This window comes from Thermoactinospora rubra (assembly GCF_002093975.1).
Taxonomy (GTDB): Bacteria; Actinomycetota; Actinomycetes; order Streptosporangiales; family Streptosporangiaceae; genus Nonomuraea; species Nonomuraea rubra_A.
In genome coordinates, this window is sequence record NZ_MSZZ01000050.1 from 1 (window position 1) to 86,870 (window position 86,870).

The following is an 86,870-nucleotide window of genomic DNA, read 5'->3' on the forward strand; positions in this document are numbered from 1 at the left end:
GGCACAGGCTGAATCCCCGGCATTCATGCCGGGGAGCACGTCAATACAAGAACCTGGGCGGCAAGCCCACGTCCCGCGGCACGGCCCCGCGCGTGGGCCGCTCGCTGCGCACCGCGCTCGGCTCGTGGTTCCTGGCCGGTGACGCCGACAGTGTGGCGTTCAAGGCGTGCAAGGCGATGCGGCGCAAGACCCCGCAGGGCGAGGACTTCAGCCTGCGGGACGTGCTGCGCATCGCCCACCCGGTCGCCGACACCGAGCAGCGCAAGACGCTGCTCGGGTGGATCGCCGGCAACGTCGCCGACGAGCAGGCGCGCGAGCAACTGCCGTCGGTGGACGCCTTCCTGACGGCCAAGGCGGTCACCAACGCCGACGAGGCGGTCCGCGTGGTGACCGAGCGGCGGGTGCCGTGGGAGTTCCTGCCCGACGCGATGCTGCGCGAGCCGCAGGTGTGGGACGCGCTCGTCGACACGGTCGGCATGACCGCGCTCCTGCGCAACCTCGCGCGCATGACCCGGATCGGCACCCTCAGGCCGATGGCCGACGCGACCCGCCGCGCGGTCGCCCGGCTCACCGACCGGGAGGCGATCCTGCGTGCCAGGATCCACCCGATGGACGCCTGGCTCGCGCTGCGCGTGTACGGCTCGGGCCGCTCCCAGCCCAACCCGCGCGCCGAGGCCCAGGCCTGGACCCCGGTCCCGGCCGTCCTCGACGCGCTCGAGGAGGCCTACGAGCTGTCCTTCGGCGCGGTCGAGCCCACGGGGAGGCGGCTGCTGGTGGCCGTCGACTCCAGCGGCTCCATGGCGTACGCGACCGTCTACTCCGGCGGCTCGCGGCTCGGCACCGCCTACGAGGTCGGCTGCGCCATGGCCGTCATGCTCGCGCGCATCGAGCGCGGCAACGTCCACGTCATCGACGTCGACACCGCCGTCCACCCCTCGAAGGTGACCCCGCGCACCAACATGCGCGAGATCGCGGCCTGGCGGCCCTCCGGCGGCGGCACCGACCTGGCGCTGCCGTTCACCTGGGCGCAGCGTGAGGGCCTGGACGTCGACGGCATCGTGGTGTTCACCGACAGCGAGACCTGGGCGGGTCGCGCTCACCCGGCCCAGGCGCTGGCGGCCTACCGCCGTACGGTCAACCCGGACACCCGCGTCGTGGTCGCCGCGATGACCCCGGTCGGCTACTCGATCGGCGACCCGCGCGACCCCGGCGTCCTGAACGTCGCGGGCCTGGACGCCGGTCTGCCCCTAGTGGTCAACGGGTTCGTCCGCGCGGCGGCTACTCGCCGGTGACGCCGTCGATACGTTCGCGCAGCAGGTCGGCGTGGCCGTTGTGGCGGGCGTACTCCTCGATCATGTGGACGAGGATCCAGCGGTGCGTGCAGTCCTGGCCGTTGCGGTCGCCCACGGCGTCGAGGGGCTTGGCGGCCGAGATGGCGCGGGCCCGCTCGATCTCCTCCCGCCACGTGGCGAACGCCTCCTCGACCGAGGCGGTGTCGACCTCGTTGAAGTCGGCGTCGTTGTCGCGGTCCTTGCCCCAGAGCTTGTGGACGTCCTCGCCGTTCAGCACCCGGCGGAACCAGGAGCGCTCGACGTGCGCCATGTGCCTGACCAGGCCGAGCAGGGACAGGCTCGACGGCGGGGCGGACCGCGTGCGCAGCTGCTCGTCCGACAGGCCGGCGCATTTGACGGCGAGGGTGGCGCGGTGCCATTCGAGCCAGTTGGTGAGCACGGTCCGCTCGTCTCCGGTCAAGGGCGGCGGGGTGCGGGTGTCTGTCACGGGCGCCTACCTTATCGCCTGCCTTGATCTGGATGTCCGCTAAATTCCCTGGCATGGTAGACAAGCAAGATGATCCGGTTCGGGAGGCGATCAATCGGGAGATGCGCCTCCTCGACCCGGCGGTCCGGTCCTCGGCGGAGCTCATGGGAGAGCTTCTGGATCCCGAGTTCACCGAGATCGGAGCGTCGGGGCGCCTGTGGGACCGGTCGTCCATCATCGCGGCCGTCACTCAGGACGCCGATCCGGATGCGGCGCCCATTGCCGTCGGCGACATGGCGGGCAGGCTCCTCGCCCCCGGCGTCGTTCATTTGACGTACGTCTCCGACGGCAATGGCCGGCGGGCGCGGCGAAGCTCCATCTGGCGGCACACGGAGCGGGGCTGGCTGATTTACTTCCATCAGGGAACGCCGAGCTCGTCCTGAGCGATGACCCCTCGGCTCTGGAGAGGGGTCTCCCGGTGCGGGCGTCGCGCACCGGGAGCTCGGCGACGAGGTCAGGCTCTAACAGCCCCGAATAACCCCGGTGGGCCGATCGAAGACCTCGATGGGGAAGCCCAGCAGCCGGACGTCGAGGAGCGTGGCCTTACCCCAGTAGATTCTCTTGCCGCTGACCGAGTTGCACGGCACGGACGCCTGGACGTATGTGGTGCCTTTGAAGTTGTACAGCGTCTTGTGCTGCTGGGCCAGGTTGTAGTTCCGCAGCCACCCTTTCTTGAACAGGGTCGCATCGATGCGGATCGAGTGCCTCTTGTTGCAGGTCACGGTGGTACGCGCCCAGAGGCGTCCGCCCCAGACGAAGGCCGAGGCCACAATGGGGCAGTCGTTCTTCGTGTTGCCGAGCGCCACGAGCGGCGCGGTGGCGGCCGGCGTCTGGGCGGACGCCACGTGGGTCGTGCCGAGCAGCGCGCCTGTCATGGCGAGCCCGGTGATAGCGGTCTTGGCGAGGTGCATGTTCATGATGAAGGCGGCGGGCCTGTTCGTCCGGCTGCGTTTGCCCGGCCCGCTCTCCCGCCGTCGGGCATTCGCACGTGTCGCCATTCTCGAAAACCGCTTTCGCCTGCTCCGCGGAAAAATACTCACTTAGCGTTCTCTGTCGCCTTCGATATCGCGTGAAGAAAAAAATCGTGGGCAGCACTGAATCCCGCCGCCGGCGAATCCGGCGGCGGGTCGGCGGCCGTCACTCAATCGCGGATGGGAATTCCGGGAATGCGGCCGAATTCTCCGGCGTCGAAGGTGACGCTGGTGACGTTCGCGGGCGGTGCGGGCACGTACATGAATCCCCTGTTGGTGGTGCCGGGTTCGAGGCGGAAATGGGCGCGGCCGGGATCGACGAAGGCGTCCTCGTAGTCGTTGGCCTTGTCCGGCCCGACGCGGACGCCCCGGTAGAGGCGGCCGGTGGCCGGATCCAGCACGCCGAAGGAGCCGAACGTGCCGCCCGTCGCGCCGGGATAGGCGAACATCCAGCTGACGTGGGACGGCCCGAGGTTGGTGATGTCGAAGACGGCGACCAGGTAGCGGCCGTCGCGGTAGAACGGCTTGACGTCGATCCGGCGGCGGTTGTCGGCGAAGTCCGCTTCACGGCTGGCCACGGTCTCGCCGTCCCGCTCCCTGAAGCGCGCGGCCCGGCCGTACTCCGTGGGCGCGGGCGTGCCGCCCGGCTGCCTGAGCCGGTAGGAGATCTCGACCCTGCGGTTGCGCCGGCGGGCTTGGGCGTCGTCGGCTCCGCCCTCCTTGGCCACCGGCTCGGTCTCGCCCTTGCCCTCCGTCTGATACTGGTGGCCGGTTCCCAGACGGGCCTGGAGCTGGGCGTGTACGGCTCGCGCGCGCCGCAGGGACAGATCGGCGTTGTAGTCGTGGCTGCCCTTGCCGTCGGTGTGCCCCTCGATGTGGACGGGCGAGGCGGCCTCCTGCCGCATGGCGCCGGCCAGGTCGTCCAGCTCGGCCTTGGCCTTGGCGGTGAGCCGGTCGGAGTCGAAGGCGAACAGGACGTCGGTGCGCAGGGCGATCGTCTTGTCCGAGCTGCCGGTGACGGTGGTGGACTCGGGGTCCTCGACGACGTCGTACAGATCGTGCACCTCGCCCCGGGGCTGCCCCTGCGGCTGGAAGACGGGCCAGGCGGGCGTGCCCAGCGGGCCGGGCGTGGTTCCCGGGGGCGCGTCGGCCACCGGAACCCCGGTGAACTCCCCGGCCGTGCCGGGACTGACCACGGTGAGGGTCGTGACGTGCGCGGGCACCGGCGGGAAGTGGAGCACCGCCTCGTAGCGCACGCCGGGCTCGGAGGCGGACGCCTGGCTGCCCACGGTCGTCTCGGTGTCGTCGTACAGGGGGTAGTACAGCTTGCGGCCCACCGGATCGACCAGCATGAAGTGCAGGTTGGCCCGGCCGGCCACCCCGGCCACGCCGAAGCTGGGAACGGTGGCCTGCTCGGCCAGAGACGTGACGAAGAACCGCAGAACCGACTTGTCCGGATGTCGTTCCACGTGCTGGATCTCCAGCCGCGCGTGGCTGCCGAACCCGAACCAGCCCTCCTTGACCATCGCCGGCTGCCGGGGCGTCGCATCGGACGCGCCCGGCCGCGTGACGGGAGCCTGCGGGGTGCCCGGCGGCTGGGGAGACGACGCGGACGCCGGGGGCGACGGGGGCGAGGCCAGAGGTACGGCACAGCCGGCCACGGCCACCGACGCGGCGGCGAGCGCCCCGGTCCATCGGCGAGGCCGGCACGACTTGACGGTCATGACGGCACCCGAGCCGCCACGCCCGTCCCAGCGACGCCGCTGTGGTGATCGACGGAGTAGCCGCCTTCCTTCTTGGCGTTGAGCATTTCCCCATGCTCGCCGCCCGGCCCGGACGCCGTCTTTGCCTCGGGTGCACGGTGCTTGGCCGTCAGCGCACGCGAACCGCTCCGGCGAGCGTGCGCGCGTCGACAGGCATCGTGCACTCACCGTCAAGGACACCTCGCCATGCGTTGGCCATGCTCGTCACGACCGCAGGCATGATGGAAGGACAGGCATGACCGAGCACGCATCCCCTCCGGCCGGCCCGCAGGGCTGGGCGCTGACCAGGTTGATCAAACTCCACGATGCCCTGCGCGGGGACATGGCCTTGCTGAGAAGTGTGGGCGCCGCGGTCGCCGGCGGCGACGACGAGACGGCCGCGGCCGCGTTGCGGGAACTCGCCGTCCGCCGGCCCGACTGGACACTGCGGAAATTCTGCGCGTCCTTCTGCGACTTCGTGCACGGGCACCACTCCGTGGAGGACGAGGTGATGTTCCCCATGCTGCTGCAGCACGGCGGGGACGACACCGCCCGGCTGGCCCAGGTGATCGAGAAGCTCAGGGCCGACCACGAGGTCATCGCCGGGCATCTGGCCGAGATCGAGCAGGCGATCGCCGACGGCACGGCGGACCCGTTCCGCGCCTCCTCCGTGCTCGCGGCCATCGACCGCCTGGCCGGCGAGCTCGACGAGCATCTCGCCTACGAGGAGACACAGCTGGCCGCGGCACTCAACGCCTTCTCCATGGTGGTGTCCGAGGACGACATCCCCGAACCGCCGCCCGACCACCTGCCGTGAGGGCCGCTGCACGCCCCTGCCGCCACGGCGGCTCGAAACCGGGCGCGCACTGTGCGCCGCGGGCCGCCGTCAGGCTCGGCGTGGGCCTTGACGCCGCTCGATGCCCGCCTGTTGCTTCCCTGCTTGCTCCTCGGCCTGTTCCTCGGCTTGCTCTCCGGCTTGTTCCTCGGCGCATTTGAGCCGATAAGCGCCCGGCGGCAAGCCGTACGCCTGCCGGAAAGCCGTGCTGAACCGGGCGGGATCCGTGAAACCCCACCGCGACCCGATCGCGTGGACCGGGACCTCGGCCAGGACCGGGTCGGCCAGGTCCAGGCGGCACCGCTCCAGCCGGCGGGTGCGGATGAGCCCGGCGAGGGTCGTGGGCTGGTCCTCGAACAGCCGGTGGAGGTAGCGCAGGGACACGTGGTGCGCGTTCGCGATCGTCCTGGGCGACAGGGCCGGATCCTTCAGGTTCTCCTCCACGTACGCCCGGATGCGCAACAGCAGGCTGTGCCGGCGCGGCTGCGGCGGTGCGGCGGCGGGCGGCGTGGACGCGGGCGCGAACGCGGCGAGGGTCAGGTCGAGCAGCGCGGAGCCCACCCCGGCCGCGGCGGCGCCGAACCGGGTGGGGTCCTCGGCGACCTGGCGCACCATGGCGTACAGCAGCGCGCCGGCGCCGTCCCGGCCCGACACCACGACGCCGGACAGGTCCGCGCCCCCGCCGGCGAAGGGCAGCAGCGCGCACGGGAAGACGAGCGACACCTGGTGATGCGCCGCGCCGGCCACGCGGGTCGGACGCGACAGGTCGACGAAGGCCAGATCGCCGGGGCGCACCTGGATCTGCCGGTCGCCCTGCTCCACCACCGGGTGCCCGCGGATCTGCACGTGGATGCTGCACACCCGCGGACCCGACCGGCGGATCAACGCGCGGTCGCGCACCGCCTCGCTGCCGGGAGCGGCGATGTCGACGAAGGTGACCACGCCGAAGTCGACGGTCCTGATCCGCCCGGCGTGGCCGTTCTCGTCACGGGGACGCAGCTCGAACGGGGCAACCGCCTCCCGCGTCCGCCCGGCCGCGGGAGCTCCTTCGCGCGGGCGCGGAGTCCGGCCTTGCGATGGATGGTCCACCGTTGCTCCTAACCGCCCGTCCCGTCCGGCTCCAACAGCGCCGCGAGCGCCTGCTCGGTCAGCCAGCGCTCGGCGTCGTCCCACGACCAGCCGCGCTCGGTCACCAGCAGCTGCCACGACCGGTGGCCGAACAGGAACCACAGGATGTCGGTCGCCCGCTCCACCGGCAGGCCGCGCTTGAGAGCTCCCAGCTCGTGGAGCCGGTCGGCGGTGTGCGCCAGCGTCTCGACGTAGATGCGGTCGGACCGCGCCTTCGTGGCGGCGGCGGTCTCGTCCAGGGTCGCGGCGGTGAACACGACCTGGATGAGGTCGTGGTAGCGCTCGTTGTCCGTGCGGGTGCCGTGCGCGGTGAGCTCGACGACCTCGGACGGTGTGGTGCTCCGCCTGATCCCGGCCAGTGTCGTGTCGACGATCGGGTCCCGGATGGCCTCCTCCACGATGGTCGCCAGGATGGCCGACTTGCCTCCCGCGCTGGCGTATACGGTGGGCACGGCGACCGAGGCCTCCTGCGCGATGTCGTTGACGGTGACCCGGCCGTAGCCGCGCTCCACGAACAGGCGCGTCGCCGCGGCGAGAATCGCCGCGCGCGTGTCCGACGCCGCCTGGGAACGGCGCGGCGACCGGTACGGCCGGCCGGTGCCGGCCGGAGACCCTGGATCCATGCGTCCCCTCGTCCGAATATAGGCTTGCTATGGTGAATATAGCTAGCCTATATCGCTGGAGACTGTTGGACCGAGGAGACGACCGGCGGCGCCGGACGGCGAGGTGAGTAATTTTCCGTAGAACCTCCGGAGACCGGCTCGGAGGCTGGCGTTACGTGCGAATGCCCGAAGCGGGGAAACGGGCCGGGCAGACGCAGTCGGACAGGCCCGCCGCATGATCATGAACCTTCGCACCGTCAGATCACTGGCCACACGGTTCCTCGCTACGATGGCGCTCCTGGCCGCGGTCCTGGCGCTGGCGCCGGCCCAGCCGAGCCAGGCGGCCGGCGCCCGAGTACGGGTCAACTGCGGCATCGTGACGTGCTCGATCTACTACAGCAAGAGCGCGACGGCGGCCATGAACCGCTCGATCGACTACCTCGGGTTCGACCCGGCCAAGGCCATAGCGGGCCTGTGCGGGTTCGCCGACAGGGCTGCGGAGGCCTGCAAGGAACTGGCGCTGGCGCACGCCGGTTCGTCGGGGATCGCCAACATCAGGGCGGCCGTCAAGCGCGGCGGCTGCCTCGTGGCCCGCGTCAATCCCTACTCGGCGATCACGGGCTTCGGCTTCTACGGCAACGTCCCGTTGAGCAATCCGTACTGCGAGCCCTGAGACGCACGCGGCCCCGGTCTTCCCCTGGTGGAGCGCTGGCAGGTCCTTCCGTGGAGAGTCGCGGGGCAGTCATCATCCCTTCCGCGTCGCGCCGAGGTGACGCAGGGCGAGCAGGCCGCCGACGCCCGGGACGAGGGCGCGCCAGAGCACGCCGGTCGCGCCCTGCGCCATCGACGCGGCGGCGACGACGGTCAGGTAGGCCATGCCGTGCAGCGGGCCGGCGACGCTCGTGATCGTCCTGGCGTGGACCGTGAGCAGGTTGGCGAGCAGGATCGCGAGGGAGATCGCCTCGACGGCGCCCGCCGTTCGCAGGACGCGCGTCGCCGTCACGCTCCCGCCCCCGAGCCCGGGCGGACGATCATGAGGACCACGACGGTCGCCCACACCAGGTTGTAGACGCCGGCGAGCATGGACAGCGTCCGCAGCCCCCGGCCGTCGTCCGGGGCGGCGAGCGCCCGCCTCTGGCGAGGATGGATCTGCGTGGCCAGCAGCAGGCCCGCGACGCCGGTGAGGACCATCGACACGGTGATCCAGATCTCGCCCATCCGGCCCTGGACGGTCGCCAGCGCGATCCCGGCCGCCGGGACGATGAGGCCGAGCACCGCGTACCCGCCGGTGATGCGGTGCAGGGCGGCGGCCACGGCCGGGTTCCGGTCACCCGAGCCCGGCGAGGGGACGACCGGCGCGTAGCGGGGGAACAGGCTCGTCGCGACGGCCGAGCCGCCGACGAACACGATGCTGCCGAGGACGTGCACCGCCAGCAGGACATGGTCCATGGGATCTCCTCCAACCTTCAGGGTTCCTGAAGCCTAGCGTCAGCTTCAGTCACCCTGAAGGTCGGGTCGGGAGATCGCACGTAACCCCAGGTCAGCCGCCTTCGTCGTGGAACGCCGCGTACAGGGCCCGGCCCACGCGCTGCTGGACCGGGTCCGCCCCGGGGCCGAAGAGCCGGGCGTCGACCTGCGCCACCACCTCCTTGGCGGCCTGGAGGAGGCGGGCGCCCTTGGCGGTGACCTCGATCGTCGAGGCCGATCCGGCCCGCGCGGTGCGATCGCGCACCAGCCCGGCTTTCACCAGCCCCTTCACCGCGGAGTGCACGGTCTGGACGCTGGTTCCCGACATGCGCGCCAGGTCGCTGAAGGAGACTCCGGGCACGCCGGCGATGTGACCGAGCAGCCCGAGCTTGCCGACGGTCAACTCCAGCGGCGCCAGCGCGGCGTTCAGCTCCGCCTCGACCCGCCGCGCCAGCGTCAGCACGACGATGGAGGTGCTCCACGCGGGAGGCCCGTTCTCGATGGACACCGCCCCAGTCTCCCGCACTGGCCGGGAACGGCCCCGCACATGGTCACGTACTCCGGCCTCACCCCGGGATTCGATCACCTGCCCGCGCCGTCCGGGAGCGGAGCCCGAGCACGACGTCGACCACCAGGAAGGCGGCCAGCGAGATCCCCATCAAGGGCAGGAACCAGCCGACGACCACGGCGAGCAGCACGAGAGGCGCCAGGACGGCCCAGTGCACCCCGCGCCATCCTCCGCGCGGGTACGGCCTGCCGAACCCCCGGGTCGGGCGGCGCTGCCACCACATGCGGTAGCCCAGCACGATGAGCGCGATCACGCCGACGGCCAGCGTGGCCAGCAGGATCTGGTTGGCCAGGCCGAACAGCAGGCCCATGTGCCCGTCGATGCCCCAGCGGGCGAGCTTGGCGGCCAGCGGGTAGTCGGCGAAGCGCAGCTCCGCGACGACCTGGCCGGTGGCGCCGTCCACGGCCACCTGGTCCAGCCGCTGGGGCGCGGTCTTGTCGATCTCCTTGACGACGTATGGATCGCCGGGACGGCCCGGCCAGACGATCTCCAGCGGTCCCGACAGGCCTCTGCCCGCCGCGGCCCGGGCGATGCCGTCCACGTCGGCCTCGGCCACGTCGGCCTCGGAGTGGCCACCGGAGTGGGCCCCGTGGTCGCCCGAGGAGGCGCTGATCGCAGGCGTCGTCCAGCCGAGCGCGGCACGCAGCTCGTCGACGTTCTCGCCGGCGTACTTGGACCACGTCAGCCCGGTGGCTGACAGGAAGAGCAGGCCGGTCACCGCCCACAGGCCGATGGAGCCGTGCCAGGGCAGGCTACGCCGCGGCCCGGCGGAGCGGCCGGGAACGACGAGCCCGAGGAGGCGGCGGGTCCTGCGGCGCCTGGTGATCCACAGGAGCAACCCGCCGAGCGCGACCACCCACAGCCAGCTGGCCGCCAGCTCGCTGTAGAGCCGGCCCGGCTCGCCCAGGTGCAGGTTGCGGTGCAGGGTGGAGATCCACGCCCGCACCGGCAGCGCTCCGGAGCCGCCGTAGCTCTCCAGCTGGCCGCGCACCTGGCCGGTGTAGGGGTTGACGAAGACCGCGAGCCGGGTGCTTTCCGGCAGGCCCGGCACGTCCATCAACACCTGGGTGGTCACGCCGGGCTCGGCCGCCGGCCGTACCGCCTTGACCGTGCCGTCGGGACGGGCCGCCCGGGCGGCGGCGACCTGCCGGCCCAGCGGCAGGTGGGTCTGGCCGGCCGGCACGGTCAGCTGGTCCCGGTAGACCACCTGCTCGATCTGGAAGGACGCCGCGTACAGCAGTCCAGTCGCCGCGGCGACGAGGAGGAAGGGGGCGATGAGGATGCCGGCGTAGAAGTGCAGGCGCAGGATCAAGGGCTTCAGCGCGGTCCAGGTGGCCCGCCCGGGGGACCGCTGTTCGGCGCCGGCGACAGGGCGCACGTCGGTGGATGTCATCAGCAGGCTCTCCGTTCATGGGCGACGCGCACATCGACAGGTACGCGGCGTCCCGGATGGGGGTTCAGCCGTGCGCGGTCCGGCGCGCACGGAAAGAGCCGGGCACGGCTCGTGAGGGTGAGGGCCCGGTCAGCGAACGGAGAGGGGAACGGGCGGTCCCCGCCGGGAGACCACCGCGGCGAACAGCACGACGCGCCGCCGCTCGGCGCCGTGGGACACCGGGGCGCGGCCGGGGAAGCCGGCGTCGACGAGCGCGCCCGCGAGGATCAGCAGCCCGGTCCAGAGCCTGCCCAGCGACGTGACCGCCAGGCGCAGCATGGTGGCCAGGGCGGAGTCGCCCCGCTCCAGCCACCAGGCGGACCCGGCCGCGGCCGCCGCGTGAACCAGGAGCATGCCCAGCCCGCCGCCGTGGTCGTGCCCGGCCACCTGCGGCGCCGCGACCCCGGCGCCCGCCGCGAACAGGTGGTGCATGCCGTACTGCGCCGCGAAACACGCTCCCAGCAGCGTGCTCATGCCCCTTTGCCGGCCGCCGGCCAGATAGGCGGCGATCCAGGCGAGCGCCATGGCCGCGGCCAGGGTGTGCGGCGGCACCACCCCACCGCCGGCCAGCGCGTGCAGGGCGGCCGACACCAGCACGCACGCCGCGGCGAACACCATGGCTCGCAAGGCGCGCACGACAGGCCGGCCGACATGCATCCCGACATGGTGTCACGACAGGGTCCGATGTGGCGATGTCCGGAACCGGCGACGATCGCGACTCCAGGGCGGGGTGAGGTGGGTGGTACGGTCTCCCGCCATCGAAGTCGGAGGTTCGCCTCCATGATGGCTGGCCCGGCGGCGCCTCCGCCCTCGGCCATTCGTGATCAGATCAGGCGGCTTGTGTATCCGGCCTGAACCAATCGCTCGTAGGAGGATTGGACATCGGCGGGAACCGGTTGCTCGACGGCGAAGCCAAGCTTTGGGTATTCCATGATCCGCTGAGTGTCGCCGACGAGCATGTTGATGACCCGGTCGGGTCCGATCTTCTCTAGGTAGTCATCAAGTGACATCGAAAGCGATGCACACGTGATGTCGATCTCCGGCCAGAGCTTCTTGCAGGTTGCGTAGGCGCGTCGTTGCTGGTAGGGCCTGGAGATGATGACGGCTGAGCGGATCTCGAGGCCTTCTTTGGAGAGAAGGTCGCGCGTTCGGCTGATGTTCTCGCCGGTGTTCGTCGCGGTCGGTTCGATGAGGATCGCCTCGGCCGGGACCCCGCGGTGGATGGCGTGCTCCCGGTAGTGGACCGCTTCGCCGCGGGGGAATTCGTTGACCGTGGTCGGGGCGTTGGCGCCGGTGAAGACGATCAGCGGGAACATTCCGCGCAGATAGAGGTCCGCGGCGCAGGTCGCCACTCCCGCATCGTGGCTGCCCAGTCCGATGCCGACGTCGGCCGGCCGTACGACATGGTGCATGTCGTGGTAGTTCCATAGCGTCTCAACGTCGGCGCGGAGTGTGCCGGATAGCACGGTTCGGGCTCTCATGGCGTGGTTCCGCCCTCAATCGGGGATGCTGAACGTGTAAGACCATGCAAAGCGAGAGGCGGCATGAATGCCTCGGGCGAACTCGACCAGGCGTCCGTCCCGAGTGAAGGTGCGTCGCTGCAGAACCATGACAGGCTCCCCGATGGGAAGCTGGAGTGTCTTCGCCTCGCTGGGTGTCGGCATGCGCGCATAGATCGTCTCGGTGATGCTGTCCGGTTCGAGGCCCTGAGCGGTGAGTACGGCGAAACCTCCGCCATGTCCCGCCGGCCCTGGGGCCGGGTCAACCAGGGGTGTTCCTTCGACGTCCTGGGGACGGTAGTAGCTGTTGAGCATGTGCGTTGGTGAGTCGCCCTCCTTCACGAGCCGGGCGCGTTCGTAGACGGGTGAACCTTCCGGTATGCCGTAGGCTTCGGCGATCTCCGCGTCTGCTGGTATCCGGCGAACCGTTTGCGTCTGGTCGGTGAGCTTCCATGCTCGCTCGGACGCTTCGCGATCGGCGGCGAAGGCCACGAGGCCGAACTTCCACTTGCTCTTGGCGTAGCGCTCTACCCCAAGACGTCTCATCGGTGGGCGTTGGCGTACGACGGTTCCCCGACGGCGGACGGGTGTCACCAGTCCTTCGGCTTCGAGAAGTCCGATGGCTTGACGGACGGTCTTGATGTTGACGCCGTGCTCCTCGGCAAGCTGGTCCTGCTTGGGCAAGGTGTTGCCTGGCGGGTAGTCGCCCCGCTGGATGCCCGCGCGAAGGACGTCGGCCAGCTCGCGATAGCCGATGGCCATGCTGCTCTCCCCACTCGCGTACCCGGGGCAAGGGTAGCGATTTTCCTTGCACACCCGCCGTAGACATATAGAGCTAGCTCTATTGACACCACTTCTCCATCCTAGTTCTATAGAGCCACCTCTAATTGCGTGCGGGAAAGGTAGCGCGATGGCGCGTGATGTGGATCTCCCCAGGCATCGGCAGGGCGCTCCAAGCAGGAACACAGGTGCGACAGCCGATCGGCCGCGTGCCTGCTGCGGGGGTGGTGCTCGCGTGAGCGCGTGGCAGATGGCCGAACGGCTGCGGGTGGAGCTGGCCCGGCACAATGTGCCCAGCTACGTCTGCCCCCTCAGCGATCGGCGGGTGGCCGTGTCGCTCTGGCGCGGCCTGGTCGCCCGCACCGATGGGGAGATCATCTGGTGGACGGTGCCGCACCTGAGCCGAAGCGGGCGCGCATTGTGCACCTTCGCGTTCTCTCCCGTTGCCGCGGCCGAGCGGATCAGCGTTCACTATCGCCAGGTCCGCGCCCGTGATCCGGAGCCGGCGGAACTCCTGCCGGAGCTGACGCGCGCCACGCTGGGGCCCGGGGCGGCGCCACTGTGAGCGCGCGCCTGGGTGAGGTGGAAAACGAGTACGGCCATCAGTGGATCATCTCCGATGGGGCCGGATGCGGCTGGTACGCCGTACGCCGCGCCCTGCTGCCGGATCACGGCAAACAGCGCGGCCTGTCCAACGTCCGGTGCGGCCGGACCCTGGAGGAACTGGCCCGCCACCTGGCCGAAGAGCGCAGGCTCGAAGCATCCTGGGCGGCGCCTGCTCAGCTGTGGCCTCACCTTCGGCGGGCGTCTTGACCGTCACCGATCCAGGCACGGCGGCGCGGGCGATCTCGCCCTCACCGAAGCGGAAAGGAATTCCTTCCACCCCGCATCGACGTGCCGATGAAGTCCACAGATCCGATAACGGGGGTGGAATCGCTGCTGGAGGCCGTCGAACGGCATCGGCCCGACGTGGCCGTGATCGACGTGCGTATGCCGCCGACCCACACCAGCGAGGGTCTGCGGGCGGCGCTGGAGATCCGCGACCGCCATCCGGACGTCGGAGTGCTCGTGCTGTCCCAGTACGTGGAGAAGACCTATGCGGCCACGCTTCTCGCCGGTCCGGCCGAGGGGCTGGGATACCTGCTCAAGGATCGGGTCTCGGAGGTGGCCGACTTCCTCGAGTCGCTGGAGCGGGTGCGTGCCGGGGGCACGGTGTTCGACCCGGAGGTGGTCCGCCAGCTGCTCGCCCGCACCACGCACACCGACCCGCTGAGCAGGCTGAGCCCGCGCGAGATGGAGGTGCTGCGCCACCTGGCGCAGGGTGCCGGCCGTCCTGCGGTATCTCGGCAACTGAACGACAGGCAGATGAAAGGTCCGTTCCCGAAACTGCCGGTGACAGACCCCACCGAGGAAAGGCAGTGTCATGGATCTGGAACGGGTCAAGCGGTTCGCCGGCGACATCGCGCTCAAACGCGCGGGCGCCAGCGCCGTCCTGCTCAGCTACCTGGGCGACAAGCTGGACATCTGGCGGGCGATGGCGGGAGCGGGCCCGCTGGACAGCGGCGAGCTGGCGGCGCGCACCGGACTGTCGGAGCGTCATCTGCGCGAATGGCTCGCGGCGCAGGCCGTCGCCGGGCACGTGATCTACGACCCCGGCCGCGGCACCTTCGAGCTGCCCGACGAGCACGCCGCGGTCCTGGCGGATCCGGACTCCCCGGCCTATCAGGGCGGCGGCCTGGAGTGCGCGGCCGCCTTCTGGCTGGCGGCCGACCGGATCGCCGAGGACTTCCGCACCGGCCGCGGCGTCGGCTGGCACGAGCACGACCCGCGGCTGTTCAGCGGGGTGGCGCGGTTCTTCGAGCCGCTGTACCGCACGGCCCTGGTCGGCCAGTGGCTGCCCGCCCTGGACGGCGTGGCGGACCGGCTGCGCGAGGGTGCCCACGTGCTGGATGTGGGCTGCGGCCACGGTGGTTCCACCGTCCTGATGGCCCAGACCTACCCGCAGTCGCACTTCATGGGCGTGGACTACCACGAGGAGTCCATCGCCGCGGCACGGGAGGCGGCGAAGCGGGCGGGGGTGGCGGACCGGGTGGAGTTCCTGGTCGCCGACGCCCACTCCTACCCGGCCGGGTCATGGGACCTGATCTGCTTCTTCGACGCCCTGCACGACATGGGCGACCCGCTGGGCGCGGCGGCCCGGGCCCGTGCGTCGCTGGCGCCCGGCGGCGCCGTGATGGTGGTCGAGCCGTTCGCCCGCGACCGGCTGGAGGACAGCATCGGCAGCCTGGTGGCGCTGTCGTACTACACCGCCTCGACCATGGTGTGCGTGCCCAACTCGCTCGCGCAGGACGGGGCGGCGCTCGGCGCCCAGGCCGGTCCGGACGCGCTGGCCGAGATGCTGCGCCTGGCGGGCTTCGGCAGGGTCAGGACCGCGCTGGAGACGGACTTCAACCTGGTGCTCGAGGCCAGACCCTGACCGGGCGGCCGCGCCGTACCATCATGGTTCGCATGGCAGCACCCGACGTGCCCGGCTTCCGCGTCCTCGGGCCGCTGGAGGTCGAGGGCGTCCCGGCGGCGGCGCTGGCCCGGTCCCGGCGGCGCGTGCTGCTGGCCTGCCTGCTCGCGCAGGAAAGCCACTGGGCCTCCGCCGACGTGCTGAGCGACGTGCTGTGGGGAGACGACCAGCCGCGGCACCCCGCCGCCGCCCTCCACACCCAGGTGTCGCGGCTGCGGGAGATCCTGCGCCAGGCCGGGAACGGCGCGCGGATCGTCCCCGAGCAACGCGGCTACCGGTTGATCGTGGACCCCTCCGACATCGACGCCTGGCGGTTCGAGTCGCTGCTCCGCCAGGCCGGGTCGGTGCCCGCGGCCGAACGCGCCGAGGTGTACGGCAGGGCGCTGGCCCTGTGGCGTGGCCGTGCGCTGGAGGAGATCGCCGACCACCCGGCGGTGCAGCTCACGGCCACCCGCCTGGAGGAGCTACGGCTGGCCACGGTCGAGGACCGGGCGGCCGTGCTGATCGCCGCCGGGGACCTGAAGACCGCGACCGCCGAGCTGTCGGCGTTCGCCGCCGCGCACCCGCTGCGCGAGCGCGCGCTGGAGCTGCTGATGACCGCGCTCTACCAGGCCGGCAGGCAGAGCGAGGCGCTCGCGGTCTTCGAGGACTACCGCGCCAGGATCGCCGACGAGCTCGGCCTGGATCCCACCCCGGCGTTGCGTGCCCTGCAGTACGACATCCTCACCCAGGCGATCCCCGAGCGGCGCCCCGCCCACCGCCCGGCGGACCTGCCCGCCGTGCCGCTGTCCCGGCTGGTCGGCCGGGAGGCGGCCCTGCGAAGGCTGGACCGGCTGGTCCGCGAGCACCGTCTGGTGACGCTCGTCGGGGCGGGTGGCGTGGGCAAGACCCGGCTGGCCCTGCACGCCCTGCCCGGCCTGGCGGACGGGTTCCCCGACGGGATCTGGTGGTGCGACCTGTCGGTGATCGACTCGGACGTGGTGCAGGCGGTCGCGTCGGTCCTCGGCGTCGCCGAACGCTCCGGCGTCCCGCTGGCGGCCCGGCTGGGCGAGTTCCTCGCCGACCGCAGGTGCCTGGTCGTGCTGGACAACTGCGAGCACGTGGCGGAGGAGGCCGCGCGGACCGCCGAGCTGCTGGCCCGTAGCGGCCCGGCCGTCCACGCCATGGCCACCGGCCGCGAGCCGCTGGGCGTCGACGGAGAGCATCTGTTCACGGTGCGGCCCCTGGCGACCGATGCGGAGGAGGGCACGCCCGCCGCGGTCGAGCTCTTCCTGGACCGGGCACGCGCCCACGACGTCCAGCTCACCGCGGAGCCGGGCGTGCGCGAGGCGGTGGCCGCCATCTGCCGCCGTCTCGACGGCCTGCCGCTGGCCATCGAGCTGGCCGCCGCGCGCACCCGGTCGCTGGGCGTCGAGGAGATCCGGCAGCAGCTGGAGCGGGAGGGAGCGGCGTTCCTGTCCAACCCGCGCCGCGGAGCCTCCGGCCGGCACCGGGACATGTGGAGCGTCGTGGACTGGTCCTACCGGCTCCTGGCTCCCGCCGAGCGGGCTCTGCTGGAACGGCTGTCGGTCTTCGCGGGGACCTTCGACCGGGTGGCCGCGCGCGCCGTGTGCGCGGGCGGCCAGGTGCGCGCCGAACGGCTCGACGCCCTGCTCGGCGGCCTGGTCGACAAGTCGCTGGTGGTCGTCGGGCGCGACGGCGGCGCCACCCGCTACCGGCTGCTGGAGACCGTGCGGGAGTACGGCGCGCAGCGGCTCGCGCCCGATTCGGCCAGGCTCGGCAGGGAGCGTCACGCCCGCCACTACATCGAGGTGGTACGGCGGGCCGACCGCCTGCTGTGGGGGCCCGAGGAGCCGCAGGGCAGGCGCGCGATCGACGCCAACCTGGCCGAGCTGCGCGCCGCACACGGCTTCCTGCGCCAGGCCGGCGACACCGAGAACCTGCTGGCCCTGAGCGCGCCGCTGACCGAGTTCGTGATCCATCGGTCCAGGTCCGAGCTGTACCGCTGGGCCGAGGCCGCGGTGACCGCGGACTTCGCCGCGGCCTTCGAGGACTTCGCCGCCACCTGCGCGCAGGCCGCCTACGGCGCCTGGCAGCGCGGCGACCGGGCGCGGGCGGCCGAACTGGTCGAGCACGGCCGGCGCGGGCGGGGCAGCGTGGGCCACGCGCTGCACGTGGCCGGCCAGCTGGAGCTGTTCGAGGGACGGCTGGAGGAGTGCGTCCGCCTCAGCAGGCTGACGCGGGAGGCGTTCGCCGCCGACGGGCTGCACGGCTGGGCCGACCAGTGCGTGGTCGTGGAAGTGCTGGCGCACGCCTACCGAGGCGATCCCGAGGCCGAGGCACTGGCGCGCCGGTTCCTGCGGCGCATGCACGAGTGGGGCGCGCCCTCCATGGTGGCCTGGGGCGAGTTCGTGCTCGGCGAGGCGCTGCAGGGCAGCGATCCGGCGGAGGCGCTGGCCTGCCTCAGCCGCGCGGCCGCGGCCGCCGCCCCGGTGGGCTCCGACCTGCTGACGGGCATCTCGCGGCTGTCCGCCCTGGCCCTCCACGTCCGCCACGGGTCGCTCAACGAGGCGCTCGCGCTGGTTCCCGGCCTGCTCGACCACTGGGCCCGCGCCGGCGTGTGGCACCAGCAGTGGATGACCCTGCGCCTGCTCGCCCAAGCCGTCGCCGCGGCCGGCACGCCCGACCCGTGGGCCGCCGCGGCGATCCTCGGCGCGCACGACGTGTCCGCCACGGCCGGTCCGGTCTACGGGCCGGACGTGGCGCGGCTGGACCGGGCCAGGGACCGGCTGCGGGACACGCTGGGCGAGGAACGCTACGCCGAGGCGCTGGCCCACGGCGCCGCACTCGGCGACCGAGGGGTCCTGGCCCTGGCCAGGTCGATGTTCTCGGCGGAGGAGCATGCACCATGACCGCCGGAGGAGAGCCCACCACGGCCCCCGTCTATGACGATCACTCAAACCCTGCGCCTGCCCGGGATATAGCCCGACATCGTGGACAATCATGGCATGGGGGATCCAGTCGAGATCGTGGACTATGACCCGGCCTGGCCGGAGGAGTTCGCTGCCATCGGGGCAAGGTTGCGCGAGGTGCTCGGTCCCATCGCGCCACGGATCGATCACATCGGCTCGACGTCGGTGCCCGGTCTGGCCGCCAAACCGGTCATCGACATCCAGATCTCGGTAGGCTCCCTGGAGCCGTTGGAGGCATACAAGGCTCGGCTGGAGCGCCTGGGCCTGGTGTATCGGGCGGACAGCCCGGAGCTGACCAAGCGCTACTTCCGGGAGGCGCCAGGGAGCCGCCGCACCCACATCCACGTGCGCGAGCTCGGCAGCTTCTCCCAGCAGCTGCCCCTGCTGTTCCGCGACTACCTGCGCGCCCACCCCGCCGCCGCGGCCGAGTTCGCGCAGGCGAAGCGGCGGTGTGCGCGACAGTTCCGCGACGACCGGCAGCGGTACATCGCCGCCAAGGAGCCCCTCGTCTGGGACATCGTGCGGCACGCCGACACGTGGGCCCAGAGCATCGGCTGGCGACCGGGCCCGAGCGACGCCTGACCCGGCCTCGGCTCGCCACCATGCCGAGCGCCCGAAGTCCAACCGTGATCGTTTCCGGTCAGGGCACCAGCCCGCCGCGCTTCGCGGCCTCGTCGAGGTGCCGGTTGAGGCCGACGGCGGCGTTGATCAGGGCCAGGTGGCTGAAGGCCTGCGGGAAGTTCCCCAGCTGCTCGCCGGTCAGCCCGATCTCCTCGGCGTACAGCCCCAGGGGGCTGGCGTAGGTGAGCATCTTCTCGAAGGTGATCCGGGCGTCCTCCAGCCGGCCGGAGCGGGCGAGGGCGTCGACGTACCAGAAGGTGCACAGGGAGAAGGTGCCCTCGCTGCCGCGCAGGCCGTCGGGCGAGGCGCTGGGGTTGTAGCGGTAGACGAGGCTGTCCGAGACCAGCTCGCGGTCCATCGCCTCCAGCGTGGACAGCCACTGCGGGTCCTGGGGGGAGACGAAGCCCATCATCGGCATGAGCAGCAGGGAGGCGTCGAGCACGTCGCTGCCGTAGTGCTGGACGAACGCCCGCCGCTGCGGGTTCCAGCCCCGTTCCATGATCTGCCAGTAGATGCGGTCGCGCTCGGCCTGGAGCCGCTGGTGGTCGGTGGGCCGGCCCGAGTGCCGGGCGATCCGGATCGCCCGGTCGAAGGCGACCCAGGACATGAGCCGGCCGTAGGTGAAGTCCTGGCGCCCGCCGCGGGTCTCCCAGATGCCCTCCTCGGCCTGGTCCCAGTTCTCGCACAGCCACTCCAGCCCCTGGAGCAGCCGCGTCCAGCCCACGTGCGCGGGCTGGAGGCCGTGGCTGTCGGCGACATACGCGGCGTCCAGGAGCTCGCCGTAGATGTCCAGCTGCAACTGGTCGGCGGCGCCGTTGCCGACGCGGACCGGCCGGGAGCCGCGATAGCCCTCGAAGTGGTCCAGCGTCTCCTCGGTCAGGTCGGAGGAGCCGTCCACGCGATACATGATCTTCAGCGGACCGGACGCATGGCCCGCCTTCTCCTCGACGCGGTCGCGCAGCCAGGCCGCATAGCGCCCGACCTCGTGGGTGTAGCCCAGTCCGAGCAGCGCGCGGATGCTGAACGAGGCGTCGCGGATCCAGGTGTAGCGGTAGTCCCAGTTGCGCTCGGCGCCCACCTGCTCGGGCAGGCCGGCGGTGGGCGCCGCCACGATGGCGCCGGTCGGCGCGTACGTCATGAGCTTCAACGCCATCGCCGACCGCGACACGGCCTCACGCCAGCGCCCGGTGTAGGACGATCGGCCCAGCCACGCCCGCCAGAAGCGGATCGTCTCCTCATACAGCGCCCACAGTTCCGCGATGGCGACATGCCGGGCGGCGACGCCGCCGGACTCCATCACCACCCCGTCGACCTCGCCCGCCCGCAGCTCGACCGCCAGCCGTACGCCACGGTCGGCTCTCTCGGGTACGGCGGAGCCGGTCAGGTGAAGGGTGAGGCCCAGGTCCCCACCGGCGTGGAAGACGGCGCCCTCGGGCGAGAGCTCCAGCTCGTGGTCGCGGCGCCCGTAGTCGAAGCGCGGCTGCGCCTCCACCGTGAAGCGCATCCGGCCGCGGACGGTGCGGACGATCCGGACCAGCCGGTGGCACGCGGTCTCCCGCTCGGCGACCGGCATGAAGTCCAGCACCTCACCGACCCCCTCGTCGCTCATGAAGCGGGTGATGAGGATGGCGGTGTCGGGCAGGTAGAGCTGCCTGCTGACGTAGTCGTCGTGGTCGGGGCCGATGCGGAAGTACCCGCCGCGGTCGTGGTCGAGCAGCGAGGCGAACACGCTGGGCGAGTCGAACCGCGGACAGCAGAACCAGTCGACGGTGCCGTCCGAGGTCACCAGGGCCGCCGTCTGCAGGTCGCCGATCAACCCGTGGTCGCTGATGGCGGGATAGCGCTTCCTCATGTCGCTGTCCGGGTCGTGGCAGGCGCCGGTCCGGGGGCGCCGTGAGCTAACTGCGCATGCCGGCGGCCTGGACCGCTTCGCGCAGGTTCGTCTCCTGTTCCTGGCTCAGCGAGGTCTGGATGATGTGCCCGCCGTGCGGCGCGATCCGGGGGATCACCTTGTCGGGAGTGCTCTGGACGACCAGGACGAAGAGCGCGGCCGTCCCCGGCTCCAGCTTGTCGGCCAGCTGGCGCATGAAGTTGTCGTCGACGCCGACGTCGGTGGCGGCGCCGCCCGCCGCGCCGGCCGCCGCGCCGAGTGCCATGCCGAGCAGCGGCATGAAGAACAGCATGCCGATCAGCCCGCCCCACAGCGCGCCGCCGGCCGCGCCCATGCCGACCATGCTGGTGGCCTGGTGGAGCTTGATCTTGCCGTCCGCTTTCCGCTCGACGACGACGGCGTCCTCCATCGTGATCAGCTTTTCCTTCTGCAGCTGGAACAGCTGGTCCCGGACCGTCATGGCGGTGTTGACGTCGGGGTAGGCGACGGCGATGAGGTGGCTCATGGTTCCCCCTGTCCTGGCCGGGCGCCGTCGTGGCGCTCAGCGGTGGGTGTCGGTGTTGTGGTCACATGCCATGTCCCGTTCTGCCCGGTGACGCCTCTGCGGAAGGCAGATATCTCTCCAAAAACGGGCAATGCGCTCACCGATGCCGTGGGCTCCCCACCGGCCCGCCGTCCACAACGGCAAGGAAACGGTCAAAAGCGGATAAGGTGGTATCAAGGTGATTCGTCTTGGAGGCATCGATGCGCAAGGTCGTCCATGTCAGGCCGGTCGACGACGCAGTGGGGCACGAGGAGTCGCCGGAGTGCGTGTGCGGTCCGGCTGGACGGGACGTGTTCGCGCGGACGGCGGACCGCGCTCTCGGCACCATCTACCAGCACCACGCCCTGAGCCCCTGCAAGGAGTGGGAGGCGTCGGCCTCCTAGCCCCTGCTCCCGTACGGCGGGCTATCGGGGAAGGCGGGCACGCAGGGCGTTCAGCACGATGGAGATCGCGGACGTCACGAGGAGCAGATCGAAGATCATCTGCACGATCACGATGGCGCGGGCGGCCTGCCCGACCGGCGTGATGTCCCCGTATCCGACCGTGGACAGGGTCTCCACGGCGAAGTACAGGGCATCCAGCCGGGTGACCAGGCCGTCGAACTGGTCGGCCATGACGACGTACAGGCCGGCGAAGAACACCACGACCACGTCGACGATCATCAACAGCATGGCGACCTGCTCGGCCAGCACGCGGGCCGGGCTCAGCGCGCGCCGTACCTGCAGCCCGACGAGCCAGCCGACCGCCGCCAGGCCGCACAGCAGCGCGCCCACCCGCACGAGCGACTGTCCTCCCTGCAGGTCGGCCCGCTGCAGCGGCACCACGAAGTAGAGCCCGGTGACGATCACCACGGACGCCGACGCCCGTGCCCAGGCCAGCCACCTGGCCCGCCGGTGCCCGTCGGCGGCCGTCACAGGGGTTCCGATCGCTCGGCGACCTTGGCCCGGTAGAGCCTGAGCGCGATGAGCGGGTAGACCAGCACGCTCAGCACGCCTGCCATCACCATGGCCGCGGCCGTGCTGGGGGTGATCGCGCCGAGCTCCACTCCGGTCGAGGTGATCACCACGACCAGGGGCAGCGCCGCCGAGGCGAACAGCGCCAGCGCGACCGCGTGCTCGTCCCGGCGGTTGACCAGGTAGGCGGGCACGCCCCGGCTCACCAGGAAGAGCACGAGCACCAACGGGATGAGCAGCAGGCTCGCCGGGTGGGCGACGAGCGACTTGACGTCGAGCTTCACACCGCTGACGACGAAGAAGAACGGGATCAGGAAGCCGAAGCCGACGGCGTCCAGCTTGGCGGCGACGATCCTCTCCTCGCGCTCGTCCCTCGCCTCCATGCCGAGCCGTACGACGATTCCGGCGGCGAAGAGAAAGGCGGCGCCCGGCGCGATCACGGCGAAGGCCAGGACGACCAGCAGGGTGTGCAGCGGCGCGTCCTCGGAGAACACCAGCGCGATCGCCACGATCGGCCCGAACTCGCCCAGTGCCCCGATCGCGAGCACGCGGGCGCCGAAGGGGGTCGGCAACGCCCCCGAGTCCCGGATCATGGGCAGGATGGTGCCCAGGGCCGTGGTCGTAAGGGCCAGCCCGATGACCTGGGCGGTGACGGTCAGCCCGCCGCCGAGCAGCGTCCCCAGCAGGATCCCGAGCACCACGGACGCGAACCAGCCGAGGATGGCGGACTTCAGCGGCGCGCCGCGGATCTGCCGGAAGTCGATCTCGTATCCGGCCATGAACAGCAGGACGGCCAGGCCGAACTGGGAGATGGCGTCGACGACCTCGTCCACGCGCACCCAGCCGAGCAGGGCGGGACCGATCACCACGCCGAGCAGGATCTCCAGCACCACGCTCGGCACCCGGATCACCGGCGTCAGGCGGTCGGCGGCGATCGGCGCCGGCGCCGCCGCGAGCACGATCGCCGGCACGCCGGTCAACCCCTCCACGGCCGCCTGTCCCGTCTCGCGAGGGTCATCCGGCCGAGGGGTCACATGCCGGGCTGGAGCGACCGCGCCTCACGCCCGTGCACGATCATGGCGTAGAGCACCAGCGCGTCGATGGCGATCACCAGAAGCGACCACCAGGGATAGACCGAGATCGACCACATCTGCGCGATGGCGTTGAGCGCCACCAGCACGATGCCGACCATGCGGGCCCAGGTCTTGCCCACGGTCAGGGCGCCGCCCACGACGATCAGGACGACGCCGACGATCAGGTGGACCCATCCCCAGCCGGTGACGTCGAACATCAGGACCTGACCGGCGACGCGGACGAAGAACTCGTCGTTGAAGATGGCCGTCAGGCCGTAGATGACGTTGAAGACGCCGTTGACGATCATCATCATGCCGGCGAACCAGATCCAGCCGACCCATGCGGTGACTCGTTCTTCCACCATATCCGCCCCCGGTGTGATAGGTGATTTTGAACTAATTCCCGCGCCTTTAACGATATCTTCCCAGAAAACGGAAAAGACGTCTCAAATAGGAGTCTTCACCAATCCTTGACCCCCTTCGTGGAGCGGGGAGGAGCGCTGAGAGGGATGCTTCACATCAGGGCTTTTCGCTGGCAACGCCGTACAGCAGGGCAAAAGACCACACGGGCGGCGAATCCATGAGCCACCTGGATGCCATCGCGTACCCGGAGACAAGGAGGCCCAGGCCATGCCCGCGACGACCGCCGTGGGAGGTGAGCGGGAGATCGGCGGCGCCTGGGGCAGGGTGCGGCGGGCCGCGCCGCTCGTGGTCTCCACGTGGGCGAGGCTGGTCGTCGCGCTGCTGGCCGCGATGGCGTTGCTCCACCTCGCCGAGCAGGACGCGCGGGCGGCGCTGGCGGAGCGGTTCCAGCCGGGCCAGCGGGAGGTGGAGGCGCTGGTGACGCTGGCCCTGCTCCAGGCGCGCCGCGGCCACCCGGACGCTGCGGACTGGCTCCCCGCCGGCCTCACCGGCAGGCAGGTCGAGGTGCTCGAGCTGCTGAGCGAGGGGCTCAGCGACGCCGAGATCGCCGCGCGCCGGCTCGGGGTCGGCGCGGCGAAACCTGGGAGCCGAACGGCGAAAGGTAGGGATCCGCTCCCGATTCCCCCGTTCCGGAGGCGTCCTAGCGTTATGGGAGTCCTTCGGCCCGTGCGAGATGCTCGTCGTCTCCGGCAGCCGCTGACCGTCGACACCCCATCGACTGCAAGGAGACACCCATGGCAGGCAAGGCTGTCATCAGCTTGACCACCGGGCTTGAGGACCCCGAACGGGTCACGGTGGCGTTCCTGGTCGCGGTCGGCGCGGCCGAGCAGGGCCGCCCGACGCTGATGTTCCTCACCAAGGAGGCGACCCGGCTGACGCTGGAGGGCGTCGCGACCGGCGTCGCGTGCGACGGCTGCCCGCCGCTGGCCGACCCGCTGGCGCGCTACCGCAAGGCGGGCGGAACGTTCCTGGTCTGCCCATCTGCTTCGACTCCCGCAAGCTCGACAGGAGCCTGCTGATCGAGGGAGCGGAGCTGGGCGGCACGATCCCGATGTGGCAGTGGATCGGCGACGAGGGCGCCACCACCTTCAGCTACTAGACGGGGTGGCGAAGCCCGCCCGCTCGACCCCGCGACGCCGTACGGGAAGATCCACGGCGATCCCCGTGCCTAGTGGGGGCCCGCGGCCTCCGTGCCGCACGGGCCGCCGCCTGCCGCCGGCGCCAGGTGGATGCGCTCGCCCGACATCGTGAGCGTCGGGTAGTACTCGGCGATCCGCTCCGCCGAGCGGCCGGCGTAGTGGCAGATGAAGCTGCGCCTGAAGCGGTCCGTCGTGGTGTTCGGCTCCGAGCCGTGCACCAGGCTGCCGTTGAAGAACAGCACGTCGCCGGGGTCCATGTCGACCGGGACCTTCTCCAGGCCGGGCGGCGGCGGGACGTACTCGCGGGTGAAGGACACCTCGGGATCGGCGTCCTCCGGGCAGAACACGTCCATCAGGTGCGTGCCGGGCACGACCTCCAGGCCGCCGTTCGCCCGGTCCACCCGGTCGAGCGCCACCCACGCGGCCACGCACGTGCCCGGCTCGACCCGCAGGTAGAAGTTGTCCTGGTGCAGCGCCTGGCCCCTGGCGCCCGGCGGCTTGAAGTAGAACATGCTCTGGGCTGCTATCGGCTCCTCGCCGAGGAGCTCGCGCAGGATCGCGGCGATGCGAGTGTCGAGCAGGTACCGCAGGGCGAGGTCGCTCACCTCGTGGGGATGCATGATGCGCGGGTAGTCGCGCAGGACGTCGTACGGCTTGCCCGGCTCCTGCGGCATCGGCGCGAAGTGGCCGGGGATTGGGCCTCCGGCGTGCATCGCCATGAACTCGTCACGCAGCTCGGCCACCTCTTCGGGGGCGAGAAGGCCGGGCACCAGCAGGTACCCCTGGTCGTGGAAGTCGTCGAGCCTCATGCCCTCCACGCTAGGGAGCGGGATCGGGTAACGGTATGCCTGTGATTGCTGAGGACATGTCCGTTCCTGCTGCCGAGCTGATGATCGTGGGCCACTACGACAAGCCCGCGGGGTACGGCACGCGCCGGCCCGCCGGGTCGCCCAGCTGGCTGCTGATGTGGACGCAGGCGGGTGCGGGGCTGGTGGCGCAGGGCGGGGCGTCCGCCGAGGTGGGTGCCGGGGACCTGGTGGTGCTGGGACCGGGGGTGGCGCAGCGCTACCGGGTGGCGCCGGGGGCGGCGCGGTGGCGGTTCTGGTGGGTGCACTTCCAGCCGCGCCCGTCGTGGGCGGCGTGGCTGGGGCCGTACGCGAAGGGCGGGGGCTGCCACCTCGTCCCCGGGGTGCCCGAGGGGCTGCACGAGCGGATCGACCTGGCGTTCGGGCGGGCGCTGCGGGACGCCCACTGGGTGCCGCCGGCCGTTCCCGCCGCGGGCCGTGACCCGGCGACGCCCGCGGTCGTCGTGGGCGGGCCCGCGCGGGAGCTGGTGCTGGGTGCCGTCGAGGAGGCATTGGTGCTGGCCACCGCCGCGGCGCGGCCCGCGGGGACGCGGCAGCCCGGCGAAGGGGACGAGCGCGTTCGGCGCGTCCTGGCGATCATCGCCGCCGAGCCCGGCGCGCCGCACTCGGTGGCCTCGCTCGCCCGCGCGGTCGCGCTCTCGCCCTCCCGGCTCGCGCACCTGTTCACGGCCGAGACGGGCCGCACCCCGATGCAGGCGGTACGGCAGGCCCGGATCCGCCACGCGGCCGGGCTGCTGGAGGTGACCGACCTGGACGTGGGCCAGGTGGCGGCGGCGTCGGGCTTCGTCAGCCCGTTCCACTTCAGCCGGGCCTTCAAGCGGGAGTACGGCCTGCCGCCCCGCGACTACCGCGCCCGCCTCCGCCCTGATCCGGCGCGGAGAGGCCGGCAAGCGGGATGAAAGGGATCGGCAAGCGAGAGCGGTGGTCTGGCGACTTGAGTTTCCGATTCCTCGGCGCGGTCGGGGATCCGGGCGTTCGTGAGGATCACGACAACTGGGATGAAAGGGATAAGCAACCAGGTCTGACTAGAAAGTTCACAGAAGTCCGATAAACAAGACAAACGGAGCTTAACCCGATGATGATCCTCAAGACCGCTCTCGTCACCGGCGCCATGGCCGCTTCCGCTCTCGCCCTTCCGCTGGCGGCGTCGGCCCAGGCGGCCACTTCCACGGCCCCGGTCGCCGCCCACCAGGGCAGCGCGAGCATCACCGCTGAGGTCGGCACGACGACCGCGAGCTACGCCAAGCCGAAGCCGAACTACAAGCAGAAGCAGTACAACAAGGGCTACCACGCGGGATACACGGACGGCAGATCCGACTGCAAGAACAAGAAGCCCTATGACCTCAACGGGTCCGGGTGGGGCCCGTACCTGCGTGGGTTCATCGACGGGTACAACGCGGGATTCCATAGCTGCAAGGCGTAGGCGAAACCGGAAACGATCGGCTCCCGGCCGCATGGGGAGCCGATCGTTTCCGCGTTGCCTTTCCAGTTGCCTTTCCATCCGCGGGTTCCGAGCCTCGGGTGACGGAGTCCGCCTGCCTGTGCGGAGCGGTTCAAGGACCGGGGTGAGCGGAACCCGCCGGCCACGGCCGGCTATCTCATCTCCATCGCACGCACGAACGCCGCCACCATCCGAGGATCGAAGTGCGTGCCGGCAAGGGCCTGGAGTTCCGCGAGCGCCTTCTCCCGCGGCCAGGGCCGGTGGTAGGGCCGTTCCGTGGTCACGGCGTCGAAGAAGTCGGCCACGGCGATGATGCGGGCGAACTCGGGGATCTCCTCGCCCGCCAGCCCGAGCGGATAGCCGCTGCCGTCCACGCGCTCGTGGTGGTGCATGACGCCGCCGACCGCCTCGCGCAGGAAGGCGATGTCCTTGATGAGCTGACTGCCGTACCAGGGATGCAGCTGGAGGGCGGCCCACTCCTCCTCGGTGGGCTTGCCCGGCTTCTGCAGGATGGCCGTCGGCACGGCCGTCTTGCCCACGTCGTGCACCAGGCCCGCGTAGCGCAGGGCCTCGATGCGGCGCGGCTCCAGCCCCAGCTGCTCGGCGATCAGCACCGCGCCCTCGCCGACGCGCAGGCAGTGGCCGCGGGTGTAGGGGTCCTTGGTCTCCACCGCCTGGCAGATGGCCGCGATGGCCGCCTCACAGGCTTTGGCCTCGGCGTACGGCACGGCCAGCGCCCAGCGGGCCGTGATCAGGGGAACCAGCACCAGCAGCGCGGCATACGGTCCCAGGCTGGGCCACAGGCCGACCAGCACCAGCCCGAAAGCGCCGTTGCCGAGCGTGGGCAGGGCCAGGTGCCGCAGCTCGCGCCGGAGCTGCCGCGTCGTCGCCTGGCGGCTCAGCAGCAGCATGCCGGCAACCAGCACCAGGTTGACCACCACGTACGCCACCAGCGCCGCGCCGAAGGCCAGGTACGTGCGCTCGGTCAGGGTCCCCGCCCATCCCGGGTCCAGCCCGGCGAACACCACCGCGGCCACGAAGCCGGACAGGGCGAACTGCGCGCCGTTGAAGGCGCGCTTGACAGCGGGCAGGTCCGGCTGGAGGGACGCCACGGCCGTGAGCCCGATGAGCGCCGCCGCCCCGGGCCCGAGCAACACCGCCGAGGCCACGCCGACGGCGTAGCTCATGGAGGCACGAGCGTGGTGCACGGTCAGCCGGACGGGGCTGACCTCGCAGTAGTGGAACAGCAACGCCAGGACCAGCACGTAGCCCCACGCGAACGTGGTGGAGCCGACGGCGAGGGTGAACCCGGCAACGCCCAAGGCGGCTGTGACCACGACGGTCAGATACAGCCGGGCGGCAACGGGAAGGCCAGCCACGCATGCTCCCGAGACGGCGAAGGAGAGACGGCACCGGCTCGACGATCGCGAGTCGATGGTGACTGCTTACCAGCCGGCGGAGCATGATCGGGCGAGGTTGGTCACGCAGGTGGCCGGTTCCCGCAGAGAGTTCCGGATGAGCGTGACCGAGCAGGATCTTCGCCGTACCGGCCTCACGCCTCCACGGCGCGGCGTGGCCTGCGAGCGCCGGAGACGAAAGCGCCGATGCGGCTCAGGGCGGTGCCCGCCTCGGGCAGGAACGACCAGAAGTGGTGGAAGACGTGGGCGTCGACCGGATACAGGTCGAGCCCGACGTCCACCCCGTGCTCGCGGGCTCGCTCGGTGAACCGGCGCGCCTCGGGGGCCAGGGGGTCGCCGGTCCCCACCTGCACCAGGATCGGCGGATAGCCGGACAGGTCCGCGGCGAACGGGTCGACGAGCGGGTCGTCCGAGGGGTGTCCGGCCAGGTAGTGCCCGGCGTACTCCAGGCTGAGCGTGAGCATCGCAGACGGGCCGGTTTCGGCGAGGTGGCGGCAGCTCAGGTCCAGCCAGGAGCTCAGGAGGACGACCCGCCCGGGAAGGGGCAGGCCGCGCTGCCGGAGCGCGGCCAGCAGCGACATGGCCAGCCCGCCGCCGGAGGAGTCCCCCGACACGGTGAGCGTGGCGGGGTCGGCGGTCCTGCCCAGCAGCCACTGGTAGGCCCGCACCGCGTCGTCGACCGCCGCCGGGAACGGGTGCTCCGGGGCGAGGCGGTACTCGGGCAGCAGGGCCGCCGCGCCGGTGGCCACGCACAACGCCCCGGCCAAGGAGCGGTAGCCGTACGCGGAGCCCAGCACGTAGCCGCCGCCGTGCAGGTGGAGCAGGGTGACGGGCCGGTCAGGCCCGGGGGTCAGCACGAGCGACGGCACGCCGCCCGCGTTGACCGAGCGGGTGTCGACCTCGGAGGGCACCGGGAACTCTGCGAGAACCGCCTCGTTCACATCGCGCAGTTCCTGCAGCTCCGCGGACCCGGCCATGGTCGTCATCGGCTCCATCAGCCGGGCGATGCGGCCGGCGACCTCGCCGCCCACGGCCCGGGTCACGGCCACGGCGTCGTCGACGTCGGCGAGGATCCGCCGCGCCCGGTCCAGAAGCGCCTCACCGGCCGGCGTGAGCTCCACCCGGTGGGTGCTGCGGCGCAGCAGCTCGCAGCCGACCAGGCGCTCCAGCGCGCGGATCTGCCTGCTCAGCGCGGGCTGGGACAGGTAGAGACGGCCGGCGGCGCGCCCGAAGTTGAGCTCGTCGGCCACCGCGACGAATGACCGCAGGTGGCGCAGCTCGATCGCGTCGGGGGCCTGGGGGAGCGGCAGCACGGCACCGGTCGGGCTGTCCTGGTTGTCGTCCACGTCGCCATTGTGATGGAAGGCGCAGGCAGCGCGTCATGCGTTGCGTGCACCACCGTCATGCACGTTCGGCCTTTCCCTTCGCGTCAGCCTCGCTGCCAGGCTGGCCGCACCGACCCAACCGAAGGGACACGCCATGGGCCGCCTGGTCAATTCCACCTACATCACCCTCGACGGAGTCGTCGGAGAGCCACACGAGTGGCCCTCGACCGGTGGCGACGACGGAACCGCGCTGAAGATCCAGACCGACCTGCTGTTCGCCACCGACGCCGTGCTGATGGGACGACGCACCTACGAGGTGTTCGCCGGCACCTGGCCCGGCCGCGCGGGCGACCCCTACAGCGACCGGATCAACGCGATGCCCAAGTACGTCGCCTCGACCACGCTCGCCGACCCCGCCTGGAACAACACGACGGTGCTCGCCGACCGGGTCGCCGACCGCGTCGCCGAGCTCAAGGACGGCGGCACGAATCTGGTCCAGTACGGCTTCGGCGAGCTGTCGCACACGCTGCTCCAGCACGGTCTCGTCGACGAGCTGCGCCTGTGGGTGCACCCGTTCCTGGTGGGCAAGGGGGACCCGCTGCTCCGCGACGGCTCCACCGCGGCCTTCGCCCTCGCCGACTCCACCGTCCTGACCTCCGGCATCGTCGTGCTCACCTACCAGCCTCGGCGATGACCTGGGCAACCCTGCACCTGCGTACCCGTAGCGGAACGGTGCCGGTCAGGGTCTGCTGGCCCGGCGCGCGCACGGTCGCGACCGTGCTGGCGGTCCGCTTCCAGGACCTCCCCGGCCACGGCCCGCAGCCCGCCGGGACCGTCGTGCTCGCCGCCCGGCCGGCCACTGTCGAGGACGCGATCGCGATCACGGAGTGGGCCGCCGACCACGTCCGCGAGTTCACCGCGGCGCCCGGCCGCCTGGTCGTCGGCGGCACCGGCGAGGGCGCCGCGCTCGCCGCCGCCGTGGTACGGCACGCCGCCGAGCAGGGCTGGCCTCCGCTCACCCACGAACGTGACCCTGACTGTCCCGCGCAGGTACGGCGCGGCGACGGAACCCGCCTGACGAAGGAGAACACCATGACCGCCTACGCGATCGCGCACCTGAAGACCCCGACCCCGCATCCGGACGTGCTGGAGTACATGGAACGCATCCAGGCGACGCTGGACCCCTTCCACGGATGTTTCCTGGTTCACGGACCCCAGGTCGACGTGCGAGAGGGCGAGTGGCCCGGCACGGTCGTCGTCATCGAGTTCCCCGACCTGGCCGGCGCCAGGGGCTGGTACGAATCTCCGGCATACCAGCAGATCCTGCCTCTGCGCACCGGCCACATCGACGGCGCGGCCGTCCTGGTGGAGGGCGTGGAGCCGGGCCACGACGCCGCCGAGTTCGCGGCAACCCTGCGGCGTGCCGCGCAGGGCTGAGCGCACATCGTCAGTCGCTCGGAGAGCGGAGTCGATCATGACGCTTTTCGTCCACCTACACATGGGCTGACGTGCGACACGACTGGGCCGGGGAACCCCGTCGGGCTCCCCGGCTCAGTCGTGCCGGCCGCGGATCGCCGGCCGTCCACGCCCGTGGTCACAGGCGCTGCCACAGGGCCGGAGCGTTGGGGGGCTCCCAGCCGTTGAGCGAGGTGTGCGCCTGCCGGCACCGGTACGTGGCGCCGCCGTACGTCACCGTGGCGCCGACGGCGTAGGAGACGTTCGGCGCCCACGTGCCGCCGGGCGGGGTGGTCTGCGTGGGCGTCGGGGAAGGCGAGGGGGACGGAGAGGGCGTGCTGCCGCCGCCGCCGACGTTGACGTCGACGCAGCTGTAGAAGGCCATGGCGGTGTCGGCGATGTTCCAGATCGCCAGGATCTTCTGCCGGCCGCTGAACCCGCTGAGGTTCAGCGTGTGCGACACCGTGGGAGGCGGCTGGGCGCCGCCGCCGCTGAAGTATCCCACCCTGGTGCCGCCGATGTAGTACTCGTAGTCGCGGGTCGCGTGCCGGGCGGTGAAGGTCCAGGTGAAGGTCACCGAGGTGCCGACGCCCGTGACCGGCCAGGCCTTGCTGTCGTCGTTGAGCGGCGCCCACCTGGGGTCGCCCGCGTGGCAGTTGCGCTGGCCCTTGGGGCCCTCCACGCTCTGCGGCTCGTAGATGATCGGCCCGCAGTTGGCGACCCGGCCGGCCGCGCAGTGAGCTTGGCGGCTGGGCGGCGCCGACACGTAGCCGTGCGCCAGCGCGGGCTGGGCGATGACGACCGTGCCCGCGACCGTGAGGAAGACCATGGACAGGAGGGTTAAGAATCTTCGCATCGCTGGCTCCTGCGAATGGGGGGTGCCTTCAATTTAAAGGAAGGTTTACTATTTGTTAAGCGCCAGTGCTGAGATTTCGCCCGGTCCTCCGCCGCGATGGTAGGGCCGGCCGCACTCCGGGACGCCCGCCAGAAAGATCGATTATGGCGCCGCGGCTGTCTAGCGTGGTCGGCCATGAAACGGTGGATGCTTCTCGCGCTGGGCACGGCCGTGTGCCTGGCCGGTCTGCACGGCCGCTGGGAGATCGCCGGCGCCGTGTGGATCTATCCGCTGTTGTTCCTGCGCTTCAGCCGTACCGCGAAGACCCTGACCGGGGTGCTCGGCGTCTGGGCGGCCATCGCGGCCGGCACCGTGTACTGGCTCTACGAGAGCGGGCTGCTGCTGCAGCTGGCCTCGTCACCGGCAGCTACGGCATCAGCTTCCTCGCCGGAGCGAAGCTCGTGGTGGGCCCGGAGGTCGGCGTCTCGGTGCTGGAACAGGACAGAGACGAGCTGCTGGCGAGCTTCGGGCGCATGGCGGCCGCCACGGGCGCCCATGTGGAGCTGGGAGTGCTCGTCATCACCCGGGCGGCGCCCTTCTACCAGCGCAACGAGGCCGTCCTGATCGACTCGCGGGGGGACGGTGGTGTGGACCTACGAGAAGGTCCGCCCCGTGCCCGGCATGGACCAGTTCGAGACCGGCGACGGGCGGGTGCCGACCGCCGACACGCCGATCGGGCGGCTGTCCAACGTGATCTGCTTCGACGCCGACTTCCCCGACCTGATGCGAGAGCCCGTCGGGGTGGACCTGATGCTCGTGCCCGCCAACGACTGGGACGGCTTCGGCGCCACCCACACCGAGAAGGCGGTGATGCGCGCGGTGGAGAACGGCTACGGCCTGGTCCGCCAGGACAGCAACGGCCTGGCCGCCGCCTTCGACCACCAGGGCCGCATGCTGGCCTCGGCCGACTACTTCGCCGCCGACCAGCAGACCATGGTCGCCCAGCTGCCCGTCAAGGGCACGACGACCGTGTTCGCCTGGCTGTGCGCGCTGGGCCTGCTCGCCATCGCGTTGGCACGATTCCACACCCGTAAAGAGACTGTTACCCATGATCCGCATCAGCAGGCGTAGGCTGCCCCACTCCGCTTGTAAAAGCGTAACTTATGAGTTACATTTTTCGAGTGGATGACGTAGTGGGCGCCATCGCGGACCAAGTGCGCAGAGACATCCTCGCCATGCTGCGAAGGTCTCCCCTGCCCGCGGGCCGGATCGCCGAGCACTTCACGATCAGCAGGCCCGCGGTGAGCCGCCATCTTCGCGTGCTGCGGGAAAGCGATCTGGTCCGCGACGAGCTCGTCGGCAGGAACCGCATCTACGTCCTCAACACCGAGCCGCTCGCCGAACTCGCCGAGTGGCTCGCGCAGTTCACCCGGCCGCTGAGCCTGGAGCAACGTCTCGACGCGCTGGAGACAGAGGTGTATCGCCTGCGCCGCGAGCAGCGCACGAACCAAACCGTCACGAAGCCACCCGACCTGCGAGAGGAAGGCACGGCATGAACCGTGAGCCGACCGCCGGACTGTTCCGCACCGCCGAAGGCGGCAAGCTGCTCCTCACCCGCACTTTCCGCGCCTCAATGGAGGACGTGTGGGACTGCATCACCGAGCCGGAGCGTACGGCACGCTGGTACGGGCCGTGGGAGGGCGATGCGCGCCCCGGGCAGACGATCAAGGTCCAGCTGATCTTCGAAGAGGGCGCGCCATGGGCCGATCTGCTGATCGAACGCTGTGAGCCGCCGCGTCGCCTCGACCTGGCGATGGTCGACGAGACGGCGACGTGGCGGCTCCAGCTGTCGCTTTCGGAGTCGGACGGCACGACCGAACTCCGCTTCGTCCAGCACCTCGACACCGAGGAGGGCCTCGCCGAGATCGGTCCCGGGTGGGAGTGGTACCTCGACAAGCTCGCAGCCGCCTTCCACGGCGCGCCCCAGCCGGCCTTCGAGGAGTACTACCCCGCGATGAAGCCCTACTTCGAGCAGCTCACCCCACAGACCGGCGAAGCGTGAGGCTCGTCTGGCACACCTTCCGGTACGGCTAGCCGAGCCTGATGATGCCGCGGGAAGCCGCGACCGTCACCGCGGCGGTGCGGTCGTCCACGCCGAGCTTGGCGAAGATGTGCAGCAGGTGGGTCTTGACCGTGGCCTGGCTGACGCACAGGTGGGCGGCGATGGCCTTGTTGCTCATCCCCTGGGCGACCGCGCCGAGCACCTCGATCTCCCGCCCGCTGAGGGCGTCGGGAGCATCGGCACGCGCCCACGACAGCACCCGGGTCGCGATCGCCGGCGACAGGGCGCTCTCCCCGCGCGCCGCCGCCCGGATCGCGTCGAACAACTGCTCGCGGCCGGTGTCCTTGAGCAGGTAGCCGATGGCTCCCGCGTCGATGGCGCGTGAGATGTCGCCGTCGGTGTCGTACGTGGTCAGGACGATCACCCTGGCTTGCGGGTCGTGCTCGCGGATCCGGCTGATCGCCGTCGCGCCGTCGATCCCGGGCAACTGCAGGTCCATCAGCGTGACGTCGGGCCGCAGGTCACGCGCCAGCCGTACCGCGTCCGCGCCGGAGACCGCCTCGCCGACCACTTCCAGGTCGTCCTGGGTGCCGAGCATCGCCCGGATGCCGTCGCGGACCACAGGGTGGTCGTCGGCGATCAGGACCCGGACGGTCATCGCACCCCGCTCGGCGCCACCGCCGGCAGGCCGGCCACGACCGTGGTGCCCGCGCCGGGGGCGCTTTCCACGAGCAGCGTGCCGCCGAGCTGCTCCATCCGCTCCCGCATGATCGACAGGCCGTGTCCGGGAGCGGTCCGCCCGGGATCGAAGCCGTCGCCGTCGTCGTGGACGTCCAGCACGATCAGGTCCTCCATGTACGACAGGGTCAGCGTGACCTGCCGGGCGCGGGCGTGGCGGCGCACGTTGGCGACCGCCTCCTGCGCCACGCGCAGCAGCTCCGCCTGGACCTGGGCCTCGAGCGGCCTGGGCGTCCCGGTGATCACGGTGTGCGCGTCGACGCCCGTCTCGTCCGCCAGCCGGCCGGACAGCCGCCGCAGGGCCTCCGGCAGGCCACACTCGTCGAGCGGGCCGGGCCGCAGCGCGCCCACCACCCGGCGGCTTTCCGCCAGGTTCTCCCGTGCCGCCCGCAGCGCCTGGGTCAGGTGCTTGTTGTCCGGCAGGGTCGCCTGCGCCGCCTCCAGCAACATCACCACGCTGGCGAACCCCTGGGTCAGGCTGTCGTGGATGTCGCGGGCCAGCCGCTGCCGCTCGGCCGCCACGCCAGCCTGCCGTTCGGCCGCCGCCCGCGCCTCCTGCGCGGCGTGCAGCTGGTCGATGAGCCGCTTGCGCTCGTCGCTCTGGCGGGCCATGGCGCTGATGTACCCGACCGCGATGGCCCCGCTGACCGCCATCAGCGCGGTGGTGGTGACCTCGCTCCAGGTGACCGACCCCGTCGCGTGGAAGCGATGCCACAGCCAGCCCCCGGTGCACGACACCACCGCGACCAGGCCGACCCCCACCGCGTCCATGCAGTACGGCACGAGCACGCACAGCGCGACCACCAGGAAGGAGGAGTCGACGGCGAGCAGCCCCAGCCAGAGCAGCCCGCCGCCGAGCACGTACGGCACCGGCACGTCGTCCGGGGGCGGCGTGCGCAGCACGAACCACACCGCGTACCAGGCGGCCAGCCCGGCCACCAGCGCCAGCGGGAGCGCCTGGCCCGCCTCCGCCAGGGGTCCGGCCGAGGTCAGCACCAGCCACGAGGTGAAGAAGGCGTGCTGCCACCGGCGCCGTGACCGCTCCCAGGACTCCACACCGCCGACGATAATCAGCCACCCGTCCGCTCGGCATCAACCAGTCGGCCGATCGCGTGATCGGCGTGCTGCTCGATGTGCGCGCGGCCGTACCGGAGCCAGACTCGGGTCCGTGACCGCCATCCCCAGCCCGTCCCAGGCCGTCTGGCACCTCGGCCCGGTGCCGATCCGCGCCTACGCCGTCCTGATGCTGCTCGCCGTCCTCGTCGGCATGTGGGTGACCCGGCGCCGCTGGGTGGCTCGCGGCGGCGAGCGCGGCGCGGTCGGGGACATCGCTGCCTGGGCCGTGCCTTTCGGCCTGGTCGGCGCCCGGCTCTATCACGTCGCCACCGACTGGCGGCAGTACTTCGGGCCCGGCATGGACCCGCTGCGCGCCCTGGCGATCTGGGAGGGCGGGATCAGCATCTGGGGCGCCGTGGCCGGTGGCGCCGTGGGCGCCTGGCTGGCCTGCCGCCGGCGCGGCATCGCTCTGCGCGACTTCGCCGACGCCGTCGCGCCCGGGCTCGCGTTGGGTCAGGCGATCGCCCGCTGGGGGAACTGGTTCAACCAGGAGCTGTACGGCAGGCCGACCACCGTGCCGTGGGCGCTGGAGATCGACCCCGCCCACCGGCCGGCGGGCATGGAGGCCGTCGCCACCTACCATCCGGCGTTCCTGTACGAGTCGCTGTGGAACCTGGGCGTGGCCGGGGTGGTCGTCTGGGGCGAGCGGCGGTTCCGGCTCGGCCGCGGGCGGGCGTTCGCGCTGTACGCCGCCTGCTACACCGCGGGGCGTGCGTGGATCGAGTGGCTTCGCATCGACCCTGCTCCGCACCTGCTCGGGGTGCGGTTCAACGTCTGGACCGCCTTGCTCGGCTTCGGGGCGGCGGTGGTGTACCTCGTCGTCACGCGAAAGGCGGCCCGAGAGTAGCGTCGCCCACTAGTTGGCGAGACACACTAGTTGATGTTACCTTGTTCGTGTGACGGACAAGGCAATCGCGGCGCGTCAGGCCCAATGGCTGCGCGGGGTGCTGGACCTGGCCGTGCTGGCCCTCCTGGAGAAGGAGGAGGGGTACGGCTACACGCTGCTGCGCCGCCTGTCGGACGCGGGGCTGCCGGACATGAAGGCGGGCACGCTGTATCCGCTGCTCAACCGCCTCGCCGCCGACGGGCTCCTGCACGCCGAATGGCGAGCCGGAGAGGGCGGTCCCGGCAGGAAGGTCTTCACGATCACCGACGCGGGCCGGGCGTTGCTGGCCGCACAGGGGCCGCAGTGGGTGCGCTTCGCCAGGAGCGCGACGTCGATCATCGAAGGGAGCGAGCCGGCATGACGGTGCTGAACAAACGCTACATGGACGAGCTGACGATGGCCCTGCGGGTGCGCAACGTCGACGGGCGCCGCGTGGGCGAGGTGCTGGCCGAAGTGGAGTCGCACGTGGCGGAGACCGGCGAGGACCCCGTGACGGCCTTCGGCCCGGCGCGTGAGTACGCCGCGCGGGTCGCGGCCGAGCTCGACGCCGCGGGCGGCAAGAAGCCCACGGCCCACGCGGTGCTCGGCGGGATCGCCACGGGGGTGCTGACGTACTTCGGCGTGGGCCTGCTCCTGGGGGCGATCGGGAGCGACGGGGCGATCGCGGTCACCCGCTTCGAAGCCCTGGGCGTCGGGATCACGCTCGTGCTCTCGCTGGCCGCCGCCTTCGTGCTGATGCGTGCGACGATCGTGCTGAAGCGGGCCCGGCTCTGGGTGGCGGGCGGCGTGGCGCTCCTGCTGGCGGCGCTCCTGGGGGGCCCGATCCTCAAGTGGCGGGCCGGTGACTCGGCCACCTGGGTGGAGCTGCCCCGCGCGGGCGCCGCCGTCGCCGGCGGTGTGCTGCTGGCCGCGGCGGTCGCGTCGCTGTACCGGGCGATCAGGGAGGGATGGATCGTCCGGCCGCGCACCGGCGGCGATCCGGCTCCGTAACGGCGGGCTTCACCACGTCGTCACGGCGTCTGCGAGGGCGCGGCGATCCCGGCCAGAAGACGGCTGCTCGTGCTGCTTGGCGTCACGGGCGCAGGAGTGCCTTGATGGCGCGGCGTTCGTCCATGGCCTTGTAGCCTTCGGCGGCCCGGTCGAGGGGGAGTTCGAGGTCGAAGACCCTGCCGGGGTTGATCGTCCGGTTCCAGATCAGGTCGATCAGCTCGGGCAGGTGTCGCCGGACCGGAGCGGGGCCGCCGTGCAGGTGGACCTGGGAGAAGAACAGTTCCTCACCGGCCAGGACGACGTCGTGGTTGACGCCGACGAAGCCGACGTGGCCGCCGGGCCGGGTGGACCGGATGGCCTGGAGCATCGACTCCTGGGTGCCGACCGCCTCGACGGCCGAGTGCGCGCCCAGGCCGCCGGTCAGCTCCTTGATCTTCTCGACGCCCTCGTCGCCGCGCTCGGTGACGATGTCGGTGGCGCCGAATTCCAGGGCGAGCTTCTGCCGCGCCGCGTGGCGGCTCATCGCGATGACCCGTTCCGCGCCGAGCTGCCTGGCGGCCAGCACCGCGAGCAGGCCGACCGCGCCGTCGCCGATGACCGCCACCGTCTTGCCGGGCCCGGCCTGGGCGGCCACCGCGCCGAACCAGCCCGTGCCCAGGACGTCGGAGGCGGCCAGGAGGTCGGGGATCAGCTCGGCGTCGGGCACATCCGGGGTGGCGACGAGAGTGCCGTCGGCGTTCGGGATCAGGGCACGCTCGGCCTGCGTGCCGATCGCGTTCATGAACGTCCGGTTGACGCAGGAGGACGGGTAGCCGGAGCGGCAGATCTCGCAGGTGCCGTCGGAGGAGACGAACGAGCCGACCACGAACTGGCCGGGCCTGACGTTCCGCACCTCGCCGCCGACCTCCTCGACGATTCCCACGTACTCGTGGCCCATAGGGGTCGGGCCTTCGACCGGCTCGACGCCGCGGTAGGGCCACACATCCGACCCGCAGACGCAGGTGGCGGACAGCCGGATGACCGCGTCGGTCGGGGCGAGGATCTTCGGGTCCTCGCGCTGCTCCACCCGGACGTCGCCGGGGGCATGCATCACTACGCCACGCATCTCGTGTACTCCTGGGTTGGTGTTCTCTCCATCGCATCGCCCATGGCGACGATTCCAGTAGAAGGGCCGGCCGTACGGGGAGGAAGGCACTGGTGAAGGGTGTAACGACAGGGCACCCCAGCGCGAGGGAAGCCCGCCTAGCCTGGGGAGGGTGGACAACCGCAGCGAGATCCGTGAGTTCCTGACCTCCCGGCGCGCCAGGATCAGCCCGCAGCAGGCCGGGCTGCCCTCATACGGCACCCGCCGGGTTCCCGGACTGCGCCGTGCGGAGGTCGCCCAGCTGGCCGGAGTGAGCGTGGAGTACTACTCCCGCCTGGAGCGCGGCGACCTGTCGGGAGTCTCCGACCAAGTCCTGGACGCCCTGGCCCGCGCGCTGCGGCTCAACGACGAGGAACGCACCCATCTGGAGGACCTGGCCCGCGCCGCCGGCCCCGTCCCGCGCCGGCGGCGCCGTCCCGCCTCCAACCAGGTCCGGCCCTCGGTGCAGCGGCTGCTGGACTCCATGACCGGCGCACCGGCCTTCGTCATGAACGGCCGCGGCGACGTCCTGGCCACCAACGCCCTCGGCCGCGCCCTGTACGCGCCCATGTTCGACGCCGCCCGCGGCACCACCCCCAACCACGCCCGGTTCATCTTCCTCGACCCCCGCTCCCGGCGGTTCTGGGGCGACTGGGACCGCGCCGCCGACGACACCGTCGCCCTCCTGCACGCCCAGGCCGGCCGCGACCCCTACGACAAGGACCTCACCGACCTCATCGGCGAGCTGTCCACCCGCAGCGAGGACTTCCGCACCCGCTGGGCCCGCCACGACGTCCGCCAGCACCACCTCGGCAGCAAACCCTTCCACCACCCCGTCGTGGGCGACCTCCACCTCGCCTACGAATCCCTGGACCTGACCGCCGACGACCTCACCCTCGTCGCGTATGCCGCCGAACCCGGCAGCGACTCCGAGGACAAGCTCCGCCTCCTCGCCAGCTGGGCCACCACACCCGGCCACGACACCGCCCCTCACACGCCGGACGCGGCCGACGCACCCGGCGGCCTCTCATAAAGGCCCCGCACGTCATGAGGGCCCCGCTTATGAAGGCCTCGCTTATGAAGGCCCCGCTTATAAAGGCCCGCACGGCCGCGTCACCTCATCGTGTCTCGTGGTCGTGTCTCGTCGTCGGCGTCGGGCCTGCCCGTCCAGGTGAAATCGCGGCCCTGCGCGCAAGAGCTGGACATCTTGCTGGACCGGCTGCGCTCGGGCGCCGTCGCGACGGTCGTGTCGGGGCTGGCCGACGTCGGCAAGACGGCTTTGGCCGTCGAAGCCGCCCGCCGGCTCGGCGACCGCGAGCGTGAAGCGTTCGCCCTGAACGACCTGGCGATCGTCTACCGCGACGCGGGCCTGCTCGACGAAGCGCTGGAGGCGTGTGAGGAGTGCCTGGCGATCGTCAGGCAGCGCGCAGACCACGCTGCCGAGGCCACCACGCTGGTCAACCTCGGCAGCGTGCCGCGCAGGCTTGGCCGGGGCGAGGAGGCCATCGCCGTACTGCGCCGGGCGGCGGCCGACTTCGCCGGGCTCGGCGATCCGGAGACCGCGGGCATCGCGCTGCACAACCTCGCCGTCGCCCTGCTCGACGCCGGGCGGCCGGTCGAGGCGGGGAGTCCTTCATCCGGCCGGCCTTCAACGCGCTCCTGGCGGGGACGCTGGCCGAAGAACAGCGGATCTCCGGGCGGGCTCCGATCAACATCTGCACGCGGGCAGGGGTCATCACCGGTCCGGTCATCGCCACCCTGCTGGCCGGCTGTGCCGAGGCGCTGCCGTTCATCCTGGCGGCTATGGTGTTAGCCGCCGGCTCGGTCGCGTTCGGACGCGTGATCGAGGCGCCGTGGACCCCGGTGCGACGGCGGTCTCTGCTCGGCGAGGCGTGGACGGGAGTCGCCGTCGCAGGGCGCCGGCCGTGGCTGACGGCCCTTCTGCTGTTGGCTGGGTTGCGACTACGGTGAAGCCGCGCTGTACACCCGGGGCGGTTTGACGCTCACCCGGACCTTCTACTGGAGCTCCAACCAGAAGGCATATGTGGATGCCGAGGATCCCGTCCAGTGGGTCGGTGTTGACGTATGCAAGTGGGGGAAGAAAACCGGGACCGCTAGCGGCACTGTACGGAGAACCAACTGGTCCACCGGCGAATCAGATAATCTTTTCGTCACCGATCAGCCCGCCGGAACCGAGTGTGACCATGGTGACAGCGGTAACCCGTCGACGGGCTTCACCGCATATGGCATCGCCGCCGGAGAGGGCGCGTTCGAGGGCCGGGCGGGCATGTACTGCGCGTACAGCCACGTGACCGTGTACCGGGATGCCTTCGGCATAGGATTTGGAACCGAGAATAGAGAGGCAAGGAGTAGCGTAGAGGGCTGGACTGCGGCCTCATGGGCGGCGGCCCAGCCATCCCTCGCCAGAAGGGGTTGTCTCCGTGAGACGACTATCTGAAGTCACTGCGATGCTCGTTGCGGCCGTGAGTTTAGTGGCCTGCACCGCGGACGCACGCCGAAGTGGGTCACCTGCGGCCGCTCCGCCTAGACCGTGCCCATCGGGTACGGTGTGCCACGCCGTTATTGGCACCGACCCGGCCATCGCTGTATATCAGGGGGAATTCTACTCCCACCTGATGCCGTTGACGGCACGGCTTGAGTGGGTGGACAGTGAGTCGTGTCTTGTGGTGACGAGACACGGCGATCACTATCTACAATTCAGGACGCTGGTTCCCCTATGGCCCGAGGGGACGAAACCGGTCCGAGCGCCAGACGGCAGACGAGGCATCGAAATTCCCCGAGTCGGACAGATCTTCGAGGGCGAACTTTTTACGGCGGGCGGCTCAGATTATCCACCTAATCTCAACCCGCCCGTCCCTCGGATCTCCACTCTTACCCAACCGCCTGGTACGTGTACCGCCCATGACGGATTTTTCGTCGTCGAGCCGTCTGGGATTGAGCGTTTGACGAGTTAGTCTTGCACCGGATGCGGCGCATGGCGCCTCCTGGCTGTAGTAGCACGCGGTGCGTCCGCCCTGCCGTAGACCTTCACAATGTTGCGATCATTCCCTGCCATGGCAATTCACGCCACCCGGTGAAAAACTACGAGCTTGGCTTTCAAGCAGGCCGTACGCCTTCAGCGCCGTAGCTGTCGCCGCTTCGGATACGGCGGCCGCAGATCGTGATCTCGTGTGTCCCTGCGGGTCGTGAGGCGGAACGCCAGACACGAAGAGCCGCCGCAATCATGACGAGTTGTGAGACACGATCACGATGCGGGCGGCCCGCCGGGCTGCCGATGGAGCCGGAGGACGAGAACTGCTGGACGCTGGCTGAGGCCATCGGGCACGTGACGCCTGACCGACTGCAGCACTTCCTGGCCCGGGCCTCCTGAGATGAGCAGCGTGCACTCACGCGGACGGCCCGATGGGCGACGACCACCGGGAAGACGGCCACCATCAGGATGACCCTCAGGATGCGGTGCCGATCCTCGACGAGACCGCCGACGCCAAGTCCTCCACCGATGCGGCCGGTGCCGCCCGCCAGTACGGCGGCGCCCCGGGAGGGGTGGCGCCATGCCAGGTGGCGACCCATCTGGCGTATCCCACCAGGCGTGGACACGCCACCATCGACCACGCTCTGTACCTGCCCGAGCACTGCGCGGCCGATGAGGAGCCCGCGAGCTGGCCCACATCCCAGCTGGCCCGCATCCGCGAAGACGTCATGTTCGCCACCAAACCCCAGCTTGCGGGCGAACTGCCGGAACGCGCGCACGCGGCCGGGGGTCTACGGCGGGCGCGAGCTGTGCCGTCGCATCCGCTCGCTGGGCATGGGGGTATGCGCCGGCGATCCGCTCCAGCCATACCGTCCATACCGTCACCACTCACGCCGTGCCCACCTCGGCCGCCTGGGCGGGCCGGGCCGGGTGCGGGGCCCGGCGGGCGAGCGCGGGCGTGATCACGAGCGCCGTGACGAAGGCCGCGATGGCGATCCCGCAGGCCAGCGCGAAGCCCAGGTGCCTCATCATGGGCGTCGGGCTCAGCATGAGCACCGCGAAGGACCCGGCGAGGATCACCCCGGCCGACACCACCGCCGGCGCCGCCTCGCTCGCCCCGCCCTCGCTCTTGACGACCAGGATCGTGTAGTCGGTGCCGACCGCGACGACGAAGACGTAGAGGATCAGCGGCATCATGGCCGTCAGCGGCTCGGTGAAGACCAGGGACGTCGCGCCGAGCGTGGCCAGGTAGCCCAGCGCCACGGCCGCCAGGAGGGCCAGGGGCAGGAGCAGGCGCCTGAGCAGCGCGACGAGCACCGCGAGGATGAGCAGCGAGGCCAGCGGGAAGACGATCCGGTAGTCGCGCGAGACGGCGGCCTTCATGTCCGCCAGCGCCATGGTCTCGCCGCCGACCAGGGCACGGGTTCCGGCGGGCGCGGCGTCGTGCGCCACCCGGAGCAGCTCGCCGCCGACCAGGTCGATGGCCTCGGGCGAGGTGGGCTCGTGGGTGAGGACCACGTCGAACCGGGTGAAGCCGCCGGATCCGGAGCTCGCCGGCTGGGGCTGGACCTGGGCGACGCCGGGCACCTGGGCCAGGCGCCTGCCGTACTGGTCGACGAGGGCGGCGTCGGCCGTGCCGACCAGGTAGACCCGGGTCGGCGAGGTGGCGCCGGCGGGGAAGCCGCGGCGCAGGTCCTCCAGGGCCGCGACCGAGGGCGCGCCCTTGGGCAGGGCGCCGGTGCCGGCGACGTCGGGCTCGAAGGTGAGGACACCGGCCGACAGGGCGATGAGCGCGGCGGCGGCCAGGGGCGCGGCGGCTCTGGGCAGGCGGTCCGGCCACCGCGACGGGCGCGCCCCCTCGGGACCGGCCTGGCGGCGCGAGGGCCAGAACACCCGCCGTCCCATGATGCTCACGACGGCCGGCGCGAGCGTCAGACCGGCCAATGCGGTGACGGTGACGGCGAGGGCCAGGCTGAGGCCGGTGTCCCGCATGCCTGGCGTGTCGGCGGGGACGAGGGCCAGGAACGCCCCGGCGACCACGGCGCCCGCGGAGGCGATCACGGGCCCGCGGCCGACGGCGTCTCCGGCCTGGCGGTACCGGAACAGGACAAACAGCACGTAGTCGGTGCCGATGCCGAACAGCACGATGATCAGGAGGGACGCGACCGAGCCGTCGGCGCGCAGCCCGAAGAGCGTCAGAAGGCTCACGGAGATCACAGCGGCGAGCGCCACGACGACGATCGGCAGGAGCGCGGCGACGGGGCTGCGGAAGACCGTCAGGCCGAGCAGCACGATGAGGGCGAGGGTGGCGAGCATGACCAGCATGTCGGTCGTGCCGCCGGCGTCGTCGAGGTCGGCGGCGAGGGCCGCCGGGCCGGTGACGCCGACGTGGAGGCCGGAGTACGGCTGCCGCTGGGCGGCGTGGGCGGCGGGCAGGGTGACGTCGGGGTCGCCGGGCAGCGGGGCGAGGCCCACGCGCTTGTCGGGCGACAGCACAACACCGGGCCCGCCCTCGGGTGACACCGCCGAGTCCGGCCCGCCCTCTGGCGGCTCACCGCTCGGCGGCTCGGCTCCAGATCCACTCGGCGCCGGACTGCCCGGCGAACCTCCATCGGAGTTCCCCGCGGAGCCGTCTGCCGAGGCGGCCAGCACCTCGCGCGTCACCCGCGCGGCCTCCGCCGTGTCGGCCTCGGTCAACGGCCGGCCGTCCGCCCGCGTGAACACCAGCAGCACCTGCGGCGCCTCGGTGCCCGGCTCCAGCCGTGCGGCCCGCACCGACTCGTAGCCGTCCGGCAGCCCGCCCCCTTCCCGCGTGTCACCGCCGCCGAGCGCGGCGAGCACCGCGAGCACGACGGTCGCCACCAGCCATCCGGCCACGAACATCCAGGGTCGCCGGGTCACCGCCCGGCCCAGTGCGCTGAGCATGCCTCCACGCTCGCCGTCCGGCGCCCGTCGCCACTACTGACGAAAGTGAGCACCGGCGCGACGAAGGTGCGAACCTCAGGGCGTCAGGTGTACGGCAGGCACCCCGCTCATTCTGCCCTCCAGGCCAAGATTCAGGACACGACGGCAGAGCCTTCCCCAGCCACGCGAATCCGGTCGAAAGGATCGAAGCCCTCGGACCCGCCGATGACCGAGAGCCTGACCCGCAACCCGAGGAGCGAGCATGAGCACACCCGTCGCGGGACCGCTGAGCACGGCAGAGCAGGGCATGACGCTGGGCGTGGAACTGCCGTCGGCGGGCGCGAGCGCGTCACCCGAGGAGATCGTCCGCGTGGCGCGGCATGCCGAGCGCATCGGCCTCGCGGCCGTCTGGACGTTCGAGCGGCTGCTGCTGCCCGCGGGCCCGGCCAAGATGATCGGCGGTCCGGAGGTGCCGCTCCCGGAGGCGTACGGCAGCGTGTACGACCCGCTGGAGACGCTCAGCTACGTGGCGGCCGTGACCGGCCGGGTCGCGCTCGGGACCAGCATCGTCGTGGCGACCTACCACAACCCCGTAGTGCTGGCGCGACGGCTGGCCACGCTCGACCGGCTCAGCGGCGGCCGCCTGGTCGCCGGGCTCGGGCAGGGCTGGATGGCCGACGAGTTCACGGCGGCGGGCGTGCCGCCGCAGCGGCGCGGCGCCCGCTTCGAGGAGCTCGTCACGGCGATGCGCACGGTGTGGCAGGCCGATCCGGTGACGTTCGAGGGCGACTTCTACCGGATCCCGCCCGCGCACGTCGGCCCCAAGCCGGTCCGGCCGGACGGGCCGGCGCTGCTGGCCGGGGCCACGTCGCCGGGCAGCCTCGAACGCGCCGCCCGCCTGGGGCTGGGGCTGAACGTGGTGATGATGACCTGGGAGGCTTTCCACGACTCGGTCGCGATGTTCCGGCGCGCCGCCGAGGCGGCCGGCACGGATCCGGCCACCCTGCCCGTGGTGGTGCGCGTGAACGGCATGGTCACCGAGAAGGCGCAGGACGATCGGGCACCCGTGACGGGATCGGCCGAGCAGGTCATGGAGGACCTCGCCCGGCTCCGATCCGCCGGTGTCGGCCACGTCTTCTGGGCGATGGACACCCAGCCGGACGAACGGCTCGCGGCCATGGACCGGCTCACCACCCTGACCTGAAACGGCGTGGTGATCGGCCACGGCCGCGGCCGTTAGCCTGAACGCATGAGCAGGCGTGAGCTGCCGGCCGACGTCGCGATCGCGCTGGGCCTGGCGGCCGTGGCAGTGCTCGCCGACGTGTACGCCACGGGAACCGCCCGGCAAGCGACTCCCAGCCCCGGCATGCCGTTCCAGGTGGCGGGCGCGGCCTTGCTGGCGTTCCGCCGCCTCGCGCCGGCCACCGTGACCGTGCTGGTCAGCGGGCTGTGCGTGCTGACGATGCCGCTCGCCCTGCCGTTCGCCGCCTACGCGGCCACGGCGCACGCCCGCCCCCTGCGCGGCGCCTCGGCGGGCCGGTCGCCGGTGCCGCCGAGGGCCGTCGGCGTGGTGGCGTTGGCGGTGGCGAGCGCGGCGTTCCCCTGGGAGACGGCCGTGCCGTCCCAGCCCGATCATGCCGCCGCCGCGCTCACGGTCGCCGCCGGAGGGTTGCTGGGCGCGTTCGTCCGGGCGCAGCGCCGGGCCACCGGCCTGGCGGCGGACCTCGCCGCAGCCGAGGAGCGCGAGCGGCTCGCGGCCGACCTGCACGACGTGATCACGCACCGGGTCAGCCTCATGGTGCTGGAGTCCGGCGCGCTGGGCGCGTCGTCGCAGGACGAGTCGGTACGGCGAGCCGCCGCGCGCATCGGCGACACGGGACGCCAGGCCCTCCGGGAGCTGCGCGACCTCCTCCACGCCGACCGTCCGGCTCCCGAGCGGACCGCCCGGCTCGACCTGTCCGACCTGGACGTCGAGCCGGTGGTCGTGGGCGAACCGGTCGAGTTGCCCGTGGCGGTGGCCCGCACGGCGTACCGGGTGGTCCAGGAGGGGCTGACCAATGCGCGCAAGCACGCTCCGGGCGCCGAGGTGACGGTCCGCGTGGGGTATGACCCCGGTTGCCTGCGGGTCCAGGTGCGTGACCGGCCGGCCGGCGGCGCGCCGTACCCCGTCACGACGTCGGTGGACGGCGGCGGGCTGGGGCTGGAAGGGCTCCGCCGCCGCGTCGAGACGCTCGGCGGCGAGCTCCACGCCGGTCCGGCCGAGGACGGCTTCGCGTTGGACGTCACCCTGCCGACGCAAGCGGCGGCGAGGGAGGAGGCCGGGTGATCAGGGTCGTGGTGGCCGACGACGAGCGGCTGGTCTGCGCCCATCTTCGCACCATCCTCGAAGCCGATGGGGAGGTCGAGGTCGTCGCCGAGGCGCACGACGGCGCCGAAGCCGTCGAGGCCGCCGTACGGCACCGCCCCGACGTCCTCCTGCTGGATCTGCGCATGCCGGGCGTCGACGGCCTGACCGCCATGGAACACCTCGCCCGGCTCCCGAAACCGCCGGCCGTGGTCGTTCTGACGGCCTTCGACACCGACGCCAACGTCCTGCGCGCCATGCGCATGGGCGCCACCGGGTTCCTGCTCAAGGACACCCCGCCCGACGACCTCCTGGCCTTGGTCCGGGTCGCCGCCAGGGGCGCCACGGTCATGTCGCCGTCGGCCGCCGCCCGCCTGGTGGGCGACTCCGGCGAACGGCAGGCGGCCCGCGAGCGGGTGTCCAGGTTGAGCGAGCGCGAGCACGAGATCCTGGCCCTGATCGCCGAGGGCGCCTCCAACGCCGAGATCGCCAAGCGCCTCTTCCTGACCGAGGGCACGGTGAAGGGGTACGTCTCGCGCCTGCTCGACAAGCTGGGCTGTGGCAACCGTACCCAGGCCGCGCACCTGGCGTTCAAGGCGGGCATCCGGCGCCGGAGCGGCTGACGGCCGCGCGGGTTCCGGCCTCGGGTTTCCGGATGCTGGCGGCGGCCCTGGAGGGCACGAGGGAACCGTGACCTACCGCCGGCTGAACGACTTCTTCCTCCATCAGGATGTCCGCCTGGGCGACACGCACGGCTTCGAGATCATCGGCCGGGAACGGACGTCGATGGCCGAGCCCAGCGCCGACATCAAGTCCCGCTACTACGGCGGAGCCAGGTCGCCGACGAGCTCGGGCGCCTGCGTCCCGGCGAAAGGATCTCCCCCGTGACTGAACCGCGCCGGGTTCTGATGAACGTCCATGACAAAGGCGACGAAGAGTTCGTTCTCAGCTGTCGATGGATTGGGAGAGCTGGAAGATCACCGATATGCTGAGCGCCGGGATTGTGACCGAGAGCGGTGGAACATGGCTGACGACAGGCGGCGCCGGGCGCTCACCCGCAAGGAGACCAAGGCGATCACCCGCGCCCGCCTGCTCGAGGCCGGGCTGGCCATCCTCGACGAGGCGGGCGAGGCCGCGCTGACGACCATCAACGTCACCCGCCGCGCCGGCATCGCGCAGTCCAGCTTCTACGTCCACTTCGCCGACATGGACGACCTGCTGCACAACCTGATCGACGAGCTGTCGCTGGAGCGGCTGCGGCTGACCAGGGCGGCGCGGCGGGAGTCCAGGCACGCCCCGCACGACGTCGAGCGCTTCCGCGACACCTTCCGCGTGCCGATGAAGCACTCCATCGCCCACCCCCGGCTGTTCCGGCTGCTGCTGCGCAGCCGCCACGACCGCACCTCGCCGCTGGGGGAGTGGGCCCGCCAGGTGCACGAGGAGAGCCGCGACGCGCTGATCGAAGACCTGACCAGGATCGGCCTGCCGCACGGCACCGAGGACGAGCGGCGGCGGCTGTCCATGATCGCCGACGGCGTCATCGCGCTCACCGAGGCGCTGACGCTGGGCCACCTCGAGGGCCGCTACCCCGACCTGGAGGAGGCGATCGACGTCCTGGTCATGTTCTCCGAGGGCTACCTGAAGCTGTGCGGACGCCAGTGAGCGGTCACGCGGGACATCTTGTGCCTCGCGGTTTCGCCGGTAAGGTTATCACTCAATAGCGCTGCCCGCGAAGCTGGAGCGATCATGGACGAGCGCGAGTACCCGGCCCGCCTACGGGCACGACAACGCCGGCGCCGGCCGCACGAGTTCTCCGGCGGCCAGTGCCAGCGGATCTCCATCGCCCGCGCCCTGCTGGCCGCCAGCCCGGGCGGCGGCCTCGGCCTGCCCCCGGCGGACCGGCTCATCAGCGGGGAGCCGCCCTCGCCGGTCAGCCCGCCGACCGGCTGCCGCTTCCGCACCCGTTGTCCGCGTGCGGCAGGGAAGTGCGCGCAGGAGGAGCCCGAGATGCGCCCGGTCAACGGCGGCCACTACGTCGCCTGTCACTTTCCGGTGGCACCATGAGGGCGTGAAGAGCTCGCCCCCTGGCAGCGGCTCCGCCGGCCGACCGGCGGAGCCGGTGCTCACCGCCGGGGCCGTGGCGCGGCGGCTCGGCATCCCGACCTCCACGCTGCGCAGCTGGAACCGCCGCTACGGCATCGGCCCGAGCGACCACGTGCCGGGCCGGTACCGCCGCTACACGCAGGCCGACATCACGGTCCTGGCGACCATGCAGCGGCTGATCGCGGCCGGCATGCTGCCCTCCTCGGCGGCGGAGGTGGCACGCGGCCAGGCCGGGCGCACGACGAACGCGCGCGGCGGGCGGCCCGACGCCGCGCTGGTCGGCGCGCTGGTCCAGGCCGCGCACGCGCTGGACACCCAGACGGCCGTCGAGGTGGTCACGCGCGTGGTGGAGCGGTACGGCCCGCGCACCGCGTGGGAGCACCTGTGCCGCCCGGCGCTGGGGCGGGTGGAGGCGGAGGTCGTGGGGACGGGCCGGTGCATCGACGTCGAGCACGTGCTGTCCTGGTCCATCCAGGCCGGGCTGCGGCGGGTGCGTCCCGCACCGGCGCGGGCGCCCGGGGCGGCGAGCGTGGTGCTGGCCTGCGCGGCCGGCGAACTGCACAGCCTGCCGCTGGAGGCGCTGCACGCCGTGCTGGCCGCCGAGACCGGCCGCGCCGTGCGGATGCTGGGGCAGGACGTGCCGGTGGAGGCGTTGCGTGACGCCCTGGACAAGACCGGCGCCGCGGCCGCGGTGCTGTGGTCCCAGGTGCCCGCGACGGCGCAGGCGGCGGCGCTGCGGGTGGCGTGCGACCGCGCCGCCACGGTGATCGCCGCCGGTCCCGGCTGGGCGGGCCGGCGGCTGCCCCGACCCGCCGTCACCGCCGCGTCCCTGGCCGAGGCGACGGCCCTGCTGCAGGGCTCATGACCCGTGGTCGGCCAGCACCGCCCGGGCCGCCCGGCGGCCGGACACCAATGCGCCCTGGATGGAGCCGGTGTCGCGGTGGTCGCCGCAGATGTAGTGGCGGTCGGACAGGCGTACCGGACGGCGCAGCGTCAACGGCGGCGTCATCGCCGGCAGGGCGTGCTCGACGGGATAGGTGGCCAGATGCGCCCAGGTGGAGGTGTCGCCGTAGATGTCCGCCAGCCGGGCGCGCACCCTCGGCTCCTCGGCGTCGCCGGCCAGGCCCAGCACCGAGGTGGCGACGAGGGCCCGGCCGTCGGCGGAGTACTCCGGCGCGACGTCGGTGAGCACCACGGTGTCGGCGATGACGCCCTCCACGTCGGCGATCTGGATCGGCTCGCCCAGCGGCGAGCGCGGCGCGAGGTGGTAGAAGGTGGTGACCGACCGCATCTCGGGGACCTCGGTGCCGGGGACGAGGCCGGCGGCGGTGTGCGGGTCGGTGGCGATGACGACGGGGCCCTGGAGTTCCTCGCCGCCCGCCAGCCGTACCCCGGTGCCGGTCAGCTCGGTGACCCGCGTGCCCAGCCGGACCGTGCCGGGCGGCAGGTTGCCCGCGAGCTGGGCGGGGATCTGCCCCATCCCGCCCGCCGGCAGGGCGATGGTGCCCCGCGCGAAGGACCGCCACAGCAGGTGGAAGAACCGGCTGGAGGTCTCCAGCCGGCGTTCCAGCACCACGCCGGCCAGGAAGGGCCGGAAGAACCGCTCGATCATCGCCTCCGACAGCCCCCAGGCCCGCAGCTCGCCGGCGGTGTCGCGCTCGACGCCGGCGGCGATCCGGCGGGCGGGCAGCAGCATGTCGCGGGCGGTCAGCGCGCCCAGGCGGGCCTTGTCCGCCACCGTTCCCACGTCGGCGAACAGGCCGCTGAAGGCGTGCTCGGGATGCTTCCATGGCAGCATGACCCGTTCCATGCGGCCCCGGTGGAACAGCAGCAGGCCGGAGCGGAAGGGCCGCAGCCGCAGCGCCGGCAGGTCCAGCACGCGCGCCGCCTCGGGGTAGCCGGTGTTGAACACCTGGAAGCCCCGGTCCAGCCGGAAGCCGTCCACCACGTCGGTCCGCATCCTGCCGCCGACCCGGTCGGCGGCCTCCAGGACGCTCACGGCCAGGCCGGCGCGGTGCAGGTGCAGGGCGCAGGCCAGGCCGGCCAGGCCCGCGCCCACCACGATCACCGGGTACGGCATGGCCGTACCCCTCACAGGGACGCCACCGAGCGGCGGCCCGGCCCCCGGCCCAGGACGGCGCCCAGCGCGACCATGCCCACGCCGAGCAGCAGGTGGAGCCAGTTGTCCGCGGTGTTGAGCGGGACGAAGTTGGCCGCGCTGTCCTGGTCGACGAGCAGGCCGTAGATCCACAGCATCAGGTAGACGACGCCGCCGCCGATGAGGAAGGCGCGGGCCGCGGTCCAGGTCCGCGCCATCAGGATGCCGGCGACGCCGAACAGCAGGTGGACGACGTTGTGCAGGATGGAGACCTGGAAGATCCCCAGCAGCATCGCGTCGGAGTGGTGGCCGGCGAACTGCATGGTGTCGTATCCGGTCGTCAGGCCGGGGATGAAGCCGAGCACTCCCACCAGCAGGAAGGTCGCTCCCACGACGAGTGCGGCCAGCTGCAGGGGCGAGCGGGTTGTGGTCGTGCCGTGTGACGTGCCCATGAGGGCCTCCAGGTGTCGGGTCGACGGACTCTGGGTCCCTACCCAGCGTGCAACGTTTATGCATCGTTTCCTGACGAGGGGGTAGTCCGAAGCGCATGGCCTACACTCCCGAGGGCGCCGTCGCCGATGCCGAGCCGTACGGCAGGCCGCGGATCGCGGTCTCCAGCTGCCTGCTGGGCGAGCCGGTCCGCTTCAACGGCGGGCACAGCCGCGACCGCTTCCTGACCGGCGCGCTCGATCCGCACGTGGACTGGGTGCCCATCTGCCCGGAGATGGAGCTCGGCCTGGGCTCGCCGCGCGAGACCCTGCGGCTGGAGGCCTCGCCGTACGGGCCGCGCCTGATCACCCGCAAGACCCGTGTCGACCTCACCGGCCGCATGACCGCACTGGCGGCGGACCGCGCCGGCCGCCTGGACGTGGACGGTTACGTGGTCAAGGCCAGGAGTCCCAGCTGCGGCATCCACGGCATCCCGCTGTATCCCGCCGAGGGCCGCGACGGGCCGCCGCTGTCGCGCCGCCACCGCGGCCTGTTCGCCGCCGCCGTCCTCGCGGCGCACCCGCTGCTGCCGGTCGAGGACGAGGGACGGCTGACCGATCCGCTCCTGCGCGAGCACTTCGTCGAACGGATCTTCGCTCACGCCCGCCTGCGCCGGCTGCTGGCCGGGCCGCGTAAGCTGGGCGACCTCGTCGCCTTCCACACGCGGCACAAGATGCAGCTGCTGGCCCACGACCCGGCCGGCTACCGGGAGGCGGGGCGGATCGTGGCCGGGCTGCGGTCACGCCAGGCGTATGCGGAGACGTTCCGTGCGATCCTGGCCAGGCGGGCGACGCCCGGCAGGCACGTCAACGCGCTGCACCACTGCCTGGGCATGCTCGACCTCGACGCGGCCCGGCGTGCCGACCTCGTCCAGGTGATCGATGCCTACCGGGCCGGGCTGGTACCGCTCAGCGTCCCGATCTTCCTGCTGCGCCACCACATCGGCGGGCACGCCTACCTGGCGGACCAGACGTACTTCTCGCCGTTCCCCGACGGCCTGCGGCTGCGCCACCATGTGCCCGCCTGACCATGGACGCCCGCCCGGTGCTTCAGACCGTCGTGATGAGCCTGATGAGCTCTTCCCGGAACCGCTCGTAGTCCGCCAGCGCCCCCAGGAGGCGGTCGGAGTCGCGTTCGGCGGCACGCGCCGAGGCCAGCACCCGGCGTCCCGACTCGGTGATCTCCACGACGATGCGCCGGCGGTCGGCTTCGTCGGCCTGCTTGCGGACGTGGCCGGCACGGCGCAGGTGCTCCACGGTGCGGCTCATCGTCTGGTCCGCCACCCGGCACAGCCGCGCCAGCTCCCGCTGCGTCCGCCGCGCCTCCTCCAGGTGGTGCAGCACGATCAACCCCGCGTGGGTGAGCCCGTGAGCCGCCAGCACGTCCTGGAACCGGCCCTCCACCAGCCGGGCGGCCACCGACAGCAGGCGGCCGGTGGGCCAGGAGCGGATGTCGGCCCGCATCGCGTCGGCCGCCTGCCGGGCCTCTCCCTCGACCATGGCGGCATTGTCCCAGAGCCGGGCCGGGAGATAATGTTCAGCGTGCTGAAGAATGTGCGGGCGAGCCACGCCCTCGTGCTGGGCGTGGCCGGCTGTGCCGTGCTGACCGGGGCGGTGTGGCTGCTGGGGCAGCGGCTGCACGGCGTCGGCCTGCTCCCCGACCAGGGGGCGTCCTGGTACTACTGGAAGCTGCCGGACCCCACCGTGTGGACCCGGCTGTCGGCCTGGACCTGCTATGCCGCCCACCAGATCACGTTCTGGTGGCTGATCCACCACGCCCAGACCCGGGTGCGCCGCTACACCGGCGACCTGCACCGCGTCAACGTCGTCGCCCTGGCCGCCAACTTCGGCTTCGTCCTGCTGCACCTGCTCCAGACGCAGCTGTTCTACGACGGCCTGGCCCAGGACGTGTCGATCTTCAGCTCGCAGGGCTCGGTCGTGCTGCTCCTGGTGGTGGTCCTGCTGATGGAGAACCGGCGGCGCGGCCTGTTCCTCGGCGCCCCCGCGCCGCTGGGCCGCGACGTGGTCGCCTTCGCCCGCAAGTACCACGGCTACCTGTTCAGCTGGGCGGCCGTCTACACCTTCTGGTACCACCCGATGGAGGCCACCAGCGGCCACCTGATCGGCTTCTTCTACATGTTCCTGATCCTGCTCCAGGGCAGCCTGTTCCTCACCCGCGCCCACACCGACCGCTGGTGGACCGTGACGCTGGAGCTCGCCGTGGCGGTGCACGGCACGCTGGTGGCCGTCATGAACGCCGGGCCGGACGGCGCCTGGCCCATGTTCCTGTTCGGCTTCCTCGGCGTCTTCCTGATCACGCAGATGCACGGGCTGGGACTCTCGCGCGCGGTCCGCTGGGCGGTGGCGGCGTGCTACGCGGGCGCGCTGATCGGCGTGCAGCTCGCCCGCGACGACCTGGTCGGCGCGCTCGACGCCCTGCGCATCCCGGCCATCGAGTACGCCCTGGTGGGCGTGGTGGCGGTGCTGCTGTGGCTGGGACTGCGCGCCGTACGGCTGGCCCGGACGGGGGAGCGCTGAGATGGTCATCGTCGTGACAGGAGGGACCCGCGGCATCGGGCGCGGACTGGTGGAGCGGTTCACCGCCATGGGGCACCAGGCGGTCACCGGAGGCAGCGGCACCGCCGACGTGACCGACCGCGGTCAGCTCCAGCGGCTGTGGGACACCGCCGTGGCGCGGCACGGCCGCGTGGACATGTGGATCAACAACGCCGGCGTCACCCACGACCGCCGCCCGCTGTGGGAGCTGCCCGCCGAGCAGGCCCGCCGGGTGGTGGACGTCAACCTGACCGGAGTGATCAACGGCTGCGCGGTCGCCCTTGGCGGCATGGCCGCCCAGGGGCACGGCCACGTGTGGAACATGGAGGGCCTGGGCAGCGACGGCCGCACGGTCCCCGGCCTGGCGGTCTACGGCGCCACCAAGCGGGCGCTCACCTACCTGACGAGGGCGCTGGCCGGGGAGGTGCCGCCGGGCGTCTCGGTGGGCCTGCTCAGCCCCGGCATGGTCGTCACCGGCCTGCTCCTGCACGACCTCGACCCGGCTTCGCGCCGGGTGTTCGACGTGCTCGCCGACCGGGTCGAGACCGTCACGCCATGGCTGGCCGAGCAGGCCGTACGGCGTGCCGCCAACGGCGCGCACGTGCGCTGGCTGACCCGGCGCAAGATCCTGGCCCGCTTCGCGTGCGCCCCATTCACCCGCAGGCACGTCATGCCGTGACGGCACCCGCGGCGTCAGCGTAGGGGTGTCAGGCGGATGACGGCCTTGCCGCGCGACAGGGACAGCACGCGGATGCCGATGCCGTTGAGCGATCCGGACGCGCCCTGGCTCAGCCGGTTCTCCACCATCGCGCCGGGGGTGGCGCCGCGGATGCGCATCGTGTGCTCGGTGAAGGAGATCGACAGCCGGGTGAGGCCGAAGCGGGGGCTGACCTTGAACGACACCTTCTTGGTCAGGGCGAGCTTGCATTTGCCGTCGTAGCAGGCGCGCAAGCTGGGCGCCGAGGCGGCGGCATGGGCGGGCGCGCCGGGCGCCGTCACCGGCGCCAGACCCGCGATCAGCAGTGCTACGCCGGGGCAGCGCCGACCGCTGCCGGCCGACCGTGGCGCTCATGGATTCGGAAGACGGGGTGACCAGGTGCGATCCGGTGGAACTCCGGCAGGGGCGCCGTCGGGTTCAGCCCCAGGTGCGGCCTCGCGCCGGGTGCGACGGCGAGGTAGCGGCGCAGGATCTCGGCGCGATGCTCGGACGGGATCTCCTCCAGCAGGATCGGAGTCTCGCGACCCCGGCGGCGGAGCACAGCCGTACCGCCCGCGGCCCGGATGTTCCGCACCCAGTTCGAGTTCGGCCCCAGCATCGAGACGAGGAACTCGGCGCCGCGGTAGCTCGTGACCGCGACCGGAACCGACGTGACGGTCCCGCTGCGGCGCCCCACCACCTTCAACACGGCGGCCTGGCGCGGTGACAGCCGCCAAGCCCCGTACATCAGGACGTCAAGCCGGTTCATGAGCCGCATGAGCGCGTTGGGCCGCCCTCCTCGATACATCGCGCGCTTGAGCGCCGCGACCTCGGCCACAACAGCGCGGCCGATGCTCCGTGCCTCCGTGGGGCCTTCGGTCATGCCGTCCTCCTCCACAGCGCGACCGCGGCCAGACCGGCGACACACGGAAGGACCTGCAACCAGCCCAGCAGCGGCGCCAGGCCGACATCCCCCGAGGTGTCCCGGACGGTCAGTGCGGCGATCGTGATGCAGACCGCGACCGCGAGCAGCCCGGTCGCCAGCCCGTACGCCCACTTCTTGCCGGCGCGGGCCGCCCAGGCCGCGCCGAGCCAGCCGAGGAGTCCCAGCGCCCCGACCGTGGACAGGATCGCCAGGTATGCGGCGACAGCGGCGTCGATCGCACCGGAGTCGTAGGCGGGATAGCTCGCCTTGATGTGGTCGGCCAAGACGGCTCGGTCGATGAACGGGACGAGGGTGACGATCACGGTGAGCCCCGCCCCGGCGTACATCGTCGCCAGTGCGGTCCGGTTGCGCGGTCTCGTCTTCAGCGTCGTCAAGGCATGGGTCCTTCCAGGTGAGTGGGACCGGTCGGCTTGCCACGTCCCATCGAGATAGTGACTTTCTCTAGCAAGTGACTCTAAGGTTTTGAATTCAGACAGTCAATGTCAACGTGACAGTCACGTGCTTAAGCGTGTGCCTTCCTGATAGCCTGCTCGCGTGAGCGGTCTTCGCGAGCGCTGGCGGCTCAGGGCCATGCGCGCCATCCAGGAACGCGCCCTCGACCTGTTCGACGAGAGAGGGTTCACCGCGGTCACGATCGAGGAGATCGCGGCCGCGGCCGAGGTCTCACCGTCGTCGGTGTACCGCTACTTCGGTACCAAGGAAGGGATCATCGTCGCCGACGTCGAGTTCGACAGCATGAGCCCGGAGGCGCTCAAGGACCTCCTGGACCCCCGGGACCCCGTTGGCAGCCTGCTCCGGGCCGTCCGCGCCTACGAGGCAGCGCCCGAGCGCACCGCCGGTTCCGAGGGCGCGGGCCAAGCCCCTCATGTCGACAGGAGCCCGTGGCGCAGGGTCCGTTACTTCTTCGCCGAGCCATCGGTGCGCATGGCCGTCTGCGCCACGCTCGACCGCGCAGGCCAGCGGATCGCACCGCTGATCGCCGCGACCGGCGAGCTGACGGAAACGCAGGCCCGCGTGATCGCGAACGCCCTCGCCTTCGGCTACTTCGCCGCACTCGAGCAGTGGTATCTCGACGGCGGCAACCGCCCTATCGCCGACTACGTCGAGGAAGGCCTGCGACCGCTACGCAGCATCTGGAGCGCGCCACATCCACCCTCTGACCACGACCATTCCGCGTGACGGACGATTCCGGGACGGTGGAGACGCCGGGAAGGCCACCCAGGCCGGTGCGATCGGTGAGCCCTCCTCGAACTCCTGCCGGCCGTAGAGGGCGCCGTCAGGGCGTCGCCGCGGCCGGGGGGTCAGGGTGCAGCGGGCAGGAACACGCAGTCCATCCGTCCGGCATCGGGCCGAGGTCGTCATCGCGTCCCGCCTGGAGCCGTGGCCACTGGGCCATCGGACGGCCGTCGTCCATTCGGAACTGGCCGCCTTTGGAGCCCCAACGCTGTGGCCAGCCCTCGGGTGAGTCCTCCCAGGTCTCTTGCCGGCCGTAGACGGTGCGATCCAGCAGGCCGTACGACGGCGCCATCGCTTCGTTGCCGCGGCCGGAGGTCCAGTAGGTCTCGTAGACCTGGTCACCGTCTCGGAGATAGCAGGCCAGAATGCCGAAATACCGCCCTGCGATCAGCCGGTCCACGGAGTCCTTCGGCACCGCGTACCAGGGAACGGTGTAGCCCATGAAGTCGCGATAGCGCGAGCTCTCCTCGTACGACCCCTGAGACAGGACCGCGTAGCTGACGTCGCGTGAGTGCAGGTAGGCCAGCTCGTTGACGTGGGAGGTGTTGAAGGTGCAGCCCTCGCACTGCTCAGCCGCGGGCCTGCCGGGGTGCCACATGTGGAAGTACGCGATCAACTGGGATCGCCCGTCGAAGATGTCGATCAGCGGCACCGGCCCGTCCGCTCCGATCAGCGGTGTCCGCGGATCGACTTCGACCATCGGCAGGCGGCGTCGGGCGGCGGCGATCGCGTCGCCCTCGCGGGTGTGGGCCTTTTCCCGGGCCCGAAGCTGGTCCAGCCGGGCCTGGAACGTGGCCCGGTCGACGACGGGGGGCTTGGCCGCGTCACGGATGGTTGAAACGTTGGGCTCGGGGGGCTGGTTGGTCATGGCAAGCACCTGGAGTTCCGTCTCGTAGTGGTGATCAGATCGCGTCTCCTGGCCCGAGGCCGGGCAGGATCCGGTCAGGGTCGTGGGCTGCCTTCACCCGCGCCAACCTCGGGAGGTTGCCGCCCCAGTAGGCGTGTTCGGGATCGGGGAGGGCGGGGTCGGGGAAGTTCGGGTAGACGCCGCCGCTCGACCAGGAGTGGACAGTCTGCCAGGAACGGCGCAGCCACTCGCTTTGCGGACAGGCGGTGTCGTTCGGAGCCGGTCGGAGCGTGGCGGCGTGTTTGAGCAGGAACCGCTCGCCCCGATGGGGAAACGCCGTGGCGTGCGGCGGGACGCGATTGTAGGCCCCACCCCACGGTGTGAAATCGAGTTCGCGGGATTCGCCGGCCCGCCGGTCGGCGATCAGCTGATCGGCCAGAGCTTCGAGTGCGCCCGGCGGTATGTCCTGCCGGAAGAAGCCGGACTTGCTGAACAGATGGCCGGCATCGTCGCCGGGCACGCGCGTGGCGAGAACGGCTTGGGTGTCCATCCATGACAGCTGCCGGCGCCACCGGCTCTGCGGCCGGGCCCCGACCCTGGCGATGAGATCGTCAAGGAGATCATCGGTTTGCGCGGGCGACAGCCCCACGGCCGCGCCGAACACGATCACCTGTGCTGGATCGTGCGGTTCGGCCGGGACGGTGAGCAGCAGGCTCGCGGCGAGCTCGTCCGGCGCGTCCGGGCTCCACCTCTGCCAGGCGTCGACGATCTCAGCCGCAAGCCGGTAGTCCCACCTGATCTCCAGGGCGGTGCATCGTGGAGACGGAACCAGCGCGAAGGACAACTCCGTGACGACGCCGACACCCGCGGCGCCACCACCCCGGAGGGCCCAGAACAGGTCGGCGTGCTCGCGCTCGTCGCAGTGCACGAGGCTGCCGTCCACGCGGACGACACGCGCCCCGACGAGCCGGTCGCAGGTCAACCCCCAGGTGCGTCCCAGGAAGCCCATGCCGCCGCCGAGGGTCAACCCGGCGATGCCGACGGAAGGTCCGCTGCCGGCAGGCAGCGTGTGGGCGCGCTCGTCCAGGTACCGATAGATGTCGGCGAGCCGTGCACCTGCGCCGACGCGCGCGTACCCGTCCTTCAGGGACACGGAGATCCCGGTGAGTTCGCCGAGATCGACGAGCAGCCCGGTGGTGGTGGATCGCCCGGCGAAATCGTGCCCACCGCTGCGCACCGCCACGTTCAGGCCGTTGTCTTTCGCGAACCCAAGGGCGGCTGCGATATCCGAGGCGGTACGGCAACGCACCACCGCCTGCGGACGAACGTGACCGAAGCGCTGCCCGGCCGGTTTGACGGCCGCGTCGTAGCCGGCCGAACCACTGGTCAGGACGGCGCCGCTTACCCGCCGCGCCAAATCCCGCCACGACCGGTCCGGCAGCGCATCGACGCCGCCACTGCCGCCGTGACGTCCGCTTCTGATCACGGGATTCACACTAGGTGGCCATGACCAGGCTGAACATGGCCATCGAGGTGCGCCAGGGCGCTTTATGGATGCGATCGTAAAGTGGACGTCATGAATTCTTCGCGATCGGCAGGCGACCTCGATGACCTCGACTGGAAGCTTCTCGAGGAACTGCAGGCCGACGCCCGGCTGTCCTACAACGAGTTGGCCCGCCGGGTGCATCTGTCCGCGCCCGCCGTCGCCGACCGGATTCGTCGCCTGGAACGGCGCGGCGTGATCGTCGGCTACCAGGCCCAGATCGACCCCGCCGCGGCCGGGTTTCCCATCCAGGCGTACATCCAGCTGCGTTGCGCGCTTGGCCATTGCCTGCTCAAGAGTTCAGCCGCCGAGGACTACCCCGAGGTGATCGAAATCGACAAGCTGAGCGGCCGGCACTGTTCCATGCTCAGGGTCAGAGCCTCGTCGCTGGCACATCTCGAAGGCGTGCTGGAACAGATCGGAAAGCACGGCGAGATGGACACCCACATCGTCTTGTCCACGCAGTACCAAGACCTGCGAGTGCGCCGAACCCACCCCGACCGGCCGGTGACCCCTTCCGCGGGTTGGACACGCCGGCGTGCGGAGGCTTCGAATTCAACGGAAGCTTCGAATTCGGTGAATGACTGAGAGCGCCCACCAGAACGATCTCTCGCTGTGGTCGTGCGAGAGGGCTTATCCGGGGCGGCGAGCTACGGTCCGGCCTCGACCTGCCCCTGGTCGTCGAACTGCTCTACGGCCCGCTCTACTACCGCCTCATCATCCACCGCGACCTATACTCTCCCGAGCGCCTCCGGTCGCTGATCGACCATGTCATCGGGCCGCTGCGGAATCCAGAGGTCACAAGGACGATCAGGTAGGCTACAAGAACCGAGGACTTTTCGTGCGTTGGCATTCGGCCGGCGTCGCCCACGGCGATAGACGGCTGAAGGCTCCTGCGTCAGGCAGGGACCTGGACAGGCCAGGCCACCATGACACCAACGCCCCCTCCCATCGTTCTCCACTCTCCGCGGCCGCCTCGGCAGCCGGCCTGAGCGCCATGCCGTACACCACCCAAGACGCGGTCGACCGCTGCCGGGCGATCCGCTTCCTTGAACGGAGAACCCCATGACCGTCACCCAGACCGCACCCTCCCGATGATGGCGTGAGCAGGATGCGTCCCCAGACCCTCGCGGAGGGCTACGACGGCAGATCGCCGTTCCCCGAGACCGCCACGCACCCGCCGGTCAACGCCGCCCAGGTGGCCGTGACCACCGCGATCGTGGTGGCGCCGTTCCTCGCACTGGCCGTCGGCATCCGGCTGGCATGGGGAACGGGCATCTCTGTCACCGACGGGCTGCTGGCGGTGGCCCTGTACCTGCTGACCGGGCTGGGGGTGACGGTCGGCTTCCACCGGCTGCTGACCCACCGCTCCTTCACCGCCCGGCCGTGGCTCCGCGTCGCGCTGGCCGTGGCCGGGTCGATGAGCTTCCAGGGCAACGTCGTCGACTGGGTGGCCACCCACCGCCGCCACCACGCCTTCACCGACCGGCCGGGCGACCCGCATTCGCCCTACCGGTACGGCACGCACCTGCGCGGCCAGCTGCGCGGCCTGGCCCACGCGCACCTGGGCTGGATGTTCACCGACGACCCCACCCCCGCCTCCCGCTACGCCCCCGACATGCTGGCCGATCCGGCGATGACGCGGGTGGCGCGTGCCTTCCCCGCCCTGTGCGCCCTCTCGCTGGCGCTGCCGTTCGCGGCCGGGTGGGCGATCAGCGGCGGCCTGTACGGCGGGCTGACCGCGTTCCTGTGGGCCGGGCTGGTCCGCGTCGCCCTGCTGCAGCACGTCACCTGGAGCGTCAACTCCCTGTGCCACATGTTCGGCGACCGTCCGCACCCCACCCGACGGCACGACCGCGCCACCGACTTGTGGCCGCTCGCGATCGTGTCCCTGGGAGAGAGCTGGCACAACGGGCACCACAGCCAGCCCAGCTGCGCCCGGCACGGACGGGCCCCGCGCCAGGTCGACCCGTCCGCGGCGCTGATCCGGCTGTTCGAACGCCTGCACTGGGCCACCGACGTCCACTGGCACGCCCCCGACGGCCCTCGCCGCGACGGCCTCAACCACCGCCGCGCGGTGGGCGGCCTGCACACCCTGCACCCTCCAGGTGCCGGGCGTCTCGACCACCGCGGGCCACCTCGCCGGTGACCGCACTGCGTCGCGTCACGGTGCGGATCGCCATGTCCGCCGGCCTTCATCCGGCCCGGCTCCCCTCGCCGTGACCACGGCGCTCCATGCTTTCTTGCCTCTTTCGTGGCGCTGCTCTGGCCTGGACCAGGGCATGGTCCGGCAGTACGGCTGAAACCCGCGCCGAGGAGACACTCATGGCCACTCTGCCGCCGTTTGAGGACCGGATCGACTTCGAGAACGCCGACAGAGGCTTCGTCGCGACGGCATCGCAAACGAAGATCAGGGATGCGACGGGCCGGGTCGTCTGGGACTTGGACGCCTACGCCTTCCTCGACGCCGGATGTCCGGACACGGCGAACCCGAGCCTGTGGCGGCAGTCCCAGCTCAATGCCAAGCACGGGCTGTACGAGGTGGCCGAGGGCGTCTACCAGGTGCGCGGGTTCGACCTGTCCAACGTCTCCTTCATCGAAGGCGATCGCGGCGTCATCGTCGTCGACCCGTTGCTGTCGGTGGAGCCCGCCGCGGCGGCGCTGGCGCTCTACCGCGAGCACCGGGGGGATCGCCCGGTCACCGCGGTGATCTACACCCACTCGCACGCCGATCACTTCGGCGGCGTGCGCGGCGTGGTGGACGAGGGCTCGGACGTGCCTGTCATCGCCCCGGCCGGGTTCCTGGAGCACGCCGTGGCCGAGAACGTCTACGCGGGCACCGCCATGAACCGGCGGGCGATCTACATGTACGGGGCGGAACTGGCCAGGAGCGCGGCGGGCCAGATCGGCGCCGGTCTCGGCCAGACCACCTCCACGGGCACGATCTCGCTGATCGAGCCGAGCCTGTCCATCACCGAGACCGGGCAGGAGGAGGTGGTCGACGGGGTCCGGATCGTCTTCCAGCTCACGCCGGGGACCGAGGCGCCCGCGGAGATGAACTTCTACCTCCCCGACCGCCGTGCTCTGTGCATGGCCGAGAACGCCACCCACAACCTGCACAACATCCTGACCTTGCGTGGCGCCCTGGTCCGTGACCCGCGCGTGTGGGCGCGCTACCTGACCGAGGCGATCGAGCTGTTCGCGGCGCGGTCCGACGTGCTGTGCGCCTCGCACCACTGGCCGACCTGGGGTACGGCGGAGCTCACGGCCTTCCTGTCCCAGCAGCGCGACCTGTACGCCTACCTGCACGACCAGACCCTGCGGCTGCTCAACCAGGGCTACACCGGCACGGAGATCGCCGAGCTGATCCAGCTTCCTCCGGTCCTGGAGCGGTCGTGGCACGCGCGAGGCTACTACGGCTCGGTGTCGCACAACGTCAAGGCCGTCTACCAGCGCTACATGGGATGGTTCGACGGCAACCCGGCCCATCTGTGGGAGCTTCCCCCCGAGGAGTCGGCGAAGAAGATCGTGGAGTACATGGGCGGCGCCGCCGCCGTCCTGCCCAAGGCCGAGGCCGCCTTCCAGGCCGGCGAGTGGCGCTGGGCCGCGCAGGTGCTGAACTACGTCGTCTTCGCCGATCCGGGCAACGCCGACGCCCGCGAGCTGCTCGCCCGGGTCTACGACAGGCTCGGTCACGGCAGCGAGAACGGGACCTGGCGGAACTTCTACTTGCAGGGCGCGGCCGAGCTGCGCGGGAACAAGCCCCAGAACACGCTCGACACCACCAGCCCGGACGTCCTCAGAGCGCTGAGCCTGGAGCAGGTCTTCGACTCCCTCGCCATCCGGGTCAACGGCCCCCGCGCCTGGGATGTCCGCCTGACGATCGACTGGAGGTTCACCGACCTCGGCAAGGAGATCAGGCTCAGCCTCGCCAACGGCGTGTTGACCCAGACCCGGAACCACGACGGCACGCCGGCCGATCTCACCGTGACCCTGACCAAGCCGCAGCTGCTCGGCGTGCTCGCCACGCAGAGCCTCGACGGCGTGCGGACCGACGGCGACCCCGGGGCGCTCGACACCCTGATGGACCTGCTGGACGAGGGCGATCGTAACTTCGACATCGTCATTCCGTGACCCGGAGAATTCCATGACCCGGAGGATTCCGTGACCCGGGGACGACGGGACGAGATGCTCGGCGGCATGCTCGGCGGCGTCAGGGACCGGCTGGTTCCCGCGGCGCAGCGCCGGACGCTGGAGGAGCTCACCGAGGATCTCGATCTCCGGGTGGGGGACCGCTCCTCGCGCTACTCGGCGTTCTGGACGATGCTCGTGCTCTCGGCGGTGATCGCGGCCGCCGGCGTGATCGCCGACTCGACCGCCACCGTCATCGGAGCGATGATCATCGCGCCGTTGTCGACCCCCATCATGGGGGTGGCCCTCGGCCTGGTGAAGCGGACGAAGACCGGGGCGGCCTGGTTCGTGCTGGGCGGGGTGTGCGCGGTCGTCGCGGTCGGGCTGGTGGCCTCGCTGGTCATGCCGAGCTCCTACGAGCTGCTCGCCAACAGTCAGATCTCCGGCCGCACCTCGCCCGGCCTGGCCGACCTGGTCGCCGCGATGGCGACGGGACTGGCCGGGGCCGTCGCGCTGGCCCGCCGCGACGTGGCGGCGGTCCTGCCCGGGGTGGCCATCGCGATCTCGCTGGTCCCGCCGCTGGTCGTGGTCGGTGTGTGCCTCGGCGACGGCGCCCCGTTGCTGGCGCTCGGCGCCCTGGTGCTGTTCCTGTCCAACATGCTCTCGCTCGTGCTGGCCGGCACGTTCGTCTTCGCCGCTCTCGGATACGTCGCGCCGCCGGCCGCCGCGTCACGTAAACGGGCGGCTCTGGCACTGGGCGGGCTCGGCGTGGTCGTCGCCGCGGTGCTGATCCTGAGCACCGCGGCGAACTACCTGTCCTCGGAGTGGGAGAGCCAGGTGAGACGGATCGCCTCCGAGTGGCTCGCCGGTGTGCCGGACGCCGCGGTCACCGGCGTCCAGATGCACTCGACGACCTTCCACATAGCCGTCCGCACCCCCGCCGACCTGCCGCCGGTCTCGGACCTGCTCACACGCCTGCACGGTGTCGTCCCCGACGGCTTCCCGGTCGTCGTGCAGTCCGTCCAGGGCCGCTTGATCGCCGCGGGACGGGTGGGTTCCTGACGGCGCGGGCAGAGGCCGGAAACCACCGTCATTCAACGATTGGGCCGATTCCGAATGCACCTACGCCGCCTCGCCGACGAGAGCGCTCCGCCGACGCTGTTCCGGCGGCCTCGGCGGCGGTTGCGCGCCGGACTGGCCGAGCTCGGCTGCGTCCTGGCCGGCCTGGCGGCGGGGCTGGCCCTGCCGTCCTTGCCGCCCTCACCCGGCGTGCTCGGCAAGGACGTCACCGGGGCGCTCTTCACCGTCGGATTCGGCGTCCTCGGCCTGGCCAGCATCATCTTCTCCCTGCTGTTCCTGGTCGTGCAGTTCACCTCCAGCACCCTCACACCGCGCCTGAACCTGTTCCACGACGACCCGATCGTCTGGCGGACCTTCGCCTTCGCCGTCGGCGTCTTCACCTACACGATCACCGCGGCGCTCGCCGTCGCCCACCGCGGGCGCGTCTCCCTCGCCGTTCCCGTGGTCGCGCTGCTGCTGACGCTCGTCGCCGCGGTGCTCATGCGCAACATTCAGGTGCGGGCCCTCGGCTCCATCCGGCTCACCCCATGCCTGGACACGATCAACGAGCGCACCCGCACAGTCCACGACGCCGTCTACCGCGAGCCCTATCGGGACGGCACCCGGGAACCGCCCGACCTGCCCGGCCCCGCCGTACCGGTCCACTGGGCCGGCCGGCCCGCCGTCCTCCAGCAGATCAACGTGCCGGCGCTCGTCGCCGCGGCCGCCGGCCACGACGCCGTGATCGTCCTGCGCGTCCCCCTCGGAGGCCAGCTCTTCCAGGGAGATCTGCTGGCCGAGGTCCATGGGAACCCCGTTCCCGGACGGCTCCTGCTGCACCATGTCGTCACGGGAGCGGAGCGCTCCTTCGACCAGGACGTGACCTTCGGCCTGCGCCTGCTGGCGGACATCGCGCTGCGAGCCCTCTCCAGGGCCGTCAACGATCCCGCGACCGCGGTCCAGTGCCTGGAGCAGATCCACAACCTCCTGCGCCGCCTGGCAGGAAAGCGGCTCGACATCGGCGACGTGGCCGACTCCCGCGGCCGGGTCCGCCTGGTCGTCCCGCTCCCGACCTGGGACGACTACCTGTGTCTGGCTCTCGACGAGGTCATCGTCGCCGCCTCTCACACCCCCATGGTCCTGGTACGGCTGCGCGATCTGCTGCGCGGGATGCACGATGAGGCGCCGCGGGCCCGCCGGGGCTCGATCGCGGCCCGCCTGGCGCTCGTCGAGGACCGGCTGTCCATCGCACGGTCCGTGTGATCGGCTGCGCACGACAGCTCACCGGGACGGACGTCGTCATGGAGCATCCCGATCGTTCCGGGTGGACAGGCCGGACACCACGCCGTCAAGCGCCTTGAAGATCTCGGGCTCGCCGGCGACCACGTTCTCCTCGCCCAGGACCTCCGCCACCCCGCTGGCCCGGAGCAGGCGGGCGAACTGCTCGTCGACGCCCACCAGGATCAGCCGCCCACCGCCGGCACGCAGCCTCGTGGCCGGTTGACGATCACCTTCAGCAGCGTGGAGGAGGGCACGTCCGGCAGGCCGCGAACGCTGAGCACGATCACAGCGCCGTCCCCCTGCGGCCAGGTGTCGTTGATCTTGCCGAGCTCGGCGAAGAAGCTGGTCCCCATGTACTGCAGGACCACCACCTCGCCCGGTGCGGCCGACTCCGGCACCTCCTCGGCCCGCCAGTAGCCGTCGTCTGAGCGCACCAGCCGTACCAGCCCCGACTGCTTGGCCACCCGGGCGCAGAACAGCAGGAGCGACAGCACCGCGCCGAGGATGATGGCCTGCTGGAGCGGCAGCTGCGTGGTCGCCAGGAATGTGACGATCATCGCGGCGGCCGGCATCCACGAGGTGTGCAGCACCAGCCGGATGTCGGCCAGCCTGCCGACGATCAGCTCGCCGCCGATGACCAGCACCAGCCCGCCGATCACGGCCATCGGGATGTATTCGGTGAGCGACCCGCACACGACTACGATCAGCGCCAGCCAGAGCCCGGCGAACACCCCCGACCACCGGGTCCGCGCCCCGGAGCCGGTCGCCACCCCGGTCCGCGACAGCGAGCCTCCGGTGGGCAGCGCCTGGAACAATCCACCCGCCAGGTTGGCCGCGCCCTGGGCGACGAAGTCTCCGGACATGCTGCTCCTGCTGCCGTCGGGATTCGGTACGGCGGCGCCGATCCCCGCCGCCTGCGCCAGCGCGACCAGGGCGACGGCGACGGCGCCCACCACCAGGTGTGGCACGGCCGACCATTCGGGCAGCTCGGGCATGGGCAGGCTGTTGGGAACCCGCGCGATGTCGCGCACCAGCCTCACCTGAACGCCCGAAACCGCGACCGCGGCGGAGACCACCAGCAGCGCGATCAGCGTGGCGACCGCCTTCAGCGGCCGGACCAGCCTGGACAGCCACCACACCCCGATGGTCGCCGCCGTGACCGCGACCGTCGTCCACTGCCAATGGCCGATGTGCGCCAGCCAGTCGGCCACCTGGTAGAGCTTGTTGTGCCCCGCGGGGTCGTAGCCGGTGGCGTCGCCCAGCACGCCGACGACGATCAACAGCGCGATGCCGGTGGTGAAACCCGTCATGACGGCGTTCGAGACGAAGTCCATGATGGAGCCGAGCCTGAGCAGGCCGAAGATCAGCATGATCAGGCCGACCAGCAGGGTCAGTGCGGCCACGTTGCCGACCTCGGCGGGGTCGAGCCCGGCCTCCTGCAACACGTTCTGGGCCGACAGGGCGATGGCGCTGGTCAGGGTGGTGACCATGAGGACCGTGTGGGAGAGCAGCGAGCCCACCATCGTGGGCACCATGCCGGAGTAGAGCCCGAGGACGGGGTTGAAGCCGCCGATGGCCGCGTACGCCATACCCTCCGGGATGCTGAACAGGCCGGTGACGAACCCGGAGACGACATCCCTTCCCGTGGGCTTGTCCGTCGCCTTCACAGCCCGCCGAGGCCCTTGCCCACCAGCAGCACGCCGATGACCAGGAGCAGCACGAACATCACGGTCGCGTTGTTGTGCGCCAGCCACCCGCGCAGGCCGTCCAGCGGCCCGCGCATCCGCTCGGCCGCCACCGCGTACGCGATCACGGGGATCGCCACCGTGCACGCGGCGACCACCGTGAAGACGATGATCGGCAGCGCGTAGGCGCCGCCCTGAGCGGTCGCGACACCGGCCGCCGCGCCCATCATGAGGTTCTTGGGATTGACCGCCGACAGCAGGAACCCCAGCGCCGCACCCTTGGTCCAGCCGATCAGGAAGCCGAGGCTCGTGCCTCTCGCCTTGGGGGCCAGGAGCATGAGGATCACGGCGATGACGGGGATCGGGCTGATCGCCACGCCCAGCGCGAGAGGCAGGATCTCGCCGATGACCTCAAGATCGGTGGACATACGGGGTCGTTACCCGCGCTGAGGCAGCCGAGCGACGACCGGCGCGCATCTTGCCGGAACGATGCCCTGGTATCTACCTGGCGAGGCCGCTCGACCGGCACCCGTACCTGGAGCTGATCGTGTCGCCGACGCTCGCAAAGCCTCTTTGAAGCGTTTTTGCCCACACGTCCCACTGTTGAGGGAATTATCGGTCGTAGCGGCCTCCCCCTGCCGTCGGGCGACACGGGGGAGTGGCAGAGGATGTGGGATTGGTTCGTCGGCGCGATGCGGGACCATCCCGAACTGGCGATCTTCCTGACGATGGCGCTCGGCTTCTTCATCGGCCGCCTCAGCTTCAAGAGCCTCACGCTCGGCGCGGTGACGGGCACGCTGCTCGCCGGCGTCGTCGTCGGGCAGCTCGGCATCCAGATCCCCGACCTGGTCAAGACGGTCGCGTTCATCGGGTTCCTGTTCGCCCTGGGCTACCGGGTGGGGCCGCAGTTCTTCGCCGCCCTGACCAAGGACGGCGTGCCCCAGATGATCATCTCGGTGGTCGGCTGCGTGGTGGGCCTCCTGGTGGCGACGTGGTCAGGCTCACCGGCACCAAGAAGGACCTCGCCGCGTTCACGCAGGGGATCGGCTTCCGCCTGGACCCGGGCGTGAAGGCGGACTTCGTCTTCATCGCGATCGGCGTGATCGCCGGCATGCTCGTCGGCAAGATCGTCATCCCGCTCGGGGACGTGCCGCTCTCACTGGGCACCGACGGCGGCCGCCTTCATCTGCGCCGTCGGGCTGTCGTCCGGGCCGCAGGCGGTCCAGCTCATCGCGAAGTTCGGACTGTCGCTGCCGATCGCGGGCATCCTGATGCCGCTGGTCCCGGCGTCGATCTCGCTGTTCGTGGCCTGGAAGTGGATGAAACTGCCGGCTCCGCTGGCGCTCGGTTCCATTGCCGGTCAGCAGTGCTCGACCCCGGTCATCACCGCCGTGCAGCAGGCGGCGGGCAACACCACGCCCCTCATGGCCTACACGATCGTCTACGCCCTGTCCAACGTGGCCCTGCCGCTGCTCGGGCCGATCGTGGTGGCCATGACCAACGCCCTGGGAGCCGGCACGTCATAGGACCGCTCGGGTCGTCAGGCGCGGTCGCTCCAGCCCGGCATGTGACCCCTCGGCCGGGTGTCAAGGCTCTCCGGCATCCGGCCGTTCGCGACCCTGCCCGGCGACCAGCGGCGACGCCCACACAGTCGACGGGTCGGCGTCGAGCAGCACGGCGCGGACGAACGCGCTGAGCGGAACCGCGAGAATCGCGCCCAAGGCGCCGAGCGCCCACGTCCACACGAGCAGCGACAGGATGGTGATCGTGGTGGACAGGCCGGCGGATTCGCCGACGAACTTGGGCTGGATGACCGACTGGATGACGAAGTTGATCACGCAGTAGGCCGCGATCACCCAGATCATGGTGGACACCCCGGAGTCCAGCAGGGCGAGGACGGCCGGGGGCACCAGTCCGATGACGAAGCCGACGTTGGGGATGTAGTTCGTGATGAACGACAGCAATCCCCACAACAGCGGGAGCGGGACAGCCAGCACGGCAAGGACGGCGACGTCCAAGGCGGCCACGATGAGTCCGAAGACCGTCGAGACGATCAAGTAGCGGCAGGTGCCGCGGGCGAACTCGCCGAGTGCCCGGGCGATCCGTGTTCGGGGCCCGGCCAGGCCGGCCAGAGTGCGCTGGAAGAAGGCCGCGTCCAGGCTCATGCCGTACAGCACCAGCACGATCAGTACGGCGGCGGCCACCGTCCCGGTGAGACCGGAGAGCAGGCCGCCGGCGAACCGGATGATCTGCTCGCCGTCGATGATTTCCCTGACCTGGGCGGGCGTGATGCCCAGTTGCTGCAGGGGCTCTCCGATCGAGGTCAGGAGCTGCTGGTACTGCGACACGTAGGTGGGTATCAGGGCGGCGAAGCGGGCGACGGCGACCACCATGGAGACGCCGAGTCCGCCGAGGACCAGCAGGACGACGAGCAGGGGGATGAGCGCCACCACCCATGCCGGCGCGCGTGGCCTCAGCCAGGATCTGAGCGGGCTCACGGCGATCGTCAGCGTCAGCGCCAGGAAGGCGGGACCGATGATCGCGCTGAGCGCCTTCACACCCATGAGCGCGACCACGGCTGCCGCCACGCCGACCAGCACCCGAAGACCACGTGACAGCGGCGGCACAGCCTCGACCGACATACCGCGACAGTAGGGTCGCCCCGTCTCGGCGGGCCCGGACGACACACGGCTCTTGGCCGGGTCGATACCACAGCCGGTAACGACACGACAGCGGATCGCCCGGACGCGCGGGACCCTTTATCGTGCCGAACACCCTGCGCGCCGGCCCTTCCCGACGGCTCGCCGTACGGCGGGCTCACCGGCGCGGGTGGCTGATGGCATCGATGCAGACGACGATCGCCAGCAGCAGCGGAGCGTCCTCGCCCTGGACGATCGAGACGCCGTAAGTGTCGCGGGCGCGCAGCCAGCGCTTGGACACCAGCGCGATCTGCGTGCCGTCCCTGCTGATGGCGTACTCGTGGTCGACGAAGTTGCCCTTGGCGTGGAGCTCGCCCCGCTCGCCCAGGTCGATGACGTACCGGTCCCGCAGGCTGATGAGGCGCTTGTGCAGGGTGGCGACCCTCTCATCGCCGCGCTCGATCACCATCGTCTCGCGGAAGCGGAGGATCCGGCTCTGGATGCGCAGCATCTCCTGCCCGGCGAGGTCCTTGAGGAGGAACGTCTTGCGGAAGTGGAACACCTTGCCGTCGACGCGGTAGACGCGCTGCCCCAGGCCGTTCTCGATCCAGAAGTCCTCGCCAAGGGAGAGCGCGCGTTGCTGCAGCTGGTAGACCTCCGTCACGGGCGGCGGAGCCTGGTGCCTTCTGCCGATCATGGCTGGCTCCTCATCCGATCGCGTGCTTCGGCGCCGCGACCAGACCGTAGATGACCAACACGCACAACGTGATGTCCACGACGGACCAGATCGGGTAGGCGTTGAGGAAGGCGAACTGACCGATCATCGCGAGGCTCGCGAAGATCGCTCCTAGCCAGCGGGCCCACGTCTTGCCGGCCAGGATGCCGAGCCCGACGGCTATCTGGATGAAGCCGATGGCCAGCCAGATCCACCCCCACGTGGTGTAGTCCAGGACGAGGAGACTGCCGCCGGGGGTGAGGAAATAGTTCTGCACGAAGAGGGCGATGAAGCCTTGCATGGCGTGGAAGGCGCCGATCATGACGCTCAGCAGCCCTGCGAAGCCCAGCCATCCTGAACGGCGTGGTTCGGAGTAGTAGCCGCCGTACGGCGTGGACGAGGTGGACATCGTCACCTCCTGCTGAGAGCCGGACGATGGGCACACTATGTCTCGCATGCCCTCGCCCGGGATCGGAGACGCTCAACCATTGGCAAAAGGCACCCATGTCAAAGAGAGGCTGTGATTCCGGGAACAGATAATTTCGCCACGATGAATTAAGGATTTCCGATGATCGCGCCTTTGCCGGTGCGCCGGCCTGAGCGGACAACACCAACGGCTCCAGCTCCGGACTCGGCGTCCTCCCACCCCATGATTAATGACTCAGGTCACTAGCGACGTACCTTGAACCTCAGGTGCAGCACCCCGTCGCCCTGGAGGACCACGTGGGGATCCTCCAGCAGATGCCGCCCGTCGATGCTGCCGAAATAGCGCTTGCCCGACCCGAACACCACCGGCACCACGTCCATCGCCACCTCGTCCACGAGGCCGGCCGCGAAGATCTGGCCGCCCACCTCGCCGGCGTTAACGCTGACGGCTCGCCCTCCGGCGAGTTCCCGGGCCTTGCCGATCGCAGCCGTCACGTCATCGACGAAGTGGTACGACGCCTCCGGGTGCCAGCCCTCGGGCTTGGGCCGGTGGGACACCACGACCACGTGGTCGCCCGCGGGCGGATGCCCCTCCCAGCCGTTCACCAGGTCGAACAGGTGGCGGCCCATCACGATCGTGCCGATCGACTCCCACATCGACCGGACGTACCGCGCCGACGCGCGTGAGACCTTGAAGCCGCTTCCGGCTCCGGAGTGGTCGTACTGCTGGTCGCCGCCTTCGGTGATCGGGGTGTCCCCGTTGAAGTACCAATCGTGAAGTGGCCCGACGTCGTCGTTCTTGTCGGCGATGAAACCGTCCACCGATACCACGTTGTGCATGAACACCGTGCCCCCGGTGTTCTCCTCAGTTCTCCTCGCGTATTCGGCCGATCTTGCCGCCCCGGAGGCCGGTTGGTCTTGTAAAAAATCAATCGACGGGCATCGGACCGCTGTCCGGCGGAAACCCCTGCTCGGCGGGGAACCGGCGCCGCAGTGCCAGGTATTCCGTCGGCGTGTGGCCGGTGAACTCCCTGCCGAAGTGGGCCTGGTCGAAGTAGCCCGCCGCGTGGGCGAGCTGCGGCCAGTCGACTGGCCGCAAGGCGTCTACGGACACGATCAGCCGCGCGAAACGGTAGATCCTCGCCAGCCGCTTGGGGGTGACACCGACATGAGACTTGAACTGCGTGGCCAGGTGATTGCCGCTGACCCCGGCGGCGTCGGCCAGCGCACCGACCGGGATCGCGCCGTGGGAGGTCTCCAACCGCCCGCCTGTGTGCTGGACCAGGTCGAGACCGCGCGCCAGTGTCTCGGCAAGCCGCGATCGCAGCTCCCGCTCCACTGCCCGCAGTGTCTCGATGGCCGGCGCGAGCTCGCCGACCTGGTTGCGAATCCGGTCCGAAGACCGTTGCCAGACGGCGTCGACCGGCACCCATCGGTCCCGCAGTTCGGTCGCCGGCATCTCGGCGAACGGCGATATCCCCCAAGGCTTGAAGTGCACCCCGACGAGCCGCACCCGGGTCGGGTACTCGAGGAGGAAACGCCTGGTCCATACACCCATGAACCACCCGTCGGCGAACACGGCCGGCGGCACCGAAGGGTCGGAATCCCACAGGCGGACGGGTTCGCTCAGGTTGATGAACAGATGTGCCGACGGCATCGGCGGGACGTTCACCCGGCGGTGGCGCGGCACGCCGGTCAGGCAGTAGATGTCGTCGATGAACCGATCGAGCGGCGGGGCGGGCACCCGGCCGACGTATTCCATGGTTTCCGTTCGCCAGGAAGGTCGTCGGCCGGCGGTACGGCAAGTTGAACCGGTGCAGCCGGCGACAGCTCAACGGCGTAGCGCATCCACCGCTTCGGGGGACGCTTCGATCACTATGGAGTGGTAACTCTCCAGCCGCGAGACGATCTCCTCTCGCGGCCCCCGCAGCCAAGCGTCACCGGTGTAGAACGCCTCCTCCTGCTCACCGTGCGCCTGGAGCGAGGGGAAGGCTCGGATGAGGTAAGCCTCTTCCCGGCCGTTCTCATCCACCAGCGACGCCCCGCAATCCACCACGTCGATGCCGTGACTCCGCAGGAGCGGGACGACCTGCGTGGTCATCACATGGACGAAGTCGCGGCGGGTGCCAGGTTTGAGCCGGTAGGTGCGGAGTTCGAGAATCATCGCGTCTCTCCTCTCATATCCCCCTGTCCTCAGGCTGGGTCGCCCCACTCCACCGCCGAAGCCGCTTCCCGCAGCTCGGCGAGGCGGCGCAGCCCGTCCTCCACCGTGGTGGAGGCCATGTCGGCGAACAGGACGTGGTCGACCTCCAGAGGGGCGAGCCGGTCGAGATCGGCGGCGACCTGCCGGGCCGAGCCTGCGAGGAACGGGCGGGAACCGTCGAGGTCTTCCGCGGTGAGAGGGGTGTTGGCCCGCACGATCACCTGGAGATCCGCGGCATCACGACCGGCGTCGGCCGCCGATGCGCGGAACCGTGCGATGGCCTCCGCCAAGGACTCGTAGGAGAACCCGATGGGGTTCAGCCCGTCGGCCAGCCGCGCGGCCCGGTCGATGGCGGCCGGGGTCGTCGCCGCGAGCACCACCGGCACCCCGGGCCGCTGGACCGGCTTGGGATTGATCGCCGACGACGGGATGGTGTAGTGCTTGCCGTGGAAGCCGACGGGGTCGGGGCCCCAGGCGGCCCGCAGGGCCGTGATCGCCTCCTCCAGGGCCTCGCCCCTGGTGCGCCGCGATACGCCTACCGCCTCATACTCCTGGTCCATCCAGCCCAGCCCCAGGCCCGCGATGGCGCGCCCGCCGCTGAGCCGGTCAAGGGTGGCGAAACGGCGGGCGAGCACCACGGGATTGTGGAACACCGCATTGACCACGCTGGTGCCGAGCCTGACCCGGCTCGTCCACGCGGCCACGTAGCTCAACGTCTCGAGGGGTTCGTAGGTCGAGGCGTAGTAGTCGGGGAGCGGCAGAGGACTGCCTCCAGAGGTGGCGCCGGCTGTCGGGAACAACAGGCGCTCGTACGTCCAGACCGCTCCATAGCCCAAGCGCTCGGCCTCCTGGGCCACCCGCACGATCGTCTCCACCGAGGCATACGGGCCTGATGTGGGCAAAGCCACTCCAAGATCCATGCATACTCCAGGTGTATCGCTGATTAGATAGTTGAGCTATCCTAGCGAATTCAGCTTCTGGCCCGAAGCGAAAAACTGTCATATTGCATCGACTTTCTGTCAGGCCGGAGGCAGGGGCGGGTCGGCGGCTCCACCTCCGAAGGCCGCGTGCCGGGCACCTTCTCACGCCGATGCGCTCCAGCACGTCAGGCCGCCGACTCGCCGGGGGAGTGGATATCCGTGACCGCGGCGGTGCGGTCGTAGCTGGACAGGCACGGGGCCGTCCGCTCATGCGGGGATCAGGTTCCAGGCCGTGAGGAGCAGCAGCAAGCCGAGGCCGAAGTCGAGCACGAAGCAGAACTCCGCGAGCGAGCGGTCGACCGCCTTGTCGCGGTAATAGGTGATCGCGTCCCAGACGGCGTGTCCGATGGCCGCGCCGGCGGCCAGGTGCGCGGCCAGGAGCGGGCCGGCCGTCATGGCGCTCAGGGCGACGGCGCTGAACCCGGCGAAGGCGAGGGCCTGGATGACGAGCTCGCGTCGGTCGATCCGGGCGCCGCGGAGGAATCCGTACACCGCGAAGGCGGCGCCCATCGCGAGCAGTATCGCGGTCGGGTCCAGGCCGGTGGCCTTGGCGGCGGTGACGGCGAGGACGGCGACCCCCAGCATCACCCAGCCGCTGCGGCGGGAGCCGAGCGCGGCGGCGGCCAGGTAGCACATCGCCGCCAGGATGATGATCATCGCGGTCACGTGGGAGTCCAGGCCGCCTGCGGCGTTGGCGATCAGGGCGAGCAGGCCGACCGCGCTGGGCCAGCGCGCCAGGAGGTGACCGCCGATGCCCGGACGGTGAGCGGAGCCGTGGCGTGGCGAGGTGGAGTGGTCGGCGGTGCGGCGAGAGGTGTCGGGTCTCGTTGTGGTGGTCATGCCGACAGCTTGGGCCCGGAGGGTGCACGCCGGCCCCGTGCGTCTGTCATGGAAAAGGTGTGCGCATCGCCCGCGGTGCCCAGCACACAAGCGGCGAGCCTGCTCCGCCTTGCACCCGGCCGAGCCACGCCGACACGGGACGGCCTCCGCTTGCAACCATCGGGGCGGGGTAGGTGCCGTAGCGGGACTCTGCGAAGGGAGCCGATCATGACCGACAAAGCCGTCCTGGTCATTCGGTTTCACCCGCTCGGCGGCGAGGACTTCTCAGTGATCAGCGCGGACTTCGAAGGAGAGACCGAGGCGTTGCGGACGGTCGCCCGTGCTGTCGACGAACGGCAGAGCCTGGTGCTGACCCGCGCCAGGTACGACCGCGAGGCCGATGACCACGGTGTGGTCGTCAACCTGGCCAACGTCGTGTCCGTACGGGTGTCGAAGACCGACAGCGTCGAGGCGGGCCAGTACCTGTGAGCCAGTGCCTGTGAGGGCGCCTGCATATCCAGCTCGCGGAGATCGGCATCGCGGCCGACCTGCGCGACAACGACACCGCCCTGGCCGTACACCGGCCGGAACCGAGCCTGCCCCTGTGGGTCTTCATCGGGTACGGCGGGGCGTCATCTGCTGCCTCGTCCGCGCACGGGGCAAGATCAGGGCTCTGGTCGCTGCTCCACGTCCGCGAGCTTCGGCGCCGGCCAGTAAGACACGTCTCCGAAGGTCACGGCGCCGTACCCGAGCAAAGCCCAGCCCAAAGCCAAATCCAAGGGCAACAGTGGTAGGGCGCCCGGGGCTCGAGCCCGGAACCTAGGGATGAGAGAAGACGCCGTGATCAAAGTAGACGGCTTTGAGCCGGCGCCTTGGCGTCCACTCCACGAGCCCACCGAGGGCAGAGGGCAAAAGTCAAGCCAGGGGGTTGGCGGCGACCTCGGCAAGGGGCACGGCAAGTCGCACTATGCGAACGTTGGTGAAAAAGATCTAGATGCACGGAATGCAACTCCGTGTTGCGCGATTTAGGCCCTGGGAGTGAGCATCTCCCCCATGGCAGACGTCGAGCGGAGCGCCATGGCCAGGATGCTGGCGACGATGGAGGCGCTCAGCAGCTCAAAGGCCCGGGATGGGCTGACGGTCGCCGAGCTGGCACGGGAGTTGCGGCGCGACAAGTCGGTCATCTCGCGGCAGTTGCGTCTCCTGGTGGAACTGGGGTTGGTGGAGCGCTCGCCCGAAGGCCGCCACCGGCTGGGCTGGCGATTGTTCACCCTGGCCGCCCGAGCCGGGGACCAGCGCCTGCTCTTGCTGGCTCCTCCGGTGTTGCGCAGGCTCGCCGATGTGACAGGTGAGCGTGTGCATTTGAGCGTCCTGCACGGGCGTGAGGTGCTCACGATCTTGTCGGAGAGCTCCCGCCAGGTCATCGAGGCCGTCGGCTGGGTGGGGCGTACCTCGCCCGTGCACTGCACGTCCTCCGGCAGGGTGCTCTTGTTCGATCACGCCGATGACGAGATCCGTCATCTGCTCAAAGACGTGCTCTTCCCGGGACCGGGGCCGGCTGCCCCCAAGAACGTAGAGGATCTGCTGCATCGCCTTCATCAGGACCGGCTGCGCGGATTTTCCATGGTGAACGGCGAGTTCGACAAAGATCTCTCGGGTGCGGCCGCGCCGATCCGCGACTTCGGCGGAAGGATCATCGCGGCGCTGAACGTCTCCGCCCCTTCTTTCCGGCTGGGTGGCCGATTGTCCTCTGTGGGACAGCAGGTGGCCTCTGCCGCAACGCTCCTGACGCAGGCCATCTCGTCCGCGCCGGACGCACCCCCGTCTCCAACCCGTAACAGCGTCTAAGGAGAACGCATGCCCATCGTGCCCCTCCCTTTCTTCAGCAACGGGCTACGCCTCGATGCTGATCTTCACCTTCCCGACGACGCCGGGCTCGCGCCCTTTCCCGTCATCATCCCGGCCAGCGGCTACCAGGGACTCAAGATCATCCACCCTGAGCGCTTCGCACGTGCGCTGACGTCGCGTGGGTACGCGGTCCTGGCCTTCGACTATCGCGGCTTCGGAGCCAGCGAGGGCGAGCGTGGCCGGCTGGTGCCGCAGGAATGGGTCGAGGACGTACGCGCGGCCGTTGACCGGGTGGCCAGTCATCCCGATCTCGATCCGGACAGGATCGCCCTGCTGGGCTGGGGGCTGGGCGGCGGCGTGGTGATCGCCGAGGCCGCGGACGATCCCCGGGTGCGTACGGTGGTGGCGTGCAACGCGATCGCCGACGGTCACCGTTCCACCAGGAACATGCACGACGAGGAGTCCTGGGACAGCCTGCTCAAGCGGGTCGAGGCCGATCGCGCGCACCGTACTGTCACGGGCCGGTCAGAGATCACCTCACCGTGGGACATCGTCCGCCTGGACCTTGACGACCGCACCGACGGGTACGTGGACGATCAGCTCTACCGGGCCCCGGGATTCGGCTCCGGGGTATCCCTCGAATCGGCCGACTACCTGCTGCGCTTCCGTCCCGTCGATGTCGTGCACCGTCTGGCCCCGCGCCCCTTGCTGCTCGTCCACGGCGCCGTGAACCGGCTGCACCGCATCGAGGAGGCGCATGCGCTCTACGAGCAGGCCGGCGAGCCGAAGAGGCTGGAAGCGTTGGAGGGGCACGGCCACACGGAGTGGATGTTCGACGACCATCCGACCTTCCTCAGGGTCGTCGACCTCATCGACGACTTCGTCGCTCAGGCGTTCGGCTCCGGCCCCGTCACCAGATGAGATGCAGCGGTCATGTCCTTCTACGACTATGTGGCGCGCAACGCCGACCGGATCACCTTTCTGGCCGTCCAGCACATCGAGGTGGTCCTTCTGTCGATCGTCTTCGCCACGGTGATCGGCGTAGGGCTGGGGGTGGCGACAGAGCGTAGCCCGCGGCTGCGCCGGACCCTGCTCGTGCTGACGGGGACGCTGCTGACCATCCCGTCGTTCGCCCTGTTCGGCATCCTCATCCCCGTCTTGGGGCTGGGGGTCGGACCGACGGTCGTCGCGCTGACCGTCTACGCGGTCTTCCCCATCCTCCGCAACACCGTCACCGGGTTGGAGAGCGTCGATCCGGCGATCATCGATGCGGCCCGGGGGATGGGCCTGAGCTCGCGGCAGTGTCTGCGGCTGGTGCGCCTGCCGCTGGCTTTGCCGGTCATCCTCAACGGCATTCGCGTGGCAACGATCATGGTTGTCGCCATCGCGGCGATCGGTGCGGCGGTGCGCGGGCCAGGGCTCGGTGAGCTGATCTTCCGCGGGCTGTCGCGCATCGGTGGCGCCAACGCGCTCAACGAGGCGCTCAGCGGCGTGGTCGGCGTTGTCCTCGTCGCGCTCGTCCTCGACCTCGTCTTCCTGGTCATCGGCCGTCTCGCCACTCCCCGGGGTCTCCATGTCTGACACTGCCAGCACGATCACCCAGCCACCGTCCGCCAAGCCTCCCTCCCACGTAATGATCCGGCTTGACGGGGTCTCCAAGCGCTATGCCGGTCAGGCGGGCTATGCGGTGTCCCCGCTGTCCATGGACATCCATCGGGGCGAGTTCGTCGTTTTCGTCGGCCCGTCAGGCTGTGGGAAGACCACAACCCTGCGGATGATCAATCGGCTCGTCGAGCCGAGCAGCGGGCGGATCTGGATCGACGGCGAAGACGTCACCCACACCGATCCCGATCAGCTGCGACGCCACATCGGGTACGTCATCCAGCAGATCGGCTTGATCCCCCACATGACGGTGTCCCAGAACATCGGTCTCGTGCCGAAGTTGCTGGGCTGGAGCAGGTCACAGGTCGCTTCCCGGGTGGACGAGCTGCTCGACCTCGTCGGCCTGGACCCTGCGCGCTATCGCGATCGTTACCCCAAGCAGCTGTCCGGCGGCCAGCAGCAACGCGTCGGTGTGGCGCGGGCGCTGGCCGCCGACCCTCCGGTCATGCTCATGGACGAGCCGTTCGGCGCCATCGACCCGATCACCCGCGACCGCCTGCAGGAAGAGTTTCTCAAACTGCAGCAGCAAATCCACAAGACGATCGTCTTCGTCACCCACGACATCGACGAGGCGCTCAAGCTCGGCGACCGCATCGCCATCTTCGGTGAAGGCTCCACGCTCGCACAGTTCGCCACCCCTTTGGAGATCTTGACCAACCCTGCCGACGATTACGTGCGCAGTTTCATCGGGACGGGAGCGGAGATCCGCCGACTGGGGCTGGTCAACGTCGGCGACATCTGCGCGCGCGGCACCGAGGCTCCGGAGCGGGCGGTGGTGCGGGCCAGCAGCGACACCTCGGTGTATGCGGTGCTGGAGCGGATGCTCGCGGCGGGCGCCGACCGCGCTCTCATCGGTGATGAAGAGCGCCCGCTGACGCTGCGCGATCTGCTCCTGGCCGCCGCCCGGCCTCGGCAGGGACAGTCATGAGCGACCTCATCGGCCTCCAGGTCGAAAGCAGCGAGGGCGTGCGGGCGCGTGCTTGGCTGCTGCCGGCGATCGCGTTGACCATGACGGCCGGAATGATCGCCTACCTGCGTGTCGCGCCGCTCGACTCGATCGAGCGGCGGCTGCTCAGTACCGACGTGCTCATGGAACGAGCCGTGGAACACGTCTGGCTCGTCGTCGTGTCGACCATCGCGGTGATCACCATTGCCGTCCCCCTCGGCGTGCTGCTGAGCCGTCGCCGCGCCCGATGGCTCGGCGTTCCCGTTCTCGCCGTGGCCAACGCCGGCCAGGCCATCCCCTCCATCGGCGTGCTCGTTCTCCTCGCCATCTTGTTCGGGGTCGGATTCTGGATGGCGGTGATCGCCCTGACCGCTTACGCGGTGCTGCCCGTGCTGCGCAACACCATGGTGGGGCTGGGCCAGGTCGACCGGTTCCTCATCGAAGCCGGACGGGGCATGGGCATGAGCTCGCGCCAAGTGCTCACCAAGATCGAGCTGCCTCTGGCCGTACCGGTCATGCTGGCCGGGATCCGTGTCGCCCTGATCCTCAATGTGGGTGTGGCCACGCTGGCCACCTACACCAATGCCGGCGGCCTCGGTTCACTGATCGAGAGCGGCATCGTCCTCAACCGGATGTCGGTTCTCGTGACCGGCAGCGTCTTCACCATCGCCCTCGCTCTGCTCGTCGATTGGCTCGCGGGCCTGACCGAGCGGAAGCTTCGCCCTCGCGGCCTGTAACACCCTTCTCGGAAGAAGAATCCACCATGCGCAAGACACTCACCCTCACCGCCGTCACCGTGATCACCGGCCTCGCGCTCGCCTCCTGCACCTTGGGCGACACGCCCGGCGGTGTCGAAAAGGGCTCGCTCGCCGGTCAGCAGGACCTCAGCGGGACCAAGCTGACCGTCGGTTCGAAGGAGTTCACCGAGCAGCTCGTGCTCTGCGAGATCGCCGCGCTCGCCCTGGAATCGGTCAACGCCGAGGTCGAACGGAGCTGTGGCATGTCCGGCAGCGCCACCGTCCGCCAGGCGCTGCTCAGCGGCGATATCGACCTTTACTGGGAGTACACCGGCACCGGCTGGATCACCCACCTCAAGCAGACCGAGCCGATCACCGACCCGCGGCGGCAGTACGAGGAGATCGCCAAAGCCGACCGGGAACAGAACGGCGTCCACTGGCTCGAACCCGCACCGGCCAACAACACCTACGCCATCGCCACGACCGAGGAGAAGGCCGCTGAGCTGGGCGTCAACTCCATCTCTGACTATGCCGAGCTCGCCACGTCCGACCCGGCGAAGGCGTCCTTCTGCGGGGCGTCGGAATTCTTCGGCCGCGAGGACGGCTGGCCGGGTGTGCAGAAAGCCTACAACTTCACCATCCCCTCGAACAGAACGGCCGAGCTGGCCGCTGGAGCGATCTACAACTCGATCGACCAGGGAAAGCCGTGCAACTTCGGAGAGGTGTTCGTCACCGACGGCCGTATCGCCGCACTGAAGCTGAAGGTGCTCGAGGACGACAAGAAATTCTTCGCCGTGTACAACCCCGCACTGACCGTCGGCAAGCACGTCGCCGCCAAGCAGCCGGCACTGGCCGCCGTCATGGCGCCGGTGACCAGGGCACTCGACAACCAGACGTTGCGCGTGCTGAACGCGAAGGTGGACGTCGAGGGGGAGACTCCCGAGCGGGTCGCGGAGGAGTGGATGCGCGAAAAGGGCTTCATTAAATGATCGAGGACGTGGACGTCCTCCGCGTGGCGCTGCTGCAGACAGCGCCCCGCCTGGGCGAGGTCGATACGAACCTGAGGGACCTGCAGGAGCGGCTCGACCGGGTCTCCGGAGCCGACATGGCCGTCACGCCCGAGCTGGCGTTGCACGGCTACCACCTCGGTTCGCTCACCGACGTCGAGCCGGTCGGCGCGGACGACCCACGCATCGCCGGTCTCGGCCGGTACGGCCCCGCCGTGATCGTGGGCTTCGCCGAGGCGCAGCGCCATCACCGCTACAACAGCGCCGCGATCGTCGACGGGGGACAGGTGCGGATGGTGCAGCGCAAGCTGTACCTGCCGAACTATCGGGACTGGGAGGAGCGCAAGCACTTCCGCCCCGGCGACCGGTTGCACTGCCTCGACGTGCGCGGCGCCCGCATCGCCGTACTGATCTGCAATGACCTGTGGCAGCCGCCGCTGCCGTGGCTGGCGGCGCACGACGACGCAGAGGTCCTCGTCGTCGTCGCCAACAGCGTGCGCAGTCAGCCCGCGGCCGATGTGCGGCGGGTGTGGGACCTGCTGATCGCCCATGCCGCCGTGACGTTGCAGTGTCATGTGGTGTTCGTCAACCGGAGCGGCACCGAAAACGGCCAGCGGTTCTGGGGCGGTTCCTGTGCGGTGGGGCCGGACGGCCAGGCGCTCGTACGGCTCGGCGAGGACCCGGACACCGTCGAGGTGGAGCTGGACCTCGCGATGGTGCGCGACCTGCGGCGGCGCTGGCCGCTCCTTCAGGAACCCCGCTTCGAGCTCATCGCGCGCGAAACCGCCAGGCTCGCCGCCCAGCAGTGACGGAACACGCCAGGGATCGGTGACCATGTTTGATCTTCACGTGCACGCGGCGCCGGACGTATGGCCGCGCCTGGCCGACGACGCCGAACTCGTCGCGGCCTACGCCGCCGCGGGCTACTCGGGTTGTGTGCTGAAGGGGCATTACGACGCCACCGCCGGCCGGGCCCACCTGGCCGGCAGGAACACGACGCTGCGGGTCTACGGCAGCGTGGTGCTCAACGCCCAGGCGGGCGGGTTCAATCCGGCGGCCGTGGCCGCGGCCCTCCAGTCGGGCGCCCGCGTGGTGTGGATGCCGACGGCCGACGCCCACACTCAGCACAAGGCGGGCCTGCCCCGCCTGTGCGGGGTACGTGGTGAGATCTCCGGCCAGGTCTACGCCGCACCTCCGGTCGACCCGTCCACGGCCGAGGCGATCGGCGTGATCGTACGGCTGATCGCCGACTTCGACGCGGTGCTCGCCACGGGCCACCTGAGCACGCCCGAGGTGGAGTGGCTGCTGCCGGTGGCCAAGGCGGCAGGCGTGCGCCGGATGATGATGACCCATCCGAGCTACACCGTGCCCGCCATGCCGGCCACCGACGCCGCCCGCCTAGCCCGCCGGTACGGTGCGCTCGCCGAGGTGACCGCGTACCAGCTGCTCCACCAGCCCCGGATGGATGCCGCCCGGCTGGCCGCGTTCGTGCGCGAGGTCGGTTACGAGCACGTCGTGCTGTCCTCCGACGCGGGCCAGCCCGACTCTCCCCCGCCACCCGAGGCCTTGGAACTGCTCATCGACGCGCTCGCAACGGAAGGGTTGGATCGTTCCGCCCTGGTCGCCTGCGCCTCCGAGCTACCCGAACGGCTCGTGACCCCTGAAAGAGGCAGCCGGTGAACCGCGATTACGACAGCGCCCTCCTGCGGCGCAGACTGTCCGCCGCGCTGGGCGAGCAGGCGGCGTTCGACGCGGGGACCCGGGCGCTCTACGCCACCGACGCCTCCAATTACCGGCAGGTGCCGGACGCGGTGGTCGTGCCGCGCACCGTCGAGGACGTGCTCGCCACCATCGCCGTCTGCCACGACCTGCGCGTGCCGCTGGTGCCACGCGGCGGCGGGACCAGCGTCGCGGGCAACGCCCTCGGCGGCGGAGTGCTGCTCGACACCTCCCGCCATCTGAATCGCGTCCTGTCCATCGATCCCGATCGCAAAATCGCCCGAGTGCAGCCCGGTGTCGTGCTCGACGACCTGCGCGACGCCGCCGCCGCCTACGGGCTGACCTTCGGCCCGGACCCGTCCACGCACAGCCGGTGCACCCTCGGCGGCATGATCGGCAACAACGCCTGCGGGTCGCACTCGGTGTTCTGGGGCCGCACGTCGGACAACGTGCACGAACTCGACATCGCTCTGGCCGACGGCACCCGGATGCGGCTCGGCCGGCACCCACGCGAGGAGCTCGCCCGGCTCGCCCGCCAACCCGGCCGCCCCGGAGAGGTCTTCACCGCTCTGCGTGCCTTCAGCTCCAGGCACCTCGAGTTCGTCCGCCGCCGCTTCTCCGCCTTTCCCCGGCAGATCTCCGGCTACGCGCTGGAGCAGCTGCTGCCGGAGAACGGGTTCCACGCGGCGCGCGCCCTGGTCGGCAGTGAGGGCACCTGCGCGACCGTGCTGGAGGCGACCGTCGCACTGGTCGAGGCGCCGAAGGCCCGATCCCTGCTCGTGCTCGGATACCGCGACGCCGTCCACGCCGCCGAAGCGGTGCCGTACCTGCTGCCACATCGCCCGCTCACCATCGAGGGACTGGACCACCAGCTCGTCCAGGCGCTGCTCACCCGTCGTTCCCGGCTACCGGTGGCCTTGCCGGACGGCCAGGCCTGGCTGCTGGTCGAAACCGGAGGCGACACCGCACGGCAGTCCCTCGACCGGGCCCGCGAGCTGGCGGCCGTGGTGGAAGCCGAAACCGGCGCCACCGCGTCCCGCGTCGTCGCCGACCCGATGGAGCAGCGGGCGTTCTGGCGCATCCGGGAGGAGGGTGCCGGCATCGCCACGAGAATGGCCGACGGCAGCGAGGCCTGGCCGGGTTGGGAAGACGCTGCGGTGCCTCCCCAGCACCTGCCCGCCTACCTGCGGGACTTCCAGCGGCTGCTGGCCCGGCACGGGTTGCGCGGGCTGGTGTACGGCCACTTCGGCGAGGGCTGCCTGCACGTCCGCAGCGACTTCGACCTGCTCACCCGGCAGGGTGCCAAACACTTCCGGGCATTCATCGAGCAGGCCGCCGAGCTGGTCGTCGCGCACGGCGGATCGCTGTCCGGAGAGCACGGCGACGGGCGGGCCCGCTCCGAGCTGCTTGCCCTCATGTACGGCGAGCAGGGCGTGCGCGCCTTCAGCGAGTTCAAGGCGATCTGGGATCCAGACGATCTGATGAACCCGGGCGTCCTGGTGCGCCCGCGCCCGCTCGACGAGAACCTCCGTTTCCTGTCTCAGCCAGCGGTTTTGGAAGGACGGGCCGAACCCGCCACCGTCTTCGGTTACCCACACGACAACGGCAGCTTCGCCCAGGCGCTGCGCCGCTGTGTGGGCGTGGGGAAGTGCCGCAATCACAGCGGCGGGGTGATGTGCCCCAGCTACCGGGCGACGCGGGAGGAGAAGCACTCCACCCGCGGCCGTGCCCACCTGCTCGCCGAGATGCTCTCCGGCGAGGTGGTGACAGGAGGGTGGCGGTCCACAGAGGTCCGTGACGCCCTCGACCTGTGCCTGTCCTGCAAGGGCTGCAAGAGCGACTGCCCGACGAACGTGGACATGGCCACCTACAAGGCCGAGTTCCTGCACCACCACTACGCCGGCAGACTACGGCCCGCCTCCCATTACTCGATGGGCTTCCTGCCGGTATGGGCGCGGTTGGCCACCCTTGCGCCGGGGTTGGTCAACGCCGTCGGCCGGTCACGGCTGCTCTCGGGAGTGCTGAAGGCCGCAGGCGGCATCGCCCGCGAGCGTGACCTGCCCAGATTCGCTCCGCAGAACTTCCTGCGCTGGTGGCGCGGACGGCCTGCGCAACCCCACGCGGACCGTCCCCCGGTGCTCCTATGGCCCGACACGTTCAACACGTACCTGACGCCTGAGGTCACGCGCGACGCGACCGAGGTGCTCGAGGACGCCGGGTTCCGGGTCGTGCTCCCCGGGCGTTCGGTGTGCTGCGGCCTGACGTGGATCTCCACCGGCCAGCTCGGTGTCGCACGCAGGGTGCTGCGCCGGACGCTGCGGACGCTGGCGGGCCCGCTGGCGGAGGGGATGCAGGTGGTCGGCCTGGAACCCAGCTGCGCCGCCGTCTTCCGCTCCGACGCCGTCGAACTGCTGAGCAAGGACGATCCGCTGCTGCCCGTCGCCCGGCGGCTGGCCGAGCGAACCCGCACCCTCGCCGAATTCCTCACCGAGCAGGCTCCCGACTGGTCACCGCCCCCGATGCACCGCGCGTCGATCGCCCAGCCCCACTGCCACCAGCACGCGGTGATGGGCTTCTCCGCGGACGAGCGCCTGCTGGCGGCCGCCGGGCTGGACAACCGCACGCTCGATGCGGGCTGCTGCGGCCTGGCAGGCAACTTCGGCTTCGAACGCGGGCACTACGAGGTGTCCCAGGCAGTCGGCGAGCAGGCCTTGCTGCCGCAGGTGCGAGCCGCCGGCCCGGACACGCTCGTACTCGCAGACGGCTTCAGCTGCCGCACCCAGATCGCCCAGGGCAGTGGCCGCCGGGCGCTGCACCTCGCACAGGTGCTGCGCGAGGCGCTACGCCACAAGGTGTAGGCCGTGCACATGGAACCATAAACGCGTGGCGGGGGAACGGCGTGGTGCGCATCGACGAGAGCAATGACCGGAACCTGTGGATGTCGGAGGGGTACCTCATGAGTCATGAGTCCTGGGAGCAGGCCATCCGGCCAATGTCAGGAACTTAAGAATGAGCGGAAAGCACGAAGCTC

General features: G+C 70.8%; 99 protein-coding genes and 2 pseudogenes. 56 read left to right on the top strand and 45 right to left on the bottom strand.

Annotated features, from left to right (window positions below):
* A partial coding sequence (locus tag BSB02_RS30670; RefSeq protein ID WP_206184977.1) for a TROVE domain-containing protein occupies positions 1-1,292 on the top strand: 1,292 nt, incomplete at its 5' end.
* On the opposite strand, the gene BSB02_RS30675 is transcribed toward BSB02_RS30670, so the two are convergent.
* The gene (locus BSB02_RS30675; RefSeq protein WP_084964235.1) at positions 1,279-1,779 is read right to left on the bottom strand and encodes a DinB family protein; all 501 of its coding nucleotides are present in this window, start codon (positions 1,777-1,779) and stop codon (positions 1,279-1,281) included. The two genes, BSB02_RS30670 and BSB02_RS30675, sit on opposite strands and share 14 nt — an antisense overlap.
* Before the next feature lie 53 nt (positions 1,780-1,832).
* On the opposite strand from BSB02_RS30675, the gene BSB02_RS30680 reads away from it, so the two are divergent.
* Complete coding sequence (locus BSB02_RS30680) at positions 1,833-2,201, top strand: nuclear transport factor 2 family protein (RefSeq protein WP_143591342.1); 369 nt, start codon at positions 1,833-1,835, stop codon at positions 2,199-2,201.
* Positions 2,202-2,279: 78 nt separating this feature from the next.
* Here the strand turns inward: BSB02_RS30680 and BSB02_RS30685 are convergent, their stop codons facing one another.
* The gene (locus BSB02_RS30685) at positions 2,280-2,729 is read right to left on the bottom strand and encodes a hypothetical protein (protein ID WP_143591344.1); all 450 of its coding nucleotides are present in this window, start codon (positions 2,727-2,729) and stop codon (positions 2,280-2,282) included.
* 230 nt (positions 2,730-2,959) lie between these two features.
* Entirely contained in the window at positions 2,960-4,513 is a 1,554-nt protein-coding gene (locus BSB02_RS30690) for an OmpA family protein (RefSeq protein WP_084964239.1), read from the bottom strand.
* A gap of 274 nt (positions 4,514-4,787) precedes the next feature.
* Between BSB02_RS30690 and BSB02_RS30695 the strand changes: the two genes are divergently transcribed.
* Complete coding sequence (locus BSB02_RS30695; protein WP_084964241.1) at positions 4,788-5,348, top strand: hemerythrin domain-containing protein; 561 nt, start codon at positions 4,788-4,790, stop codon at positions 5,346-5,348.
* 69 nt (positions 5,349-5,417) lie between these two features.
* On the opposite strand, the gene BSB02_RS30700 is transcribed toward BSB02_RS30695, so the two are convergent.
* Positions 5,418-6,455: an AraC-like ligand-binding domain-containing protein gene (locus BSB02_RS30700; RefSeq protein ID WP_143591346.1), complete on the bottom strand. Its 1,038-nt coding sequence runs from the start codon at positions 6,453-6,455 to the stop codon at positions 5,418-5,420.
* An 8-nt stretch (positions 6,456-6,463) separates the two neighbouring features.
* Positions 6,464-7,117 carry a TetR/AcrR family transcriptional regulator gene (locus tag BSB02_RS30705; protein ID WP_084964245.1) on the bottom strand — a complete coding sequence of 218 codons (654 nt, stop codon included), beginning with the start codon at positions 7,115-7,117 and terminating at the stop codon, positions 6,464-6,466.
* A gap of 214 nt (positions 7,118-7,331) precedes the next feature.
* Between BSB02_RS30705 and BSB02_RS30710 the strand changes: the two genes are divergently transcribed.
* Positions 7,332-7,769 carry a hypothetical protein gene (locus tag BSB02_RS30710; RefSeq protein WP_084964247.1) on the top strand — a complete coding sequence of 146 codons (438 nt, stop codon included), beginning with the start codon at positions 7,332-7,334 and terminating at the stop codon, positions 7,767-7,769.
* A gap of 72 nt (positions 7,770-7,841) precedes the next feature.
* On the opposite strand, the gene BSB02_RS30715 is transcribed toward BSB02_RS30710, so the two are convergent.
* The 7 genes from BSB02_RS30715 to BSB02_RS30745 all read right to left on the bottom strand — a co-directional run bounded on the left by BSB02_RS30715 (position 7,842) and on the right by BSB02_RS30745 (position 12,824).
* Complete coding sequence (locus tag BSB02_RS30715) at positions 7,842-8,099, bottom strand: hypothetical protein (RefSeq protein WP_084964248.1); 258 nt, start codon at positions 8,097-8,099, stop codon at positions 7,842-7,844.
* Positions 8,096-8,545, bottom strand: a complete 450-nt coding sequence (locus BSB02_RS30720; protein WP_084964250.1) for a hypothetical protein — start codon at positions 8,543-8,545, stop codon at positions 8,096-8,098. The genes BSB02_RS30715 and BSB02_RS30720 overlap by 4 nt, the downstream gene beginning before the upstream one ends.
* Before the next feature lie 91 nt (positions 8,546-8,636).
* Entirely contained in the window at positions 8,637-9,071 is a 435-nt protein-coding gene (locus tag BSB02_RS30725) for a MarR family winged helix-turn-helix transcriptional regulator (protein WP_084964252.1), read from the bottom strand.
* Between the two features lie 58 nt (positions 9,072-9,129).
* Positions 9,130-10,524, bottom strand: coding sequence for a PepSY-associated TM helix domain-containing protein (locus BSB02_RS30730; protein WP_084964254.1), 1,395 nt, complete (start codon positions 10,522-10,524; stop codon positions 9,130-9,132).
* Positions 10,525-10,653: 129 nt separating this feature from the next.
* The gene (locus BSB02_RS30735) at positions 10,654-11,220 is read right to left on the bottom strand and encodes a hypothetical protein (protein WP_143591348.1); all 567 of its coding nucleotides are present in this window, start codon (positions 11,218-11,220) and stop codon (positions 10,654-10,656) included.
* Positions 11,221-11,387: 167 nt separating this feature from the next.
* Positions 11,388-12,044 carry a YdcF family protein gene (locus BSB02_RS30740; protein WP_084964258.1) on the bottom strand — a complete coding sequence of 219 codons (657 nt, stop codon included), beginning with the start codon at positions 12,042-12,044 and terminating at the stop codon, positions 11,388-11,390.
* A 15-nt stretch (positions 12,045-12,059) separates the two neighbouring features.
* A complete protein-coding gene (locus BSB02_RS30745) occupies positions 12,060-12,824 on the bottom strand; it encodes a GntR family transcriptional regulator (RefSeq protein WP_084964260.1) in 765 nt (254 codons plus the stop codon).
* A gap of 253 nt (positions 12,825-13,077) precedes the next feature.
* Here BSB02_RS30745 and BSB02_RS30750 point away from each other — a divergent pair, with 253 nt between their 5' ends.
* The 5 genes from BSB02_RS30750 to BSB02_RS30775 all read left to right on the top strand — a co-directional run bounded on the left by BSB02_RS30750 (position 13,078) and on the right by BSB02_RS30775 (position 18,911).
* Positions 13,078-13,407: a hypothetical protein gene (locus BSB02_RS30750; protein WP_143591351.1), complete on the top strand. Its 330-nt coding sequence runs from the start codon at positions 13,078-13,080 to the stop codon at positions 13,405-13,407.
* Positions 13,404-13,655 (top strand): hypothetical protein, encoded by a 252-nt coding sequence (locus BSB02_RS40020; protein ID WP_143591353.1) that lies wholly within the window; start codon positions 13,404-13,406, stop codon positions 13,653-13,655. Before BSB02_RS30750 ends, BSB02_RS40020 begins: the two co-directional genes overlap by 4 nt.
* A gap of 610 nt (positions 13,656-14,265) precedes the next feature.
* A complete protein-coding gene (locus tag BSB02_RS30760; protein WP_084964264.1) occupies positions 14,266-15,318 on the top strand; it encodes a class I SAM-dependent methyltransferase in 1,053 nt (350 codons plus the stop codon).
* A 32-nt stretch (positions 15,319-15,350) separates the two neighbouring features.
* The gene (locus tag BSB02_RS41670) at positions 15,351-18,269 is read left to right on the top strand and encodes an AfsR/SARP family transcriptional regulator (RefSeq protein WP_158088772.1); all 2,919 of its coding nucleotides are present in this window, start codon (positions 15,351-15,353) and stop codon (positions 18,267-18,269) included.
* Between the two features lie 96 nt (positions 18,270-18,365).
* The gene (locus tag BSB02_RS30775; protein WP_084964268.1) at positions 18,366-18,911 is read left to right on the top strand and encodes a GrpB family protein; all 546 of its coding nucleotides are present in this window, start codon (positions 18,366-18,368) and stop codon (positions 18,909-18,911) included.
* Between the two features lie 58 nt (positions 18,912-18,969).
* On the opposite strand, the gene BSB02_RS30780 is transcribed toward BSB02_RS30775, so the two are convergent.
* Both BSB02_RS30780 and BSB02_RS30785 read right to left on the bottom strand, forming a co-directional pair.
* Entirely contained in the window at positions 18,970-20,802 is a 1,833-nt protein-coding gene (locus BSB02_RS30780) for a glycoside hydrolase family 15 protein (RefSeq protein ID WP_084964270.1), read from the bottom strand.
* A gap of 46 nt (positions 20,803-20,848) precedes the next feature.
* Positions 20,849-21,346 (bottom strand): DUF1269 domain-containing protein, encoded by a 498-nt coding sequence (locus BSB02_RS30785; protein ID WP_084964271.1) that lies wholly within the window; start codon positions 21,344-21,346, stop codon positions 20,849-20,851.
* Between the two features lie 239 nt (positions 21,347-21,585).
* Here BSB02_RS30785 and BSB02_RS30790 point away from each other — a divergent pair, with 239 nt between their 5' ends.
* The gene (locus BSB02_RS30790) at positions 21,586-21,768 is read left to right on the top strand and encodes a hypothetical protein (RefSeq protein WP_084964273.1); all 183 of its coding nucleotides are present in this window, start codon (positions 21,586-21,588) and stop codon (positions 21,766-21,768) included.
* A 21-nt stretch (positions 21,769-21,789) separates the two neighbouring features.
* Here the strand turns inward: BSB02_RS30790 and BSB02_RS30795 are convergent, their stop codons facing one another.
* Genes BSB02_RS30795 through BSB02_RS30805 form a run of 3 tightly spaced genes read right to left on the bottom strand, consistent with a single transcriptional unit; the run spans position 21,790 to position 23,776 of the window.
* A complete protein-coding gene (locus BSB02_RS30795; RefSeq protein WP_084964275.1) occupies positions 21,790-22,299 on the bottom strand; it encodes a potassium channel family protein in 510 nt (169 codons plus the stop codon).
* A complete protein-coding gene (locus BSB02_RS30800) occupies positions 22,296-23,327 on the bottom strand; it encodes a cation:proton antiporter (protein WP_143591357.1) in 1,032 nt (343 codons plus the stop codon). The genes BSB02_RS30795 and BSB02_RS30800 overlap by 4 nt, the downstream gene beginning before the upstream one ends.
* 41 nt (positions 23,328-23,368) lie before the next feature.
* Positions 23,369-23,776 carry a DUF7144 family membrane protein gene (locus BSB02_RS30805; RefSeq protein ID WP_084964280.1) on the bottom strand — a complete coding sequence of 136 codons (408 nt, stop codon included), beginning with the start codon at positions 23,774-23,776 and terminating at the stop codon, positions 23,369-23,371.
* A gap of 265 nt (positions 23,777-24,041) precedes the next feature.
* Here BSB02_RS30805 and BSB02_RS30810 point away from each other — a divergent pair, with 265 nt between their 5' ends.
* Together BSB02_RS30810 and BSB02_RS30815 are read left to right on the top strand one after the other, a co-directional pair.
* Positions 24,042-24,596: a helix-turn-helix domain-containing protein gene (locus BSB02_RS30810; protein WP_084964282.1), complete on the top strand. Its 555-nt coding sequence runs from the start codon at positions 24,042-24,044 to the stop codon at positions 24,594-24,596.
* Entirely contained in the window at positions 24,569-24,853 is a 285-nt protein-coding gene (locus BSB02_RS30815) for a DsrE family protein (protein ID WP_206184978.1), read from the top strand. The genes BSB02_RS30810 and BSB02_RS30815 overlap by 28 nt, the downstream gene beginning before the upstream one ends.
* 149 nt (positions 24,854-25,002) lie before the next feature.
* Here the strand turns inward: BSB02_RS30815 and BSB02_RS30820 are convergent, their stop codons facing one another.
* Positions 25,003-25,782 carry a phytanoyl-CoA dioxygenase family protein gene (locus BSB02_RS30820; protein WP_084964284.1) on the bottom strand — a complete coding sequence of 260 codons (780 nt, stop codon included), beginning with the start codon at positions 25,780-25,782 and terminating at the stop codon, positions 25,003-25,005.
* 56 nt (positions 25,783-25,838) lie between these two features.
* On the opposite strand from BSB02_RS30820, the gene BSB02_RS30825 reads away from it, so the two are divergent.
* On the top strand, positions 25,839-26,738 hold the full coding sequence (locus BSB02_RS30825; RefSeq protein ID WP_206184979.1) for a helix-turn-helix domain-containing protein: 900 nt from the start codon (positions 25,839-25,841) through the stop codon (positions 26,736-26,738).
* Positions 26,739-26,914: 176 nt separating this feature from the next.
* Positions 26,915-27,262: a hypothetical protein gene (locus BSB02_RS30830; RefSeq protein WP_084964288.1), complete on the top strand. Its 348-nt coding sequence runs from the start codon at positions 26,915-26,917 to the stop codon at positions 27,260-27,262.
* 170 nt (positions 27,263-27,432) lie between these two features.
* On the opposite strand, the gene BSB02_RS30835 is transcribed toward BSB02_RS30830, so the two are convergent.
* Positions 27,433-28,659 (bottom strand): HD-GYP domain-containing protein, encoded by a 1,227-nt coding sequence (locus tag BSB02_RS30835; RefSeq protein WP_084964290.1) that lies wholly within the window; start codon positions 28,657-28,659, stop codon positions 27,433-27,435.
* Between the two features lie 173 nt (positions 28,660-28,832).
* Entirely contained in the window at positions 28,833-30,044 is a 1,212-nt protein-coding gene (locus tag BSB02_RS30840; protein ID WP_206184980.1) for an alpha/beta hydrolase fold domain-containing protein, read from the bottom strand.
* A gap of 133 nt (positions 30,045-30,177) precedes the next feature.
* On the opposite strand from BSB02_RS30840, the gene BSB02_RS30845 reads away from it, so the two are divergent.
* Complete coding sequence (locus tag BSB02_RS30845; RefSeq protein ID WP_084964292.1) at positions 30,178-30,717, top strand: dihydrofolate reductase family protein; 540 nt, start codon at positions 30,178-30,180, stop codon at positions 30,715-30,717.
* On the top strand, positions 30,714-31,460 hold the full coding sequence (locus tag BSB02_RS30850; protein ID WP_084964294.1) for a DUF1330 domain-containing protein: 747 nt from the start codon (positions 30,714-30,716) through the stop codon (positions 31,458-31,460). The genes BSB02_RS30845 and BSB02_RS30850 overlap by 4 nt, the downstream gene beginning before the upstream one ends.
* A 157-nt stretch (positions 31,461-31,617) precedes the next feature.
* Here BSB02_RS30850 and BSB02_RS43900 read toward each other — a convergent pair.
* Both BSB02_RS43900 and BSB02_RS30855 read right to left on the bottom strand, forming a co-directional pair.
* Positions 31,618-31,743, bottom strand: a pseudogene (locus tag BSB02_RS43900) (carbohydrate-binding protein); the annotation flags it as partial.
* 84 nt (positions 31,744-31,827) lie between these two features.
* A pseudogene (locus BSB02_RS30855) lies at positions 31,828-32,307 on the bottom strand (lytic polysaccharide monooxygenase auxiliary activity family 9 protein); the annotation flags it as partial.
* Between the two features lie 201 nt (positions 32,308-32,508).
* On the opposite strand from BSB02_RS30855, the gene BSB02_RS40770 reads away from it, so the two are divergent.
* The 4 genes from BSB02_RS40770 to BSB02_RS30870 are packed head-to-tail and all read left to right on the top strand — an operon-like array spanning position 32,509 to position 34,375.
* Entirely contained in the window at positions 32,509-32,937 is a 429-nt protein-coding gene (locus BSB02_RS40770; RefSeq protein WP_158088773.1) for a hypothetical protein, read from the top strand.
* A gap of 21 nt (positions 32,938-32,958) precedes the next feature.
* Positions 32,959-33,444, top strand: coding sequence for a carbon-nitrogen hydrolase family protein (locus BSB02_RS30860; RefSeq protein ID WP_084964298.1), 486 nt, complete (start codon positions 32,959-32,961; stop codon positions 33,442-33,444).
* A gap of 50 nt (positions 33,445-33,494) precedes the next feature.
* Positions 33,495-33,869 (top strand): metalloregulator ArsR/SmtB family transcription factor, encoded by a 375-nt coding sequence (locus BSB02_RS30865; RefSeq protein WP_206184981.1) that lies wholly within the window; start codon positions 33,495-33,497, stop codon positions 33,867-33,869.
* Positions 33,866-34,375, top strand: a complete 510-nt coding sequence (locus tag BSB02_RS30870; protein ID WP_084964302.1) for an SRPBCC family protein — start codon at positions 33,866-33,868, stop codon at positions 34,373-34,375. Before BSB02_RS30865 ends, BSB02_RS30870 begins: the two co-directional genes overlap by 4 nt.
* A 28-nt stretch (positions 34,376-34,403) precedes the next feature.
* Here BSB02_RS30870 and BSB02_RS30875 read toward each other — a convergent pair whose 3' ends face one another.
* Positions 34,404-35,033 carry a response regulator gene (locus BSB02_RS30875; protein WP_084964304.1) on the bottom strand — a complete coding sequence of 210 codons (630 nt, stop codon included), beginning with the start codon at positions 35,031-35,033 and terminating at the stop codon, positions 34,404-34,406.
* Complete coding sequence (locus tag BSB02_RS30880; RefSeq protein WP_084964306.1) at positions 35,030-36,169, bottom strand: sensor histidine kinase; 1,140 nt, start codon at positions 36,167-36,169, stop codon at positions 35,030-35,032. Before BSB02_RS30880 ends, BSB02_RS30875 begins: the two co-directional genes overlap by 4 nt.
* Before the next feature lie 112 nt (positions 36,170-36,281).
* Here BSB02_RS30880 and lgt point away from each other — a divergent pair, with 112 nt between their 5' ends.
* The 3 genes from lgt to BSB02_RS30895 are packed head-to-tail and all read left to right on the top strand — an operon-like array spanning position 36,282 to position 38,105.
* The gene (lgt, locus tag BSB02_RS30885) at positions 36,282-37,076 is read left to right on the top strand and encodes a prolipoprotein diacylglyceryl transferase (protein WP_084964308.1); all 795 of its coding nucleotides are present in this window, start codon (positions 36,282-36,284) and stop codon (positions 37,074-37,076) included.
* A gap of 49 nt (positions 37,077-37,125) precedes the next feature.
* Positions 37,126-37,476 (top strand): PadR family transcriptional regulator, encoded by a 351-nt coding sequence (locus BSB02_RS30890; protein WP_084964310.1) that lies wholly within the window; start codon positions 37,126-37,128, stop codon positions 37,474-37,476.
* The gene (locus BSB02_RS30895) at positions 37,473-38,105 is read left to right on the top strand and encodes an HAAS signaling domain-containing protein (protein ID WP_084964312.1); all 633 of its coding nucleotides are present in this window, start codon (positions 37,473-37,475) and stop codon (positions 38,103-38,105) included. Before BSB02_RS30890 ends, BSB02_RS30895 begins: the two co-directional genes overlap by 4 nt.
* 82 nt (positions 38,106-38,187) lie before the next feature.
* Here the strand turns inward: BSB02_RS30895 and BSB02_RS30900 are convergent, their stop codons facing one another.
* Positions 38,188-39,210, bottom strand: coding sequence for a zinc-dependent alcohol dehydrogenase family protein (locus tag BSB02_RS30900; protein WP_084964314.1), 1,023 nt, complete (start codon positions 39,208-39,210; stop codon positions 38,188-38,190).
* 151 nt (positions 39,211-39,361) lie between these two features.
* Between BSB02_RS30900 and BSB02_RS30905 the strand changes: the two genes are divergently transcribed.
* The 4 genes from BSB02_RS30905 (at position 39,362) to BSB02_RS43690 (ending at position 43,182) form a co-directional block, all read left to right on the top strand.
* Positions 39,362-40,261 (top strand): helix-turn-helix domain-containing protein, encoded by a 900-nt coding sequence (locus BSB02_RS30905; protein WP_084964316.1) that lies wholly within the window; start codon positions 39,362-39,364, stop codon positions 40,259-40,261.
* Positions 40,262-40,435: 174 nt separating this feature from the next.
* The gene (locus BSB02_RS30910; protein WP_158088774.1) at positions 40,436-41,041 is read left to right on the top strand and encodes a tetratricopeptide repeat protein; all 606 of its coding nucleotides are present in this window, start codon (positions 40,436-40,438) and stop codon (positions 41,039-41,041) included.
* A gap of 183 nt (positions 41,042-41,224) precedes the next feature.
* Entirely contained in the window at positions 41,225-41,686 is a 462-nt protein-coding gene (locus tag BSB02_RS40045; protein ID WP_143591363.1) for a chymotrypsin family serine protease, read from the top strand.
* 965 nt (positions 41,687-42,651) lie between these two features.
* Positions 42,652-43,182, top strand: a complete 531-nt coding sequence (locus BSB02_RS43690) for a transposase (protein ID WP_084964320.1) — start codon at positions 42,652-42,654, stop codon at positions 43,180-43,182.
* Here BSB02_RS43690 and BSB02_RS30920 read toward each other — a convergent pair.
* Complete coding sequence (locus BSB02_RS30920; RefSeq protein WP_084964322.1) at positions 43,109-45,145, bottom strand: MMPL family transporter; 2,037 nt, start codon at positions 45,143-45,145, stop codon at positions 43,109-43,111. The genes BSB02_RS43690 and BSB02_RS30920 overlap by 74 nt on opposite strands.
* Positions 45,146-45,386: 241 nt before the next feature.
* Between BSB02_RS30920 and BSB02_RS30925 the strand changes: the two genes are divergently transcribed.
* From BSB02_RS30925 to BSB02_RS30955, 7 genes are all read left to right on the top strand, one after another.
* Positions 45,387-46,328, top strand: coding sequence for a TIGR03619 family F420-dependent LLM class oxidoreductase (locus BSB02_RS30925; protein ID WP_084964324.1), 942 nt, complete (start codon positions 45,387-45,389; stop codon positions 46,326-46,328).
* A 45-nt stretch (positions 46,329-46,373) separates the two neighbouring features.
* On the top strand, positions 46,374-47,450 hold the full coding sequence (locus BSB02_RS30930; RefSeq protein WP_084964326.1) for a sensor histidine kinase: 1,077 nt from the start codon (positions 46,374-46,376) through the stop codon (positions 47,448-47,450).
* Positions 47,447-48,091: a response regulator gene (locus tag BSB02_RS30935; RefSeq protein ID WP_084964327.1), complete on the top strand. Its 645-nt coding sequence runs from the start codon at positions 47,447-47,449 to the stop codon at positions 48,089-48,091. Before BSB02_RS30930 ends, BSB02_RS30935 begins: the two co-directional genes overlap by 4 nt.
* A 67-nt stretch (positions 48,092-48,158) precedes the next feature.
* Positions 48,159-48,356, top strand: a complete 198-nt coding sequence (locus BSB02_RS30940; protein ID WP_084964329.1) for a hypothetical protein — start codon at positions 48,159-48,161, stop codon at positions 48,354-48,356.
* 135 nt (positions 48,357-48,491) lie between these two features.
* Positions 48,492-49,130, top strand: a complete 639-nt coding sequence (locus BSB02_RS30945; protein ID WP_158088775.1) for a TetR/AcrR family transcriptional regulator — start codon at positions 48,492-48,494, stop codon at positions 49,128-49,130.
* 84 nt (positions 49,131-49,214) lie between these two features.
* On the top strand, positions 49,215-49,532 hold the full coding sequence (locus BSB02_RS30950) for an oligopeptide/dipeptide ABC transporter ATP-binding protein (RefSeq protein WP_084964333.1): 318 nt from the start codon (positions 49,215-49,217) through the stop codon (positions 49,530-49,532).
* Between the two features lie 4 nt (positions 49,533-49,536).
* Positions 49,537-50,436: a MerR family transcriptional regulator gene (locus BSB02_RS30955; protein WP_084964335.1), complete on the top strand. Its 900-nt coding sequence runs from the start codon at positions 49,537-49,539 to the stop codon at positions 50,434-50,436.
* On the opposite strand, the gene BSB02_RS30960 is transcribed toward BSB02_RS30955, so the two are convergent.
* Positions 50,431-51,651 (bottom strand): NAD(P)/FAD-dependent oxidoreductase, encoded by a 1,221-nt coding sequence (locus BSB02_RS30960; RefSeq protein WP_084964337.1) that lies wholly within the window; start codon positions 51,649-51,651, stop codon positions 50,431-50,433. The genes BSB02_RS30955 and BSB02_RS30960 overlap by 6 nt on opposite strands.
* Positions 51,652-51,662: 11 nt before the next feature.
* Positions 51,663-52,121 (bottom strand): DUF4383 domain-containing protein, encoded by a 459-nt coding sequence (locus BSB02_RS30965; RefSeq protein WP_084964339.1) that lies wholly within the window; start codon positions 52,119-52,121, stop codon positions 51,663-51,665.
* Between the two features lie 95 nt (positions 52,122-52,216).
* On the opposite strand from BSB02_RS30965, the gene BSB02_RS30970 reads away from it, so the two are divergent.
* Complete coding sequence (locus tag BSB02_RS30970; protein WP_084964341.1) at positions 52,217-53,185, top strand: YbgA family protein; 969 nt, start codon at positions 52,217-52,219, stop codon at positions 53,183-53,185.
* Positions 53,186-53,207: 22 nt separating this feature from the next.
* Here the strand turns inward: BSB02_RS30970 and BSB02_RS30975 are convergent, their stop codons facing one another.
* On the bottom strand, positions 53,208-53,657 hold the full coding sequence (locus tag BSB02_RS30975) for a MarR family winged helix-turn-helix transcriptional regulator (protein ID WP_206184982.1): 450 nt from the start codon (positions 53,655-53,657) through the stop codon (positions 53,208-53,210).
* 33 nt (positions 53,658-53,690) lie between these two features.
* Here BSB02_RS30975 and BSB02_RS30980 point away from each other — a divergent pair, with 33 nt between their 5' ends.
* Both BSB02_RS30980 and BSB02_RS30985 read left to right on the top strand, forming a co-directional pair.
* The gene (locus BSB02_RS30980) at positions 53,691-54,695 is read left to right on the top strand and encodes a hypothetical protein (RefSeq protein WP_084964343.1); all 1,005 of its coding nucleotides are present in this window, start codon (positions 53,691-53,693) and stop codon (positions 54,693-54,695) included.
* 1 nt (position 54,696) lies between these two features.
* On the top strand, positions 54,697-55,392 hold the full coding sequence (locus BSB02_RS30985) for an SDR family NAD(P)-dependent oxidoreductase (protein WP_084964344.1): 696 nt from the start codon (positions 54,697-54,699) through the stop codon (positions 55,390-55,392).
* Between the two features lie 14 nt (positions 55,393-55,406).
* On the opposite strand, the gene BSB02_RS30990 is transcribed toward BSB02_RS30985, so the two are convergent.
* From BSB02_RS30990 to BSB02_RS31000, 3 genes are read right to left on the bottom strand one after another with little or no spacing between them, the layout of a single operon-like run.
* Positions 55,407-55,712: a hypothetical protein gene (locus BSB02_RS30990; protein ID WP_084964346.1), complete on the bottom strand. Its 306-nt coding sequence runs from the start codon at positions 55,710-55,712 to the stop codon at positions 55,407-55,409.
* 26 nt (positions 55,713-55,738) lie between these two features.
* Complete coding sequence (locus tag BSB02_RS30995; protein ID WP_206184983.1) at positions 55,739-56,293, bottom strand: nitroreductase/quinone reductase family protein; 555 nt, start codon at positions 56,291-56,293, stop codon at positions 55,739-55,741.
* On the bottom strand, positions 56,290-56,730 hold the full coding sequence (locus BSB02_RS31000) for a hypothetical protein (protein WP_206184984.1): 441 nt from the start codon (positions 56,728-56,730) through the stop codon (positions 56,290-56,292). Before BSB02_RS31000 ends, BSB02_RS30995 begins: the two co-directional genes overlap by 4 nt.
* A gap of 196 nt (positions 56,731-56,926) precedes the next feature.
* On the opposite strand from BSB02_RS31000, the gene BSB02_RS31005 reads away from it, so the two are divergent.
* Positions 56,927-57,535, top strand: coding sequence for a TetR/AcrR family transcriptional regulator (locus BSB02_RS31005; RefSeq protein WP_206184985.1), 609 nt, complete (start codon positions 56,927-56,929; stop codon positions 57,533-57,535).
* Positions 57,536-57,632: 97 nt separating this feature from the next.
* Here the strand turns inward: BSB02_RS31005 and BSB02_RS31010 are convergent, their stop codons facing one another.
* Positions 57,633-58,460, bottom strand: a complete 828-nt coding sequence (locus BSB02_RS31010) for a DUF899 family protein (RefSeq protein ID WP_084964352.1) — start codon at positions 58,458-58,460, stop codon at positions 57,633-57,635.
* Positions 58,461-58,494: 34 nt separating this feature from the next.
* Positions 58,495-59,925, bottom strand: a complete 1,431-nt coding sequence (locus BSB02_RS31015; protein WP_206184986.1) for an FAD-binding oxidoreductase — start codon at positions 59,923-59,925, stop codon at positions 58,495-58,497.
* Between the two features lie 90 nt (positions 59,926-60,015).
* On the opposite strand from BSB02_RS31015, the gene BSB02_RS31020 reads away from it, so the two are divergent.
* The 6 genes from BSB02_RS31020 to BSB02_RS31045 all read left to right on the top strand — a co-directional run bounded on the left by BSB02_RS31020 (position 60,016) and on the right by BSB02_RS31045 (position 66,435).
* Entirely contained in the window at positions 60,016-60,570 is a 555-nt protein-coding gene (locus BSB02_RS31020) for an Lrp/AsnC family transcriptional regulator (protein WP_084964355.1), read from the top strand.
* Positions 60,571-60,617: 47 nt separating this feature from the next.
* Positions 60,618-60,800, top strand: coding sequence for a TetR-like C-terminal domain-containing protein (locus BSB02_RS43695; RefSeq protein WP_420855898.1), 183 nt, complete (start codon positions 60,618-60,620; stop codon positions 60,798-60,800).
* Between the two features lie 293 nt (positions 60,801-61,093).
* Positions 61,094-62,131, top strand: coding sequence for an acyl-CoA desaturase (locus tag BSB02_RS31030; RefSeq protein ID WP_084964357.1), 1,038 nt, complete (start codon positions 61,094-61,096; stop codon positions 62,129-62,131).
* A gap of 176 nt (positions 62,132-62,307) precedes the next feature.
* A complete protein-coding gene (locus BSB02_RS31035) occupies positions 62,308-64,116 on the top strand; it encodes an alkyl/aryl-sulfatase (protein WP_084964359.1) in 1,809 nt (602 codons plus the stop codon).
* 30 nt (positions 64,117-64,146) lie between these two features.
* Positions 64,147-65,175, top strand: a complete 1,029-nt coding sequence (locus tag BSB02_RS31040; RefSeq protein WP_240506783.1) for a DUF389 domain-containing protein — start codon at positions 64,147-64,149, stop codon at positions 65,173-65,175.
* A gap of 54 nt (positions 65,176-65,229) precedes the next feature.
* Entirely contained in the window at positions 65,230-66,435 is a 1,206-nt protein-coding gene (locus BSB02_RS31045; protein WP_084964361.1) for a DUF2254 family protein, read from the top strand.
* A gap of 36 nt (positions 66,436-66,471) precedes the next feature.
* On the opposite strand, the gene BSB02_RS41675 is transcribed toward BSB02_RS31045, so the two are convergent.
* The 3 genes from BSB02_RS41675 to BSB02_RS31055 are packed head-to-tail and all read right to left on the bottom strand — an operon-like array spanning position 66,472 to position 68,566.
* Positions 66,472-66,630, bottom strand: a complete 159-nt coding sequence (locus BSB02_RS41675) for a hypothetical protein (protein WP_206184987.1) — start codon at positions 66,628-66,630, stop codon at positions 66,472-66,474.
* A gap of 5 nt (positions 66,631-66,635) precedes the next feature.
* On the bottom strand, positions 66,636-68,120 hold the full coding sequence (locus tag BSB02_RS31050) for a SulP family inorganic anion transporter (RefSeq protein ID WP_206184988.1): 1,485 nt from the start codon (positions 68,118-68,120) through the stop codon (positions 66,636-66,638).
* Positions 68,117-68,566 carry a GAP family protein gene (locus tag BSB02_RS31055; RefSeq protein ID WP_084964363.1) on the bottom strand — a complete coding sequence of 150 codons (450 nt, stop codon included), beginning with the start codon at positions 68,564-68,566 and terminating at the stop codon, positions 68,117-68,119. The genes BSB02_RS31050 and BSB02_RS31055 overlap by 4 nt, the downstream gene beginning before the upstream one ends.
* 240 nt (positions 68,567-68,806) lie before the next feature.
* On the opposite strand from BSB02_RS31055, the gene BSB02_RS31060 reads away from it, so the two are divergent.
* Together BSB02_RS31060 and BSB02_RS41680 are read left to right on the top strand one after the other, a co-directional pair.
* Positions 68,807-69,208: an aspartate-alanine antiporter-like transporter gene (locus BSB02_RS31060; RefSeq protein WP_084964365.1), complete on the top strand. Its 402-nt coding sequence runs from the start codon at positions 68,807-68,809 to the stop codon at positions 69,206-69,208.
* Positions 69,209-69,322: 114 nt separating this feature from the next.
* On the top strand, positions 69,323-69,664 hold the full coding sequence (locus BSB02_RS41680; RefSeq protein WP_084964366.1) for an aspartate-alanine antiporter-like transporter: 342 nt from the start codon (positions 69,323-69,325) through the stop codon (positions 69,662-69,664).
* 60 nt (positions 69,665-69,724) lie between these two features.
* On the opposite strand, the gene BSB02_RS31070 is transcribed toward BSB02_RS41680, so the two are convergent.
* The 8 genes from BSB02_RS31070 to BSB02_RS31105 form a co-directional block, all read right to left on the bottom strand.
* Positions 69,725-70,780 (bottom strand): AI-2E family transporter, encoded by a 1,056-nt coding sequence (locus tag BSB02_RS31070; RefSeq protein ID WP_084964368.1) that lies wholly within the window; start codon positions 70,778-70,780, stop codon positions 69,725-69,727.
* Between the two features lie 175 nt (positions 70,781-70,955).
* Positions 70,956-71,474, bottom strand: coding sequence for an LURP-one-related/scramblase family protein (locus BSB02_RS31075; protein WP_084964369.1), 519 nt, complete (start codon positions 71,472-71,474; stop codon positions 70,956-70,958).
* 10 nt (positions 71,475-71,484) lie between these two features.
* The gene (locus BSB02_RS31080; RefSeq protein WP_084964371.1) at positions 71,485-71,901 is read right to left on the bottom strand and encodes a DUF7144 family membrane protein; all 417 of its coding nucleotides are present in this window, start codon (positions 71,899-71,901) and stop codon (positions 71,485-71,487) included.
* Positions 71,902-72,161: 260 nt separating this feature from the next.
* Positions 72,162-72,758 carry a dihydrofolate reductase family protein gene (locus tag BSB02_RS31085; protein ID WP_084964408.1) on the bottom strand — a complete coding sequence of 199 codons (597 nt, stop codon included), beginning with the start codon at positions 72,756-72,758 and terminating at the stop codon, positions 72,162-72,164.
* 88 nt (positions 72,759-72,846) lie between these two features.
* Complete coding sequence (locus BSB02_RS31090; protein ID WP_084964373.1) at positions 72,847-73,680, bottom strand: helix-turn-helix domain-containing protein; 834 nt, start codon at positions 73,678-73,680, stop codon at positions 72,847-72,849.
* A gap of 69 nt (positions 73,681-73,749) precedes the next feature.
* A complete protein-coding gene (locus BSB02_RS31095; RefSeq protein ID WP_084964375.1) occupies positions 73,750-74,082 on the bottom strand; it encodes an NIPSNAP family protein in 333 nt (110 codons plus the stop codon).
* A gap of 29 nt (positions 74,083-74,111) precedes the next feature.
* Positions 74,112-75,041: a TIGR03619 family F420-dependent LLM class oxidoreductase gene (locus BSB02_RS31100; RefSeq protein WP_084964377.1), complete on the bottom strand. Its 930-nt coding sequence runs from the start codon at positions 75,039-75,041 to the stop codon at positions 74,112-74,114.
* A gap of 267 nt (positions 75,042-75,308) precedes the next feature.
* Positions 75,309-75,941, bottom strand: coding sequence for a hypothetical protein (locus tag BSB02_RS31105; RefSeq protein WP_084964379.1), 633 nt, complete (start codon positions 75,939-75,941; stop codon positions 75,309-75,311).
* A 207-nt stretch (positions 75,942-76,148) separates the two neighbouring features.
* Between BSB02_RS31105 and BSB02_RS31110 the strand changes: the two genes are divergently transcribed.
* From BSB02_RS31110 to BSB02_RS31155, 10 genes are all read left to right on the top strand, one after another.
* On the top strand, positions 76,149-76,409 hold the full coding sequence (locus tag BSB02_RS31110) for a hypothetical protein (RefSeq protein ID WP_084964381.1): 261 nt from the start codon (positions 76,149-76,151) through the stop codon (positions 76,407-76,409).
* Between the two features lie 564 nt (positions 76,410-76,973).
* Positions 76,974-77,768 (top strand): IclR family transcriptional regulator, encoded by a 795-nt coding sequence (locus BSB02_RS31115; protein WP_084964383.1) that lies wholly within the window; start codon positions 76,974-76,976, stop codon positions 77,766-77,768.
* 9 nt (positions 77,769-77,777) lie between these two features.
* A complete protein-coding gene (locus tag BSB02_RS31120; protein ID WP_084964385.1) occupies positions 77,778-78,689 on the top strand; it encodes an alpha/beta hydrolase in 912 nt (303 codons plus the stop codon).
* Positions 78,690-78,701: 12 nt separating this feature from the next.
* Complete coding sequence (locus BSB02_RS31125; protein WP_084964387.1) at positions 78,702-79,349, top strand: ABC transporter permease; 648 nt, start codon at positions 78,702-78,704, stop codon at positions 79,347-79,349.
* A gap of 52 nt (positions 79,350-79,401) precedes the next feature.
* On the top strand, positions 79,402-80,358 hold the full coding sequence (locus tag BSB02_RS31130) for an ABC transporter ATP-binding protein (protein WP_206184989.1): 957 nt from the start codon (positions 79,402-79,404) through the stop codon (positions 80,356-80,358).
* Positions 80,355-81,113 (top strand): ABC transporter permease, encoded by a 759-nt coding sequence (locus BSB02_RS31135; RefSeq protein WP_084964390.1) that lies wholly within the window; start codon positions 80,355-80,357, stop codon positions 81,111-81,113. Before BSB02_RS31130 ends, BSB02_RS31135 begins: the two co-directional genes overlap by 4 nt.
* A gap of 26 nt (positions 81,114-81,139) precedes the next feature.
* The gene (locus BSB02_RS31140; protein ID WP_084964392.1) at positions 81,140-82,102 is read left to right on the top strand and encodes a glycine betaine ABC transporter substrate-binding protein; all 963 of its coding nucleotides are present in this window, start codon (positions 81,140-81,142) and stop codon (positions 82,100-82,102) included.
* An 8-nt stretch (positions 82,103-82,110) separates the two neighbouring features.
* Positions 82,111-82,929, top strand: a complete 819-nt coding sequence (locus BSB02_RS31145; RefSeq protein WP_240506785.1) for a nitrilase-related carbon-nitrogen hydrolase — start codon at positions 82,111-82,113, stop codon at positions 82,927-82,929.
* A gap of 25 nt (positions 82,930-82,954) precedes the next feature.
* Positions 82,955-83,800, top strand: coding sequence for a DUF6282 family protein (locus BSB02_RS31150; protein WP_084964396.1), 846 nt, complete (start codon positions 82,955-82,957; stop codon positions 83,798-83,800).
* Positions 83,797-86,697 carry an FAD-binding and (Fe-S)-binding domain-containing protein gene (locus BSB02_RS31155; RefSeq protein ID WP_206184990.1) on the top strand — a complete coding sequence of 967 codons (2,901 nt, stop codon included), beginning with the start codon at positions 83,797-83,799 and terminating at the stop codon, positions 86,695-86,697. Before BSB02_RS31150 ends, BSB02_RS31155 begins: the two co-directional genes overlap by 4 nt.
* Positions 86,698-86,870 lie beyond the last annotated feature (173 nt).

Bases quoted from the DNA above. Each gene is read 5' to 3' on its own strand.
- BSB02_RS30760 (WP_084964264.1), top strand. From the start codon at position 14,266: ATGGATCTGGAACGGGTCAAGCGGTTCGCCGGCGACATCGCGCTCAAA.
- BSB02_RS30995 (WP_206184983.1), bottom strand. From the start codon at position 56,293: ATGACCGAAGGCCCCACGGAGGCACGGAGCATCGGCCGCGCTGTTGTG.
- BSB02_RS30790 (WP_084964273.1), top strand. From the start codon at position 21,586: ATGCGCAAGGTCGTCCATGTCAGGCCGGTCGACGACGCAGTGGGGCAC.
- BSB02_RS31120 (WP_084964385.1), top strand. From the start codon at position 77,778: ATGCCCATCGTGCCCCTCCCTTTCTTCAGCAACGGGCTACGCCTCGAT.
- BSB02_RS30870 (WP_084964302.1), top strand. From the start codon at position 33,866: ATGAACCGTGAGCCGACCGCCGGACTGTTCCGCACCGCCGAAGGCGGC.
- BSB02_RS30965 (WP_084964339.1), bottom strand. From the start codon at position 52,121: ATGGGCACGTCACACGGCACGACCACAACCCGCTCGCCCCTGCAGCTG.
- BSB02_RS31105 (WP_084964379.1), bottom strand. From the start codon at position 75,941: ATGACCACCACAACGAGACCCGACACCTCTCGCCGCACCGCCGACCAC.
- BSB02_RS30980 (WP_084964343.1), top strand. From the start codon at position 53,691: ATGTTCAGCGTGCTGAAGAATGTGCGGGCGAGCCACGCCCTCGTGCTG.
- BSB02_RS30920 (WP_084964322.1), bottom strand. From the start codon at position 45,145: ATGCTCAGCGCACTGGGCCGGGCGGTGACCCGGCGACCCTGGATGTTC.
- BSB02_RS30875 (WP_084964304.1), bottom strand. From the start codon at position 35,033: ATGACCGTCCGGGTCCTGATCGCCGACGACCACCCTGTGGTCCGCGAC.
- BSB02_RS31140 (WP_084964392.1), top strand. From the start codon at position 81,140: ATGCGCAAGACACTCACCCTCACCGCCGTCACCGTGATCACCGGCCTC.
- BSB02_RS30930 (WP_084964326.1), top strand. From the start codon at position 46,374: ATGAGCAGGCGTGAGCTGCCGGCCGACGTCGCGATCGCGCTGGGCCTG.
- BSB02_RS30680 (WP_143591342.1), top strand. From the start codon at position 1,833: ATGGTAGACAAGCAAGATGATCCGGTTCGGGAGGCGATCAATCGGGAG.
- BSB02_RS31030 (WP_084964357.1), top strand. From the start codon at position 61,094: ATGCGTCCCCAGACCCTCGCGGAGGGCTACGACGGCAGATCGCCGTTC.
- BSB02_RS30950 (WP_084964333.1), top strand. From the start codon at position 49,215: ATGGACGAGCGCGAGTACCCGGCCCGCCTACGGGCACGACAACGCCGG.
- BSB02_RS30895 (WP_084964312.1), top strand. From the start codon at position 37,473: ATGACGGTGCTGAACAAACGCTACATGGACGAGCTGACGATGGCCCTG.
- BSB02_RS31115 (WP_084964383.1), top strand. From the start codon at position 76,974: ATGGCAGACGTCGAGCGGAGCGCCATGGCCAGGATGCTGGCGACGATG.
- BSB02_RS30785 (WP_084964271.1), bottom strand. From the start codon at position 21,346: ATGAGCCACCTCATCGCCGTCGCCTACCCCGACGTCAACACCGCCATG.
- BSB02_RS30775 (WP_084964268.1), top strand. From the start codon at position 18,366: ATGGGGGATCCAGTCGAGATCGTGGACTATGACCCGGCCTGGCCGGAG.
- BSB02_RS30830 (WP_084964288.1), top strand. From the start codon at position 26,915: ATGATGATCCTCAAGACCGCTCTCGTCACCGGCGCCATGGCCGCTTCC.
- BSB02_RS30985 (WP_084964344.1), top strand. From the start codon at position 54,697: ATGGTCATCGTCGTGACAGGAGGGACCCGCGGCATCGGGCGCGGACTG.
- BSB02_RS31010 (WP_084964352.1), bottom strand. From the start codon at position 58,460: ATGACCAACCAGCCCCCCGAGCCCAACGTTTCAACCATCCGTGACGCG.
- BSB02_RS31080 (WP_084964371.1), bottom strand. From the start codon at position 71,901: ATGTCCACCTCGTCCACGCCGTACGGCGGCTACTACTCCGAACCACGC.
- BSB02_RS31035 (WP_084964359.1), top strand. From the start codon at position 62,308: ATGGCCACTCTGCCGCCGTTTGAGGACCGGATCGACTTCGAGAACGCC.
- BSB02_RS30825 (WP_206184979.1), top strand. From the start codon at position 25,839: ATGTCCGTTCCTGCTGCCGAGCTGATGATCGTGGGCCACTACGACAAG.
- BSB02_RS30695 (WP_084964241.1), top strand. From the start codon at position 4,788: ATGACCGAGCACGCATCCCCTCCGGCCGGCCCGCAGGGCTGGGCGCTG.
- BSB02_RS30705 (WP_084964245.1), bottom strand. From the start codon at position 7,117: ATGGATCCAGGGTCTCCGGCCGGCACCGGCCGGCCGTACCGGTCGCCG.
- BSB02_RS30900 (WP_084964314.1), bottom strand. From the start codon at position 39,210: ATGCGTGGCGTAGTGATGCATGCCCCCGGCGACGTCCGGGTGGAGCAG.
- BSB02_RS30740 (WP_084964258.1), bottom strand. From the start codon at position 12,044: ATGAGAGCCCGAACCGTGCTATCCGGCACACTCCGCGCCGACGTTGAG.
- BSB02_RS31150 (WP_084964396.1), top strand. From the start codon at position 82,955: ATGTTTGATCTTCACGTGCACGCGGCGCCGGACGTATGGCCGCGCCTG.
- BSB02_RS30815 (WP_206184978.1), top strand. From the start codon at position 24,569: ATGGCAGGCAAGGCTGTCATCAGCTTGACCACCGGGCTTGAGGACCCC.
- BSB02_RS31055 (WP_084964363.1), bottom strand. From the start codon at position 68,566: ATGTCCACCGATCTTGAGGTCATCGGCGAGATCCTGCCTCTCGCGCTG.
- BSB02_RS40770 (WP_158088773.1), top strand. From the start codon at position 32,509: ATGAAACGGTGGATGCTTCTCGCGCTGGGCACGGCCGTGTGCCTGGCC.
- BSB02_RS31095 (WP_084964375.1), bottom strand. From the start codon at position 74,082: ATGATTCTCGAACTCCGCACCTACCGGCTCAAACCTGGCACCCGCCGC.
- BSB02_RS31075 (WP_084964369.1), bottom strand. From the start codon at position 71,474: ATGATCGGCAGAAGGCACCAGGCTCCGCCGCCCGTGACGGAGGTCTAC.
- BSB02_RS30690 (WP_084964239.1), bottom strand. From the start codon at position 4,513: ATGACCGTCAAGTCGTGCCGGCCTCGCCGATGGACCGGGGCGCTCGCC.
- BSB02_RS31135 (WP_084964390.1), top strand. From the start codon at position 80,355: ATGAGCGACCTCATCGGCCTCCAGGTCGAAAGCAGCGAGGGCGTGCGG.
- BSB02_RS30945 (WP_158088775.1), top strand. From the start codon at position 48,492: ATGGCTGACGACAGGCGGCGCCGGGCGCTCACCCGCAAGGAGACCAAG.
- BSB02_RS41670 (WP_158088772.1), top strand. From the start codon at position 15,351: ATGGCAGCACCCGACGTGCCCGGCTTCCGCGTCCTCGGGCCGCTGGAG.
- BSB02_RS31005 (WP_206184985.1), top strand. From the start codon at position 56,927: ATGCGCGCCATCCAGGAACGCGCCCTCGACCTGTTCGACGAGAGAGGG.
- BSB02_RS30975 (WP_206184982.1), bottom strand. From the start codon at position 53,657: ATGGTCGAGGGAGAGGCCCGGCAGGCGGCCGACGCGATGCGGGCCGAC.
- BSB02_RS30845 (WP_084964292.1), top strand. From the start codon at position 30,178: ATGGGCCGCCTGGTCAATTCCACCTACATCACCCTCGACGGAGTCGTC.
- BSB02_RS30730 (WP_084964254.1), bottom strand. From the start codon at position 10,524: ATGACATCCACCGACGTGCGCCCTGTCGCCGGCGCCGAACAGCGGTCC.
- BSB02_RS30820 (WP_084964284.1), bottom strand. From the start codon at position 25,782: ATGAGGCTCGACGACTTCCACGACCAGGGGTACCTGCTGGTGCCCGGC.
- BSB02_RS30960 (WP_084964337.1), bottom strand. From the start codon at position 51,651: ATGCCGTACCCGGTGATCGTGGTGGGCGCGGGCCTGGCCGGCCTGGCC.
- BSB02_RS31090 (WP_084964373.1), bottom strand. From the start codon at position 73,680: ATGGAATACGTCGGCCGGGTGCCCGCCCCGCCGCTCGATCGGTTCATC.
- BSB02_RS30780 (WP_084964270.1), bottom strand. From the start codon at position 20,802: ATGAGGAAGCGCTATCCCGCCATCAGCGACCACGGGTTGATCGGCGAC.
- BSB02_RS31130 (WP_206184989.1), top strand. From the start codon at position 79,402: ATGATCCGGCTTGACGGGGTCTCCAAGCGCTATGCCGGTCAGGCGGGC.
- BSB02_RS31070 (WP_084964368.1), bottom strand. From the start codon at position 70,780: ATGTCGGTCGAGGCTGTGCCGCCGCTGTCACGTGGTCTTCGGGTGCTG.
- BSB02_RS31100 (WP_084964377.1), bottom strand. From the start codon at position 75,041: ATGGATCTTGGAGTGGCTTTGCCCACATCAGGCCCGTATGCCTCGGTG.
- BSB02_RS30925 (WP_084964324.1), top strand. From the start codon at position 45,387: ATGAGCACACCCGTCGCGGGACCGCTGAGCACGGCAGAGCAGGGCATG.
- BSB02_RS31045 (WP_084964361.1), top strand. From the start codon at position 65,230: ATGCACCTACGCCGCCTCGCCGACGAGAGCGCTCCGCCGACGCTGTTC.
- BSB02_RS31085 (WP_084964408.1), bottom strand. From the start codon at position 72,758: ATGCACAACGTGGTATCGGTGGACGGTTTCATCGCCGACAAGAACGAC.
- BSB02_RS31060 (WP_084964365.1), top strand. From the start codon at position 68,807: ATGTGGGATTGGTTCGTCGGCGCGATGCGGGACCATCCCGAACTGGCG.
- BSB02_RS31110 (WP_084964381.1), top strand. From the start codon at position 76,149: ATGACCGACAAAGCCGTCCTGGTCATTCGGTTTCACCCGCTCGGCGGC.
- BSB02_RS30810 (WP_084964282.1), top strand. From the start codon at position 24,042: ATGCCCGCGACGACCGCCGTGGGAGGTGAGCGGGAGATCGGCGGCGCC.
- BSB02_RS30685 (WP_143591344.1), bottom strand. From the start codon at position 2,729: ATGCACCTCGCCAAGACCGCTATCACCGGGCTCGCCATGACAGGCGCG.
- BSB02_RS30850 (WP_084964294.1), top strand. From the start codon at position 30,714: ATGACCTGGGCAACCCTGCACCTGCGTACCCGTAGCGGAACGGTGCCG.
- BSB02_RS30720 (WP_084964250.1), bottom strand. From the start codon at position 8,545: ATGGACCATGTCCTGCTGGCGGTGCACGTCCTCGGCAGCATCGTGTTC.
- BSB02_RS30710 (WP_084964247.1), top strand. From the start codon at position 7,332: ATGATCATGAACCTTCGCACCGTCAGATCACTGGCCACACGGTTCCTC.
- BSB02_RS30745 (WP_084964260.1), bottom strand. From the start codon at position 12,824: ATGGCCATCGGCTATCGCGAGCTGGCCGACGTCCTTCGCGCGGGCATC.
- BSB02_RS31125 (WP_084964387.1), top strand. From the start codon at position 78,702: ATGTCCTTCTACGACTATGTGGCGCGCAACGCCGACCGGATCACCTTT.
- BSB02_RS43690 (WP_084964320.1), top strand. From the start codon at position 42,652: ATGGGCGACGACCACCGGGAAGACGGCCACCATCAGGATGACCCTCAG.
- BSB02_RS30970 (WP_084964341.1), top strand. From the start codon at position 52,217: ATGGCCTACACTCCCGAGGGCGCCGTCGCCGATGCCGAGCCGTACGGC.
- BSB02_RS31020 (WP_084964355.1), top strand. From the start codon at position 60,016: ATGAATTCTTCGCGATCGGCAGGCGACCTCGATGACCTCGACTGGAAG.
- BSB02_RS30735 (WP_143591348.1), bottom strand. From the start codon at position 11,220: ATGCATGTCGGCCGGCCTGTCGTGCGCGCCTTGCGAGCCATGGTGTTC.
- BSB02_RS30805 (WP_084964280.1), bottom strand. From the start codon at position 23,776: ATGGTGGAAGAACGAGTCACCGCATGGGTCGGCTGGATCTGGTTCGCC.